The following is a 114,616-nucleotide window of genomic DNA, read 5'->3' as shown; positions in this document are numbered from 1 at the left end:
TCTCCCGTGAACTGTCGCTGGATGAGATCGCCGAAATCCGCACCCAGGTGCCGGAGATGGAACTGGAGATTTTTGTCCACGGCGCACTGTGCATGGCCTACTCCGGCCGCTGCCTGCTGTCGGGCTACATCAACAAGCGTGACCCGAACCAGGGCACCTGCACCAACGCCTGCCGTTGGGAATACAAAGTCCAGGAAGGTAAAGAGGACGATGTGGGTAACATCGTGCACGTCCATGAACCGATTCCGGTGCAGAACGTCGAGCCGACGCTGGGCATCGGTGAGCCAACCAGCAAAGTCTTTATGCTGGAAGAAGCCCAGCGTCCGGGCGAATACATGACCGCGTTTGAAGATGAGCATGGCACCTACATCATGAATTCCAAAGATCTGCGCGCCATCGCCCACGTTGAGCGCCTGACCGAAATGGGCGTCCACTCGCTTAAAATTGAAGGCCGTACTAAATCATTTTATTACTGCGCCCGTACCGCCCAGGTCTATCGCAAAGCCATTGATGATGCCGCAGCGGGCAAACCCTTTGACCCGGCACTGCTTGACACGCTGGAAGGCCTGGCGCATCGCGGTTACACCGAAGGTTTCCTGCGCCGTCACACCCATGATGATTACCAGAATTATGAATACGGCTATTCCATTTCCGAGCGCCAGCAGTTTGTCGGTGAATTCACCGGTGAGCGTAAAGGCCCACTGGCAGCCGTTGCGGTCAAAAACAAGTTCACCCAGGGAGACAGTCTGGAGCTGATGACGCCGCAGGGTAATATCAACTTTACGCTGGAGCACATGGAAAACGGCAAAGGCGAAGCGGTCGGCGTGGCACCGGGCGACGGTCATACCGTCTGGCTGCCGGTTCCGGATGATCTGGAACTGAAATATGCGTTATTAATGCGCAATTTTACCGGTCAGACCACACGTAATCCGCACGATAAGTAATTCACTGCTGTTATTTTTTACCAGCAGAAGAATCTTAGAATCGGATCACATACCGCTGCGTTCAATATGGGTATTATCCTTTTCGCTGAAAAACATAACCCATAAATGCTAGCTGTACCAGGAACCACCTCCTTAGCCTGCGTAATCTCCCTTACGCAGGCTGATTTTTTTTATCCCTCTCCTTTTCATCCGCAGGCGCACTTCTCCGTCGTGAGATACACTTTCCCCATAAGTATTCTGATAAGGCAGAAAGGATGAGCAATTTTCCAACCAGTTTATTGATCCTTAACGGGAAAAGCGCAGGTGATGATCTGCTGCGTGAGGCCATCACGCTGCTTCGTAACGAAGGTATGGACATCCAGGTTCGGGTGACCTGGGAAAAGGGGGATGCGGAGCGCTATGTCGATGAGGCCATACAGCTCGGCGTTGAGACCGTTATCGCCGGTGGCGGCGATGGCACCATCAATGAAGTGGCGACGGCGCTGGTACGCAACCGCAGTGAGCGTGTCCCGGCGCTGGGCATTTTACCTCTGGGTACCGCTAATGATTTTGCCACCAGCACGGCGATACCGGAATCGCTGGATAAAGCCCTTCAACTGGCTATTGTTGGCAAAGCGGTGCCGGTGGATATCGCCGAGGTCAACGGTAATACCTGCTTTATTAATATGGCAACGGGCGGTTTTGGCACGCGTATCACCACCGAAACGCCGGAGAAACTCAAAGCCGCGCTCGGTGGCGTCTCCTACATTCTGCACGGCCTGATGCGCATGGATACGGTCAAACCGGACCGCTGCGAAATCAAAGGCGAGAATTTTCACTGGCAGGGCGATGCGCTGGTCATCGGCATCGGTAACGGGCGCCAGGCCGGTGGCGGTCAGCAGCTTTGCCCGCAGGCGTTGATCAACGATGGGCTGCTGGAGCTGCGTATTTTTACCGGCGACGAAATCCTGCCCGCGCTGTTCACCACCCTCACCCAACCGGACGATAACCCGCATGTCGTTGACGGAAAATCATCCTGGTTTGAAATTAGCGCGCCTCATGACATTACCTTCAACCTGGATGGCGAACCGTTAAAAGGGCAGAACTTCAGTATTAAGATCCTGCCCAATGCCCTGAATTGCCGTCTTCCTCCGGATTGCCCGCTGCTGCGCTAGGACGAGGTCATGCATTCCCTCTCCGTGGCCAGAGAGGGAATGCCGCTGTCAGGCAATGGTGACTTTGTTATTCAGATACACATCCTGCACGGCGTTAATTAATTTCACGCCATCGGCCATGGATTTCTTAAAGGCTTTACGCCCCAGAATTAGCCCCATTCCGCCCGCACGCTTATTGATAACGGCGGTACGCACGGCGTCGCTCAGGTCATTTTCCCCACCCGCAGCGCCACCGGAGTTAATCAACCCCGCGCGGCCCATGTAGCAGTTAGCCAGCTGGTAGCGCACCAGATCGATAGGATTGTCGCTGGTCAGTTTGCTGTAGACCTTCTCATCGGTATAACCGAAGTTTACTGCATTATAGCCGCCGTTATTTTCCGCCATTTTCTGCTTCACAATGTCCGCACCTATGGTGGCAGCAATGTGGTTGGCTTGCCCGGTCAGATCCGCCGAGACGTGGTAATCGACGCCGTCTTTTTTAAACGCCGAATTGCGCAGATAGGCCCACAACACGGTGACCAGGCCCAGCTCATGCGCGCGTTCGAAGGCTGCGGAGATCTCTTCAATCTGGCGACGCGACTGTTCAGAGCCGAAGTAGATGGTCGCGCCAACGGCAACCGCGCCCATATTAAACGCCTGGTCTACGCTGGCGTACAGCGTCTGGTCATATTCGGTGGGGTAACTCAGGGTTTCGTTGTGGTTCAGTTTGACGAGGAACGGGATACGGTGCGCATAGCGGCGTGAGACCGACGCCAGCACCCCATAAGTCGATGCCACGCAGTTACAGCCCGCCTCGATGGCCAGCTCCACAATGTTCTTCGGATCAAAGTAGAGCGGATTGGCGGCGAACGATGCCCCGGCCGAGTGCTCAATACCCTGGTCCACGGGAAGAATAGAAAGATAGCCCGTTTTGGCGAGCCGCCCGGTGTTATACAGCGTCTGCATGTTACGCAGCACCGCTGGCGGGCGATTGTTATCCATCATCACCCGGGTCACGTAATCCTCACCCGGTAGATAGAGCTGGTCCGCCGCAATGGTGGTGCAACGGTGTTTTAAAAGCGTGTCGGCGTCTTTGCCAAGCAACTGCGCAATATCAGTCATCTTTATACTCCCGTAAGCTTCGCACAACGGCGAAGGTGGTTGTCCTGACCCGATAAATGGGCAGATTAAGCCTGGTACTCATGGTCAGATTTCGCCACCGCCGCCGCTTTTTTCAGCATTTTCTGCTGGCACGTTTCGGGTTGTCGGTTACGTCATCACATTTGCGTACAAAATAATCTGCTCCGCTCATTTGTTCCTCTTGCAGGTAAGGCGGGCAATACGCTATTTTCACCGCAAATAATATCCACCTCTGTCGTAGCTACACCCTTATTTTGCTGAGTCAGCAAAATAAGATATTCCACACGGAGGTGGAGATGAAAGCGGTTCCGGCATTCATTCTGAGTGGGTTTTTACTCATATGTTCATGGCCTTTACAGGCCGGTATTCAGCTCAACGGCACCCGTATCATTTACCCCGAAGGCAGGCGTGAAGTGACGCTCGGCCTCACCAATCATGCCGACACGCCGCTACTGCTCCAGACATGGATTGATGCGGGTGATGATCACCCGCACGACACGGTGCCCTTTGTTGTCACTCCGCCCATCTTTCGCCTCGACCCGGATAAAGGCCATTCGCTGCGTATTCTTTACACCGGCGGCGCACTGCCTGCGGATCGTGAATCCGTGTTCTGGCTCAATGTGCTGGAGCTGCAGCCCAAACCTGCTCATCGGGCAGACCGCAATAACATAAAGGTCTCCATCCGCACCCGCCTGAAGCTCTTCTTTCGCCCGACGGGGTTACCCGGTTCCCCCAAAGAGGCGGTAGCGCAACTGCGCTGGCGACTCGTACAGGAAGGGAAAAGTTATGCCGCCGCGTGTGAAAACCCGACGCCATGGAACGTGTCGTTTAATCATATCGGCCTGAAAAGTGTGTCACTGCGTGATGAAGAGAAACAAAACGGCATGTGCCCGGCAAAGGGAACCGCCGTATTTCCACTGACAGGAACAGCGGAGGAAACCGGGAAACTGACGCTGATTACGATTGATGATTTTGGCGGCTATCACGACAGCGAAGCGGCACTCAGCCGCTGAAATTTACAGGGAGTGTAAAAATGAAAAAAGCTATATGGGTAATAAAATTGGCTGGGTTCGGTTTATTGATATCAGGTGGGCAATCCTGGGCAGGGTGTACGCTAAAATCATCAATCACCCAAACCGGAAATTTCCCCACCTCATTTACGCTATCAACGTCGCAAGCGGTCGGAACACCCATTGGCAGCGAGATAACGGTACCTGCCAGTAGTAGTGGGAGTATTACTTGTTCGGGAGGTACAACCTACGCGCTATTGCGACTTAACCCGGACTGGAGCGCGTCGAGCATTGCGAATGTCTATAACACCAGCATACCGGGTATTGGGGTGAAGGTCAGGGATGATTTTACGACTCCAGTACTCACCGCGTTAACAACTAATGTACAAAAATGGTATTCCCCAGGTACCAACTATAATGGCGGGGCATGGTTGACTAACGTTAAGGTCCAGTTTTATGTCACTGGAACTGTCGTATCAGGTGAATATCCTGCTGAGACCATTGTCGAAGCGTGGATGAACAATGTTATCAGCACCACTGGGGGCGCTAACTACGTTACCCTGAAATTACCTGCGATTACCGTAAAAGCTCTGACCTGCGAAACCCCCAACGTTTCCGTCAATCTCGATAAACATCTCAGTTCCGAATTCTCCGGCATCAATTCTAAAAGCACAGCGAAAGCGTTTAATTTCGAAATTAAAAAATGCGACCCTGGTATGAACTCGGTGAATTACACCTTTAAACCCGCGGCTGGCGTCACCTTAAAACAGGCGGGCACCAGCAATCAGTACATCACCCTCGATGGCAGTTCTACCGCAACCGGCGTCGGGATTCAGGTACTGTACGAAAATGACACCCTCGTTCCCTTCAACAGTAAAATTAAGTATACCGGTTACAACAAAACCACCGGTGGCAGCTATACCATTCCCATGAAAGCCCGTTACATCCAGACCGCCAGCACTATCACCGGCGGCACCGCCAATTCTGCCGTGGAATTTACGATGTCCTATGAGTGATGCTGCCAGCGAATCGGGACCAAACTGATTATTAGCGCATGATCCCTATTTTTATAACATCGACAGGTTCCAGCCATATGTCGATAAAACTTATTTTTTTAAACATAAAAACGTGACATGTTTATGGCTTAAACCTATTATGTCCTTATGTCGATAAAAACGGTTTTTATAAACATATGAACTGGAATCCAGAAACGCCTTACAACACGTTGCCGATTCTACCGCCTGAACTGGAACGCGTTGAAACACGCAACGTCCTCAAGGCGTGCATCAGTGCGCGTGCAGCAATCGCAGAGTTGAAAACTGCGGGTAAATTGATTCCCGACCAGGCTTTGCTGATCAACATTCTTCCGATGCTGGAAGCCAAAGACTCGTCGCGAATTGAAAACATCGTAACGACCAGTGACCATCTCTTTCAGTATGCAGACCGCTCAGATGGCGCGGACCCGGCAACTAAAGAAGCATTGCGTTACCGAACTGCGCTTTATGATGGTTATATCCACCTTGAAGACTATCCGCTCTGTACAAACACTGCGATCGCTATTTGCACCAAACTACGCGCTGTGCAAACTGATATCAGAAAAACGCCGGGCACGGTTCTGCGCGATCAGAATAATAATGTGGTATACACGCCGCCAGTGGGTGAAGACATTATTCGTAACTTACTGGCAAACTGGGAGCGTTTTATACACGCTGATGATGATCTTGATCCGCTGGTTAAAATGGCGATTGCGCACTATCAGTTTGAATGCATTCACCCCTTTTCGGACGGGAATGGAAGAACGGGTCGTATCCTGAATATTTTGTATCTTATTCAGAGTGAATTGCTGTCGCTACCTATCTTGTACCTGTCCCGCTTTATCCTCGAAAGACGTAATGATTACTACACGCTCCTGCGCCGGGTGACAGAAGAAGGCGACTGGGAAGCGTGGATATTGTTTATGCTCGAAGCAGTAGAAAGCACATCCCGATGGACGACTGATAAAATTACAGTGATCAGGGCATTGATGGCAGAAACCACTGAATATGTACGGGAGAAGCTGCCGAAAATTTATACTCATGAACTTATCCAGGCAATTTTTGCGCAACCTTATTGCCGGATCGATAACCTTGTCGAACGTGCGGTGGCCAAACGCCAGACGGCATCCGTCTATCTGAAACAGCTAGTCAACATTGGTGTACTGGAGGAGATGTCAGTGGGCCGTGAAAAACTGTATATCAATACCAGGTTACTGCGTGAGTTGAGTCAATAATATAACGGAACGCATGACATATTTATGAAGAGGAGGTATATGCCTCCAGAAGAACACTGAGTTTTAACCATGCGTTTTTATTCTCCCATCAGTTGATACACATTTCCCTACAAAAAAGTGAAATCCAGGAATCCTGCGCTGTTGCAGAGCGTACGGGCAATACGCTATTTTCACCGCAAATAATATCCACCTCCGCGGTAGCTACACCCTTATTTTGCTGAGTCAGCGAAATAACGGTGTTCCACACGGAGGTGGAGATGAAAGCGGTTCCGGCATTCATTCTGAGTGGGTTTTTACTCATATGTTCATGGCCTTTACAGGCCGGTATTCAGCTCAACGGCACCCGTATCATTTACCCCGAAGGCAGGCGTGAAGTAACGCTCGGCCTCACCAATCATGCCGACACGCCGCGACTGCTCCAGACGTGGATTGATGCGGGTGATGACCACCCACACGACACGGTGCCCTTTGTTGTCACTCCGCCCATCTTTCGCCTGGACCCGGATAAAGGCCATTCGCTGCGTATTCTCTACACCGGCGGCGCACTGCCTGCGGATCGTGAATCCGTGTTCTGGCTCAATGTGCTGGAGCTGCAGCCCAAACCTGCTCATCGGGCAGACCGCAATAACATAAAGGTCTCCATCCGCACCCGCCTGAAGCTCTTCTTTCGCCCGACGGGGTTACCCGGTTCCCCCAAAGAGGCGGTAGCGCAACTGCGCTGGCGACTCGTACAGGAAGGGAAAAGTTATGCCGTGGCCTGTGAAAACCCGACGCCATGGAACGTGTCGTTTAATCATATCGGCCTGAAAAGTGTGTCACTGCGTGATGAAGAGAAACAAAACGGCATGTGCCCGGCAAAGGGAACCGCCGTATTTTCACTGACAGGGACGCCGCATAACACCGGGAAACTGACGCTGATTACGATTGATGATTTTGGTGGCTATCACGACAGCGAAGCGGAATTCAGCCGCTGAAATTTACAGGGAAGAAGAAAATGAAAAAAAGAGTATCAGTGGTAATACTTGCCGGGTTCGTGGGTATATTAGCTCTCAGTAGAGAATGTATTGCAGGATGTACTGTTCAATCACCTGTCACCCAGATTGGGAACTTCCCCACATCCTTTACAATTTCATCCTCACAAGCAATCGGTACAACAGTCGGTAGTGAAATAACAGTTCAGGATAGCGTTGCAGCTTATGTCACCTGTACGGGGGGCGCGGTATACACAATATTAAGACTTAACCCTTCATGGAGTGCGTCGGGCATTGCTAATGTTTTTAACACCAGCATCCCCGGTATCGGAGTTAAAGTCAGGGAGGAATCTGGATATGGAGTGCTTGCAGCACTAACTCCCGTCTTGCAGAAATGGTACGCAACATCTGATAATTATACTGGTAACGCTCTTTTAACTGGGATTAAGGTCCAGTTTTATGTAACCGGCTCTCTTGAATCAGGTGAGTATCCCGCTGAAACCATCGTCGAAGCCTGGATGAACAATACCATCAGTACATCCGGAGGCGCTAACTATGTGACTCTGAAATTACCCCCCATCACCGTCAAAAAACTCACCTGCGAAACCCCTAATATCTCCGTTGATCTCGATAAACACATGAGTTCCGAATTCTCCGGCATCAATTCTAAAAGCACAGCGAAAGCGTTTAATTTCGAAATTAAAAAATGCGACCCTGGTATGAACTCGGTGAATTACACCTTTAAACCCGCAGCAGGCGTCACCTTAAAACAGGCGGGCACCAGCAATCAGTACATCACTCTCGATGGCAGTTCTACCGCAACCGGCGTCGGGATTCAGGTACTGTACGAAAATGACACCCTTGTTCCCTTCAACAGTAAAATTAAGTATACCGGTTACAACAAAACCACCGGCGGCAGTTACACCATCCCTATGAAGGCACGCTATATCCAGACCGCCAGCACTATCACCGGCGGCACCGCCAATTCTGCCGTGGAATTTACGATGTCCTATGAGTGACCCCTTCCAACCTGCACTCCAACACTTTCCCGCAAGGCAGATTGGCCTTGCGTTATCGAGGGTGGTTTCACTTATCACAGAGTGAGCTGTGACGGCCGACGTGTTCATCAGTAAGTACCCGGTCCTTCCAGTACCAAAACAGCATTCTGCGTATTAACCCTTGGGATCAGGATATGCAGGGTGCTAAGTTAGTTTTATAACTGGCTACTTTGTGAGAAAGAGATGGTCTTACAGCAAGCACCTCAACTTGAGACAGAACGTTTAGTGTTAAAACATTTTACGCTGGATGATTTTTCTGAATTAAAGGCATGTTGGGCCGATCCAGAAATGATAAAAATAAATCGCGGAGAGCTTCCAACATCAGAAGTAATTTGGGCGCGTTTATTGCGCTATATCGGACACTGGCAAGCATTAGGTTATGGATATTGGGCTGTCTTTGAAAAAGCGACGCATCGTTATATCGGTGCTTTTGGCTTTCAGGATGCCCATCGCGATTGTACCCCCGCTTTACCCTGGCCGGAGGCAGGCTGGACACTCACTGCAGACGCGCGTGGTAAGGGTTATGCAAAAGAAGCGCTGGGGGCAATTTTATCGTGGGCTGACAAGAATTTCACTTCGCCATTATGCTGCATTATCGCTGAAGACAACCAGCGTTCTTATTATCTGGCAGAACAATTCAACTTTCATTTTCAGGATTATATTTCCTTGCGCGGTAAACAAGTACGCCTGCTCATAAGGCCTCGGGTTTAGATTCGCGTCAATAATCATTCAGTCTGGTTGCTGTTGAGTGCAATGATTTCCTGGATGTCGAAGAGGTACGCGGCATCCAGACCACCACTGCCCTCTCCCACCAGGGCTGAGGAATCCCCAGTAATCTTACGTTTTGCAGCGATAACACTGCACCATGAGAATCCCCCTCACCCTAACCCTCTCCCCGGTGGGGCGAGGGGACCGATCGTGCTCGTATTATTTTGCGGGGATCCCTTAGCCCACCAGGGAGAGGGGCAAAATCGCCTTACCACCATTGATGAAAATGGTGCACCGGGCCAATGCCGTGCCCGACTTCCAGACTGTCCGCCTTTGCGAGCGCGGCGCTGAGCCAGGTTTTTGCCGCCTCCACCGTCGCATTCCAGTCCTGATGACGCGGGCGCAGTGCCGCCAGCGCGGCCGACAGCGTGCAGCCGGTGCCGTGAGTGTTTTTGGTCAACACACGAGGCGCGGTGAAACGGGTTGCCCCTTCGCAGGTAAAGAGCCAGTCCGGGCTTTCGGCGTCATCAAGATGACCGCCTTTAATGAGCACCGCCTCGCAGCCCAGCGCCAGTAATGCCCTGCCCTGTTCATGCATCTCGCGCTCATCGCGCGCGTGGGAGGCGCCCAGCAACGCAGCGGCTTCCGGCAGATTGGGCGTTATTAAGGAAACCTGCGGTAACAGGTGTTCCCTTAATGCCGCCACCGCTGACGGTGACAAGAGCGGATCGCCGCTTTTCGCCAGCATCACGGTATCCAGCACCACGTTTTGTACCTGATAGCGCCGCAAGCGCTCTGCCACCGCTTCAACAATATCGGTTTCTGCCAGCATGCCGATTTTGGTGGTATCGATGCGCACATCGCTGAATACCGAGTCCAGTTGCGCGGCGACGAAATCCGGCTCAATGCGATACACCGACTGCACACCCCGTGTGTTTTGCGCCACCAGCGCGGTGATAACCGAACAACCGTAGGCTTCGAGGGCTGAGAAGGTTTTAAGATCCGCCTGAATCCCGGCGCCACCGCTGGGATCGGTGCCGGCAATGGTCAGCGCATTAATCCGTTTCATACCAGCGCCTCCCCGCTAAGCGTATAGAGTGCATCAAGAAACGCAGGTACGAAGCTACCTGGCCCACTGCAGTGCGCCATTGCCCGACTCCCCGCCTGCGCCACAAAGGCACAGCCTGCCGCCACGTTATCAAGCCGGTCTCCTGGCAGCGCGCAACAGGCGGCCACCACCGCCGACAGTGCACACCCGGTACCGACCACTCGGGTCATCAACGGGTCGCCACCGGTCACCATCCGGGTACGCAGCCCATCGGTGATGTAATCAACCTCGCCCGTGACGGCCACCACTGCACCGGTCTGCCGGGCCAGGGCCTGGGCAGCAGGCAAAGCCGCACTGGCGGTGTCTGTTGTATCCACCCCACGCCCACCGGCACTCATGCCCGCCAGGGCGAGAATTTCCGAGGCGTTACCGCGGATCGCCGCAGGTTGCAGTGCCAGTATGTCGCGGCAGAATTGAGAACGGAATGTCAATGCGCCAACGGCAACCGGGTCCAGCGTCCAGGGGGTACCGGCTTCACGCGCGCCGTGAATCGCTGCCTGCATCGCCTGCGCGCGTTCATGAGTGAGCGTACCAACATTAATCAGTAAGGCATCGGCTATCGTAGAAAACTGCTGGGCCTCTTCCCGCTCAATCACCATCGCAGGCGACGCATCCAACGCCAGCAGCACGTTAGCGGTAAAGGTCTGCACAACGTCGTTCGTCATACAGTGAACGAGGGGAGAACGGGTTCGAAACTGGTGAAGGATTTGCGCCACGTGGGCGCGGTCAAGCAGGTCAGGTTGCATGGTTCGCTCCTGCCAGGCTGAAAGAAGGGATGCCTGGCGGGCATCTGACTTCCCTACGCTGGCATTATCCAGATCAGGTGGTACGGGTATTTCTCAGCCTTCACAAAGAAGGGCACCCCGAGTCAAATTACTGAAGCTTCAGTAAGACAGGCAGCGTAGAGGAAGCGCCTGACTAAAGCAAGCCGCAAAGCCGCGTGGGTGCATCACTGACTGCTCAGTTCCGCGTCAGCCGGACATTGAACATCTATCGGGAGTAAAACGCTGCTGAAAACCTTCTCAGGCTAATGGAAGAGAACGATGGGGCATGGGTGATGGGGACGAATGAAAATATCGGACGCCAGATAATGCCTGCCACTCTCTGGCGTGATGGTGCTATTGCGGATCAATTAAATCGACTAATTTCATTACGACTTCAGCAATCAGCGCGTCATCGGCCTTACAATAAAACGTCGCGCCGCGTTGAATGAGATCAACCGCTTTTAACTGGTGGCAAAGCACCACTCCGCGCAAAATGCCTTTTTCAGTATCTTGCGCAGTAATGCTGACAGTTACCCCAACCGAGCGTGCAGCATTCGCGACCGTCGAGACAGGACAGCACATCGCGACTTTTAATGCCTGATTCAGCTTGCGATCGGTGATAACAATACAGTAATGCGGGCCACTAAGTTCATGTCCTTTGACGGGGTCCGGATTAAAATGCCAAATTTCCCCGCGATGTGGCGTCCGTGCTTTTACCATACTTCGTTCCCTTTTTTGTCGTCATCCCATCCTTCAACTGATTGATTAAGTTCCTCAATTTCCGCCGAATCAATCTGACTCAACAGCTGCGCCACGGTATGTCTTCCCCGGGGCCTGGGTTTGGTGGGGGTAAAACTGATCGTTTCACCCTTTTTCTCAACCGCAAGTTCAGCACCGATAGACCAGCCAAGGCCATTTACCAGCTCACGGGGTATTGTCACAATCATCGCCCCCCCCTGCTGCCTCAGTTTTACTGTCTGCATCAATCTCTCCTGAAGTGCTACTTTATTGCACACAATATAGCACAAAGTAGCACTTCAGGAATGGGACAGTAGGCCTTTTCCCGGCCCGATAAGCCAGCACCACCCGGCAAAGGAAAAGGAGAAACTACTTCATCAACTGATGGGCAATCGCCTGTAGCTGTTCAGCGATAGCCTGCAGGTTGGTCTCTTTGCTCTGCAATGGGCCGGTGGAATGGCGCACAATCAGCCGCGCCGGCAGCACCGATGAGGTACGCGTCGGGTCGTTATGGCCGCTGTCGAGCAGCCGACGGACCGCTTCTTTACCCTGCAAATCAAGATCCAGCGACACGGTGGTCAATGCCGGATGGAAGAACGAGCTTTCGTAGGTGTCATCGTAGCCCACCACCGACTTTTCGCCGGGAATGGCAATATGGTGCTGATGAAATGCACTCAGCACGCCGAGTGCCATCTGGTCGTTCCCCACCAGCACGGCGGTAAAGTTCGGCGTCTCACGCAGCATCTTCAGCGCCCCCGCGTAGCCGCTTTGCGCATCCCAGTTTCCGTGGAAGACCATCGCCGGTTTCAGACCGTAACCATTAAGCGTCTCCACCCAGCTTTTCAGGCGCAGGTTGGCAGAAACGGAGTCTTCCGGCCCGGCCAGCAGCGTGATCTCACGGTGCCCCTGATCGTAGAGGTGTTTGACGCTGGCACGGGTGCCATCCGCCGGGTTAAACGAAACGTTAAACACGGAGCTATAGGGGTCAACGTCCAGAAACAGGCAGACGATATCATCGTTGTCAGAGGCGATTTTCTGCGCCCTGTCAGTCTCCAGGGGCACGTTGATGATCATCTTGTCGACTAACTGAGATTTGAGCTCATTGATCGCAGCCTGAATATCATGATTGACGTTCTCATCAATCATGGAAATCAGTACCTGATAGCCATCCAGATTAGCATAGCGTTTTACCGATGCTGCCACCTGAGACGGCGCATGTAACGCCAGGGATGTGGTCACTAATCCAATGGTCTGACTTTGCTTGCCAACCAGCTGTTGAGCCAGGCGATTAGGCACATAGCGTAGCAGCTCAATGGACTTCTCTACCTTGAGACGTGTGGCTTCGGATACATTGGCAGATTTATTGAGTACCCTGGACACGGTCTGATAGGAGACACCCGCATGACGGGCAACGTCTTCTAATGTCGCGCTTTTAGACTTCATGGTCCGGTTCCTTATGTTGTTATGCGTCAATTGTAACAGGGGCCATTTAAAAAAACGCTCACTCTGCTTTTCCGCAGCTAAAAACCTGCAATTAAGTATCACGCTCACATTACAGGACTTCGTGAAGACATTCTCTTTTCGTAACAAAAAAGGCTGATTTATTTGCAGTTAATCACACAATTGCGATTGTTAGTTTGCCTGTTTTTACAATTAGGCATTTTATGACAGCGTTTATGTGAACGTAATACAAAACTATAAGAGGAATGATATGAACACTACGCTACGCACAGTTGCCATTGCGTTAGCCGCTGCGCTGACTTCACCTTCATTACTGGCCGCGTCTTCTGTCCCTATCGACTTTCATGGCTACCTGCGCTCCGGCGTGGGCGTCTCCGGCGACGGTGGGATGCAGGAGTGGCAGAAAAACAAACTGGGTCGTCTGGGTAACGAAGCGGATACCTACGGCGAACTGGAGTTAGGCTCCGAAGTCTACAAAAAAGACGAAGTGAGCTTTTATCTGGATACGATGGTCAGCATGGTCTCCGATGGCTCCAACGACAGCGAGACCACCTTTGGCGATGACGCTGAATTTGGCCTGCGCCAGTTAAACCTGCAGATCAAGGGGCTGATCCCGGGGGATCCGAATGCGGTGATTTGGGGCGGTAAACGCTACTACCAGCGCCATGACCTGCACATCATCGATACCAAATACTGGAACATCTCAGGGTCAGGCGCCGGTATTGAAAACTTCAGCGTCGGGCCTGGCGCCGTCTCTGTTGCCTGGATTCGCGGCGATGCCAATGATGTCGACTATCGCGTCGATGGCGATAACGATGTGAACATCAACTATATCGACCTGCGCTATGCGGGCTGGAAACCGTGGTCCGGCGCATGGACTGAGTTTGGTGTGGACTACGCCATGCCGAACCCAACCGACAAACAGAAAGACTACGGCGGCCTCTACGAAGCAGATAACGGCGTGATGGTAACCGGTGAAATCAGCCAGGACATGCTGGGCGGGTACAACAAACTGGTCCTGCAATACGCCAACAAAGGTCTGGCACAGAACATGGTGTCGCAGGGCGGCGGCTGGTATGACATGTGGCATTACGTGAATGATGCCTCCGGCTATCGTGTCATCAACACCGGGCTTATCCCGATTACCGATAAGTTCTCCTTTAACCATGTGTTGACCTACGGCGCGGCGGACGACATCACTGATTACACCGATAAATCACGTCTGGTCTCGCTGGTCGGCCGTGCGCAGTATCAGTTTACCGATTACGTGCGTCTGATTGGCGAGGTGGGTGGTTTCTACCAGAAAGACACTTATAACAACGGCACCCATTACAAACAGAGCGGTGAGAAATATACCGTTGCGCTGGGGCTGGCAGATGGCCGTGATTTTATGTCGCGTCCTGAATTACGTGTCTTTGCTTCTTATCTGAATGATTCAGAAAACGGTAAATCATTTGATGACCATACCGCTAATAATACCTGGAACTTTGGTGTGCAGGTAGAAGCCTGGTGGTAATACCCGTTATACGGTAAGTAGTACATGCGTTAACATCGTTATTTATCTCCGAGACCTGGCAGTTTATTAGCGGGTAGTGACCTTTATTGCCATTGCTTTTCTGTTTAACTCTTTGGGATACCCTCACGGGTATCCCTTTTTTTATTTTATAATTTAATTAACGGCGCGCAGAAAAATGCTCATCCAGTAATTTACGCAGTGCGTCAGACTGTTTCCCAAATATTGCATGAACCTGTTGACCGAGAATAATAACCCCCAGCGCCCCTTCCTGTTGCAGCGCCTGAGAATCCACGATGGCAAGGTCATTGACCGTCACGCGTAGCCGGGTAATACAGGCATCCACATGGCTGATATTCTCTTCGCCGCCAAATGCCGAAATCAGACGCTGTATAGTCGCCGCATCACCCTCGCTAAGCGGTACGCTGGATTGCGGCTGAGAGAAATAGTGCAAAAAGGATTTAAGGCTCACCATAGTCGTTGTCTCCTGAGAATAGACAGATACAAAAACGCCTGCTCAGGTGAGCAGGCGTGGAAGGAACGCTTACGCTTTTCGGCGGAGGATGCGGCAGTCGAACGCAGAGAGGCTGAGGGGTGCGGCAACCGGTGCCGAAGAGAGGCAGTCGGTATAGCCCTGCGGCAAGGTCACCGTCTGCGGCTGGCGGGAATAGTTCTGAATGAAGACAAAGGTGGATTCACCATCGGTCCGTGCCGTTGCAACCACACCCGGCGGGAAGTCCGCCTCGACGGCGCGCGGCAGTGCCAGCTCATCAATAATATGCGCGAAGAAATCACGCTGGAACGCGAGATCGTTGCGCGACGCCACATGCCAGGCCTTGCCTTTTCCAAACACGTTTACCGTCACTGCCGGGCGACCCGCGTAGAAATCATCACGGTAAGTCGCCAGGGTGGTCGCACTTTCCGTGTGGATGAGTTCACAGAGGTGACGTACCTGATACGGTCCCTGAAGCCCAGATTCATTACCGGCCAGACCCTGCACCAGATTACTTTCACCGTCGGCAAGACAATCAATCTCCTCCGCCCAGATGCCGAGCAGGTTGCGCAGCGGACCGGGGAAGCCACCGGTGAAGCACAGATCGGTCTCGTTGACGATGCCGCTCCAGTACGTGGTCACCAGATGACCACCGCTTTCGACAAAGGCTTCCGCCCGCGGCGCGAAGCCCTCACGCACCATGTACAGCATCGGCGCAATCACCAACGCGTAGCGACTTAAATCGCCATCCGCATCGATAATATCGACAGCAATGCCCTTCTCCCAGAAGGCCCGGTAGTGTTCATTAACCGTTTTCTCGTATTCCATCCCTACGTTGCGCGGCCCTTGCGCATCATCCAGCGCCCAGCGGTTCTGCTGGTCAAAGATGATGGCCACACGCGCCTCGGTGCGACAACCCATGACGCCCGGTAAGCGGCTGAGGATATCGCCCAGCGCGGTGACTTCGCGGCCAACGCGCGTATCCAGATGCCCGACGTGGTCGATAATTGCACCGTGGAATTTCTCTACCGAACCCCGGCTTTTGCGCCACTGGAAGTACTGCACCGAATCCGCACCGTGCGCCACCGCCTGCAGGGAAGAGAGAATATGCATCCCCGGTTTTTTCAGTTTGCTGGTGGGCTGCCAGTTGGTGACGCTGGGCGAGGACTCCATCAGCACGAACGGCTTGCCCCCTTTCAGGGTACGCATCATGTCGTGGTACATCGCGGTGTAGCAGGCAAGCGTGGAATCATCCTTCTCACGATGCCACATCGGGTAGCTGTCCCAGGAGATGAAATCCAGCGGTTCAGCCAGCTGCCAGTAGTCGTAATCGTAGAAATACTCCATGAAGTTGGTGGTCACCGGCAGCGACGCATTCGCCGCTTTGAGTGGCGCGATTTCATGGCGGCAGAAGTCCGTGACCTGCGAGCTATTAAAGCGACGCCAGTCCAGATTCAGCCCATGAATAGAGACTTCCCCCTGCGGCGACGGAGACTGAATTTGCGACCAGTCGCTGTAGGTATGGCTCCAGAAATCGCTCCACCAGGCATGGTTTAATGCCTCCAGGGTCTCATAGCGCGCTTTCACCCAGTCGCGGAATTTCTCCTGACACAGGTCACAGTGGCATTCGCCGCCGTACTCGTTGGACAGATGCCAGCCCAGTACCGCAGGATGCTGGCTGTAGCGCTCGGCCAGCAGGCTGTTAATTTTCAATGTCTTTTCGCGATACACCGGCGAAGTCATGCAGTGGTTGTGACGCCCGCCGTGCAACGCAGGCACACGGTCACGCCCGACCCTTAAGACTTGCGGATATTTTTGCGACATCCAGGCTGGACGCGCCCCGCTTGGCGTCGCCAGAAAAACATGGATCCCCGCCGCATACAGTTTCTCCAGAATATTATCCAGCCAGCCAAAATTAAATACCCCTTCCTGCGGCTCCAGTTTCGACCAACTGAATATACCGACAGACATGACATTGCATTTTGCCTGTTTCATCATGGCAATATCTTTATCAATAATATCGGGGTAATTCTCCCACTGCTCCGGATTGTAGTCAGCGCCATGCAATAGCGTGGCGACCTTCGGACTCAAAGGCGCAAATTTATTCATATTAAAAACCCTTCAAAATTGACAGCGTTTACCCTAAATAATTCGAGTTGCAGGACAAGGCACTTGTGCCTTGAACAGCGCTTGCGCTGGCCCCAAAGGGGCGAGGCCGTAGGCCGAGTAACGCGGCAACGCAGCGACAAATTCGTCAGGAACGAATTTGAACAGCCTAAGGCTGCCTTCGGTGAGGGACATGGATGTCCCTCATTAATCTCCAGGAGCTTACTCCAGTAAGTGACTGGGGTGAGCGAGGAAAGCCAACGCACATGCAACTTGAAGTATGACGGGTAAAATTAATTAAAGACTTTTACCGACGGCAGAACCTTCCCCTGGCAATCAAATAACGCCTGGTTTTCGCGGGCATTACCCTCTTTCCACTGGTCGTTGATATATTTCATTCCGGCCTGAGTTGCCCAGGTATTTCCGCCTACCGCAATCCACGTTGGCTCCCAATAAAATATTCCTTTACCGCGATGGTCCGGCACATTAATGACGGCCTGCATTAAATCGTGAATATAGTTATATTGCCCCTGCACGGTGCCAGGGTAGCCGCCGTCCTTCTCTTCCTTCGCCTGGAAGCTATTTTCAGCGTTATCGCAATTGTCCAGGGTGTATGCGTAAGCCGCTTCTACCACAATCACGTCTTTGTTATAGCGTTTGCTGATATCGTCCATGTTAGTTTTCAACGCGCTGATGGGCCCGTTCCAGTAGGTGTACATGGACAGCCCAATCACATCGAAGGGCACGTTGCGCTTGGTGATTTCATCAAACCACCAGCGGAAGGTATCGTTTTTCGTCCCTTCGGCCAGGTGCAGCATGATTTTGACCTGCTCACCGTTTTTCAGGTTCTCTTTAAGCCCGTCAATGGCGGCATTCAGCAAGCCGGCCAGACGGTCAAATTCACCGCCGCCCTGCCCCCAGCTTTTGCCTTCCGGCCACAGCATGCCGCCGTTAATTTCATTACCAATCTGCACCATATCCGGCAACACACCTTCCTGCTTAAAGCGGGCGATGGTGTCGCGGGTGTAATCATGGATTGTGGTTTTCAACTGCGGGTAATCCATTTTCTCCCAGGCTTTTGGCTTGTACTGTTTGCCCGGATCGGTCCAGAAGTCGCTGTAATGGAAGTCCAGCAGCAGCTTCATACCCTGCGCTTTGGCCCGTTTCGCAAGCTTAATGGTGCTGGCAAGATCGTTATCGCCGCCGCCATAAGCCTGGCCCTCGGCATCTTTCGGATCGACCCACAGGCGCAGGCGCACGTAGTTAACGCCGTTCTCTTTCAGAATGGCGATCGCATCCTGCTGCTGGTTCTTATCGTTAAAAAACTTCGCGCCGTGCTTTTCCGTGTCCAGCAGCGTCGAGATATCCGCGCCCTTAATAAAATCCGCGGGCATATCGGTAAACGGCCGCGTGGTGATAGCCTCGGCGGCGAACACACTGGCGGTAAAACTGCAGGAGAGGCAAACAGCAAGCAAAGCGGGTGCAAACCTTTTCATGTCATCATCCTTTGGTACTGCCGGAGGTCAGGCCGGAGACGAAGTATTTTTGTAATGCCAGGTAGAGGATAGCCACCGGCACGGCGATAAGAACCGCCCCCGCCGCATAGGTGGTGTAACTGGCGCCCATTTTTTGCGCCACCAGGTTGTAAAGCCCGATAGGCAGCGTGAATTTGTCCGGGGTACGCAAAATGGTGCTGGAGAGAATGAAATCCCCAAGCGGCCCGGTGAAGGAGAACAGTGCCACCACCGCCACAATTGGCTTGGAAAGCGGCATGATGATCTCAACGAAAATGCGGAAGTTGCTGGCGCCGTCCATGCGTGCCGACTCATCCAGATCTTTCGGAATGGCGTCGAGGTAGCCCTTCATCAGATAGGTGTTCATCGGGATCATCCCGGCGACGTAGATCAGCACCAGCGCCAGATGGCTGTTGATCAGCCCCAGCAGTTGCGACAGCACGAAAATGGCAATCAGCGCGGAGAACTGCGGGATCATTTGCAGCAGCAAAAACAGCATTAACCCGTTCTGCCGCCCCTTAAAACGAAAGCGGGAGAAGGCGTAGGCGGTAAAGCTGACGCTGATTAAGGTCAGCACCATGGTCAGGAAACTGATTTTCATCGAGTTCCAGTACCAGGTCAGGTAGTTCACCTGGCCGTTGAACAGGTCCGCATAGTGCTGGAAAGAGACGTTTTCCGGGATGATCGAGGTGCTGAGCAGACTGTTGCCTGCATTCAGCGACGCCCCGACCGTCCACACCAGCGGGTAGATGATAATCAGCGAAACCAGCCCGATAATCAGCCAGGAGAGGGAGAGACGAATCCACTTCTCGCGGCGAATGCTTTGTGATGTAGCCATTTTTCTTCCCTACGCCATGTCGTCGTTTTTAAAGGATTTGGTTGCGCGGAACTGCCACAACGCCAGGCCGACAACAAAAATCGACAGCAGAATAGTGATGGTCGCGGCGATCGCGTACTGCGATGAAGACATGGTCAGCTTGTAGATCCACGACACCAGAATGTCCGTTCCACCCGCGTTAGAGCCTGCCACCGCAGGGCCGCCGTTGTTAAACAGGTAGATAATGTTGAAGTTGTTAAAGTTGAAGGTGTACTGCGTGATGATGATCGGCGCAATTGAATACAACACCAGCGGCAGCGTAATGGTACGCAGCCGGGTCCAGGTACCCGCGCCATCCATTTTCGCCGCTTCATAGAGATCGTCAGGGATAGCCTGCAACACCCCGGTGGTCATAGCGAACACAAACGGGAAGCCAAGCCAGGTCTGCATCATGATCAGCGCCGTTTTGGTCCAGAACGGATCCGTCAGCCAGGCTTTCGGCCCGATACCAAAGAAGGCCAGAATGGCATTGTTGATCACGCCAAAAGTGTCGTTAAACATCCCGGCGAACACCAGAATGGTGACAAAGCCCGGTACCGCCCACGGCAGAATGAAAATGGTGCGCACCAGTGGCTTAAAGCGCAGATCCTTCTGGTTCACCAGGATAGCGAGCAGCACCCCCACCGTGCATTGCAGCGTGGTGGCGAGCAGCGTCCACACCACCGTCCATTGCAGCACGTCCAGGAAGGTTGAACGCCAGATGGACAACGTGAATATGTTGACGAAATTCTTCAGCCCCACCCAGTCCACCAGCTTCGCCGGCGGCGTGTGGTAGAGGTTGTAGTTGGTAAAGGCGATGGCAAAACCAAACAGAATCGGGAAGATCACCACAAACACCAGCAGAATAAAGCCTGGCGTGATCATCAAATAGGGGAAACCGTCGCTTAACAGCAACTGATATTGCTTACGCACGCTATTGAGCTGAAGGCCCTCGTCACGTTTTTTGCCGTTCACCCAGGCATCACGCAGCGAGAAGTAATACACCGTCACGCCAAAGGCGATAATCAGCACGCTGATTATCCCTTCTGCCAGCAAAAAGATAGAGTTATCGCGAGGCACCTCTTCGCCGAGGGTGTACAGGCCCCAAAGCCCTTCGCGCAAAAAATCATAAAAAATGCCCATAAAGCTGCTGAGCAAGACCAGGAAGATAAGGCCTTTTAACCACTGACGGTGATAAAACTGGCCAAAGCCCGGCACAATAGCCAGCAGCAGCCCACACCACGCATGCCGTCCGGCGCCACGCGCTTTCGCCAAATTTTCGCTGGGACTGATAATCACGTACGACTCCTTCTCAAAACGGGAGGCACTCCCTCCCGTTTAATACCGCTTTGTTTGTTCAATGCCCTAAATATTTCGCGTTGCAGGAAGATGGCAAGAGAGTGAACACCCGGGCGCGTACAAAAGTACGTAACCGGGATGAACGAACGCCGCCAGTGCCCCTGCAACGTGAAAGATGACGGGCATTTATTGGTTGCTGGCCTGCATGGCTTCCACTTGCATATGAATCTGTTTTGCCGCGCCATCCAGCGCCGCTTTAGGCTCTTGTTTGCCAGTCAGGCTCAGTTCGAGTGCGGCATTGGCCGGTCCCCAGACTTCGCCCATTTCCGGGATGCCCGGCATGGCGGTGGCACGCGCAGCCTGTACGGCAACCGCGCTGGCCTTCTCGTCGTTTTTAATCATCGGATCGTCAATCATCGCTTTCTGCGCCGGGATCTCACGGGTCGAGATGTAGCGAATTTTCACGTACTTAGGCTGGTTGATAAACTCGATGAATTTCTGCGCCATGGCTTTATCTTTGCTCCAGGTGGAGACCACATAGCCTTTTACGCCAAGGAAGGAGCTCATCGGTTTGCCGTCCGGCAGCGCAGGCAATGGCGCAACGCCGTAGTTAATGCCTGCTGCTTCATACGGCTGGAACGCCCACGGGCCGTTGATCACCGCCGCCGCTTTCTTCTCGGTAAAGAGAGAGTCAATGGCGTTCAGGCCGTTATCCCCCAAAATTCCCGACGGGAAGACACCTTCGGAATAGAATTTTTTCAGGAACGTCACGGCGGCCACCGCACCCGGCTGGCTCAGGCCAATGTCGGTTGGGTTGTAGCCGCCTTTGTCATTTTTACCGAACAGGTAGCCGCCCATCGGGCCAATCGCGCCCCAGCTGTAATAGATCTGGTCAAACTTCGCCAGCAGGCCGTACTTGTTTTCTGCACGCTGTGTTTTCGAGTAGTCGAGCCACGCCTGCAGGCTGTCGAGCGGTTTATCAATCAGGTCTTTGTTATAAATCAGCACCAGGGTTTCAACGGCTTTCGGTACGCCATATAACGCGTTATCCATGCGAAACGCATTGATCGAGGCTGGGGTGAAGGCGTCAACCTGTTCTTTGTCCAGATTCAGGGGGGTCAGTAACCCTTGCACAACGGCACCGCCCACCTGATCATTAGGAATCACCAACACATCAGGGCCAATGCCCGCCGGACCGTCGAGGCGTAATTTTTCCAGCTGCTGCGCGAAAGGCATCTCCTGCACGTTGACCTTCACGTCGTTCTCTTTTTCGAAGTCCTTGATGGCATCCTGAATACCCACGGATTTCTTGATGTCCTCCCAGACATTCAGTTGCGTGGTGGCATGTGCCTGAACGGTCAGGGACTGCCCCAAGGCCAGCGCAGAAAGGATCAGTACGGTAAGAGTGTTCTTTTTCATTATCAACCCCATGTCAAGGTATAACAATTTCATGGTTTTTATGGCGCGCCACCTGATGTCGTTACAGCAAAAGCACCTGATATTGCGTGAGTTAAAGCGTATTCCTACGCCTTATTGATTTTGGTATACGCTACACTTGAGGTCGCAATAAAACGAGAATTAACTGCCAGTTGTGTGACAAAGGCGACAAAATCGAAAATTCGATATAGGGCGCGTAAATGCTGGAAGTTATAGTCTGAGCATGAATTATCGCTGTTGTACGGCATTATCGATGGCTTGTTATACGTAAAACAAAACCACATTAAACAGCCAGATTCACAACAGCAACCAACAGCTACCAACTTCGGGGAAATTTGATGTCCAATATACGACTGAGGAATGTCACCAAGCGTTTTGGCGACACTGTCACACTGCGCAATGTGAATCTGGATATTGAAGACGGCGAATTTGCCGTATTTGTTGGCCCATCGGGTTGCGGTAAATCCACCCTGCTACGCATGATCGCCGGGTTAGAAGAGGTCAGCGACGGCGAAGTGCTGATTGGCGATGAGGTCATGAACGACGTTGCCCCGGCGCACCGCGGCGTGTCGATGGTGTTTCAGTCCTATGCACTCTATCCGCACATGACGGTAGCGGAAAACATGGGTTACGGATTGAAAGTGAACAAAGTGCCGAAAGACGAAATCCGCCGCCAGGTGGAAATGGTCGCCAAAACGCTGCAACTGGTGCATCTGCTGGACCGCAAACCGAAGCAGCTTTCCGGCGGCCAGCGCCAGCGCGTGGCGATTGGTCGCGCCATCGTACGCAACCCGCGGGTGTTTATGTTCGATGAACCGCTCTCCAACCTCGATGCCGAGCTGCGCGTCGACATGCGTCTGCATATCGCTCGCCTGCACCACGAACTGAAAACCACCATGGTGTATGTGACTCACGATCAGGTAGAAGCGATGACGCTGGCCGACAAAATCGTGGTGATGAACTACGGCAACATCGAGCAGATGGGCTCACCGATGTCCCTTTACTACAATCCGGTGAATAAGTTTGTCGCCGGGTTTATCGGTTCGCCAAAAATGAACTTCCTGCCTGCAACCGTCAGCCAGTGGCAGCCGGGCGAGCTGACCGTCACGCTGGCGCAGGGCAAGAGCCTGACGCTCGGCGTGACCACTTCCCCACTGGCACCGGGTGCTGGCATTACCCTCGGGATTCGCCCTGAGCATCTGGCAACCGACACCACGCGCGGCACCACGCTGGAGTTCCAGTGTGAGGTAGTGGAGCGCCTGGGGAACAATACGTATCTCTTTGGTCAGAGCTACGGCCATGACAACGTCAAAATCCTGCTGCCGGGTGATGTGCATTTCCGCCCGTGGCAGAAGATCACCCTCTCGTTTGAGAACAAGCACTGCATGGTGTTTGATGACCAGGATAAGCGGATTAGTGCGGATATTGATGTGCCGGATGTGCACTGAGGGGAAGGGTTCCGTTTACGTTGGGTAAAGGTTCGTATTAATCCTGTGGAGCCAGACCGTTCCCCTCACCCCTGCCCTCGCCCTTGAGGGCTGAGGGATCCCCACAACATAATACGAGCACGGACAGTCCCCTCTCCTCTTTGGGGAGAGGGTAAGGGTGAGGGGAAACATGCGGCGCTGAGGGTCATTCCGTTCACCTTATGTTCCTTGCTTTTCCATAACGCCAGAACCCGTGAACGTGCCAGGGTGGTTCACCGCCACCACCCTGGCGACCCGGGCTCCCGGCCAGGAAAATCGCCGCTGACGCGGTCAACTCAGCGTATTCCTTCAGGCTTATCGGGGACGGGCGAAGGTAACGTCCGTGTAAAGTCGCCCTCGCCGCGCATCCCTGCGCGTCGCCCCGGCCTTGCGGATACGCTGCGTCGATTTTCAGCCGGACCCAGTCATCGCGGTGACTGTTGTGTTCTCATGGCGCAGTGTTATCGCTGTAAAACATAATATTACTGGGGATTCCTCAGCCCCAAGGGGGCGAGGGAGAAAAGCGTGCCCGATGTTGCACATGTGCATGACTTTTGTGTAGGCCGGATAAGGCGACAGCCGCCATCCGGCAAATCGTTTTTTCAGCCACAAGTGGTCAGGTGTGGCGGGTCCGGCTGAAAATTGCTGACGTGTTTCCGCAAGGCCGGGGCGCTGCGCATGGATGCGCGGCGAGGGTGCGAGTTACAGGGATGTAACATCGCGCCCGACCCGGTAGCCTGGAGGAATAAGCGGAAGGCACCGCGAAGCGGCAATTTTCCTGGCCGGGAGCCAGGATTGTTAAGGAGGTGGCGGCGAGCCTCCTTAACACGTTCACATGTGGAGTAGCTCCAGAGAAGCAATAAACTTAGGGTGAACGGAACGATTCCACCGATACAACAGGAACTGTTGTTCAGAGTGAACGGAACGATTCCACCGAACCGAAATGAATCGCCCCCTCCCCCATTTTCACTCCTGGAAGATAAGTCCTACTCCCATTACCTCATTTTTCTCCCTCACTCCTTCGACTAGCCTTATGACATTCCCTCTTCACATGGAGTCTGTATGAAAGCTATCGCTATCACCCGTGCCACTCAGGGCACCAGCAACATTGATTCATTAACCGACATTGACCTGCCTACGCCTGTCGCCCAGGGTCATGACCTGCTGGTCGAAGTCAAAGCCATCTCCGTGAACCCAGTGGATACCAAAGTCCGTGCCGGTTTTAATGGCGATACGCCTCGCGTGCTGGGCTGGGACGCGGTAGGCGTTGTCGTCGCTACCGGTGATGCCGTCACCCTGTTTAAAACAGGCGATGAAATCTGGTACGCCGGAGCGCTGACGCGCCCGGGTAGCAACAGTGAATTCCAGTTGGTGGATGAGCGCATTGCAGCCCTGAAGCCGAGAACGCTGGATAACGCCTCCGCCGCGGCCCTGCCGTTAACGGCCATTACCGCATGGGAATTGCTCTTTGACCGCCTCGGGGTGCAGGAAGATGGCAATGAAGGCGACGCGCTGTTGATTGTCGGTGCCGCAGGTGGCGTAGGGTCGATTCTGACCCAACTGGCACGCAAGCTCACTAAGCTCACGGTCATTGGCACCGCATCACGCCCTGAAAGTCAGCAGTGGGTGAAAGCGCGTGGCGCGCATCATGTGATTGATCACTCGAAGCCCATTACCGAAGAGCTGGCGCGTATTGGTATCAAGCAGGTCAGCCATGTTGCCAGCCTCACCAACACCGACGATCACTATCAGCAACTGATTAACGCCCTACAGCCGCAGGGCAAACTGGCGCTAATCGACGACCCTGAAACGCTGGATGCACGCCCCTTAAAAGTGAAAAGTATCTCGCTGCATTGGGAGTTTATGTTTACCCGTTCCATGTTTGAGACCACCGACATCATTGAGCAGCACCGCCTGCTTACCCGCATCGCCGCACTTATTGATGAAGGTGCAGTGAAAACCACGCTGGGTGAGCATTTCGGCGAAATTAATGCCCGGAATCTGCGTCTAGCCCATCAGCGAATTGAAACACAACGCGCCGTTGGCAAAATTGTGCTCGAAGGTTTTACCTCTCGCTAAACCCTGCCAGGATTCTTCTTAAAAACGTGTTTCTCCTCAAGCGGATAGCAAATTACGCTCTCCGCTTATCCTGTTGTGCTTCGCTTTTGTTTACACTTTTTACCATTACCGTAACTTCATAACATTTTTGCCATTGCGGGCCGCTGGCGCTGCGTTAATCATGGCAGTTTACAAAATGAAAAAACCTCAGGAATCTGGAGAGATGATGGGTAAGACAAAAATTGTACTTCTGGGAATTCTGCTGGCCGCGGCGAGCAGTGCCTTTGCTGCTCCGCAAACCGCTGCGGGTACAACGGGAATCAAGTCTTATGAAATCCAGGCCTTTGTTGCCGATTTCACCAAATTCAACATCGGCGATACCGTGCCGGAAATGTATCGCACCGACGAATACGCCATTAAGCAGTACCAGTTACGTAACCTGCCTGCGCCGGATCCGGACACCCACTGGACATACATGGGCGGCTGCTATGTGCTTATCACCAATACAGACGGCAAGATCATCAAAGCCTATGATGGTGATATTTTCTACCACCGTTAAGGAAGGAAAATTTGCTGATAATTCGCCCCTGGCAAGAGAGTGACCGCCCTTTTCTGCGCACCCTGTTCCTGCATTCGCGGCGCGCCAACTGGACCTGGCTTGATGGCAGTGACTGGAAGCTGGAAGACTTTGACTCAACCACCATTGGTGAAGTCATTTGGGTTGCGGAAGAGGATGGCCACCGCAAAGGCTTTGCTGCCGTGCACGTCAACGAAAACTTCCTGCACAGTCTGTTTGTCGACCCGGCTTTTCAGGGGCAAGGGGTCGGCAGTGCGCTACTGGAAAAAGTACAGTCTGAATTTACCAGCACCGGAGCGCTTAAATGTCTGACGCGCAATGAGCCCGCGCTCGAATTTTATCGTCGTCACGGTTGGCATGTGGAAGCGGAAGGGGCGTCGCCGCAAGGGAATTATCTGCTGATGCATTACCGGCTGCCCTCACGGGCAGCCAGCAGATGACTTACACCGCGCGGAAGGAGATTTCGCTCGGAATGATTTCACCCTGCCAGTACAACTGCGCAGCGACGCGCCCGGCAAGCTGACGGTAAAGCGCGGTAAATTCGCTGTCCGGGCGATGGGTAACGGTCGGCGTACCGTTATCCAGATCTTCACGCAGGCTGATGTGCAACGGCATTTTACCCAGCAACTGCGTGTGATACTGCTCGACCAGCTTCTCCGCGCCACCGGTGCCAAAAATAGGCTCATGGTGGCCACAGTTGCTGCACACATGCATGCTCATGTTTTCCACGACGCCCAGTACCGGCACCTCGACCTTCTCGAACATCACGATACCTTTTTTGGCGTCGATCAGCGCAATGTCCTGCGGCGTGGTGACCACCAGCGCGCCGGTGACGGGAATGTTCTGCGCCAGGGTTAACTGGATGTCACCGGTGCCCGGCGGCATATCCAGTACCAGATAATCGAGATCCGGCCAGAGAGACTCCTGCAGCAGTTGCAACAGCGCCTTGCTCGCCATCGGACCTCGCCAGACCATGGCGTTATCATCTGTCACCAGATAACCAATCGAGTTGGTCGCCAGTCCATGGGCCATAATCGGTGCCATGTGGGTGCCGTCCGGGGAGGTTGGACGCTCGCCTTCTGCGCCCAGCATCATAGGAATCGACGGGCCGTAGATGTCGGCATCGAGAATACCGACCTTAGCCCCTTCGGCGGCCAGCGCCAGCGCCAGGTTGACGGCGGTAGAGGATTTCCCTACCCCGCCTTTGCCGGAACTGACAGCGATGATGTTCTTCACGCCATTCACACCCGCCTGGTTTTTCACCCGCTTCATGGTGGCGATATTGTGGGAGAGCTTCCAGTCAATCGCACGCGCACCCGTGACACGCAGCAGTTCTGCACTGCACTGCTCTTTGAGCACGTCGAACGCGCTGCGCCAGACGAAGGGCATCAGCAGTTCGATATGTACAACATCGTCAAGCCAGGCAACATGATGCACAGCTTTCAGGGCGGTGAGATTATGCTTAAGGGTGGGGTGCTGAAAATTAGCCAGGGTTCCGGTGACTAGCGCACGCAAGGCTTCCGGGGATTTGGCCTGGGATTGAGAGTTCATCCCGACTCCTTGTTATGTTGTTCTGAAAAGACATTGTTAAGGGGCAAGTTTACTCCACTGTCACCAATTATTCATTTCTGAATAGTGCCTAATCGGGGGAATCGCTCCTTTCCCCTCACCCCTGCCCTCTCCCCAAAGGGGCGAGGGAGAAAAGCGTGCCCGATGTTGCACATGTGCATGACTTTTGTGTAGGCCGGATAAGGCGACAGCCGCCATCCGGCAAATGGGTTTTTCAGCCACAAGTGGTCAGGTGTGGCCGGGAGCCAGGATTGTTAAGGAGGCGGCGGTGCACTCAACACCAACAAACCAATCCGCATCCTGCTTTTATGGCACAACATTTCCCTTTCAGGTAACATCAAAACCCCCTTTTACTAAAGAAGAAGTAATACCCACTATGACTCAAGTCGCGAAGAAAATTCTGGTAACGTGCGCACTGCCGTACGCCAACGGCTCAATCCACCTCGGCCATATGCTGGAGCACATCCAGGCTGATGTCTGGGTCCGTTACCAGCGAATGCGCGGCCACACTGTCAACTTCATCTGCGCGGACGATGCCCACGGTACCCCTATCATGCTGAAAGCTCAGCAAATGGGCATTACGCCGGAGCAGATGATTGCTGACATGAGTCAGGAGCACCAGACGGATTTCGCCGGCTTTAATATCAGTTACGACAACTACCACTCAACGCACAGCGATGAGAACCGTGAGCTGTCTGAACTGATTTACACCCGCCTGAAAGAGAACGGTTTTATTAAAAACCGCACTATCTCTCAGCTTTACGACCCGGAAAAAGGCATGTTCCTGCCGGATCGTTTTGTGAAAGGCACCTGCCCGAAATGTAAGTCTCCGGACCAATATGGCGATAACTGTGAAGTGTGCGGCGCGACCTACAGCCCGACTGAACTTATTGAGCCGAAATCCGTGGTATCCGGTGCGACGCCTGAAATGCGTGACTCCGAACACTTCTTCTTTGATTTGCCGTCATTCAGCGAAATGCTGCAGGCATGGACCCGCAGCGGTGCCCTGCAAGAGCAGGTCGCTAACAAGATGCAAGAGTGGTTCGAATCGGGTCTCCAGCAGTGGGATATCTCCCGCGATGCGCCTTACTTCGGTTTCGAAATTCCGGGTGCAACGGGTAAATATTTCTACGTCTGGCTGGATGCGCCCATCGGCTACATGGGTTCCTTCAAGAACCTGTGCGACAAACGTGGCGACAACGTTAGCTTCGACGAATACTGGAAAAAAGATTCTGACGCCGAGCTGTATCACTTTATCGGCAAAGATATTGTTTACTTCCACAGCCTGTTCTGGCCGGCGATGCTCGAAGGCAGCAATTTCCGCAAACCCACCAACCTGTTTGTGCATGGTTATGTGATGGTTAACGGCGCGAAAATGTCCAAATCTCGCGGCACCTTTATCAAAGCCAGCACCTGGCTGAACCATCTCGATGCAGACAGCCTGCGTTACTACTATGCGGCGAAACTGTCGTCCCGTATTGATGACATCGATCTGAACCTTGAAGATTTCATTCAGCGCGTCAATACCGATATCGTTAACAAAGTGGTCAACCTGGCTTCCCGCTGTGCAGGCTTCATTGCCAAGCGTTTTGACGGCGTACTGGCGGCAGAACTGGCTGACCCGGCGCTGTACAAAACCTTTACCGATGCGTCTGCCTCGATTGGTGAAGCCTGGGAAAGCCGCGAATTTGGCAAAGCCATTCGTGAAATCATGGCGCTGGCCGACGTGGCCAACCGTTACGTTGACGAGCAGGCCCCGTGGGTGGTGGCGAAACAGGAAGGCCGTGACGCCGACCTGCAGGCCATCTGCTCCATGGGCATCAATCTGTTCCGCGTACTGATGACCTGGCTGAAACCGGTTCTCCCTACCCTGAGCGAGCGCGTTGAAAGCTTCCTTAACACCACGCTTGAGTGGGATGCCGTTCAGCAGCCGCTGCTGAGCCATAAAGTGAGCACGTTCAAAGCCCTGTACAACCGCATTGATACCAAACAGGTTGAAGCGCTGGTTGAAGCGTCTAAAGAAGAGGTGAAAGCGGCGGCGGCACCGGCAACAGGCCCGCTGGCGGACGATCCGATTCAGGAGACCATCACGTTCGACGATTTCGCTAAAGTAGATATGCGTGTTGCGCTTATCGAAAATGCCGAGTTCGTGGACGGCTCCGATAAGCTGCTGCGCCTGACCCTCGATCTCGGCGGCGAGAAGCGCAACGTCTTCTCCGGTATCCGCTCTGCGTACCCGGACCCACAGGTGCTGATTGGGCGTCTGACCGTCATGGTCGCCAACCTTGCGCCGCGCAAAATGCGTTTCGGTATTTCTGAAGGCATGGTGATGGCGGCAGGTCCTGGTGGAAAAGATATCTTCCTGTTAAGCCCTGACGAAGGGGCAAAAGCAGGCCAGCAGGTTAAATAACCAGCAAAAGGCGTTGAGAAATCAGCGCCTTTTTAATATTGCACTATCCTTCTATGGACAGGACATTTCTAACAAAAGGGGCTTTAAAATATGTTTAAAAAACTCATCGCTTTCACACTGACCTCTCTGATGCTGTTTGTACTGAGCGGCTGTGGCGAAAAAGAACAGAGTAAGACGTTTAACTGGACCGATGGCAAGACAGAGATTTCACTGACTTATTACTACAAAGATGACGTCGTAACGCGTCAGTCAGCAAAAAATAAAATTAACTATGCCGCAATGGGCATTGCTAATAAAGAACAGGCCATGCAGCGTCTGGGGCCGATCAGCGAGAAATACAAATCCATTAAAGGGGTAACCGAAAGTATCGATTATCAGGATACTTACGCGACCGAAACCCTGGATGTGGATTACTCGAAAGCGGATCGTGATGCACTCCAGCAGATGCAGGGTTCTGCCTTTACCGGTGATGCTAAAGATGGCGTCAGCATGTCAAAATCCCAGCAGTTGCTTGAATCTCGCGGCTTTAAAGAAGTGAAGTAAAGAGATGAAGGGCTAAAAAAGCCAGCGCGGCGCCTGTCCGCGCTGGCTTTTTTTATTGTGCAGGTTTTGCGTGTTCACGTACCGCCAGCCCGCGCAGGAAATAACGCAGGAACTGGTCACCGCACTCACGGAAGTTTTTATGCTCGCTGGCGCGCATCATGGCCGTTATCTCCGGCATCGACACACGGAATTTTTGCTCAGTCAGGATAGCCAGAATATCATCGGTCTTTAAGCTGAACGCGATGCGCAATTTCTTGAGAATCAGGTTGTTGGTCATCTTACGCTCGGTGACCAGTGCAGGCTGCGTGTCGTCTTTGCCCCGACGCTCGTAAATCAGGCCATTGAGGAAAAGAGACATCATGATGTCCGGGCAGCGCTGAAAGCCCGCCTCGTCTTCCTTACGCAACCAACCGACCAGTTGTTCATCACTCACCGACGCTTCCGCCAGCGTAAAGATGCGCTTGAGGTCGTTGTTATTCATTTTCAGGGCGTAGCGCAGGCTACGTAAAATATCATTATTGAGCATAAAGCCTTCGGGACATATTTTTGCAAACGCGCAGTGTAACACCGAAGTTTACAACCCCAGTGCTTCTTTTCACTGGGGTTCAGGTAATGATGAGTTGAACGCGCTTACCAATAACGGTTGCCATTCCAACCAGCGCATCCAGGGTGAACTTTTCAGTTTTCTGATTAACGACATCCGAGACGCGCGGGCGCGAAACGTGAAGGATTTTTGCCGCGTCGCCTTGTTTGTATCCGCGGCACTTCATCCAGATGGTAATTTCAGCCATGATTTGCCGCTTAAGCTCATCCGTTCTGGCCATTTCATCTTTGGATTGAGCGTGCAAACGGACTGCTTCGTCAACGGGAAATCCGAGATCGGAAAAAATGTTGTCGCCTGCTTTGGTGACATGACGTGTTTTGGTGTCAATATTCTGCGTCATTGCTCACTCTCCGTTCATCTGCGGCAGTTTTATACCGCGCTTTGATAATGGCGATATCCCTCTGGCTGGTTTGTTGCGTTTTCTTCACAAAACAGTGCAACACATGAATTGCATCTGCAAATTTAGCCACATACACCACGCGAAATTCACCATCATTACCATGCAACCTGAATTCGATGGTACCGCTGCCCCAACCGCTCACGTATTTCCAGTCTGACGGCTCATAGCCATGCTGGACTTTATCAAGCTGGAAACCGGCCTCTCGCCGCGCTTCCGCTGGAAATGAGCAGAGGTCGCTCAGTGAAGAGCCATGCCAGTGAATATCCTTTGCAATCATCACTTCGCATCCTTGCCATGAATTGATTGCGTATAAAATTATATACAAAACTCAAAGACAATCGCACAAATGATTTATTGCGAGCCGGCTCGGGATTTGTGTAGTGGTCTTACAACCCCAGTGCTTCTTTTAGATTCTTCAGGTAGCGGCGGCTGACGGGGACCGTCTGACCGTTGCGCAGCAGGAGTTCGGCCTGTCCGTTATCTTCGAGCTTGATCTCACTCAGATGGGCCATATTGACCAGATACTGGCGGTGGCAGCGCAGCAGCGGCGTCCGGCTCTCAAGGGTGCGCAGGGTCAGTTCAGTAAAGCCCTCCTTGCCTTCACTGCTGGTGACATACACTCCGCTCATTCGGCTACTGACAAACGCAACGTCGCTCATTTGCAGCAGATAAATACGGCTATGGCCAGTGCAGGGGATAAATTTCAACCCCTCCTGGTTTTCCGGTAAAACCGAAACATCCTGCACCGTACGCTCCTGACGCAGACGGGTCAGGGTCTTGGCCAGACGCGGGGTTTCAATGGGTTTGAGCAGGTAATCAAAGGCATGCTCTTCAAAGGCTTTCACCGCGTATTCATCAAACGCGGTCAGGAACACAACATAGGGTCGGTGCTCAGGATCGAGCATCCCAACCATTTCGAGGCCGCTGATGCGGGGCATCTGAATATCGAGGAACAACACGTCCGGGCGCAGTTTATGCACTGCGCCAATGGCTTCTACCGCATTGGCACATTCCCCAACAATCTCAATATCATTCTCTTCCTGCAATAAAATCCGCAGGTTTTCCCTCGCCAGCGGTTCATCATCGACAATCAGCACTTTTAACATGCGCTTTCCTCCAGCGGGAGTCGTAGGGTAATGCGGGTAAAGCAATCCGGTTCACAGGCCACGGTAATGCCGCAACCGTCGCCAAAACGCGCGCGCAGGCGCTTGTCCACCAGGCTCATCCCTAATCCACTGGCATCGGATTCAGGTTGATAGAGCCCGGCGTTATCTTCAATATCCAGCACCAGATGTTCTCCCTCCAGGCTGGCATTAATGGTAATTTCACCCACCCCCAACAGCTGCGACGTGCCATGCTTAATGGCATTCTCGACGATCGGTTGCAGGGTAAAGGCAGGCAGATGCTGATGGGAGAGTGATTCAGGCACATGCAGTTGCACCTGAAGGCGGCTCTGAAAACGTGCCTGTTCAATTTGCAGGTACGCATTCACGTGCTCAATCTCATCGGCGAGGGTGACAATTTCTGATGGCCGCTTGAGGTTCTTCCGGAAAAAGGTAGAGAGATACTGCACCAGCAGCCCGGCCTGATCGCTGTCGCGACGAATCACCGCTTTGAGTGTATTTAGGGCATTAAACAGGAAGTGTGGATTGACCTGCGCATGCAGCAGCTTGATTTCCGACTGCGTCAGCAGCGCCTTTTGGCGCTCATACTGCCCGGCAAGAATTTGCGCCGACAGCAACTGGGCAATGCCTTCACCCAGGGTGCGGTTTATCGAACTGAACAGGCGGTTTTTCGCTTCATACAATTTAATGGTGCCCACCACCCGCTGGTTTTCGCCGCGTAAGGGGATGACCAGCGTCGAGCCCAGTTTGCACTGCGGGTGTAGCGAGCAACGGTACGGCACTTCGTTGCCGTCAGCGTAGACCACTTCGCCACTTTCAATCGCTTTTTGCGTCCAGCCGGATGAGATGGGGCGGCCTGGCAGATGATGGTCATCCCCTGCCCCTCTGAAGGCCAGCAGTTTTTCACGATCGGTAATAGCCACCGCGCCGATATCCAGCTCGTTATACAGCACCTGCGCCACCTTCATGCTGTTCTCTTCGTTAAAGCCCTGGCGCAAAATCCCCTCGGTCGAGGCCGCAACTTTGAGCGCGGTGGCGGAAAATGCCGAGGTGTATTTTTCGAACATGGCGCGCTTATCTAACAGAATACGCATAAACAATGCTGCCCCGACGGTATTGGTGACCATCATTGGTGCTGCAATGCTCTGAACCAGATGCAGAGCACTGTCATACGGGCGCGCAATCAACAGAATGATCAGCATTTGAGTCAGCTCGGCGACACAGGTAATGGCCCCCGCCGTCAGCGGGCTGAAGACCTTATCAGTGCGCCCACGTTTGATGAGCATGCTGTGCACCAGACCGCCCAGCAGCCCTTCCACAATGGTCGAAATCATGCAGCTGAGTGCCGTCATCCCCCCCATGGAGTAGCGATGCAGCCCGCCGGTTAATCCCACCAGACCACCGACCACCGGCCCGCCCAGTAAGCCCCCCATCACCGCGCCGATCGCACGCGTATTGGCAATGGAGTCTTCGATATGCAGGCCAAAATAAGTGCCGAGAATGCAGAAAATCGAGAAGGTCACGTAGCACAGCAGCTTATGCGGCAGGCGCACGGTGACCTGCATCAGGGGAATAAACAGACGGGTTTTACTCATCAGCCAGGCGATAACCAAAAACACACACATCTGCTGAAGCAGCAGCAACACCAGATTAAATTCGTACATATTAGCATCACCGCGATGAATGAAAGCGCGTACCATACAGCGAGTCGCGTCCAGATTCTTTGAAGGTTTCCATAAAACTCAAAATTCGTGCGCATTATCACAAACCTGGCGGCATGATGATACGTACGCGTTACAAATCGAACAGAAAACAAACAATTCTGCCTGGTTTTTGCCAGAGCGTCTAAAGTTACGGTGGGGGACTTCAGGCACAGGTGAACTCATGGCGCTTTACACTATCGGCGAAGTGGCATTGTTGTGTGATGTGAATCCCATTACGCTCAGGGCATGGCAACGACGCTATGGCCTGGTCAAACCCCAGCGTACCGAAGGCGGACACCGCCTGTTTACCGAAGCCGATATTGATCGTATCCGCGAAATTAAGCGTTGGGTTGATACTGGCGTTCAGGTCAGTAAAGTTCAGTCATTACTGAACAATGAAACCGACAGCGAGCGTGACGGCTGGCGCGCGCAACAGGAAGTGGTGCTGCAAATTCTACAAAGCGGCAATTTGCACCGCCTGCGGTTATGGTTCAAAGAGCGTGGCCATGACTACCCCGCAGAAACCCTGACAACGCATTTACTGCTTCCCTTGCGCCGACGTCTGCAAGGCCAACAGCCTGCCCTGCTGCTGATGCTCAGCCTGCTTGACGGGGTGCTGATCAGCTATATCTGTAGCTGCCTGAGCAGCGCCCGAAAAAAGAACAGCCGCGAAGCGCTGATCATTGGCTGGAACGTGCAGGATACCACCCGGTTATGGCTTGAGGGCTGGATGGCGAGTCAACAGGGCTGGCGTGTGGAAGTCCTGGCACATTCGGTAAGCCAGCTTCGACCGGAAATGTTCGACGGTCAGACGCTGTTGGTGTGGTGCGGCGAAGCACCGACCGCCGCCCAGCAAAAGCAACTGCTGGACTGGCGTGAAAACGGCCACGACATTTTCTCGCTCGGAAATTAATGGTTCATTAACACCTGGGCTTCGCCTTATAATACGTTTCTTAACAAAAGGAGAGCCTGATGAATCTGTCCAAAATTACTGTCGTCGCTATTTTTCTGCTGATGGCCATCGGTGGGATCGGCGGCGTGATGCTCGCAGGTTACTCATTCATCGTGCGGGGCGGCGTGGGTTGAACCGCTGCGCCAGCCGTTCAAACCCGCGGTCAACAATAATGGCCGCCAGTGCCACCAGTATCGCCCCCTGAATCACATACGCCGTATTAAACCCGCTTAGCCCAATAATGATAGGCGTGCCCAGCGTGCTGGCCCCTACCGTTGAGGCGATGGTTGCTGTCCCGATGTTAATGATGACCGAGGTACGGATACCGGCAATGATGACCGGTGCTGCCAGCGGCAGTTCAACCTTCAGTAAACGCTGCCTGTCACTCATTCCCATGCCTTTGGCAACATCCTGAACGCCTGCAGGCACAGCCGCCATGCCCGCCAGCGTGCCCTGGAGAATCGGCAAAACACCGTACAGCACCAGTGCAATCACCGCCGGTTCTTTCCCGAATCCGATAACCGGTACGGCAATCGCCAGAACCGCCACCGGAGGAAAGGTTTGCCCGACGGCGGCGATGGTTTCTACCAGCGGCCGAAATTCACTCCCGCCAGGACGCGTCACGATAATGCCTGCCCCCAACCCAAGAACAATCGCCAGCAGACTGGAGATGCCGACCAGTTCAAAATGCGCCAGCGTGAGTGCGATAAACGTTTCCTGCTGGTAGAGCGGACGTGGCAGTTGGGGAAAAAGCGCACTGAATAGCCCTGCGCTATGCGGCAGTAACACCAGCAGAGCAATAAATGCCGCTGTTAACCAGAGCAGCGGGTCACGAATGACGTTCACGCGCGATCTCCGTCGTCAGCAGGTCACTAAAATGCAGCGTGCCGTAGGGGACGCCGTCAGCCGTGGCGACCGGCAGCACATCGCTCTGCCGTGCCACAAAGGCCGAGAGCGCCTCACGCAAGGTGAGCTCTTCGCTCAGGGGTTCGCCCGGCAGCGGCTTTTCGTTTGTTCGCACCCAGGCTTTGACCTGATGCAACGACAGCAGCCGCACGCCAAGTTCACTGCGTCCGAAAAAGTCTTTAACGAAGTCGTTCGCCGGACGGGTCAGCATCTCCAGCGGTGTGCCCTGCTGGACGATCGCGCCGTTGTCCATCAGAACAAGGTGATCGGCCAGTTGCAGCGCTTCGTCGATATCGTGCGTTACCAGAACAATCGTACGACCGAGCAGGCGATGAATGCGAATCATCTCCTGTTGCAGTGCGCCACGGGTCACCGGATCCAGCGCGCCGAAGGGTTCATCCATCAGCAACACTTCCGGATCCGCTGCCAACGCACGGGCCACGCCAACACGCTGCTGCTGCCCGCCTGAAAGCTGATGCGGGTAGCGATCGCGTAGAGCCGGATCGAGGCCGAGCAAGGCCATCAGTTCATCAATCCTCGCGGTGATTTTCGCTTTCGACCACTTTTGCAACTGCAGCACGGTGGCAATGTTCTGCGCCACCGTCCAGTGCGGAAAGAGACCGATGGACTGAATGGCATAGCCCATCCGCCGACGCAGCTCAAGCACCGGCAGGCTGCGAATCTCTTCACCCGCAAACAAAATGGTCCCTTCGTCGTGCTCCACCAGCCGGTTGATCATTTTAAGGGTGGTGGATTTACCTGAGCCCGAGGTACCAATCAATACGGAAAAAGCCCCGGTTTTGCACTCAAGATTCAAATCACTGACCGCCGGTACGCCGGCAAAAATTTTACTGACATGACGAAATTCGATCATGGCCCTTTAACCTCCAGCAGCGCGATACCCAGCGCAAATAACGCATCCACGACGACTGCCAGGGCAATCACCGGTATCACGCCAAGTAATACCAAATCCAGTGCGCTGCTTAACAGCCCCTGGAAGACCAGCGCGCCAAAGCCGCCGGCACCAATCAGGGCGGCAATCACCGCCATCCCTACGGTCTGGACTGCCACCACGCGAATACTGCGCAGCAAAATGGGCAGTGCGAGAGGAAAACGCACCTGCCAGAATCGCTGGCTGGCGCTCATCCCCATCCCTTTGGCGCTCTCCAGCACATCCGCAGGTACCTGATTCAGCCCGGCAACCACGCCGCGCACCAGCGGCAACAGGGCGTAGAGGATCAAGGCAATTAACGCAGGCGTCATGCCCGTGCCCGCCACGCCGAGCGCGCCTAACCACGGGAAGCTCGATACCAGCCCGGCCAGGGGAGCAATCAACAGGCCAAACAGCGCGACCGACGGCACGGTCTGAATCACATTAAGCACGGCGAAAACCGGGCCCTGACGCGCCGGGTGGCGATAGCACCACAGCCCAATCAGCAGTCCAATCATCAGTGAGGGAATTAAGGTCGAAAAGAGCAGGAGCAGGTGCCGCCCCAGCGCATCATCAAACACATCCTGGCGATTGCCGTATTCTTTAAGCAGCGATAGGCTGTCGAGTTGCCCATTGAGCAATAGCACCACCGGCAGCCACCAGATTTGCGCATGCAGCACCCAGCGCCAGACCGGATCCGGCGTCAGACGGCGGATAGCCTCGCTACAGGCAAGAAGGGATAACGCCAGCCACAGCCACCAGCCACTGCCCGGTGACGTGCGCGCCAGCTGGCTACCGGTTTGCGCAAGATCGGTTGCCGCACGGCCCGCACACCAGATAAGCAGCCAGAAAGCGCCCTGAGCGATCATCAACGTAGCAATCAGGGGAGCGCGTCGTGGCAGAAAGCTAAGTAACAGCAAACCCGCAGGCACAATCAGCCCAATAAGGGCCTGATTGGGCCATAACTGCCAGAGCGCCCGGCTTTCGCCGGACACCAGGCGATTGGGCGCATAATTGACAAAAGGTAGCGCCGTGGCTGCCAGTGCCAGAATCACCAGCAGCAGCACAACGCGATTATGACAACGTATATCCACCTTTATTTAACGAGTCCCTTTTCCTTCAGGTAGTCTGCTGCCACTTTTTTAGCATCCAGGCCTTCAACCGCAATGCTGGCGTTCAGCTTTTGCAGCGTTTTCTCATCAAGACTGGCGAAGACGGGTTTCAGCCATTCGTCCAGTTTTGGATATTCTTTTAACACCGCTTCACGCACTACCGGCGCGGGGGCGTAAATAGGCTGAACCCCTTTCGGGTCGGTGAGCGTCTGCAAGCCCAGCGCCGCAACCGGACCATCGGTGCCATAAGCCATCGCCGCGTTCACGCCAGACGTCTGCTGAGCCGCTGCTTTGATGGTCACCGCGGTATCGCCACCTGCCAGGGAGAGCAGTTGTGGCTGATTCAGTTTGAAGTCATAGGCTTTTTCAAAAGCAGGCAGCGCATCGGTACGCTCGATGAATTCAGCGGAAGCCGCCAGTTTGAAGGTGCCGCCCTCTTTCAGGTAGCGGCTGAGGTCTTCAAGGGAGACCAGTTTATTCTTTTCGGCGAGATCCTGGCGTACCGCAATGGTCCAGGTATTGTTAGCCGGGGCCGGAGTCAGCCAGACCAGTTTGTTCTGCTCTGCGTCCAGCTTTTTCACTTTGTCATAGCCCTGTTGGGCATTTTTCCACGCCGGATCGTTCTCCTGTTTAAAGAAGAACGCGCCATTGCCGGTATATTCCGGGTAAATATCCAGTTCACCGGAGGTAATGGCGCCACGCACCACCGGGGTCGTGCCTAACTGGACTTTGTTGACCGTCTTTACGCCATGGCTTTCCAGCACCTGTAAAATGATATTGCCCAGCAGCGCCCCTTCCGTATCAATTTTGGAACCCACTTTAACCGGCTCAGCTGCCTGCGCACCGGCGGCCAGTATTAACAATCCTGCTGCGCTCCATTGCGAAAATGATTTCATGCGTATTCCCCGTTATTTTTGTGATGCCCGGAATTCTGGCTGTGCAAAAAGCGTAGTTGAGAATTAGCCGGGAGGGTATCTCTGGTTCAGATTTTGATGTTACTGATTAGATGAAGCGGTTATAACGTGGAGCGTTGCTCCGTTCACGGTGGGTAAAGGTTCGTTTTAATCCTGTGGAATCGTTACGTTCTCTCTCGATAAAGGTTCATGTCATTCCGGTGAAATTGTTCCGTTCACCTTAAGTTCAATGCGTCTCAGAAGCAAAATCACCCGTGAACGTGCAAGGGTGGTTCACCGCCACCACCCTTGCAACCCGGGCTCCCGGCAAGGAAAATCGCCGCTTCGCGGTCCATTCGTCTTATGCCGTCTGACTGTCGGGTCGGGGACCAGCCTACATCCCTGTAGGCTATCCCCTCCGCCCGCTTCCCTGCGGGCGGCCCCGGTCAGCCATCAACGCCTCATCGATTTTCAGCCGGACCAGAAAACCTCGCTGCAAGACACTGCCTTTCAGGTAAATGATTTTTGCTTTTAATAAAACGCAGGAATGGTCAGGTGTGGCGGGTCCGGCTGAAAATTGCTGACGTGTTTCCGCAAGGCCGGGCCGCTGCGCAAGGATGCGCGGCGAGGGTGCGAGTTACAGGGATGTAACATCGCACCCGACCCGGTAGCCTGGAGGAATAAGCGGAAGGCACCGCGAAGCGGCAATTTTCCTGGCCGGGAGCCAGGATTGTTAAGGAGGCGGCGGAGAGCCTCCTTAACACGTTCACGTGTGGAGAGGCTTCAGAGAAGCATTGAACTTAAGGTGAACGGAACAATTCCACCCATTTCACCCTTCCACCCATTCCACCCTTCCCCCATCACTTCAGCTCAAACGAACTCTGTTTCACACGGGCGGAATCCACCCCAACAAAGACGTTAAACTTACCCGGCTCCGCATCGTACTTCATCCGCTGATTCCAGAACTTCAGCGCATCGAGATCAATCGGGAAGCTGACCGTTTTGGTCTCACCCGCTTTCAGATCCACTTTTTCAAAACCGCGCAGCTCTTTCACCGGACGGCTCATCGAGGCCGTTTCGTCCTGCAGGTACATCTGAATCACCGTCGCACCGTCACGCTTACCGGTGTTAGTCACTTCAACACTGGCGGTGACCTTGCCGTCACGGGTCATTGTCGGCGCGGACATTTTCACGTCAGAGACAGTAAACGTGGTGTAGCTCAGGCCATAACCGAACGGATACAACGGACCATTAGCCTCATCAAAGTAACGTGACGTGTACTTGTTAGGGTTGTCGGCATTGTAAGGTCGACCAGTATTCAGATGGCTGTAATAGACCGGCACTTGCCCGACGGAACGCGGGAAGGACATCGGCAGCTTACCGGACGGGTTATAATCGCCGAACAGCACGTCGGCAATGGCGTTACCGCCTTCGGTGCCTGCAAACCAGGTTTCCAGAATCGCATCCGCTTGCTGATCTTCTTTTACCAACGCCAGGGGACGCCCGTTCATCAGAACCAGTACCAACGGCTTGCCGGTCGCTTTCAGCGCAGCAATCAAATCACGCTGACTTTGCGGGATGGTCAGGTCTGTACGGCTGGAGGCTTCGTGCGCCATCCCCTGTGCTTCGCCAACCACGGCCACGACCACATCCGATTTCTTCGCCGCGTCGACCGCTTCGTCAATCATCGCCTGTGGGGTGCGCTTGTCCTGCACAACGGCGGGTTCGTATTGGTTAAGGAAATCGACAATACCCTGATCGTCGGTGATGTTTGAGCCGCGGGCATAAATCACCGAGCCCTGGTTGCCCATCGCATTGCGGATACCCGTCAGCACGGTCACCGACTGCCCTGCTACCCCAGCGGCAGACCAGCTTCCCATCATGTCACGCTTGCTGTCCGCCAGCGCCCCTACCACGGCCACGGTGGCATCCTTTTTCAACGGCAGCGTTTCCTGACGGTTTTTCAGCAGCACCAGGCTTTGACGCGCCACTTCACGCGCTTCTTTGCGGTGCAGACGGCTTTCCGCATTGGTATCCTGCGGGTCAGTCTCTTTTGCACCGAGATGGCTATACGGGTCGTTAAACAGCCCCATATCGTATTTCACGTTAAGTACATGACGCGCCGCATCGTCGAGCTCCGCCATGGTGACCTTACCGGACTTCACCAGTCCTGGCAGGTACTTGCTGTAATACTCATCGCTCATGCTCATGTTGATGCCGGACTTCAGTGCTACACGCACCGCATCCTCAGGGTCGGCAGCCACGCCGTGCTTGATAAGCTCTTTAATCGCCCCGTGGTCGGACACCGTGATGCCCTTAAAGCCCCACTCATCGCGCAGGACATCTTTAAGCAGCCAGGCGTCCGAGGTGGCAGGCGTGCCGTTCAGAGAGTTAAGAGCCACCATCACCGCGCCACTGCCTGCATCCAGGCCCGCTTTATAGGGCGGCAGATAATCATTGAACAGACGCTGCGGGCTCATATCAACGGTGTTGTACTCTTTCCCGCCCTCTACCGCGCCATAGGCGGCAAAGTGTTTCACGCTGGTCATCACCGAATAGCGGTCCGCCGGGCTTTTGCCCTGCATGGCTTTCACCATTGCCACGCCCATTTCGGTGGTCAGGAAGGTGTCTTCACCGAAGCCTTCTGACGCACGACCCCAACGCGGATCGCGGGACACATCAACCATCGGTGCCCAGGTCATGTTCAGGCCATCATCCGCCGCTTCGTACGCAGACACGCGTCCGACGGTGTTTACCGCATCAAGGTTGAAGCTGGAGGCAAGGCCGAGGCTAATGGGGAAGACCGTACGCTGGCCATGCAGCACATCGTACGCAAAGAACAGAGGAATTTTCAGGCGGCTCAACTGCATGGCCTGGTCCTGCATCGCCCGGATATCCTGACGGGTGACGGTGTTAAAAATTGCGCCAACCTGATTTTTGCCAATCATCTCGCGAATGGCTTCTTTCGGGTTATCCGGGCCAACGCTGATTAAACGCAGCTGGCCGATTTTCTCGTCAACCGTCATTTTTTTGAGTAAATCAGTGACAAATGCATCCCTTGCTTCAGGCGTTAACGGATGATTACCAAACATCTCTTCTGCCAGCGCAGGTTGCAGCGCCAGGCTCACAGCGACACCTACAGTACATAGCCATTTCATGTCGTTCATTCTCTCGTTATATAGCCCAAACACCGACCAGACCGTGAAAAAAACGCAGTGTGCCATAATCGTAGTCGGGCTTGCAGAGTTATTCTCTGATTTTTCTGAGAATTCCCCACTTTCCGGGACTATTCTTTAAGGCGAGATCGTTCTTTCACCACAAGGAGTGGAAAATGTCTTCCGCAACTTCTCAGGAAAATATCGCCTTTATCAGCGAACTACGCCGTATTGTTGGCACAAATCATCTGCTCACCGACCCGGCGAAAACGGCCCGTTATCGCAAAGGTTTCCGCTCCGGCCAGGGGGAGGCTCTCGCAGTGGCCTTCCCCGGCTCGCTGCTGGAACTCTGGCGTCTTCTCGCCGCCTGCGTTAGCGCCGATAAAATCATCCTCATGCAGGCCGCCAACACTGGCCTGACCGAAGGCTCAACGCCTAACGGTAATGATTACGACCGCGACATTATTATTATCAGTACCCTGCGGCTGGATAAGCTGCACCTGATTGATAAAGGCGAGCAGGTGCTGGCCTTCCCCGGCACCACGCTCTATTCACTGGAAAAGGCCCTCAAACCGCTGGGGCGTGAACCCCATTCGGTGATCGGATCGTCCTGTATTGGTGCCTCGGTGATCGGCGGGATCTGCAATAACTCCGGCGGCGCGCTGGTGCAGCGTGGCCCGGCCTACACCGAAATGTCGCTGTATGCCCGCATTGACGAAAACGGAAGACTGCAGTTGGTTAATCATCTGGGGATCGATCTTGGGGCCACCCCGGAGCAGATTTTAGGCAAACTGGATGATGAACGGGTAACGGATGCCGATGTGCGCCACGATGGCCGCCAGGGCCACGATCAGGATTACGTCACCCGCGTGCGCGATGTGAATGCCGACACCCCGGCACGCTATAACGCCGACCCGGACAGGCTGTTTGAATCCTCCGGTTGCGCAGGGAAACTGGCCGTTTTTGCGGTGCGCCTGGACACCTTCGCGGCGCAGTCCCGCCAGCAGGTGTTTTATATCGGCACGAATCAACCGGAAGTGCTGAATCATATTCGGCGTCATATTCTTAGCGAATTTAAAAACTTGCCGGTGGCGGGTGAATATATGCACCGGGATATTTATGACATCGCCGAGCGCTATGGCAAAGATACTTTCCTGATGATAGACAAGCTCGGCACCGACAAGATGCCCTTCTTCTTTACCCTCAAGGGCCGAACCGATGCGCTGCTGGCTAAAGCCTCGGTGTTCAAACCGCATTTTACCGATCGCGCCATGCAAAAGCTGGGGCATCTTTTCCCCTCCCACCTGCCGCCGCGAATGAAAAGCTGGCGGGACAAATATGAGCACCACCTGCTTCTGAAAATGTCAGGTGACGGTATTGCTGAGGCTCAGCAGTGGCTCAGTGAATGCTTTGCCTCTGCGGAAGGCGGCTTCTTCGCCTGTACAACGGAAGAGGGTAATAAAGCCTTCCTGCACCGCTTCGCGGCGGCGGGCGCGGCCATTCGTTACCAGGCGGTGCATGCGGACGAGGTGGAGGATATTCTGGCGCTGGACATTGCGCTACGGCGTAACGATAACGACTGGTTTGAACAACTGCCGCCGGATATCGACAGCCAGGTGCTTCACAAACTCTACTACGGTCACTTCTTCTGCCACGTTTTCCATCAGGACTATATTGTGAAAAAAGGGGTGGATACCCATGCGCTTAAAGCGCAGATGCTGGCCCTGTTGCGGCAACGCGGGGCGCAATATCCGGCGGAACATAATGTCGGACATTTATATGACGCAGATGATCATTTAAAACGTTTTTACCTGGAAAATGATCCAACGAATAGCATGAACCCTGGTATAGGCAAGACCAGCAAAAGAAAACACTGGCGGTAACCGGTTACCTTAGCCAAACCTCACAGGCTAACTTAGGGAGAGGCTTAAGCCAGACTGTATTGTATGCTTTATTCGTACTACAGTATCGCGGTGGCCAGAGAAACGTTTCTCTGGCTTACCACCCTGAGGAGTACCCCGTCATGTCTGCTGTTGATGTCCTGTCAGAAAACGCATTGATCGTGCGTGATGCCTGCCTTGATGATGTCCACGCAATTGCGTCCTTGTACGCCTGGCACGTCCTTCATGGTCGCGCGTCGTTTGAAGAAGTGCCGCCAACGATTGATGAAATGCGTCAACGGATGATCAAAACAGCCAATGAAGGACTTCCCTGGATGGTTGCGCTGTATCACGGCATCGTGGTCGGCTACTGTTACGCCACAACGTACCGCCCTCGCCCGGCGTATCGTTACACCCTTGAAGAGTCCATTTACGTTGACGCCAGCATGACGGGCCGCGGCATCGGCAGCACCTTGATGAGCGCATTGATTGAACGCTGTGAACAGGGGCCGTGGCGCCAGATGATTGCGGTGATTGGCGATGGCAATAACAACGCCGGTTCTCTGCGACTGCACAAGAAACATGGCTTTGAGCTGGCCGGTCAACTGCGCAGCGTCGGGTACAAAAAAGGAGACTGGCGGGATACGTTGATTATGCAGCGCCCACTCAACGACGGTGACTGGACGCTGCCGGAATAATTAATCGTTCTGCGCGGTTTGCCCGCCCTGATTTTGCGCCATCTGCGCGGCTTTCTGACGTTTATAGTCTAACGCAGAGGCCGGAACCGGCTGAGCTTTCCCGGTTTCAATCCAGGTCCGCAGGCGGCTGGCATCGGCGAAATGGGTATATTTACCAAAGGCATCCATCACCACCAGCGCCACCGATTTGTTGTTAATGACCGTGCGCATCACCAGGCAGTGCCCGGCGGCATTGGTAAACCCGGTTTTGGTTAACTGAATATTCCAGTTATCGCGGTACACCAGATGGTTGGTGTTACGGAAAGGCAATGTATAACCGGGGTTCGAGAAGGTAGCCATATCTTCGCGTGTGGTACTCAACTGTCCTAATAACGGATATTGCTTCGTCGCAATCAGCAACTTAATCAAATCTTCCGCCGTCGAGACGTTGCTGGTTGAGAGCCCTGTCGGCTCGACGTAACGCGTATGTTTCATGCCCAGTGCCTGCGCTTTGGCATTCATTGCACGAATAAATGCGCCGTAACCGCCAGGATAATGGTGCGCCAGGCTTGCCGCCGCGCGGTTCTCGGATGACATCAGCGCCAGCAATAACATCTCTTTGCGGCTGATTTCACTGTTCAGGCGCACGCGGGAATAAATACCTTTCATCTCCGGCGTCTGGCTGATATCGACTTTCAGCTTCTCATCCAGCGGCAAATGCGCATCCAGCACCACCATCGCCGTCATCAGCTTGGTGATAGAGGCAATCGGACGCACCAGATTAGGGTGGCTCGAATAGATGACTTTATTGGTCTGGAGATCAACAATCATCGCACTGCCCGAGGCGATCTCTGGCTGCGCGGCAACCGTCATAGCCGGGGTTTTGGCCAGCGCCTGGGGAGCAACAGGCACGGTAAAAAGAAGCGCGAGGCTTAATAAAGAAACACGGAATTTCGGCATGGTGTGACTTCAGATAATTATTCAGGCACGTTATTACGCACACCGCATCTGTTGAAGAAATAAATAACAGAAGCTGGCTCTGGCATAATAGCCGCCCTGCTTTATCGCCGCCACCGAAGATTCGTTGCAGAAGATTGCGTTGCTGGCATTTACGCCAGCAACGCCGCACATCAGAACAGACGGTAGCCGTAGCCCCACAAAATCACGGTCAGTGCCAGCAGGACTTCCAGTACCAGCACGCCAATGGCCAGCGTGGAGCTGGAGAAACTTAATCCCTCTTCCCGGTCAATATTCAGGAAGGTCGGTATCCCGACATACAACAGATAACCGGTATAAAATAACGCGACCGTACCGACTAAGGCGCACAGCCAGACCAGCGGATACAGCGCCACGATGCCGCTTAAAAACAGCGGTGTGGCGACATAACCGGCAAAGACCATACAGTGCGCCAGCGACGGCCTCTGCGGATAATTACGCGCCATCCACCAGATGACCCGGCCCATCACTGCGACGCCACCCAACATCAGGGCGTAGAACAGAACGGCAAGGTAGAGCCCGGTAAAGGCGTTCAACTGGACAATATTGTTTTCGCCGAAATTCCAGCCAATTTGCGTGGTACCGATAAAAGCACAGATAACGGGAATGGCCGCCATGATGAAGACATGGTGGGTGTAGTGATGCGAAACCGTTTCGTTTTCGCCTTTGATAACCTGCATTTCACGATCGGGATGGGAAAAAAGTCCCCAGACATGGTTCATAACGCCCCCTTGCTGACTGCCCGAACTACGACTCTCTAAGTATAAGTCACTCTGACGGTTAATTTGTGTACAGCGCAAAAAATCGCTGCCCGGCGGGATCGACTCATAGGGTGTATGCTTAGAGTGTTAAACAGGAGAGTGGTTTACTATGGATATCAATGCACTTATCAGCCAGTACGGCTATGCAGCACTGGTGGTCGGGAGTGTCGCTGAAGGGGAGACCATCACCCTGTTGGGCGGTGTAGCCGCACACCAGGGCTTACTGAAGTTCCCGTTGGTCGTGGCAGCGGTGGCGCTCGGTGGCATGATTGGCGATCAGTTACTTTATTTGTTAGGTCGTAAATACGGCATGACGATACTGCACCGCTTCAAAAAGCATCAGGACAAAATTGAAAAAGCCCAACGCCTTATCAACCGTCGCCCCTGGCTGTTTGTCATCGGCACACGTTTTATGTACGGCTTTCGCATTATTGGGCCGATCCTGATCGGCGCAAGCCATCTGCCGCCAAAAATCTTTCTGCCGTTAAACATCTTTGGTGCCATCGTCTGGGCATTGATTTTCACCACGCTTGGCTATGTGGGCGGAGAAGTCATTGGCCCCTGGCTACACCAGTTTGACCAGCACGCCAAACGATTAATCTGGCTGGTGCTGGCCGTGGTACTGGTCTTCGCGGTACGGTGGTGGTTCCGTCGCAGGCAGAAAAAACAGCGCTGCCGCTCTGCCGACGAATAGTTAACGGGTGGCGTTAAACTGCGGGTTTGCCAGCATAAAGCCACCGTCGACAATGAACGATTGTCCGGTGGTGTAGCTGGCATGCTCAGAGCATAGCCATGCCACCAGGCTTGCTATCTCCTCAGTTTTCCCCGGTCTGCCAAGCGGAATAATCGGCATCGAGCCGGGTTTTGCATCCTCATCACTCATGTCGTTCATCGGTGTCGCAATGGCTCCCGGAGCTACCGCATTGACAAGTATGTTGTAACTAACAAGCTCAAGGGCCATTGACTTGGTTAAACCGCCTAGCGCATGTTTTGCCGCCGTGTAGGCACTGGCCTCCGGTAGCGGCGTATGTTCATGCACCGAGGTGATGTTAACGATGCGCCCTCCCTGCCCTTGCTTCACCATCTGACGGGCAGCAATTTGCGAACAGAGCATTGCCCCTTCCACATCGACGGTAAAAATCTTGCGCCATGCATCCAGCGTCACGTCGAGAAAAGGCGCTTTGGTCATTGCACCCGCATTGTTGACCAGCACGTCAATGCGCCCGAACTGGTTAATTAACTCTGCGATCGCGTTTGCCCCCTCGGGAAGCTGACTCAAATCCAGTTTAATGGTTCGCGCCTGCCTGCCCCGCGCTTCCACTTCTCGCGCCGTCTCACGCGCGCCTTCGTCGTCTGAGTGCCAGGTAATGCCCACATCATACCCCTGCTCCGCCAGCATGAGAGCACACGTCTTACCGATGCCCGAATCTGCCGCCGTCACGATTGCCACTTTTTGCGTCGTCATGATGTTCTCCGGTTTTGCAGTAAAAGGCTAAGTATAGAAAAAAAGCATATTTCAGTTGGGTTGCTACACTTTGCTTGAGTGATCGACAAAAAGGGAGATAAGACTATGTTGAAATTACTGTTATGGGCTGTTTTGATTATTTTTATTATTGGGCTGTTGGTGGTGACCGGCGTATTTAAGATGATTTTCTGATGTGATGCGCCCTCCCCTTCGGGAGGGCGTTTTCTTTAGCGCTTATCGCTTGAGAAAGGCGCCTTTGCTGGCTATGACCTCTTTGTACCAGAAGAAACTTTTCTTCCGACTGCGCGCCAGGGTGCCGTTGCCGTTATCATCGCGGTCAACATAGATGAATCCGTAGCGTTTAGAAATTTCCGCTTTCGAGGCGCTGACCAGATCGATCGGGCCCCAACTGGTGTAGCCCATCACCTCAACGCCATCTTCAATCGCTTCACCGACCTGTACCAGATGGTCATTCAGATAGCTGATGCGGTAATCATCGTTGACGCTGCCGTCCGCTTCTTGCTTATCTTTGGCACCCAGACCGTTTTCAACAATGAACAGCGGCTTCTGCCAACGATCCCACATGACGTTCAGCAACGTTCGCAGGCCCACAGGGTCTATCTGCCAGCCCCATTCAGAACTTTGCAGATGCGGGTTCGGCACCATGCTCAGAATGTTGCCGCGCGCCTTTTGATTCAGCTCTTCATCGGTCGTGACGCAGCCGGTCATGTAGTAACTGAAGGAGATAAAATCGATGGTGGTTTTCAGCGCAGTGCGGTCAGCGTCCGTCACGTCAAGTTCGATACCGTTTTCGCGGAAGAAACGCAGCATGTATCCCGGGTATTCACCGCGGCACTGCACGTCACCAAAGAATTGCCAGGTGCGGTTCTGTTGCAGCGTTTCCAGCACATCGTCCGGTTTACAGCTCAATGGATACATCAGACCGCCGAGGATCATGTTGCCGATTTTGGCGTCAGGAATAATCTCGTGACAGGCGTTGACCGCCAGGGCGCTGGCCACCAGCTGATGGTGAATAGCCTGGAAAATTTCCGCTTTGCTGCTGCCTTCCACCAGCCCCACGCCGGTCATCGGCGCATGCAGGGACATGTTGATTTCATTGAAGGTCAGCCACAGTTTTACTTTGTTTTTGTAACGCGCAAAGACGGTGCGGGCGTAACGTTCGAAGAAGGAGATAGTCTGACGGCTACCCCAGCCGCCGTAGCCTTTTACCAGTCCCCACGGCATTTCGTAGTGGGACAGCGTCACCAGCGGCGTCATGCCTTTGCTCAGCATCTCGTCGAACAGCTTGTCATAAAAGGCAAGCCCGGCCTCATTCGGCGTGGTTTCGTCACCATTCGGAAAGATACGCGTCCAGGCAATGGAGACGCGCAGGCAGCTAAAGCCCATCTCCGCGAACAGCGAGATGTCTTCCGGGTAGCGGTGGTAAAAATCGATAGCGACATCTTTCAGGCCGCTGTCGCCCGCCACGCGCTCAACCACGTCGCCGAACACCCCTTTAGGTTGCACGTCAGAGGTGGACAGGCCCTTGCCGTCTTCCAGATAAGCGCCTTCCACCTGGTTGGCGGCGATGGCGCCGCCCCATAAGAAGTCATTCGGGAATGCTTTCATTGCTCTCTCCTTTGATTAACGATTGACCGTCAGCAGCGGCATGCCGGATTCTACAGCCGATGCGGCTACGGTCGTTACAGCGCGGTAACTGTCGCTGTTACTGATAATAATGGGCGTGGCCAGCGAGTACCCGGCGGCCAGAATCGCATCGCGGTCGAACTCAAGCAGCAGGTCCCCCGGCTGCACCTTATCGCCAACGTTAACATGGGCGGTAAAGGGTTTGCCGTCCAGCTTTACGGTGTCGATGCCGACGTGAATCAGCAACTCAATACCGCTGTCACTCAGCAGGCCGATGGCATGTTTGGTCTGGAAAAGCGAGGCCACTTCACCCGCAAAAGGGGCAATCACTTTGTTATCCAGAGGAATAATTGCCGTCCCTTCACCTAATACCCCTGCTGCAAAGGTGCTGTCCGGGACTTGTTCGAGCGCCAGCACGGTGCCGGTCATGGGTGCCAGAATGTCATTTTCACCCGGCGGTACGGCAATCGGTTTGGTGATGACAGGCGCTTTTGGCATGCCCGCCACAAAGGTCATCACGCAGGCTAATACCAGCGAAACCACCGTTCCCAGAATGCCGCCCCACAGGGTGCTATCCACGCCGCCTGGCGGGATCATTTGCGCCAGGGTAAAGATATTGGCAAAGCCGAAGGAATAAACGTGGCTGTCGCTAAAACCGACAATCGCCCCGCCAATCGCCCCTGCAATACACCCGAAGATAAACGGGCGGCGTAGCGGCAGCGTCAACCCATAGACCGCAGGCTCGGTGATGCCAAAAATACCGGCGGTGGCCGCAGAGCCAGCGAGAATTTTCTGGCGTGGATCACGGGTACGCAGAAAAATCCCCAGCACCGCCCCTACCTGCCCCAGCACCGCCGGCAACAGAATCGGCAGCATGGTGTCCTGACCAAAGACGGTCAGGTTGTTAATCATCAGCGGTACCAGCCCCCAGTGCAGACCGAAGATCACGCACACCTGCCACAGGGCACCGAGCGCGGCGCCGGCAAGCCAGGGGGCAAAGACGTAAACTGCCTGGTAGCCGTGCGCCAGGCCCTGGCTCAGTAGCGTGGCGAGTGGGCCAATCACCAGGAAGGTCAGAGGAACAATCACCGCGATGCAGATCAGCGGGCCAAAGAAGTTTTTCACCGCCGAATGGAGGAATTTATTGCACTGTTTCTCCAGCCAGCAGCTCGCCCACGCGGCGATGATGATCGGAATCACCGAGCCACTGTAATTAATGAAGGTCACCGGAATACTGAAGAAAGTTTCACTGACGGCACCGGGTGCCTGACTGGCTTCAAACGCCTTGATCATCAACGGGTGGGTCAACGCGCCACCAATTGCCATGGTCACAAAGGCGTTTCCGCCGAATTTTTTCCCGGCGGTGTAGCCCAGAATAAGCGGGAAGAAGAAAAATAGTGCGTCGCTGGCGGCGAACCAAATTTGATAAGTGCCGCTGGTGGTCGAAAGCCAGCCGCAGACCACGGCCAGCGCCAGCAGCCCCTTCAGGATACCGGATGCCGCCATAATGCCGATAAACGGGGTAAAAATGCCGGAAACGATGTCGATCATTCGCCCCAACAGCGAACTTTTTTCTTCTTTATCCGGGGCCGCAGTGGGTGAATCATCGGTCAGACCGGCTTCATTTCGCACTGCCTGCCAGACATCGTTGACGTGGTTGCCGATCACAACCTGAAACTGACCGCCGCTCTCGACCACCATAATGACACCGGGGTTTGCCTTTAACCCTTCTGCATCTGCCAGCTTGCCATCTTTGAGCTTGAAACGGAGTCGGGTGGCGCAATGCACCAGGCTGCTAATGTTCTCCTTGCCCCCAACGTGGCTGAGAATATCTTTCGCCAGCGCTTGATATTCCATGTTTATTTCCTTGCTTCTTATATGCCCTTAGGCGGTGACTGAGTAAAAAAAAACCTGAGCCCGACGCCTTGCGGGCCGGTCTCAGGTTTTGCCTGCGTGTCGCAGTAACAATCCTGTTTTACCTTTCATTATTCGCGCCGCCGGTGCGGGCAAGAATAATTTGGGGTAACGCATCGCGCTTATGATTAGCGCTTATCTTTTCGTACACGCTCTATATGGATCGCGAGAAACATAATCTCTTCAGTGGTTAAGTTACGCTGATAGTTTTTCTGCAAGTGGCGCTCGACCTTTTCCGCACAGCGCCAGGCACGCGCATAGTTATCTTTAACCGCCTGATGCAGCGACAGGTCATCATCTTCCACAACGGTGCGGGTCAGCATCCGCTGCGAGAAGAACTTCAGGTGCGTCACAAAACGGTGGTAACTCAACGACTCTTCGTTGTATTCCAGCTTCAGCTCATACTTCACGATATGCAGGATCTCTTGCATCACCTTGGTGATGTGCATGACTTCCGGCATCTCACTGTTCAGTTGCGCCGTCACCAGGTGCAGCGCAATAAACCCGGCTTCATCTTCGGGCAATTCTACACCCAGCCGCTTCGCGATAATCGCCCGCGCTTCCTGCCCCAGTTGAAACTCTTTTGGATACAGTCGGCGAATTTCCCACAACAGCACGTTGCGGATCACCTGACCGTTTTTTATCCGTTCGAGGGCAAAAAAGCAGTGATCGGTCAGCGTAATGTAGAGACTTTCCTGCAATTTCCCCAAACGTTCACGCGCTAAGTCGATGATGCGATCGCAGGTAGTCATCACCTCCAGCGGGATCTGATTTAGCAACTCACTTAAGCGCCCGATCAATTCGTCGCTCTGCAGGGCGAAAATCTTCTCGATTTTGCGCTCATCCAGTTCGTCACCAATACGTTTCTGGAACGCAAGCCCCCGGCCCATCACGACCTGCTCGCGTTGCTGTTCATCCAGCACGACCACCACATTATTATTAAGTATTTTGGCGATTTTCATCCGAACCCCAGAAACAAAAAAACCTGACTTCCGGCAAATGCCAGAACATCAGGTTTAGCCTGCTTTCGCAGTAACAATCCACGGAGCAAAACTCTATCAGGTTGCCCCTTTCACTCAATCGGCGTCACGCAAAAACGTGATTACGATCCCAAGATTATTGCTTTATGCCCTGAATGACCCGGGCAATATCCGCAGAAGTTTTAAGGGTACGCACCTGTTCAAAGACGCCCTGAGACTCATCGTACTCTTTGCGCAAATAGCCCAACCACTGTTTGATGCGGGCAACATGGTACAGGCCGGTATCGCCCTGTTTTTCCAGACGGGTATATTTTTGCAGCATCAGGATAACGTCAGACCAGGGCATGCGCGGAGCGTTGTGTTTTACCACCCGGCTTAAGTTAGGCACGTTCAGGGCGCCGCGACCAATCATCACCGCATCACAACCGGTGACGGCCATACACGCTTGCGCACTCTGCCAGTCCCAGATTTCACCGTTGGCGACAACCGGAATGGACAAACGCTGGCGAATCTCACCGATAGCCTGCCAGTTTATGCGTTCGGCTTTATAGCCATCTTCTTTGGTGCGCCCGTGGACCACCAGCTCAGAAGCGCCCGCCTGCTGCACCGCATCGGCAATTTCAAACTGCCGCTCGCCGCTGTCCCAGCCGAGACGCACCTTCACCGTAACGGGCAGATGGGAAGGCACGGCTTCACGCATGGCTTTTGCGCCGAGGTAGATCATTTCTGGATCTTTGAGTAGCGTGGCCCCACCGCCGCTGCCGTTCACCATTTTCGACGGGCAGCCGCAGTTTAAATCCACTCCCCAGGAGCCCAACTCCACGGCGCGTGCGGCATTTTCCGCCAGCCACTGTGGGTATTGCCCCAGCAGTTGTACGCGCACCAGCGTACCGGAGGGGGTGCGGCTTTGGTGATTGAGTTCCGGGCAGATACGGTGGAACACTTTTGCAGGCAACAGTTGGTCGACCACGCGAACAAACTCGGTGATGCAGTGATCGTAGTCATTGACCTCAGTCAGCAGCTCGCGCACCAGCGAATCGAGCACACCTTCCATCGGCGCCAGTAATACACGCATATCTTGCCCCTGAAAAAATGAGGCGACATAGTAGCGCCTCTTTCAGGGGGAAGGAAGGTGGGGATGCACATGTGCAACATCGGGCACGCTTTTCTCCCTCGCCCCTTTGGGGATGAGGAATCCCCACAAAAAAATGCCAGCACAATCGGTCCCCTCGCCCCGCCGGGGAGAGGGTTAGGGTGAGGGGGAAAATGCGGCTCTGTTGGTCATTCCGTTCACCTTATGGTCCTTGCTTTTCTGTAGCGCCAGAACCCGTGAACGTGCCAGGGTGGTTCACCGCCACCACCCTGGCGACCCGGGCTCCCGGCCAGGAAAATCGCCGCTGGCGCGGTCCACTCAGCGTATTCCTTCAGGCTTATCGGGGACGGGCGAAGGTAACGTCCCTGTAAAGTCGCCCTCGCCGCGCATCCCTGCGCGGCGCCCCGGCCTTACGGATACGCTTCGTCGATTTTCAGCCGGACCCAGTCATCGCTTTAACTGTTGTGTTCTCATGGTGCAGTGTTATCGCTATAAAACGTAATATTACTGGGGATCCCTCAGCCTTTGGGGAGAGGGTAGCGGTGAGGGGAGCGGAACGATTCCACCAAAATAAAATAAATACTCCGAAACCATTTCGCAAAAAACTACCCCTCCGATAATCGCCTCAACTCCCCCCGCCTTGCTTTGCAACTGGCAGCGCAAAACGTCACCATAAATACCAGCGCAAATAGCACCACAATCGTTGGCGCGGGCGCACTATCAATAAAGAATGACAGGTAAATCCCCAGCAACGACACCGTCACCGACACGCCCACCGCCACCAGCAGCGCAACATGAAAACGGTTCGTCAGCAGAACAGCAATGGCCCCTGGCGCAATTAACAGCGAAATTGACAACACAATCCCCACCGCTTTAAGCGTTGCCACAATGGTCAGCGAGACCATACAGAGCAAGCCATAATGCAGCCAGCGGGTGCGCAGACCACTCACCTGCGCCTGTTGATGATCAAAACAGAAAAGCAGAAAATCGCGCCACTTCACGCCAATAATCACCGCGATTGCCGCCGAAATCGCTCCGGTTTGCATGATGTCCGCATTGTTAATGCCCAGCATATCGCCAAACAAGATGTGGTCGAGATGGACTTCCGGCTTCACCGCAAGATAGAGCAGCAGCCCGGCGGCGAACATACCGGAGAAGACGATCCCCATTACCGTGTCCTGCTTAATACGGCTGTTATCTTGCAAAAAACCGGTGGCTATAGCGCAAAAAAGCCCGGCCACAAATGCTCCCAATGCCAGCGGCACTCCCATCATCCAGGCCAGCACGACGCCGGGGAACACGGCGTGGCTCATCGCATCGCCCATCAGCGCCCAGCCTTTGAGTACCAGAAATACCGACAACAAGGCACAGGGAATGGCGACAATCAGCCCTATCAGCAGCGCGTTATTCATAAAGGCAAACTGGAAGGGTTCGAGCAACAAGGTCATCATTTCTGCGCCTCCAGCGCCAGCCGTGCACGGCGACGGTTTGCCAACAGCCCGTGGCGAGGCGCAAACACAAATGCCAGCAGGAAGAGAAGCGTTTGCGCCACCACAATCACCCCGCCGGTGGCGCCGTCCAGATAATAACTGGCCCAGGCACCGGCAAAGCTGGTGAGACTGCCAATGGCGACCGCAATCATCAGCAAACGAGGGAAACGGTCGGTGAGCAGCCACGCGGTCGCACCCGGCGTTACCACCAGGCAGATGACTAAAAACGCCCCTACCGTTTGCAGCGCCGCCACGGTGGACAACGCCAGCAGGGTAAAAAAGAGCACTTTCAGTCGTTCCGGGCGCAGGCCAATCGCCCGGGCATGGTTTTCATCAAAGAAAGTGACCATCAGATCCTTCCACTTAAAGAACAGGATCGCGATGGAGACGATGCCGATGATCGCCAGTTGCAGAATATCGGCTGGCGCAATCGCCAGAATATTGCCAAGCACGATGGTCTGAATGTTGACCGACGTGGGATTCAGCGAAACCATGAACAAGCCGAGGCCAAAGAAAGAGGAGAAAATCAGCCCGATGATGGCATCCTCTTTCAGCCGTGTACGCTGGTTGAGAAACAGCATGCTCCCCGCCGCCAGTCCGCCCGACAAAAACGCCCCCAGCGCAAACGGCAGCCCGAGCATATAAGCGCCCGCCACGCCTGGTACAATCGAGTGCGACAGCGCATCACCAATCAACGACCAGCCTTTGAGCATCAGGTAACAGGAAAGAAAGGCGCACAGGCCCCCGACCATCGCAGAGACCCACATGGCGTTACGCATGTATTCATAGGCAAAAGGTTCAAGCAGCGTGTTCATCCCTGCCCCCTCTCTCCCGCAGGCCGCCGATGCGCGACAAACGGACGCTCATCATCGGTGATGATACGGTCTTCGGTGCCGTGCAACACCACATGGCGCAACACGCCGCTGAAGGCCTGCTCCAGATTTTCAGCGGTGAAGGTGGTGTCCGTGGGGCCGCTCGCCAGCACAGTACCCTTGACCATCACCGTGTAGTCACAAAACTCCGTGACGGAGCCAAGATTATGGGTGGAGACCAGCATGGTTTTACCTTCAGCGCGCAATTCACGCAGCAGGTCGATGATTTTGGCTTCGGTTTTAACATCCACGCCGGTAAAGGGCTCATCAAGCAGGATGACGTCGCCCTGCTGAGCAATCGCCCGTGCCAGAAACACCCGCTTTTTCTGCCCGCCGGAGAGTTCTCCAATTTGTCGATGACGAAATGCCAGCATATCGACCCGCTCCAGGGCCTCGGTGACAATGCGCCTGTCGTTTTCTTTCGGCATGCGTAGCATCCCCATTCGCCCGTAGCGCCCCATCATCACCACGTCCTCCACCAGCACCGGAAAAGACCAGTCCACCTCTTCGGCCTGAGGAACATAAGCAACCCGGTTTTGCCGCAATGCCTGCTGCGTTGGCAGTCCGGCGATCGCAATGGTTCCGGCAGCAAGGCGCACGAAGCCCATGACGGCTTTAAACAACGTTGATTTACCGGAGCCGTTGACTCCCACCAGGGCGGCAATCGAACCGACGGGGACGCTGAAGGTCGCATCCCGTAATGCGGTATGCCCGTTACGATAAGTGACCGTTACACCAGCAACCGTAATGCCTGCCGTTTGCGTCATGTTTTACTCCTTCATGCCGGTTTTGATGCCCTGCACGAGGGTGCGGGTGGTCACGTTCAGCAACTCAAGATAGGTGGGTACCGGGCCGTCCTGCGCGCTCAGCGAGTCGACGTAGAGCACGCCGCCGTAGTGCGCCCCGGTCTCTCGCGCCACCTGTCGGGCCGGTTTGTCCGACACCGTGCTTTCACTGAAGACGGCCGGGATCTGGGCTTTTTTCACCTGATCGATGACGCGACGAACCTGTTGTGGCGTGCCCTGCTGGTCAGCGTTGATTGGCCATAAATAGAGCTCTTTTAACCCGAGATCGCGTGCCAGATAGGAGAAGGCCCCTTCACTGGTAACCAGCCAACGCTGCGCCTCGGGGATGTCAGCGACCTGCTTGCGCAAGGGTTCCAGGGTGTCGGTTATCTGCTTTTTGTACCTGTCAGCATTTTGCTTATAGGTCGCGGCATTCGGCGGATCGTATTTCACCAGGGCATCGCGGATGTTATCGACGTAAATCAACGCATTCGCCGTCGACATCCAGGCATGCGGGTTGGGTTTACCGTTATACGGGCCGTCAGAGATGCCCATCGGGGTAATACCGTTAGTCACGATGACTTCCGGGACGCCATTGAGGTGCTGGTAAAAGCGTTGAAACCAAAGCTCAAGATTCATGCCATTGGCGAGAATCAGTTGTGCACCCTGCGCCCGTTTGATATCCCCTGGCGTGGGTTGATACTCGTGGATTTCGGCGCCCGGCTTGGTAATCGAGGTGACGTCGGCGGCATCACCCGCCACGTTTTTCGCCATATCGGCAATCACCGTAAAGGTGGTGATGACCTTAAACTTTTCTGCCGCCTGGGCGCTCATCGCGGTCAGGGCGAGCAGTGAGCCAAACAGTATCCCCGTTACTTTCTTGAACTTCCGCATGCAGGTCTCTCCAGAGGTGATTAAAATCAGAACGAAATTAGCCTGTGCTAATTTATATAGCATAGGCTATGTTTTAATGAAAATGATTATCGTTAATTAAATAACGCAATGAGAGAGTGAAGGAAAAACCAGCAACAAAAGCCCGTCAGGTTCTCCTGACAGGCGAAAAATTTTTAAAAAAAGGAGGCAGATCGTTTACGCGCAGGCCGACACCGCGCTGGCGCTGTCCTGCGGCAACGTCAGCGCGCCCTCGCCGAGGGTGCGTTGCAGAATGACAATATCCAGCCAGCGACCATGCTTGAAGCCGACGTTTTTTAGCGTGCCGGTTAGGGTAAATCCCGCCCGCTGGTGCAGCGCCAGGGAGGCTTCATTTTCGCTGTTACCGACCACGGCAACCAGTTGCCGGTAACCCTGCCGCTCTGCCCACTCTATCGACTTTGCCAGCAGCGCTTTGCCCGCTCCTCTATGGCGAAAGTTCTCATCCACATAAATAGAATCTTCCAGCGTGAACTGATAGGCCATGCGCGTACGGTAGCGCGACAGGTAGCAATACCCTTTCACCCCCCCTTCATCGATCAGCACAAACCACGGCAGCCCCGCTTCACACAGTTTCAGCCAGCGCGCGCGCATGTCACTGATAGCCGGGACTTCGGTTTCGAAAGAGGCAGTGCCGTTGGCAACGTGCCAGGCGTATATTGCGTGGATGGCGGGAATATGTTGTTCTTCAGCTTCAGTAATTATCATGGATTCAGCTCCTGCTCGTCGTTGCTGAAAGGCTAGCCCTAAGCGCTGCGCTCTGGTACAGGTCTGCACTTATTACCCGTATAAGGAAAACGTTGGATGACCACCCTCAATCTCGATCAACTGGCCACCTACAGGTTGGTCGTAAGCCGGGGAAGTTTTACCGCAGCGGCTGATGTACTGGGGATTTCACAACCTGCGGTCAGTTTGCAGATCCGCCAGTTAGAAGCCAGCCTGCAGGCACGCTTGATCGAGCGAACCGGGCGCGGCATCCGCCCTACGCCCGCCGGAATGACGCTGCTTGAGCACTGCGAGGCCATTGAAAAAGCGGTCAACATCGCGGTGCAGTCCGTCGCGTTGCACCAGCAGGAGATCAGCGGCACCGTGACGCTGGGAACAGGTGCTACCGTCTGTATTCATCTGTTACCTGCCGTACTGCTCACACTTCGCAAGGCCTGGCCGCAGTTGACCGTGGGGGTGCGTACCGGTAATACGCAGGACATTGTCCGTGCAGTGGAGGAGAACAGAATCGATGTCGGTCTCGTGACCTTACCGGCGACGGGAAGGCTTCTGGACATCACGCCCGTCATGACGGAGGAGTTCGTTATCATCAGCACCGCTGAGCGTAGCGAAACCGCCTCCGTTTTTACCCCCACGCTGTGCGCGAGCATTCCGCTGATTGTGTTTGAATCCGGCAGCGGAACCCGTCAGTTGATCGATAATTGGTTATTAAGCGCCGGCAAACCGATAACGCCAGTGATGGAGCTCGGTAGCATCGAGGCCATCAAACGGATGGTACGCGCCGGGCTGGGTTACAGTATCGTGCCGCGTCTGGCGGTCGAAAGCCCGCAAGAGCGCAGCGGACTGGTTGTCCATTCGCTGGCACCCGCACTGCACCGCACCCTGGGCCTTGTCATGCGTCAGGACCGGGTCATCACACGCGGCATTCATGAAGTGATTGGGCATATAGAAAACGCAGTCAGTGCCCGCAACAATGCTGAAGGGGCTTAATCCTGGGGTAATGCCTGACGTTCCTGAAAGGAATATTTGGTATGCTCAGAAGTCATGATGTGATCGGTAGCACATTTCAAGCTTTAATTGTATGATGAATACAGTTCATCAAGGGTTTTCACCATGAGTAAATCACTGAATATCGTCTGGCAGTATCTGCGCGCCTTTGCCCTTATTTACGCCTGTTTATATGCAGGCATTTATCTTTCCTCGCTGCTCCCCATCACCATTCCCGGCAGCATTATTGGCATGCTTATCCTCTTCGTCCTGTTGGCACTGCAGATTCTGCCAGCCAAATGGGTCAATCCGGGCTGTTACGTGCTGATTCGCTACATGGCACTGTTGTTCGTACCTATCGGCGTCGGGGTTATGCAGTACTACGATATGCTGCGCGCCCAGTTCGGCCCGATTGTGGTCTCCTGTGCCATCAGCACCTTAATTGTATTTCTGGTCGTGAGCTGGAGTACCCATCTGGTGCACGGTGAACGCAAAATTGTTGGTAAGAAAGAGAGCAAATAATGATGGCCTATATCTGGTGGTCCTTACCTTTGACGCTGGGGGTTTTCTTCGCCGCCCGTAAGCTAGCCGCACGGTTTAAGATGGCGCTGCTCAACCCCTTGCTGATAGCGATGGTGGTGATTATCCCTTTCCTGCTGCTCACCGGCATTCCTTACGATCACTACTTTCAGGGCAGTAAAATCCTCAATGATCTATTGCAGCCTGCGGTCGTGGCGCTTGCCTACCCGCTTTATGAACAGTTACACCAGATCCGGGCACGCTGGAAGTCGATCATTACCCTCTGTTTTATCGGCAGCGTGGTCGCCATGGTCACCGGCTCGGTCATCGCCCTGCTGATGGGAGCCACACCTGAGATTGCCGCCTCGGTCCTGCCAAAATCCGTTACCACGCCGATTGCTATGGCGGTGGGCGGCAGCATTGGCGGCATCCCGGCCATCAGCGCGGTGTGCGTGATTTTTGTTGGCGTGCTGGGCGCAGTGTTTGGGCATACCCTGTTGAATGTGATGAAAATTCATACCAAATCTGCCCGTGGTCTGGCAATGGGAACGGCCTCCCACGCGCTGGGAACCGCACGCTGTTCTGAGCTGGACTATCAGGAAGGGGCTTTCAGTTCGCTGGCATTGGTAATTTGCGGAATCATCACGTCACTTATCGCGCCGTTTTTATTCCCCATAATCCTGGCAATAGCGGGCTAAAATTTGCGATGCGTCGCGCATTTTTCATTTGAATTTCATAAGTTGCATATACAGTGAGATGTCGATCACATATAAAGGCGCAATCGGCCCGTAAACTACGATCCCATTACATTGCTATGAGGCAACGCCATGCATTCACGTTTTCACACTGCGTTTCCCACTCTTGCGGATGATTTACAAGCCGCTCTGGCGCCCATTCTGGCAGACGCGCATTTTCCTGCGATGTTAAGCGCAGAGCAGGTTGCTGGACTGCGTAACGCCACCGGGATGGACGAAGACGCGTTGGCTTTTGCACTACTGCCGCTTGCCGCGGCCTGCGCACGGACCGAACTCTCCCACTTCAACGTTGGGGCCATTGCTCGTGGCATCAGTGGTCACTGGTATTTTGGTGCCAACATGGAATTTTTGGGCGCCACCATGCAACAAACCGTGCATGCCGAACAGAGCGCCATCAGCCATGCGTGGTCCCGTGGCGAAAAAGCCCTGGCCTCGGTTACCGTCAACTACACCCCGTGCGGCCATTGCCGTCAGTTTATGAACGAGTTGAACAGTGGACTGACCCTGCGCATCAATCTTCCTGGCCGGGCACCGCATACGTTGGGGGACTACCTCCCGGATGCCTTTGGTCCAAAAGATCTCGACATCAAAACCCTGCTGCTGGATGAGCAGAATCATGGTTTTGCTCTGCAGGGTGATGCACTGGCCAAAGCGGCTATCACGGCAGCCAATAAAAGTCATAGCCCTTATACCCACTCCCCTTCCGGTGTCGCCATTGAATGTCGCGATGGGCAAATTTTCTGCGGCAGCTATGCCGAGAATGCGGCCTTCAACCCTACGCTTCCTCCCCTGCAGGGTGCGCTGAATTTGATGAGCCTCAGTGGTTATGATTACCCGGATATGCAACGTGCCGTGCTCGCAGAAAAAGCCAGTGCCCCATTGACCCAGTGGGACGCAACCGTTGCCACGTTGCGGGCACTGGGTTGCCAGAACGTTGAGCGTGAACTGCTTTCCTGATTGCCTCACTGCGGGTTTATTGCCCGCAGTGGTGAAAAAGCCCGCAATTAACCACCGGATTCTTGCGCTTGCCGAACGGGTAAAGTAGCCTTGAGTGAAATTTAATCCCGCATCGAGTTTGTCTGCATGTTAAAGCGTTTTGTTTACAGCCTGTTGGTCCTTATCGGCTTACTGCTGTTAACGGCGCTCGGCTTAGATCGTTGGATGAGTTGGAAAACCGCGCCCTACATCTACGATGATCTGCAGGACCTGCCCTGGCGTCAGGTGGGGGTGGTGCTGGGTACAGCTAAGTACTATCGTACTGGCGTCATTAACCAGTATTACCGCTACCGTATTCAGGGTGCATTAAATGCCTATAACAGTGGCAAGGTGAATTACCTCCTGCTCAGCGGCGATAATGCGCAACAGAGTTATAATGAACCGGTCACCATGCGCAAAGACTTAATTGCCGCAGGCGTTGACCCTTCCGATATTGTGCTTGATTACGCGGGCTTCCGTACCCTGGATTCGATTGTGCGGACGCGGCGGGTATTTGATACCAACGACTTCATTATTATCAGTCAACGTTTTCACTGCGAACGTGCGCTCTTTATCGCCCAGCATATGGGGATTCAGGCCCAGTGTTATGCCGTGCCATCGCCAAAAGATATGTGGAGTGTTCGCGTGCGGGAATTTGGTGCGCGGTTAGGTGCTATCGCTGATCTCTATGTATTTAAACGCGAGCCACGGTTTTTAGGGCCGCTGGAACCTATTCCCTCCTTGCAGGCAATACCCGATGATGCGCAGGATTACCCTGCGGTGACGGTTGAACAGTTGCTTGATCTGCAAAAGAAAAACAACTAACGCGACTAAATAGCGGGTCAGTAAACCGACGCGCCACGGTTAATGTTTCTGACCGGGCCGAGTAATAAGTATTTGCGGTTAACGAATTCTTGAATATCAATAGCCCGTTTTTCGCTTTTGTTGACTGTCCAAAGTCCGGTCAAGGCATTGAAGGGCATAATTAATTCCCCCGTAGGGGTAGCGACCAGGTATTCACCCGTTTTAATGTATCCGGCAGTGCATTCTATACGCAACTGCGATCGGTTCTCTACGGTATACTCTATTTTCCCGAAACCCGTTGGCACCATGGTAAAAGAGTAATAGGGTAATGAGGTTACCTTCAAATCGCCCAAATCCGCAATAACATCATTATCACGGATAAGTTTGACGGATTTTAAATAGAAATGAACTGGGTTGATTTTTTCGTGCGGCGGGTGGTCAACTTTGAAAAACACAACATTCATAGGCGCTCCTGCACAACTTTTACAACAGATATTATTCAGCTTATCAGCAAAGGTCATCCTGACATTCAGATTACGCTGAAACAACAATATTTGCGAAACACGCCGCGGACATTACGGTAAAATCCTGTAAGCGTAAGAATATATTCTTGCAGCAGGCTACAGTGTTATGCAGGCTGCTGCTGCGTCAATCCTTTACTTTCCGTAGCACGTCAGGCAACTTTGTCTTCGTAATTGTGCAGGCTTACCTGCAAATCATAAATAAGGCTTCTAACTTTTTCAGGCGTAAGGCTAAAAAACTGCGATTCGAACGTTGATCCGCCTAGTGCATAAGGCGAAGTACTGTACCCAAACTGTATTACCACGCTATTCAGATCTTCCACTGCCCCGACCTGCCATCCATTAACGGGAAATGCAGGAAATGCTGATTCGTTTTTCATCCTAATCTCCTTGTGAATGCTGTGACGAATGTTATGCCTCAATGAGCGTAGCACTGAAATGAAAAATATAACAAGAAAGATTGCATGAACTTTGTTGTAGCGGGAAATATATTTTCAAAACCAATCTGGTTAGACCTCTTATTTGTTATGATTAAGACAATTCTTTAATGGTGTTATTTTAAGCAGACAATGAGGTTAACAGGCTGTTGCCAATATGTTCAAAAAAAGAACATCCGGGAGATATATCCTTGACGTTAAAGCTTTAAATTATTTACCGATAAAAAGTTAATTTGTCACTGCAAATAACTATCTGCTGCTTTTATTTGTATAGATAATTAAAAAAACGTTTCGATAAATCTGATTGGTTAGCGAAAACGTATATTAGGGTCTACCTTAAAATTCTGGTTTTTCTCTAAGAGGTAGATAAATATGAGTCCTGCAGACAAGAAACATCATCATTATCCGCGCCCCCCTTTTCCGGAACAACCACAGCAGCCGCCAGGTCTGGCTTCTGAAATGAAACCTATTCCCGATCATGGGGAAACCAGTTATATCGGCTCGGGTCGCCTGGCAGGAAAGCGTGCCCTGATTACCGGTGGGGATTCAGGTATCGGTCGTGCGGTGGCTATCGCCTTTGCCCGCGAAGGTGCCGATGTGGCCATTAACTATCTGCCTGAAGAGCAGTCCGACGCCGAAGCGGTGATCGCGCTGATCAAGGCTGAAGGGCGTAAAGCGGTCGCCCTGCCGGGTGACATCCGCGACGAAGCCTTCTGTAAACAACTGGTCGAAAACGCCGTTAATCAACTTGGCGGGCTGGAAGTGTTGGTTAATAACGCAGGTCGTCAGCAATTTTGTGAGTCTATCGAAGACTTGACCACTGAGGCCTTCGACGCGACCTTCAAAACCAACGTTTATGCCCCGTTCTGGATAACCAAAGCGGCGATTCCTCACCTGCAGGAAGGTGCGGTCATCATCAATACCACCTCCGTTCAGGCGTACCAGCCAAGCCCTATGCTGCTGGATTATGCACAGACTAAAGCCTGTAACGCGGCCTTCACCAAAGCGCTGGCACAGCAGTTGGGATCAAAAGGGATTCGCGTGAATGCGGTGGCGCCGGGTCCTTACTGGACGGTGCTGCAATCCAGCGGCGGTCAGCCTCAGGAAAAAGTGAAACAATTTGGCGCTTCAGCCCCGCTTGGCCGTCCAGGTCAGCCGGTAGAAATTGCGCCGTTGTATGTGCTGTTTGCTTCCGATGAAAGCTCTTATTCATCCGGCCAGGTGTGGTGTTCTGACGGCGGTACCGGTACCGTTTGATTTTGAACAGGCAGGCTTCGGCCTGCCTTTTTTAACATGTTCGCCAGAAAAGCATTCATATTTGCTGACACTTAAAGTATGGCTATTTTTTACGCTTGTTGTTTTTATCGAAGATAGCCCCTTCTCTCCAAAATATAATATTCCTTTCTGGATACTGATACGCCCTATTGTTCATCGTTATTGCATGAAGCTAATAATGAGGATGAACAGTGCATAAAACAGGGATGTTGTTCTTATTTATTCTACTTATGGGTATGTGTAACGGGAGCATTATCGCCGCCTGTGATTTTTCCCCTACCGTTACGTACCCACAAGCCAGCACGAAAACTTTCGCGCTACCATTGGCAATGACAGCAATTAGTGTGCGGTCAGACCTTGCAACCGGCACGGTTATATATCGACAAAATATCGATATTTCAACGAATGCACAAAAACCCCGGGTGGTATGTGACAGTACAGGGCATTTTCAACTTAGTTACAGTTACGCTTCCCTGCCACGCCAGGAAACGTCATCAGGTTCAAAAATTTATCAGACGGGGGTGGATGGCGTTGGCATACAATTTATTCATGATAACGGCATTTTTTTCCCTTATAGCTATCCGACGACAAGCTGTATAAATTCAAAAAGTTGTTTCTTTTCATCTGTTTGGCCTGTTTCCTCCTACTTCGTACTCGTCAAAACAGCAGAGAATATAACGGGTGGTATAGTCTCCGGGAGTGGTTTGCCGGTAGCACGCTATTCTTTAGGCCAGGCAAACAGCAGGGTACCCATTTACGAAATCAAAATTACTGGCAGCCTGACTATCACTACCCCCACCTGCAATATTACCCCAGCCAACCAATCAATGACCGTGCCGATGGGATCGCACCATGTCTCTGATTTTACGGGAAAAGGTTCGGGCACCGAATGGAAAAACGCCAGCATCCAGCTCAGCGACTGTGGCTGGTTTTATGGTAACAGCGCAACCGCCGTGGCCACTTTTGACGGAACGAGCAACACGGTGAAGGCATTAACCAACAATGCCGCCGACATCACCCTCACCCCTCTCGATGGCACAATCACCGCAGCAGACGGGATAATGGCCATTGCCAACAACGCCTCTGCTGCCACCGGGATCGGCATTCAACTTTCCAGTACGCAGTCAGTTACTGGCAAAATTAACCTGAACTCGGCTTACGCTTATGCCTTGCCTGATGATGGTTCTCGTACCATTACCGTTCCTCTTTTCGCCCGTTATATTCAGACCGAAAACAGCCTCAGTGCAGGTAAAGCCAACGGTAAACTGGAGTACACCATCAGCTATCGTTAGTCAGCGTAATGAAAAGACACGTAATTTTCCGGCACCCCTGCTATTCCTGGTTACGCTTAATCCTGATGCTCATAATTTGATGGCGCACGGTTGTCGCCATCGCTGACGCCAGGAGAAAAGATGAAGAACGAGTCGTACTCTCATCCACAACGTATCGAAGGCTATGCCGGGCTGGGTGACTATGCGGCCATTGGCGATGGGCGCTCGGTGGCATTGATTGCGCCAGATGGGGCCATAGACTGGTGGTGCGCCCCGAATATGGACTCACCTCCCCTGTTCGATCGCATTCTTGATGCCGCTGCGGGCGGTTACTTCCAGATTGAACCCGTCGAAGAATACCGTATTCAGCGTCGCTACCGTGACAACAGCAACGTACTGGAAACGCAATTTGAAACCGCCTCCGGTCGCGTTCTGCTTACCGAATCCCTTAACAGCAACTATGCCGGTCGTCTGCCCTGGTGTGAACTGGCTCGGCGTATTGAAGGCCTTGAAGGGGAAGTGGAACTTCGGGTCACTTTTGTGCCGGGGACTGCCGCCTGCACGCGCGCGCCGTGGATTCAGGACACTGAGCAGGGCCAGGTCATGCACATCGGCGATTTAATGGCGATGCTGCGTTCGACCGAAGACGTAAGCGTGACCTGCTATGACGACTACGCAATTGAAGGCACGCTCATTGCCCGTGAAGGCGTCCGCTCGCTTATCGCCCTGTTGGTCAGTGAAAAGGAGCCGCTTGCCATCCCGTCGCTTGAGAAAATAGACGGGCATATTGATATTTCTGACCACGTCTGGCGTTTGTGGGCAGATAGTCTCACCTATGAGGGCATCTACCCTGAGCATGTCAAACGTTCAGCGCTGGCGCTAAAGTTTTTACTTTACTCCCCGACAGGGGCACTGGCCGCCGCGCCAACCACCTCGCTGCCGGAAGGGATTGGTGGGGAAAAAAATTACGATTATCGCTACGCCTGGACACGTGACGCCTGCCTGATTATCCGCGCCTTTAGCGTCATTGGTGCGCTGGAAGAGTGTAAGGCCGCTTTCTCATGGCTCACCAACACGATTTTGCGCCATGATGGTAAAGTGCGGGCCTGTTATACCCTGCAAGGCGGCGTGGTTCCGGCGGAGAGCTATCCTCCGTTGAGCGGGTACAAAAACTCGCTGCCCGTCCGTATTGGCAACAATGCCCGGGATCAGCAGCAGCTAAGTATGTACGGTGATTTACTGGCTACCGCGATGCTGTTTGTTCGCGCCGGGCATATTCTTGATCTCACCACTGCGAGGCTGCTGGCCTCTCTCGCTAATACCTGTGCGGACACCTGGAAACAAGCCGATTCAGGCATCTGGGAACTGCACGACATTCAGCATTATACCCACTCCAAAATGGCCAGTTGGGTCACCCTGGACGTTGCCGTTTACCTTGCCGAGGAAGGCCATCTCGAAAAGACCTGGCTTGAGCGCTGGGGCCGGGAAAAGGCGCGCATTGAAGCGTGGATTGAAACGCACTGCTGGTCAGAGGAAAAACAGGCTTACACCTTCTTTGCCGGCACGGACAAACTGGATGCCTCACTTTGCATGGCCTGGCACTACGGGCGCCACTGTAATCCTGCCCGCATGAAATCAACGCTTAACGCGATCGTCAGCGAGCTGGGCCATGGCACGCCTATGCTTTATCGCTACAGCGAAGTTGAAAAGGAAGAGAGTACGTTTGTCGCCTGCTCATTCTGGCTGGTCGAAGCGCTGGCGTACATGGGGGAGAAAGCCCGTGCCAAAGAATGCATGGACACCATCCTTGATACCCTGTGCGACAAAGGCAACGTCGAAACCTTTAATGAGATGTTTGATGTGCGCACCGGTGAGTGGCGTGGAAATGTGCCCCAGGGGTTAAGCCATCTGGCACTGATCACGGCGGCAGATGCGCTTTCACGGTAAGACGTTTCCCTGTCAAAGGATGATGGGGAATAACCTGTCGCTTATTCCACGAAGAGCTTTTCTATAGATTTTGTGGGGTAGAAAAGTGAACTGGCATTCGAGCCACATAACGCAATGAAACCCAGCTTCAAATAAAATGCCTTTGCTCGTTCATTAAGCGCATCGACAAACATGCCGTGAATGCCCACCGCCTGCGAGGCGAGATAAGTGACTTTCATGGCATGCGTGACCAGAGTTGTACCCCACTCCTTTCCCTGCAGATCTTTATGAATCGCCAACCGCCCGAGTGTAACGCTGGGAATATTGGCGTAGGGTATCTGCCGCTGCTGGGTCTTAGAGGGCAAGGTCTCCTTTTCGAAACAACTGCCAGACAGGGTGTAATAACCCATTACTTTCGGTAAAGCATCCCTGGTGACCAGCAGGTAACCGCGTAAAATACGGCCCCGGTGCTGGCGGGCAAGATGATTGTTCAGAAAGCTATTCAGCGATGCATCACCGCAGTCAAAATCTGAAAAATCGTATTCCGCTCCTTCGGAAAAGAGAGTGATGCTTAATGGCGCCACGACTTACTCCATGTCTTCTAAACGTTTGGCTGCGCGTTTCAGTCTGTCATCCGGTGTCGGCGGGTGACTGATAGCGTCCATCACCAGACGCCAGGATTCTTCATTGAGGATCAAACGACGATGCTGCTCCAGGACCTGGGCTGCTCGCTCCGAGGCACTCGAGACCATAAACTGGGTAATCGTCTGGTTAGATAATGCCGCCGCTTCTTCAATGATGTGCTTGTCATCATCCGTAAGGCGCAAATCGATACGTTGTTTTTTGAGTGCTTGCACTCTGGACTCCCTGACCGCGGATTAATGTACGGTGCTCTTCCGTACAAATATAGAATGAAACAGACAAAGGTACAATAAAAAACCCCCGCCAACGCATTGACGGGGGTTTTGTTCTTTACCGGCAAGCCACATGGCCGGTTAGGGCAAATTACTTCTTACGGGCGTATTTCAGGGAGTCCAGCGCCACCGCGAAGATGATAATGCCGCCCTTGATGATGTACTGCCAGTAAGGGTTGATACCGATATAGGTCAGGCCGTAGTTGATGACGGTAAAGATAATCACACCGGTCACCACGCCAAGTACGGTACCCACGCCGCCGCTGAAGGAGACGCCACCCACCACGCAGGCTGCAATCGCATCCAGTTCGTACATAAAGCCAAGGTTGTTAGTTGCAGAGCCGATACGGCCCGCTTCCAGCATCCCGCCGAAGGCGTAGAACACGCCGGACAGGGCATAAATCATCAGCAGGTTCAGCGCAACGTTAACACCAGACACTTTCGCCGCTTCCGGGTTGCCGCCGATAGCGAAAATGTTTTTACCGAAGCGGGTTTTGTTCCACAGCACCCAGACAAATGCCACCGCAATCAGCGCATAGAAGGTGATGTAGGAGAGGCGGAACGAGCCCAGCGCAACAAACCCCTGCGTGAAGGTGGAGAAACCGCTGTCAAAACCGGAAATCGGTGACGCCCCCACGAAGTCGTAGTACAGGGAGTTAATACCGTACACGATGATCATGGTGCCTAAGGTGGTGATAAACGGCGTCACGTTCAGGTATGCAATGATGATACCGTTGATGAGACCAATAATGGCACCGATTGCACAGACAATCGCCACCACCACGATGATTGGCATGGTCTGCATTTCCGGGAAAACTTTGTTCACGTTTTCCATAGACTGCAATAATGTTGCCGCAACCACCGCAGCCAGACCGACCTGACGTCCGGCTGACAGGTCCGTACCCTGCGTCACAATCAACCCGGCCACGCCCAGTGCAATAATGATACGCACGGAGGACTGGGTAAGAATGTTACTTAAGTTCAGCAAACTTAAGAACGTGGGGTCCTGGAATATGATGATTGCCAGTAACACCAAAAGAACAACGTAAATACCGCCGTCTTTCAGATAAGTGAGAAAAGTTTTTTTATTTAACGCACTCATGAGGAGCCCCTGATCTTAAAGGTGCAAAGACGCAAGACGGAGTATTTCGTTTTGCGTTGTCGTTTTAGTGTCAACAATTCCGGCAACGAGACCATTGCTCATTACCAGAATACGGTCAGTGATACCCAACAATTCTGGCATTTCAGAGGAGATAATAATAATCCCCTTATTCTTCTTCGCCAGCTCTGCGATCAGCTGATAAATTTCGAATTTCGCCCCTACGTCAATACCGCGCGTAGGTTCATCCAGCATTAATATCTCCGGTTGCGTCAACAGCCAGCGACCGATGATCACTTTTTGCTGGTTTCCGCCGGAGAGCGAGCCGATTTGTGTACGGTGGCCTGGCGTTTTAACGCGCATTGAGTCAATAACCCACTGGGTATCACTCTTCATGCGTGAATTGTCGAGCAAACCGACTTTGTTTTTGTAATTCTGAATATTGGAAATCAATGAGTTGAATCCGATATCCAGGTAAGCATAAATACCGGTTGAACGACGTTCTTCCGTCACCAGCGCAAAGCCATTATTAATCGCTTCATTTGCGTTATGGTTATTAATATTTTTGCCGTGCAGTTTAATGGTACCCGTCGCTTTTTCGCGGATACCAAATAAGGTTTCAACGATATCGGTACGCTTCGCCCCGACCAGTCCCGCAATGCCGAGAATCTCACCTTTGTGTAAATCAAAGGAGATATCACGGATAGACGGCTGGCGCAGTGACGTCAGGTTGCGTACTTCAAGGATAGTTTCACCCGGGACGTTTTGTTTATCCGGGAAACGCTGGTTCAGGGAACGACCGACCATCATGGCGATGATCTTGTCCATATCCAGCCCTTCAAGCGGCTGGGTGGCGATCCACTGCCCGTCACGCAGAATCGTGATTTCATCACACAGCTGGAAGATCTCTTCCATTTTATGCGAAATATAAACGATACCGCAGCCACGGTCTTTCAGCTTACGAATAATAGTAAAAAGATGGTTAACTTCTTTTTCGGTCAACGAGGAAGTCGGTTCATCCATAATAACGATTTTGGCGTCATAGGAGAACGCTTTGGCAATTTCGATCATCTGCATTTGCGAAACAGATAATGTTCCGACACGCGCACGGGGATCGATATCAATATCCAGCTCATCAAAAATAGCTTTGGTATCGCGATACATTTTGTCCTGATCGACAAACACACCTTTGGTGGGGTAACGACCCAGCCACATGTTGTCCATGACAGAACGTTGCAACACCAGGTTTAATTCCTGATGAACCATTGAGATACCATTTTCCAGTGCTTCTTTTGCAGAATGGAAGTCGATCTCTTTTCCCATAAAAAGAATGCTGCCGGAATCTTTTTGGTAGATCCCAAAAAGGCATTTTAATAATGTTGATTTACCCGCGCCATTCTCACCCATTAATGCATGGATAGAATGAGGACGCACTTTTAAATTGACATTATCGAGAGCCTTTACGCCAGGAAAGGACTTGTTGATGCTGCTCATTTCCAACAAGAATTCACCGGACGACTGAGTATTGTTGCTGACCATAATTATACCTTGTTGGCCTGGCATATTTGTTATAACAGGGCGCAAAAAGATGCGCCCCGTGTGTACGTAAATCTAAATATTACTTACCAGTAAACTGAGACAGGTTTTCCTGATCTACACCGACGTAAGGAATACGAACAATTTTGTTGTCGATTTTCCAGTTGGTGCCATCAGCGGCGCCTTTACCGTCTGCCAGGTTTTTCGCCAGGTCAAAGGTCGCTTTCGCCTGGTTGTTGGCATCGTTCAGAACGGTACCGGCCAGTGCGCCAGATTTAACCAGTGCCAGTGCTTCTGGCAGGGCATCAACACCGAATACCGGAATCGAAGATTTGTTGTGGGCTTTCAGTGCTTCAACCGCACCCATTGCCATGGCGTCGTTGTTAGCGATAACCACTTCAATTTTGTTAGCGTTCGGACCAGACAGCCATGCGTCCATCTTATCTTTAGCCATTGCGGTATCCCACATAGCGGTATCTAACTGCAGCTGCTCGGTTTTGATGCCTTTGTCGTTCAGCTCTTTGATAACGTAAGTGGTACGCGCTTCAGCATCCGGGTGGCCCGGTTCGCCTTTCAGCAGAACGAACTGAATCTGGCCGTCTTTGTTCAGATCCCAGTTTTTATTCGCCGCCCAGTGCTTGGCAATCAGGTCGCCCTGGATGATGCCGGATTCTTTGGAGTCAGTACCCACATAGAAGGCTTTATCGTAGCTGTCCAGCGCTTTGCGGTTTGGTTCTTTGTTGAAGAACACGATTGGCACATTCTGACCGCGAGCTTTCTCAATCACGGTGCCTGCAGCCGCCGGGTCAACCAGGTTGATTGCCAGTGCTTTAACGCCTTTTGCCAGCAGAACGTCGATCTGGTCATTCTGTTTGGACTGGTCGTTCTGGGAGTCGTTCATCAGCAGCTGTACGCCAGACGCTTCTTTCGCATCTTTTTCGATGGCTTTACGCACAACGGACATAAAGTTGTCATCGTATTTGTAGATGGTCACACCAATACGGGTATCCGCAGCGTGAGCAGCCGCGCCAAACAGCATGCTTGCCATAACAGCAGACAGAGTCAACACCTTCTTATTCATGGTATCTCCGGTTTTTTTGCAGGGTAGTTCTTGTGAATTAAAGGATCGGCGGGGCAGTAAGTTAATGAAACGTTACTGTCGGCCGAAGTTCACTCAAAAAATTCTTTCTTCCGTGTGGGGTAACGCTCCAGTAATGCGTTTTTTTCGATGCTTTAAGCTTGTTGCTTCCGTAAAAGTGATTAATCACCGTTACATCGTGTTTCAGCTCCTAAAACGCTGACATCATAGTCAGCGCGTTGTTAAGATACTGTGAATTTACTCACAGATTGAAAACGGTTACATCATCAAACGTCATAGGTTAGTGATCGTTACCCCAATTTGCCGTGATGTAACGGAGTGACGGCGCACCAGCGTCGGCATAAAGCAGTGTTTTGCCTCAGGATCGAGCTTTCCTGCTGCGCCCATCAGCGCCAGCTCGGTCGCCAGACGGGCCATGGATGCAATGGGGTAACGCACGGTGGTGAGTTGCGGGTCGGTGTAACGGGCAATAGGAATGTCGTCGAAACCAATCAACGAGAGATGCTGTGGCACCGCAATGCCATTATCTTTTAGCGCGGTCAACGCCCCTGCCGCCATGCTGTCGTTATAGGCAAACACGGCGCTGAGCTGCAGGTTACGCCCCAGCAACTCCACCATCGCCGCCTCACCACCCTGCATATCCGGTGAGCCCGTGCCAACCCAGGTATCCGGCGCGGTAACCCCCTGCTCTGCCAGGGCTTTAAACCAGCCATCACGCCGCAAATCGTTGTCTTCAATATGGTGACTGGAGGCCAGATAACCGATGCGTTGATGGCCGTGATTGAGCAGCATTCGGGTCGCCATAATGGCGCCGCTGACGTTATCAAGCTCGACGCAGCGATGGCTGTAACCCGGCACCACGCGGTTAATCAGTACCATGCCGGGGATTTGCTCCATAAACCCGGCCAGCTCTTCATCACTCAATGCTTTTGAATGAACTATCAGCGCGTTACAGCGTTGTCGTATCAGCACCTCAATGGCGTGCCGTTCTTTCTCAGCCTCATGATAGCTGTTACCAATCAGCACATATTTCTGGTGCTGCTGCGCCACCACGTCCACCGCTTTGACCAGCGCCCCGAAGAAGGCGTCAGAGACGTCCATTACCACCACGCCAATGGTGTCGCTGACCTGCGTTGCCAGCGCCTGGGCGTTGGCATTGGGGCGATACCCCAGCTGCGCCACCGCTTTGGTCACGGCTTCACGCGTGTCCTGACTCACCAGTGCACTGTTGTTTAATACGCGGGAAACCGTCGCAACGGAAACGCCCGCCTGACGGGCCACATCACGAATGGTTACCATAGTATTTAACCTTGAATTGAATGCGGTCGCTCACAGACATGCTCCCTGTGGTTAGCAAGGCGGCTATTCTCTCAGCCGGCGCGGTCGGACTACGTGAGTCGCATCACACGAATGGAAACGGTTACATCCATTTTGTTAATGATTGTGATCCAGATCGTTATCTGGATGTGCGTGGTAATGATGTCCCCGCAGCACGCGCGGTTAATTGACGCCATATCCATTCGAGGGGCCCCTGACGGAAGCGACGCAGCCAGAAGACGGAGAAGAGAATATTGACGGCCCACACCGGCGGAACAAACGCCAGCAGTTGCAGGCGGTCGAACTTCATGAACAGGCCAAAGCGGTAGAAGAGCGTTGTGCAAATCAGCGTTTGCAGCAGATAGTTACTTAATGCCATGCGCCCAACGCAGGCAATACTACTCACCAGTTTGCTACGGCAGAGCTGCGGCCAGTAACCATAAATAAGCGAGGTATAACCGAGCACCTGCACCGGCGCACTGAGTTCCCGTGGAGCCTGTAAAATAAACGCACACCAACGGTACGCCCACTCAACCTGCCACTGCGCGACGATGGCGGGCAGGTTAATGGCCATACCCAGCAGCGTTAAAAAGAGGCCGGTACGCCGATAATGAGACAAACTGAACTGCCCTTTCAGCCAGCCGCTGCGCATCAGGGCTGCGCCTATCAGCATCAGGCCAGCAAGCTGCCAGCCATACTGTGCGCCGAGGGCCAGCAGACCATTGGAGAGCAGATCGGCACGATTGCCGATGGCCTCCATCACGCTGCCGGTGGTTTTCCAGTACCCTTCGTATTGAATATTGGCCGCATCCGGGATCCAGGAGCGGTTCGGCGTGCTGCCCGAAATCACGCCCAACAGCAGCAGCACCGCAATCCCAATGAGGTAGAGCGCCACACCGGTGTTGAACAACGTTTTCACGCTGACCGCATCACGTATCATTCGCCAGGCAATCAGACCAATCAAACCATAGGCCAGCAGAATGTCTCCGTCCCAGAACAGCAGGCCATGAATAAAACCGAGCAGGACCAGCAGCGTCAGTCGGGACTGGATCCAGCGCTTCCCGCGCGGGAGCAGCATCTGCAAACCGGCGCCGAAGAGGATGGCGAACAGAGAGAGGAATTTGACCTGGGCAAAGAGGTCCAGCACCGCCCAGGTCCAGGCGTCGTGTAAGGTCACACTGCCGTACCAGGCGGGATTGAGATACGCAGCCTTCGGCAGGCCAAAGCCGACGATGTTCAAAAGCAGGATACCGAGAATGGCAATGCCACGTACAAAATCCAGCGTGACATTTCTTTCCATGTATCCGGCTCCTGTTAAAAACTAGTTGTGGTGACGTACAGCGCGCAGGAATTCCTGACGCGTGTTCTGGCTGGACTTAAACAGTCCTCCCAGCGAGGTCGTGGTTGTGGCACTGGTGGCATCACGAATGCCACGGGCTTTCACGCAGTAGTGCACCGCATCAATGGAGACCGCGACGTTATTGGTGCCGAGCAGGGTTTGCAGCGCGGTAAGGATTTGCTGCGTCAGACGCTCCTGTACCTGCGGACGCTGGGCAAAGAACTGCACGATGCGGTTAATTTTAGACAGGCCAATCACCGACTCTTTCGGGATATACGCCACCGTCGCCTTGCCATCTATAGTGACAAAATGATGTTCGCAGGTGCTGGTCAGCGTGATATCGCGCACCGTGACCATCTCGTCCACTTTCATTTTGTTTTCAATGACGGTGATTTTCGGGAAATTGGCGTAGTCCAGGCCCGAGAAAATTTCATCAACGTACATTTTAGCAATACGGTGCGGCGTCTCCATCAGGCTGTCATCCTCAAGATCGAGATTAAGGAGCTGCATAATCTCAGTCATATGACCGGCTATCAGGCGCTTGCGGGATTCATTATCCAGGTCGACGGGTGGGCGCAAGGGGGTTTCGAGGCCGCGAGCAACCAGGGCCTCATGAACGAGAGCCGCTTCTTTACTGAGTGATGACATTTTTTATTCTCCTGCAGGTGTGGCATCTTCGCCGGGGTGACCAGCGAAGTGAGGAATCATTGTGCGTGAGGTCGCGCACAGAATCCAGTATTCACCGCGATAATTAATGAAATAGCTCACGCCTGTTAACGCGTGCGCTTCCACACCAAAATACCCGCCAGCAGTAAGGCGATTCCTGCCAGCCCCAGCGCGGGCTCCAGCCTCTGGGTGAGCCAGGTGGAGAGCGCTGAGGTCATCGGCCCAATCAGTTGCCCGATGGCATAGCCGGTGGTCAACAAACCGGCCATATAACGCGTATGATTAGGTGCCAGTTCACGCCCATATAATAACGAAAGCTGCACCGCACACAGAAAACCGCCGCCGACTAACAGTGCGCCAATCACCAGTCCGCTCATGCCCGGCAGCACGCTTGCCGCCGCCACGCCTGCGCCCTGGAGCCATAACACCACCGCCAGTCGCTGGTGACTCTGCCCCAGGTGGCGCAGGGCAATACTCAGCGCGATGCCCACAACGGCTGCCGCACCGAAAACCGGCCAGACAAACTGGGCAAACAGGCTGCCCGGAAACCGCAGCGCCGCCATTTGCGATAAAAAAGTTGCCGGCAGAATGTAACCAAAGCCCGCCAGACTGTAGCTCCAGACCAGTCGCTTGAGGTCAGGGGTGAGATGCAGAGGCTCTGGCTGTTCACCCGCGCGATGCAACTGCCCTGGGCGCGGGAGATAGCGTCCAATTAAGACCACCAGGATCAGCGCCAGCACACCGTAGACCTGCCAGGCCGCCGCGGCAGAAAGACCGCGCGACTGAATCGCCACCGCCAGCAGGCCGCTTAATGCAATACCGGCGCCGGGTCCTGCAAACACGGCGGCACTGAGACCCGGGCGGGCATAGTGCGCCAGACGTTCGTTGGTCCAGGCCGCGGTCAGCACCATCGCCCAGCCGCTCATTGCGCCAATCACCAGACGCAGCGCACCGTGCGTGAATGCGTTGTCGGCAACTGCGGAGAGAAAGGTCAGGACAACGGCACCCGCGACACCAAGGTAAAGACGCATCTCAACGTGGCGACGGGCACGCATCGCATCCCATGCGCCGATGAGGTAGCCGAGGTAGTTGGTGGCGGCCACCAGCCCGGCACTGGTCAGGGTCAATTGCCCGTCCTGAATCATCAGCGGGACCTGTGGGGTGAAGGCAAAGCGCCCTATTCCCATCGCCACGACCAGGACAATAAAGCCGCTTAGCGCAATTCGAAGCGCCATGCGCACCTCAAAAGTTAATAAAAAGTAAAATTAATGATGCAATATGAGGCAACGAAGCGAAAGTGAAAGTTACTCACAGCGCCATGAATAATCTGTATTATGGAGAGCTATCACGCTTTTACTGTTAACCATTATCGAAGGAGCCTTGCATGGAATTGCTTGAAGAGCACCGCTGTTTTGAAGGGCGTCAGCTACGCGTGCGACACGACTCCACCGTGCTGAATTGTTCGATGACCGTCAGCATTTTTTTGCCGCCTGTGCGTGAAAATACTCCGCCACCGGTTCTCTACTGGCTCTCCGGCCTGACCTGTAACGACGAGAATTTTACCTTTAAAGCGGGTGCGCAACGTGTTGCCGCTGAGCTTGGTATTGCGTTGGTGATGCCAGACACCAGCCCCCGGGGTGACGATGTAGCCGATGCAGACGGTTACGATCTGGGCAAAGGCGCCGGTTTCTACCTCAATGCCACCGAGCAGCCCTGGGCCGCCCATTACCGGATGTACGATTACCTGCGCGACGAGTTGCCCGCGCTCATCCAGTCTGAATTCACCGTCAGCGATCGCCAGGCGATAAGCGGGCACTCGATGGGCGGACATGGCGCACTGGTAATGGCGCTGAAAAATCCAGGCCGCTTTACCAGCGTCTCGGCCTTCGCGCCCATCGTGAACCCAACAAAAGTCCCGTGGGGGCAGAAAGCGTTTACCGCTTATCTCGGCGCAGACGCGGCAGCCTGGCAGGAATGGGACAGCTGCGTGTTGATGCAGGCAAGTCAGGCCACTGACGCCATACCCACACTTATCGATCAGGGAGATGCGGATCAGTTCCTGGCTGAACAGTTACAGCCTGCCCGCCTGGCCGAAGTGGCCCGCCAGAGCGCATGGCCGCTCACCCTGCGGGTTCAACCCGGTTACGATCACAGTTATTATTTCATCGCCTCGTTTATTGAAGATCATCTGCGCTTCCACGCTGAACATTTGCTGAAATAAACCCGGAGGGCGCTGGCCCTCCTCTTTACTTTCCCTTACATTCGCCGCTATCCCGTTGATGGATCATGGCTTCTTAATTCTTTTCAAAGTAAATACAAATGATTTCAATTCTCACTTGTATTTACAATATTCCATTTTTTCTACACAATCTTTCCGCTTCGCCATCCCGAGAGTCCTTAAAAGACAAACGCTTAGATTTCTCATGGTTTTCAGATGGCGCTTTTTCATTGAAACGGAATGATATGATGACACCTCGCGCAAAAATAGTTGCTGTCGCAATCTGCACAGCCATGACACCTTCCTTGCTTCACGCAGCCGACCAGGACACCCTGGTGGTATCGGCAACCGGGTTCGAGCAAAAAATTCAGAATGCTCCCGCCTCCATTTCGGTTATCTCTAAACAGCAGATTGAAGACAAAGCGTATCGCGATGTCACCGATGCGCTGAAAGATGTTCCCGGCGTCGTGGTCACCGGTGGGGCCAGCAGCAGTGATATCAGCATTCGCGGCATGGGCTCTCAGTACACCCTTTTCCTGGTCAACGGCAAACGCATCAGCACCCGTGGCACCCGTCCAAACAGCGACAACGCCGGGATCGAACAGGGATGGTTGCCGCCGCTGGAATCCATTGAGCGTATTGAAGTGATTCGTGGGCCGATGTCTTCACTGTATGGTTCGGATGCGATGGGCGGCGTCATCAATGTCATCACCAAAAAAGTGTCGAATACCCGGGGCTGGAGCGGCGCCCTGCATGGCGATGCGACCTGGCAGGAGAATCGCGACTCCGGCGATCTTTATCAGACCAATGCGTATGCGTCTGGTCCGTTAGTTGATGGCCTGCTGGGGGCCAAAGTGACCGGGCTGTTCTCACGTCGCGCCGAAGATAACATTCTTAACGGCTACAACGAACAGCGTCTGCGTAACGGCGGCATCACCCTGAACCTCACGCCAGATGATAAAAACGACATTGATTTTGATGTATCACGCGAGTTGCAGGACCGTAACAGTACGCCGGGCAAGTCATCTGCCGCCGAGAGCTGCCGTGGCAACGTCTGTACGCCCAACAGCAAAAGCGAAAGCCGCTACGAGCACACCACCTATGCCTTGACCCACAGCGGTTACTACGACGACGTTAACACCACCAGCTACCTCCAGCAGGAAGAGACCAATAACCCCGGTCGTGAAATGAAGTCGTATAACACCATTTTTAATACCCAAAATCAGATCTTCCTCGATGCGCATACCCTGACGCTGGGCGGTCAGTATCGCTACGAAAAACTGCGCGATAACGGTAACCAGCTGGAAGCGGCAGACGGTCTGAATAAGCTGACCCGTTGGAGCTGGGCGCTGTTCGCAGAAGATGAATGGGCCATTCTCGATAATCTGAGCCTGACCGGCGGTCTGCGCATGGATAAAGACGAAAACTACGGGACCAACTGGACGCCGCGTGGCTACGGCGTCTGGCATCTGACCGAGCAATGGACGCTGAAAGGCGGCGTATCCGCCGGTTACCGTGCACCGGATCTGCGTCAGTCATCGGCAAACTGGGGCCAGGTTACCGGCGGTGGGCGTCTGAACGGCATTATTGTCGGCAATCCGGATCTCAAACCCGAGAAGAGCGTTAGCGAAGAACTGGCCTTACTGTGGGATAACAACGACAATCTCAACGCTGGCATCACCCTCTTCAATACTGATTTCAAAAACAAAATCACTGAGGTGCGTCGTTGCAACAGCAGCGCCGATCCGGCCTGTACTATTGGTAGCGTGAGCTATGATTTCGTCAGCGACCGGGTGAACGTCGACAAAGCCAATATGCGCGGCGTGGAGTCGACCTTCGGCTGGAAAATCACCCCGGACCTCAACCTGACCGCGAACTATACCTTCACCGAGTCTGAGCAGAAGAGCGGGCAGTTCTCCGGTAAGCCACTGAATAAAATGCCGAAGCATATGCTCAATACCACCCTGGACTGGCAGGCCACTCAGGATGTGGGTGTGTGGAGCCGCCTTAACTTCCGTGGCAAAACCTCGGAATACCTGAGCCGTACCACCATGTCGCAGGGCACTCCGTCTTATACCCAGGTGGATATCGGTCTGCGCTATAACGCCACCAAAGACCTGCTGGTTTCCGCTGGCGTCTACAACGTGCTGGATAAGCAAATTGATTACGAAACCTATGACACCATTCTCGACGGTCGCCGCTATACCCTCGGCTTAAACTATAACTTCTGATAGCGCGCATGAGTTCTGCCGGATGGCGGCGTAAGCGCCTTATCCGGCCTACGGTTTGCCTTTGACCTCGTAGGCCTGATAAGCGAAGCGCCATCAGGCATCATGCTGTTTCATATGAAAACGCCCCGACATCTGCCCGTCTTGTCGGATGGCGGCTAACGCCTTATCCGACCTACGGTTTGACTTTGACCTCGTAGGCCTGATAAGCGAAGCGCCATCAGGCATCCTGCTGTTTCACATGAAAACGCCCCGACATCTCTGCCCGTCTTGTCGGATGGCGGCTAACGCCTTATCCGACCTACGGTTTGTCTTTGACCTCGTAGGCCTGATAAGCGAAGCGCCATCAGGCATCATGCTGTTTCATATGAAAACGCCCTGACATCTGCCCGTCTTGTCGGGTGGCGGCTAACGCCTTATCCGGCCTACGGTTTGTCTTTGACCTCGTAGGCCTGATAAGCGAAGCGCCATCAGGCATCCTGCTGTTTCACATGAAAACGCCCCGATATCTCTGCCCGTCTTGTCGGGTGGCGGCTAACGCCTTATCCGGCCTACGGTTTGCCTTTGACCTCGTAGGCCTGATAAGCGAAGCGCCATCAGGCATCATGCTGTTTCACATGAAAAAACGCCCCGACATCTCTGCCCGTCTTGTCGGATGGCGGCTAACGCCTTATCCGGCCTACGGTTTGCCTTTGACCTCGTAGGCCTGATAAGCGAAGCGCCATCAGGCATCATGCTGTTTCACATGAAAACGCTCATTTATAGCTCACGGTATATTCCAGCATACCGTCTGCTTTGCCGCCGGTGGCCGTGGCGGCGGTCTGTATATAGCGGGCATACAGCGGCACGGTCACCGTCGTGCTGCCGTTATTCGACAGCGGATCGGTGTAATTATAGGTCTCTGCGGTTAAGTTCATTACCCCGGCATCGCTCTGGCTGCGGGAGAGCTGAATGCCAAACCCCGTCGCCCCCGAGATCTGATCCTTTAATTTCATTGCCCCTGCTGCCACACCGTTCAGCGGCGTCAGCGTCACGCTGAATGTATTGCTGGTGAACGCATTTTGGGCAGTGACCGTCGAACCGTTATATGTCGCATTGGTGCTGGTTCCGTAGCCGTTAAACTGCCCGCAGCCGTCGAGGTAAATACTGGCATCAACCCAGTCGCTGTGGCTGCCGGTACCGCTGAAATCGCTGAGCTTGTGCGCGCCCATGTTCACGGTCATCGCTTTGCTGGCGGGGGTGATATTGCAGGTCGGTACCGTCACGGTAATCGTTCCGGTCATCCGGATGCGGTAGATTTCCACCATGCTGTCGGCCTGGCCAAACGTGTAAATGATCTCCGGCAGGGTACTGGCATCAATCGGGCCCGGCTCCACCGTATTGCCGGTTTTGAAGATTTCCAGCCAGGAAAAGGCATTATAATTACTCAACCCGCAACCCCAGACATTTGCGCACTGCCCGCCCACCGCCTGGGTCAGAAGCATGGTCCCCATGGCCCCTGCGGAAGCGCTGATTTTAATGCCAATACCACTGAGGTTGGTTGCCCAGGTTTTACTGCCCGGCGGGTTTTCGGAAAGCGTGGTGTTCAGTTTGTAGCCGTAGTAGAAGGGTTTTACAGCATCACAGTTAATCTGAAACTCGCCCTGATTGGCCAGAATGATATTCTGATCATAGACCTTCTGCCCCACCGCCAGCCCGGACGTGACCGAGATGCTGGTATTCACTGGCATGGTCAGCGTTTTAGTGGCATTAAACGGCTTGTCAGCGGCAAACTCGCACAACGCGTTTGCCTGCCAGGAAAAGGCGAGCAAACTTAACAAAATCAGCAGCACATATATTCCCTTGCGCACCATCCTTCCTCCTTGTTTTACCGGATGCGTCTGCTGCCCTGACTCTACGGAAAGGGCAAAACAAACCAGGGAATATTACCGGCACAGCGGGGTCCGGATAAAAATATTGTTTTTGGTGGGTAGGCGTTTATCTTCGATAATAGCCGGAACGGTGTTTTTTCAGGCAGAAATAAAATGTAAGTAAATGGGCAGCGCGGAAAAAAATGAATAATGCTGAGTTGTTATTTTCATTACGTTTTTTACCATGAAGCCGTTATTTTTTGTCACTAATTAAATAGCCCCGACATCTCTGCCCGTCTTGTCGGATGGCGGCTAACGCCTTATCCGACCTACGGTTTGTCTTTGACCTCGTAGGCCTGATAAGCGAAGCGCCATCAGGCATCCTGCTGTTTCACATGAAAACGCTCATTTATAACTCACGGTGTATTCCAGCATACCGTCTGCTTTACCGCCGGTGGGCGTGGCGGCGGTCTGTATATAGCGGGCGTATAACGGCACGGTCACCGTTGTGCTGCCGTTATTCGACAGCGGATCGGTGTAATTATAAGTCGCCCCGGTTAAGTTCATGATTCCGGCATCGCTCTGGCTGCGGGAGAGCTGAATGCCAAACCCCGTCGCCCCCGAGCTTTGATCTTTTAATTTCATTGCCCCTGCTGCCACACCGTTCAGCGGCGTCAGCGTCACGCTGAATTTATTGCTGGTGAACGCGTTTCTGACCGCCACCGTCGAACCGTTATATGTCGCATTGGTGCTGGTTCCGTAGCCGTTAAATTGCCCGCAGCCGTCGAGATAAATACTGGCATCAACCCAGCCGCTGTGGCTGCCGGTACCGCTGAAATCGCTGAGCTTGTGCACGCCCATATTTACGGTCATCGCTTTGCTGGCGGGGGTGATATTGCAGGTCGGTACCGTCACAGTAATCGTTCCGGTCATCTGGATGCGGTAGATTTCCACCATACCGTCGGCCTGGCCCGCAGTGTAGACAATTTCCGGCAGCGTACTGGCATCAATCGTGCCCGCCTCCACCGTATTACCCGTTTTGAAGATTTCCAGCCACCAAGGTATAGTTTCACTATAACCAGCCGACCAACCGCAAGACCAGCTATTTGCGCAACCACTCAACGCCTGTGTCACGGGCATAGCCCCCATGGCCCCTGCGTCAGTGCTGATTTTAATCCCGATGCCAGTGAGGTTGGTTGCCCAGGTTTTACTGCCCGGCAACGTTTCGGAAAGCGTGGTGTTCAGGTTCAAGCTGTGGAAGTAAGGCCCGGCGGCATCGCATTGAATAGAAAACGCGCCCTGATTCGCCAGGCGGATATCCTGATCGTAGACCTTCTGCCCCACCGCCAGCCCCGCCGTGACCGAGATACTGGCATTCACCGGCATGGTCAGCGTTTTGGTGACGCTTAAGGGCCTGTCACTTCTAAACCAGCACAGGGCGTTTGCCTGCCCGGAAAAGGCGAATAAACCTGACACCATCAGCAGCACATATATTCCCTTGCGCACCATTCTTCCTCCTTGTTTTTAGCGGATGCGTCTGTTGCCCTAACTTAACGGAAAGGGCAAAACAAACCAGGGAATATTACCGGCACAGCGGGGTCCAGATAAAAATATTGTTTTTGGTGGGTAAGTGCTTATCTTCGATAATAACCGGAACGGTGTTTTTTCAGGCAGAAATAAAGTGTAAGAAAATGGGCAGCGCGGAATAAAGAAATAATGCTGAGTTGCTATTTTCGTTACGTTTTTTACCATTAAGCCGTTATTTTTTGTCACTAATTAAATAGCCCCGACATCTCTGCCCGTCTTGTCGGATGGCGGCTAACGCCTTATCCGACCTACGGTTTGTCTTTGACCTCGTAGGCCTGATAAGCGAAGCGCCATCAGGCGTCATGCTGTTTCACATGAAAACGCCCCGACATCTCTGCCGGGGCGTTTTCTGAATTTCAGTATGCTCTCAGTTATAACTCACGGTATATTCCAGCATACCGTCTGCTTTACCCCCCGTCGCCGTGGCGGCGGTCTGTATATAGCGGGCGTATAACGGCACGGTCACCGTTGTGCTGCCGTTATTCGACAGCGGATCGGTGTAATTATAGGTCTCCCCGGTTAAGTTCATTACCCCGGCATCGCTCTGGCTGCGGGAGAGCTGAATGCCAAACCCCGTCGCCCCCGAGATCTGATCTTTTAATTTCATTGCCCCTGCTGCCACGCCGTTCAGCGGCGTCAGCGTCACGCTGAATTTATTGCTGGTGAACGCATTTTTAGCCGCCACCGTCGAACCGTTATATGTTGCATTGGTGCTGGTTCCGTAGCCGTTAAACTGCCCGCAGCCGTCGAGGTAGATACTGGCATCAACCCAGCCGGTGTGGCTACCGGTGCCGCTGAAATCGCTGAGCTTGTGCGCCCCCATATTTACGGTCATTACTTTGCTGGCGGTGCTGATATTGCAGGTCGGTACGTTGACTGTAATCGTTCCGGTCATCCGGATGCGGTACATTTCCACCATACTGTCGGCCTGGCCAAAACTGTAAATAATCTCCGGCAGGGTACTGGCATCAATCGGGCCCGGCTCCACCGTATTGCCCGTTTTAAAGATTTCCAGCCAGGAAAAGGCATCATAATTATTCTTACCGCAACCCTCGCTGATTGAGCACTGTCCACCCACCGCCTGGGTCAGGAGCGTGGTCCCCATAGCCCCTGCAGAAGCGCTGATTTTAATGCCAATGCCCGTGAGGTTGGTTGCCCAGGTTTTACTGCCCGGCGGTTTTTCGGAAAGCGTGGTGTCCAGGATATAGCCGTAGTAGAAAGGCTGAGCGGAATCACATTGAATAAAATATGCGCCCTGATTGGCCAGAATGATGTTCTGATCGTAGATCTTCTGCCCCACCGCCAGCCCCGACGTGACGGAGATGCTGGCATTGACGGGCATGGTCAGCGTTTTGACGCTATGAAACCCATAGCCCGTGTTAAACCGGCACTTCGCATTTGCCTGCTCAGAAAAGACTATCAGGCTCAATAGCATCAGCAGCACATGCATTCCCTTACACATTATCCTGCCTCCTTATTTTACCGGATGCGTCTGCAGCCCCTACTTAATGAAAAAGGCATAATACCCCAACGAATATTATCTTTGGCAGCTAAAATACCATCTTCGATAATAGCCAGAAAGGCGTTTTTTTAGCCAAAAATAAAATATAAGTAAATGGGCATTGCTGAGTAAAGAAATAGCGCTGAGCCTCTCTTTTTACTGCGTTTTGTGTGGAACCGTTAATTTTTGCGGAAAATTTTATTATCTGTTCACATTTACTGTACTTACCGAGATGACCTGACAACGCCCCGGCATTTTGCCGAGGCTGGCTACTGCATCCGGTATACGCTCATTTATAACTCACGGTGTATTCCAGCATACCGTCAGCTTTACCCCCCGTCGCCGTGGCGGCGGTCTGTATATAGCGGGCGAATAACGGCACGGTCACCGTTGTGCTGCCGTTACTGGACAGCGGATCGGTGTAATTATAGGTCTCCCCGGTTAAGTTCATTACTCCGGCATCGCTCTGGCTGCGGGAGAGCTGAATGCCAAACCCCGTTGCCCCCGAGATCTGATCTTTTAATTTCATCGCCCCTGCTGCCACGCCGTTCAGCGGCGTCAGCGTCACGCTGAATTTATCGCTGGTGAACGCATTTTGGGCCACCACCGTTGAACCGTTATATGTCGCATTGGTGCTGGTTCCGTAGCCGTTAAACTGCCCGCAGCCGTCGAGGTAAATACTGGCATCAACCCAGCCGCTGTGGCTGCCGGTGCCGCTGAAATCGCTGAGCTTGTGCGCGCCCATATTCACGGTCATCGCTTTGCTGGCGGGGGTGATATTGCAGGTCGGTACTGTCACAGTAATGGTTCCGCTCATCCGGATGCGGTAGATTTCCACCATACTGTCGTCCTGGCCAAACGTGTAAATGATCTCCGGCAGGGTACTGGCATCAATCGGGCCCGGTGCCACCGTATTGCCCGTTTTGAATATTTCCAGCCAGGAATAGGCATCAAAATTACTCAAAGCGCAATTCTCACTGTTTGTGCACGGTCCACCCACCGCCTGTGTTACGGGCAGAGCCCCCATGGCCCCAGCGTTGGCGCTGATTTTAATGCCGATGCCCGTCAGAGTGGTTGCCCAGGTTTTACTGCCCGGGGAGGTTTCAGAAAGCGTGGTGTTCAGATTGTATCCGTAGTAGAACGGTTTTGTAGAATCACATTGAATTGAAAATTTGCCCTGATTGGCCAGAATGATATTCTGATCGAAGACCTTCTGCCCCACCGCCAGCCCCGGCGTGACGGAGATGCTGGCATTGACCGGCATGGTCAGCGTTTTGGTAGCATGAAACGGCATGCCAGCGTCAAACCAGCACAGCGCGTTTGCCTGTTCAGAAAAGGCGAATAAACCTAACACCATCAGCAGCACATGTATTCCCTTGCGCACCGTTTTTCCTCCTTGTTTTAGCGGATGCTTCTGCAGCCTTGACGTAACGGAAAAGACATAACAACCCAGGGAATATTATCGGCACAGCGGGGTCCGGATAAAAATATTGTTTTTGGTGGGTAAAATCTTATCTTCGATAATAGCCGAAACGGTGTTTTTTCAGGCAGAAAAAAAATGTAAGAAAATGGGTGGCACGGAAGAGAGGAATAATGCTGAGTTGCTATTTTTACTGCGTTTTTTTCGTGAGTCCGTTAGTTTTTGTGGCAAAGTTTATTATCTGTTCATATTTTACTTATAACAAAAAAGCCAGTGGGTAATTAATCCACTGGCTTTTTTGTTATGCAAAAGTCGTAAACAAGGGGTTACTTCTTAAAGCGCTCCGGGAACACCATGTCTTTGTAGCTGACAAAATGGGTGCCTTTAGAGAACTTGTAACCGAACCAGATAATCAGGAACAGCGGGATACCAATATAGGTTGCGGCGACGCCACCCCAGTCAATGGTGTCGGCCAGGAAGGCTTCATAGTTCTGACCAAGGGTAATGATGAGGCACAGCACGAAGGCGAAAATCGGCCCCAGCGGGAAGAAACCTGAACGGTACGGCAGATTGTTGAGGTCATTGCCCTGCAGAACATAACCGCGACGGAAGCGATAGTGGCTGATAGCAATCCCCAGCCAGGCAATAAAGCCTGTCATACCGGAGGTGTTCAGCAGCCACAGGTAAACCGTCTGGTTGCCAAACATTGAGGTCAGGAAGCACAGCCCGGCAATCACCGTGGTGGCGTAGAGCGCGTTGCGTGGTACACCGCCTTTCGACAGTTTGGCGAAAATGCGCGGGGCTTTGCCATCGCAGGCCAGGGTGTAAAGCATACGGGTCGAGGCGTACATACCCGAGTTACCGGCAGAGAGAACCGCTGTCAGGATGACGGCGTTCATGATCGCCGCCGCAGAGAGCAGACCGGCATGCTGGAACACCAGGGTGAACGGACTGACGCTGATGTCTTTCACGTCATTACGCAGCAGGCTCGGATCGGTATAAGGAATGATCAGGCTGATAATCAGAATCGCGAAGACATAGAACAGCAGGATACGCCAGAAGACCTGGCGCACCGCGCGCGGAATATTCTTCTCCGGGTCTTCGGACTCCCCCGCCGCGATACCAATCAGCTCGGTGCCCTGGAAGGAGAAGCCAACAATCATCGCCACGCCGATCATCGCCGACAGGCCGCCCGCAAAGGGTGCGTCACCGGTCGTCCAGTTACTCCAGCCCACCGGCTGCGCACCTTTAAAGATGCCGACAATCATCATGATGCCCACCACGATGAAGATGATGACGGTCGCCACCTTAATCAGTGAGAACCAGTACTCCGCTTCCCCAAATCCTTTTACCGAGATGTAGTTCAGCAGGAAGATGACGCACAGGAACAGGGCGCTCCAGATCCAGCCCGGCGTGTCCGGGAACCACCAGGTCATCACCAGTTGTGAGGCCACAAGGTCAACGGCGATGGTGACCGCCCAGTTGTACCAGTAGTTCCAGCCCAGCGCGAAGCCAAAGCCTTCTTCTACGTAGTTCTGTCCGTAGGTTGCGAACGAGCCCGAAACCGGCATATAAGCCGCCAGCTCGCCGAGGCTGGTCATCAGGAAATAGACCATCAGACCGATAAGAATATAAGAGAACAGTGCGCCGCCTGGGCCGGCCGCAGAAATCGTCGCCCCTGATGCGACAAACAGCCCTGTACCGATGGAACCGCCAATGGCGATCATCGTCAGGTGACGCGCCTTGAGTTCACGGCGTAGCGTGGGCGCTTGTGTGGTTTTAGTTTCGGAAACCATAAGAAAATGCTATCCATCCAAAAAATGAGGGGCGATTGTAGCAAACGAAAAGGCTTCAATCCGGCACAAAAAACCTCTTATTAGAGACCTTCATGATAGCGGATGGATTATAAGTAAGGCAGGGTCAAAGACTGCACAAAACAGCTCCCTCGCCTCTTTGCGGCTGAGCCCCCACGTATTATTACGTTTTACAGCGATAACGCTGCGCCATGAGAATATAACAGTCACCGCGATGACTGGGTCCGGCTGAAAATCGACGAAGCGTATCCGTAAGGCCGGGGCGACGCGCAGGGATGCGCGGCGAGGGCGACTTTACACGGACGTTACCTTCGCCCGTCCCCGATAAGCCTGAAGGAATACGCTAAGTGGACCGCGCCAGCGGCGATTTTCCTGGCCGGGAGCCCGGGTCGCCAGGGCGGTGGCGGTGAACCGCCCTGGCACGTTCACGGGTTCTGGCATTATAGAAAAGCAAGGAACATAAGGTGAACGGAATGACCATCAGAGCCGCATGTTTCCCCTCACCCTTGCCCTCTCCCCAAAGAGGAGAGGGGACTGTCCGTGCTCGTATTATTTTGTGGGGATCCCTCAGCCCTCAAGGGAGAAAGTTAGCGAAATAAAGAGCTAATTCAACCCCCTCACTGATGCAATAAACTGCTGCAACTCAGGCGTTCTCGGCTGGTTAAAGAATGACTTGCTCTCTCCCTGCTCCCAGACTTTTCCCTGATGCATAAACACCACTCTGTCGCCCACTTCCCGGGCAAAACTCATCTCATGGGTCACCAGAATCAGCGTCATGCCCTCGGCGGCAAGCTGCTCCAGCACGCGCAATACCTCCCCCACCAGTTCCGGGTCCAGTGCCGAGGTAATTTCGTCGCACAACAGCACTTTCGGTTTCATCGCCAGCGCGCGGGCAATCGCCACGCGTTGCTGCTGCCCCCCGGAGAGACTTGATGGATAATAGCCCATACGCTCACCTAACCCGACCTTCTCCAGCATCTCTTTTGCCAACTGGCGGCACTCGTCAGCAGGCAATTTCAGCACCCGGCGCGGGGCCAGCATCACGTTTTCCAGCGCGGTCATATGAGGAAACAGGTTGAAGCTCTGAAACACCATCCCGACAGAACGACTGATTTCACGGGCTTGCGAATCTCTGTCCGTCACCGTCATGCCACCGAGCTTGATGCTGCCGTCCTGGTAACCTTCCAGGCCGTTCATGCAGCGCAGCAACGTGCTTTTACCCGAGCCGCTGCGCCCGATAATCGACACCACTTCGCCCATTTCGATATCCAGACTGACGCCCTTCAGCACATGGTTGTCGCCGTAATATTTTTGCACGTCATTAATGGTGATGAGCGGCATGGAATTTCTTCTCCAGGTAACGGCTGTAACGCGACAGCGGGTAACACATCAGGAAATAGCCCAGCGCGACCAGGCCAAACACTTTAAAGGGTGCAAAGGTAACGTTATTGAGCATGGTGCCCGCCTTGGTGAGTTCAACAAATCCAATAATGGACGCCAGGGCTGTCCCCTTCACCACCTGCACGGAGAAGCCCACCGTCGGGGCGATGGCAATACGTATTGCCTGGGGCGCAATGACACGAAACAGCGTCTGACCGAAGCTTAACCCCAGGCAACGGCACGCCTCCCACTGCCCCTTTGGTAACGCTTTGATGCTGCCGTACCAGATGTCGAGCAAAAAGGCGCTGGTGAATAAGGTCAGTGCCAGCGTGGCCGCCGTCCAGGGGCTGACATCAATGCCAAACAGCGCGAGACCAAAGAACGCCAGGAAGAGCTGCATCAACAGCGGTGTGCCCTGAAACACGGCGGCGTAGGTCGCAATAAGGCGTTTCGGCCACACCCAACGGCTGATGCGCAGCACCAGCAGAGGCAAAGTCACCAGGGTGCCGCAAATAAAGGCAATCAGAGAGAGCAGCAGCGTCCAGCGCGCGGCCAGCAGCAGGTTGCGCAGAATATCCCAGTCGGTAAATGTGCTCATCAGTGTTCACTCCCTAACCACTTGCGCCCGGCGGCCAGCAGCACCTGACGCATCAGCAATGAGAGCGCAAGGTACAGCAGCGTGGTGACCAGATAGACTTCAAAACTCAAAAAAGTGCGAGACTGAATCAGGTTCGCCATAAAGGTCAGCTCTTCATAGGAGACCTGCGACACCACCGATGATCCCAGCATCACGATGATGCATTGACTCACCAGCGCCGGGTAAATCCGCCCCAGCGCCGGGGGAAGGATCACCCGTATAAAGGTCTGCACTTTCGTTAATCCCAGCACCCTCGCCGCTTCCCACTGGCCTTTTGGCGCGACCTGAATACCGGCGCGGATAATTTCGGTGCTGTAGGCGCCCAGATTTATCAACATGGCAATCAGCGCCGCCTGCCCTGCCGTGAGCTTGAGGCCAAGCCCCGGCAGGCCAAACACAATGAAAAAAAGCTGCACCACGAAAGGGGTGTTACGGATCAGCTCCACATACGCCCCCCAGAGATGGCTGATGAGCGTGGGTTTACCACTGCGTAGCGCCGCGCCGATGATCCCGAGCGACACCCCACCGAGGGTCGCCACGGTGGTCAGCGTGACCGTGGTCCACAGCCCCGCCAGCAGCTGCGGCCAGAAGGGCCAGAGGGCAGCAAAATCAAGGGTTGTCGTCATGCCAGACCCTTATGCGCCGAAATTAGCCGGCAACGGTGCCTGCATCCATTTTTGGGAGAAGGTGTTCAGCGTGCCCTCTTTCAGCGCCTGCGCGACCAGCTTGTCCACTTCCGCTTTCAACGCCGGTTCATTTTTCTTCAGGCCGATGTAACAGGGTGAATCTTTGAGCATAAATTTGCTCACCGGCGCTTGCGATGGGTTCTGGCGTGCGATGGCCGCAACCACGACGTTACCGGTCGCCAGATACTGCACCTGCCCGGAAAGATAAGCAGAAATGGTGGTGTTGTTATCTTCATAGCGCTTTAGTTGCGCATCTTTCGGCACCAGGTCGGTCAGGACCATGTCCTCGACGGCACCGCGCGTGACGCCCACCGATTTACCGCTCAGGGCGTTGGCATCGGCAAGCGAGGCGTCTTTGGGGCCAAATACGCCAAGGAAGAACGGCGCATAGGCGCGGCTGAAGTCGATGACCCTTTCGCGCTCCGCGTTTTTACCGAGGCTGGAAATCACCAAATCCACTTTATTGGTCTGCAGGTAAGGAACGCGATTGGCACTGGTCACTGGCACCAGCTCCACTTTCACCTTCATGCCTTTGGCCAGGTATTCCGCCATATCAATGTCGTAACCCTGCGGTTTAAGGTCGGTCGCCACCGAGCCAAACGGCGGAAAATCCTGGGGTACCGCCACACGCAGCACGCCGCGCTTTTGAATATCCTGTAATTGATCGGCGAGCACCGCGCCCATCGAAGAGAACATCAATGCTGCACCCGTTGCGGCCATCATCCACTTTTTCATCGTCATCACCTTATCGCATCATGAAACAAAAGATTCTTTGATTAACAATCTGCAACTAATGTGCCAACGAGAGAAACCGGGGATATGGCGGGCTAACAGTGATGAAACGGCGTTATAGCCTGCAGTGATACAGACGCCTGCACGCCAGCGTGGTGCAGGTGCGCCGTTTTGGTGCGCTCAGATGTCGCAGTAACGCACAAAGCGTTGAAGTGCGCTGGACAGGTGCTTTTGACGGTGATGAATGCGCCAGAGCGTGCGCACCAGACGTGGCAGCGGGATGGGGACTTCCACCAGCGACCCGGCCTCCAGTTGTTCAGCAATCACCCGGCGCGATAAACAGCTGATCCCCAACCCATGGCGCACCGCATGTTTAATGGCTTCGGAATTGCCCAGCTCCATGCCGAGATGAAACTCAGGCAGATGGGAGAGCAGCAGATAATCGACAATCTCCCGGGTACCGGAACCCCGTTCACGCAGGATCCAGGGCGCAGCCGCCAGCCGGGCCAGGGTCACGTCACCCTGCAACAGCGGGGAATCCGGCGGCGCAAACACCACCAGCTCATCTTCCAGCCAGGGTTCAGCGATGATTTCAGCGGTGTGGCATGGGCCTTCTATTAAACCGATATCGACGCGAAAATCCGCCACCGCATTAATAACATCCTGACTGTTGCCGACGCTCATATCCAGCGGCAAGTCCGGCAGGTCGCGGCGATAGCGGGCAATCACCTCCGGCAGAATGTAGTTGCCGATGGTGCTGCTGGCATAAACACGAATCGCCCCGTTGTCTTCACGGAACAGTTGCTCAATTTCGATGGCTTGTTCAAGCAGCGCCAGCGCGCGCGGGTAAAGCAGACGCCCGTGCTCATTCACCACCAGCCGTTTGCCGACACGATCAAAAAGCTGCACCCCAAGCTGCCCCTCAAGATCGGTCAAGGCGGCACTGACCGCCGACTGAGAGAGCGCCAGTCTCTGCGACGCCTGGGTCGTTGACCCGCTTTTCAAAACCTCGGCAAACACTTCCAGTTGCCGGAGTGTGATATGCATATCCTGCTATCCCCTGGTAAGTCGCCCTTACCACTTATAAAGATTGATTATAAATATATAATCAATTTTACCTTTAAACCATCGCGCCGTACTCTTTTCTCCAGAGAAAGGAGAAGGTTATGAGCGAAATCACACAACACCTGAATTTACAGCGTATTAAGGCAGGCATGCTGTTACCTGGTCTGGCACTCAGCGCACTGGTGGCAGGAGTGGCATTGTGGGCGGGCGCCTGGCCGCCACTGGCTCACGCCGGGATGAGTGCGCTGACGCTGGCTATCCTGTTCGGCATCCTGATCGGCAATACCTTGTACCCGCGCCTCACTGAGACCTGCGACGAGGGCGTGCGCTTCGCAAAACACTATTTACTGCGTCTGGGGATTATTCTGTATGGCTTTCGCCTGACGTTTACGCAAATTGCTGACGTGGGTGTGAGCGGCATCGTCATTGACGTACTGACCTTAAGTTCAACGTTTATGCTGGCCTGCTGGCTGGGGCAGAAAGTGTTTGGACTTGATCGTCAGACTAGCTGGCTGATTGGTGCGGGCAGTAGCATCTGCGGGGCGGCGGCCGTTCTGGCGACCGAACCGGTGGTGAAGGCCGAATCGTCGAAAGTGGCGGTCGCCGTCGCAACGGTGGTGATTTACGGCACGCTGGCCATCTTTTTGTATCCGGCCATTTACCCGCTACTGAGCACGCTGTTTAGCCCGGAAACCTACGGTATTTATATGGGGTCGACCATGCATGAAGTGGCGCAGGTGGTGGCTGCCGGTCACGCTATCAGCCCGGAAGCGGAAAACGCGGCGGTCATTGCGAAAATGCTGCGCGTGATGATGCTGGCCCCCTTTCTGATCGTTCTGGCCATGCGGGTAAAAGCGCTGGCCCCGACGAATGCGGCGCAGAAGAGCAAAATCACGATACCCTGGTTCGCCCTGTTTTTTATCGTCGTGGCGATCTTCAACTCTTTCCACCTGCTGCCGCAGGGGGTAGTGAACACGTTGGTCACCCTCGACACGATTGTCCTTGCCATGGCAATGGCCGCATTGGGATTAACCACTCACATTAGTGCGCTCAAACGCGCAGGGGCGAAACCGCTGCTGATGGCGCTGGTGTTATTTGTCTGGCTGATAGTAGGCGGCGGGGCCATAAATCTGCTGGTCCACCATGTGATGGCATAAACCCATACATCTCCCCCCTGTTTACCCGCTATGATAGAGGATTGCTTTCCCCTGGCGGGTTTAACAGGAGTTTTTCATGAAATACATTGGAGCGCACGTCAGCGCCGCTGGCGGCCTCGCAAATGCCGCAATCCGTGCCGCTGAAATTGATGCCACCGCATTTGCCCTGTTCACTAAAAATCAACGTCAGTGGCGGGCCGCCCCGTTGACGGCTGAGGTGATTGATAATTTCAAAGCCGCCTGCGAGAAATACCATTTTCAACCGGGCCAGATCCTGCCGCACGACAGCTACCTGATAAACCTCGGACATCCGGTCCAGGAGGCGCTGGAGAAATCCCGTGACGCATTCCTGGATGAGATGCAGCGCTGCGAACAACTGGGGCTGACGTTGCTGAACTTCCATCCTGGCAGTCATCTGCTGCAAATCAGTGAAGACGCTTGCCTGGCGCGTATTGCCGAGTCCCTCAATATCGCGCTGGATAAAACGCGCGGTGTGACGGCGGTGATTGAAAATACTGCCGGTCAGGGCAGCAACCTCGGTTTTCGCTTTGAACATCTCGCGGCTATCATTGAGGGCGTGGAAGATAAATCCCGCGTCGGCGTCTGTATTGATACCTGTCATGCCTTCGCAGCCGGTTACGATTTACGCAGTGCTGAAACCACAGCTGACGTCTTCGCTGAGTTCGATCGCGTGGTCGGTTTTCAGTATCTGCGAGGGATGCACCTCAATGATGCGAAAAGCCAGTTTGCCAGCCGTGTCGACCGCCACCATAGCCTCGGCGAAGGCAACATCGGTCATGACGCTTTTCGCTGGATCATGCAGGACAACCGTTTCGACGGTATTCCACTGATTCTGGAAACCATTAACCCGGATATCTGGGCAGAAGAAATTGCCTGGCTTAAAGCGCAGCAACATCAAGAGGCAGCCGCGTAAATGAATGAGAGGGAAAAGCAGATACTTAAAATCCTGCGCAGTAACCCGCTGATTCAACAAAATGAAATTGGCGATATTCTGCAAATAAGCCGCTCGCGGGTTGCGGCCCATATCATGGATTTGATGCGCAAGGGGCTGATTAAAGGTAAAGGCTATATTCTTACCGAGCAGGATTACTGCGTTGCCTTTGGCGCGATTAACATGGATATTCGCGGTACCGCTGATATCCATTATCCGCAGTCGGCCTCTAACCCAGGCAGCATTCACTGCTCGGCAGGCGGCGTGGCGCGCAATGTGGCGCACAATCTGGCCCTGCTTGGGCGCGATGTGCATCTGATTTCAGCCGTTGGTGATGACTTCTACGGTGAAACGCTGCTGGAACAAACCCGTGTTGCCGGGGTGAATGTTGAGAGCTGCCTGCGCCTGCACGGGCACAATACCTCGACCTATCTTTCCGTTGCTAACCAGCAGGAAGAGACGGTTCTGGCGATTAACGATACCCATATTTTGCAGCAGTTGACGCCGCAGTTACTCAATAACTCACGGGATTTGGTACTGCATGCGGGCGTCGTGGTGGCGGACTGCAACCTGACGGAAGAGGCGCTGGAGTGGATTTTCACGATGGCCGGTCATCTTCCGGTGTTTGTGGATACGGTTTCTGAGTTTAAAGCGGATAAAATTCGCCCCTGGCTGTCACGTATTCACACCCTGAAGCCGACGCTCAAAGAGCTGCAAATACTCTGGGGGCAGCCTATTCGCCGGGAAGCCGACAAATTCGCGGCGGTAGCCTCCCTGCACGAACAGGGCGTTCAGCGTATTTTTGTCTGCCTCGACGACGATTCGGTCTTTTGCAGTAAACGTGAGGGTGAGCAGCATCTGATTGCGTCACCGGATCATCAGGTCGTTGACCGCTTTGGTGCGGATGATGCGTTTATGGCAGGGCTGGTCTACAGCTTTATGGATGGGGGAGATTTTAAAGAATGCGCCCACTTCGCCATGGCCTGCGCCGCCATTTCCCGCGCCAGCGTCAGCATCAATAACCCGGCTCTGTCTGCTGAAAATGCGCTTTCCCTGCTTCAGGCCTCACTGACCTGAAGCAGGGCCGCCTCTCTTCCATAGTGATGCGGCTACGCTAATCCAATAAAGAACCCGGCAATGGTCGCGCTCATCAGGTTTGAGAGCGTGGCCGCCGCCAGCGCACGCAGGCCAAGCTGGGCGATTTCTGGCGCACGCTGCGGCGCAATGGCCGAAAACGCACCTACCACGACGCCAATCGATCCAAAATTGGCAAAGCCGCAGAGCGCAAATGAGATGATGGCGATGGTCTTCACATCCAGCGTGCCAGCCGCTTGCAGGTATGGTGAAAAGTTGAGATAGGCCACGAATTCGTTAATGGCCAGTTTCTGCCCAATCAGGCTACCGGCAAGGGTCGCATCACTCCAGTCCACCCCCATGATCCACGCAAGCGGTGCCAGCGCGTAACCAAAGATCCCCTCAAGCGAGGCCTGACCATAACCAAACCAGCCACCGATGCCGCCAATAATCCCGTTCAGCATGGCAATGATTGCCACAAAGGCCATGACCACCGTTGCAACACCTGCGGCGATCTTCAGCCCGGTCATGGCGCCGCTGGCCGCCGCTTCGATAATGCTTTTTGGCGGCGTGTCAGTGAAAGAGAGATTTTCGAAGGTGACCTGCGAGTCCTCGGTTGCCGGGCTCAGCATACGCGCAAACAGGATGCCGCCGGGAATCGCCATTAATGAGGCAGCCAGCAGGTAGTCAATCGGCACGCCCATACCGGCATAGCCAATCATCATCGAACCGGCAATGGACGCCATCCCGCTACAGATAGCGGTAAAGAGTTCGTTGCGATTAAGCTTGTTGATGAATGGTTTGACGATCGCCGGGATTTCGTTCTGCCCGAGAAAAATGGTAGTCACCGCGACAAAAGATTCAATCTTACTGATCTTCAATGCTTTCTGGAAAATCCCGCCCAGAATCCGAATCAGCAGTCCCATCACGCCGATGTAATAGAGCAGGCTTATCAGCGCGGTGACGAAAATGATGGCAGGCAGGACACGGAAGGCAAAAATAAAACCTGCACCGTCAAACAGGACATCCATTTTTGGCCCGACCAGCGAACCGAAAATAAAGGCGCTGCCCGCATCGCTGTAGGACATCACCTTATGCACGCCGAGTGCCGCCTGCTCGACCAGCCATTTGCCGGGGGGGAAGTACAGCATGACGCCGCCAATCGCGATTTGCAGCAACAATGCCGCCCCTACCGTTCTTAAGCTGATACGTTTTTTGTTAACGGACAGCAGAAACGCGATGGCCAGTAAGACCACCATCCCCAGAACACTTCTCATTATGTCCATAATGATTTCCCTTCATGCCAGGAAACCCGGCGGATCCGCCAGGTTTTGTTGTGTCTGATAATGTGACGGGCGACCGCTCTCTGCCCGGATCGGTGTTATGCGAGGCGTTGATATTCCTTCGCTATCTCACACGCCAGCACGGCATTGTTGAAGACCAGTTGAATATTGGATTTCAGACTGTCCCCGCCTGTCAGTTCAGCCACGCGGGCCAGCAGGAACGGCGTGCTCGCTTTGCCCACCACGCCCTGGGCGTCGGCTTCCGCCACCGCTCTGTCGATGGCCGCATTGATACTCTCTTCGGTCATCGCGTACTGCTCCGGGATGGGATTGGCGACGACAAGCCCCCCGTTCAGGCCGGTTTGCCATTTCACGGCCATCGCGCGGGCAATCTGTTGAGGGGTATCGAGACGGATGCTCACCTCAAACGGACTGGTGCGACAGAAAAAGGCGGGCAATGACGTGGTCTGATAACCAATTAACGGCACGCCGTAGGTTTCCAGATATTCGGTGGTAAGCCCAAGGTCGAGTATTGATTTCGCACCCGCACAAACCACGGTGACATTGGTATGAGCCAGCTCTTGTAAATCAGCGGAAATATCAAACGTGTGCTCGGCTCCACGATGCACGCCGCCGATACCGCCGGTAGCAAAGACTTTAATTCCGGCAAGGGCAGCAATAATCATTGTAGAGGCGACGGTGGTCGCACCGTTTAATCCCGCCGCAACAATAAAGGGTAAATCGCGACGGCTGACTTTCGCTACGCTGTGGCCCTCACGACCTAATAATTCTATTTCCTCTTTCGATAACCCGACTTTCATCACCCCTTTGATAATGGCGATAGTTGCAGGAACGGCACCATGTTTGCGAATGGTTTCTTCGACCTCTATCGCTGTTTCGGCATTTTGCGGGAATGGCATGCCGTGAGAAATAATGGTGGATTCCAGCGCCACAACGGGCTTGTTATTTTCCAGCGCGTCTTTAACTTCGGCAGATATTTCTAATAATGCAGAGGAAAGTGTTAATTCAGACATTTTGTTTCTCCACTAAAGAAATGACATTTGCAAAAGACAAGTCGGGGTTATTGGTATATTCACAGGCGAGCGCCATTGAGGAACACCCCTGTGCAAAGTGGACCGCATCACTAAATGAAAAGCCGTCTACCCAACAGGCAGCCAGCCCAGCCATCATGGCGTCACCGGCCCCCGTGACGTTAATGACCTGGGTTTTGATGGGTAAAGACCATCCACTCGCCCCTCCCAACTCACTGTAATAAACCCCGTCGCCGCCCATACTCAGCACCAGTCGTTTCAGACCGCGCTCGTGAAACCATTGCGCGACGTTGCCAACATCGTCACGGCCTGCCAGCGTCAGGCCGCTCAGGGTTTCGGCCTCCAGCCGATTCGGTTTCAGGGTATGTATGTGGGGCAGCAGGTCGCGGATTTTTACGCATTTCCACGCAGACACCGGGTCAACAAAAACCGGGGTGTCACCGGCATGAGTGAGCAGCCAGGCCAGCGCGTTCTCACTGACATTACAATCAACGACAATCACCGCGGCATCACGTATGAATTCACTGTGCTTTGCCAGAAATTTTGCCGATATATATTCGCTAATATTCATATCATTGATAGCAACCAGCATTTCACCGGTATTATCCAGCAACGATAAATAGCTCGACGTATTCTCTTCTGGCACCACCAGACACTTACTTACCCGCACCCCTGAACGCCGCGTTTCATTAAGCAGCGACTGACCGTAAAAGTCATCACCCACCGCTGTCAGTAGCCATGACTCTTTTCCTAATAACGCCAGATTATGTGCGATATTACGCCCCACTCCGCCCGGCGTGAATTTTATTCGCCCTGGGTTTGAATCAGCGTAATTTAATACACCATGAGAATACCCGGCCACATCCATATTTGCGGAACCAATGGTAACGATATAATCCTTTTTTTGCATACAACGCCCTCTGGCATAAAAATGCCATATCATTGAGATCGTTAAATTAGTCGAAAGGTTAATTCGCCCTAATTAGAGCACATGTTTACTTGTGAACATGTGTTTAATGTATGCGGGTTTAAGATAAAGTAAAGAGATCCCAAACGGCTCAGGGGAATAGATATGAAGACCATCACAAAATTTGGCCAATTAACGCGCAGGAAGAGAGAAATATAAGAGCGGGTTCAAAATAAAAAAAGGGCCGGTTTCCCGGCCCTCGTCATTCAGAGAGGTGATTATGCGACTTTGGCAACCGCTTCGGTTTCCGGACGTTTCAGGAACGCATAGACCAGACCCGCCAGCAATGTACCTGCCACGATAGCGAAGAGGTAACCCAGAACCGGGGTAATTGCGCCAGGGATAAGCAGAACGAACAGACCACCGTGTGGTGCCATCAGTTTTGCGCCAATCGCCATGGAGATAGCACCGGTCAGCGCGCCCCCTGCGATACAGCAAGGCAGAACGCGCATCGGGTCACGGGCGGCAAACGGAATTGCACCTTCAGAGATGAAGCACAGACCGAGAACCAGTGCGGCTTTGCCCCCTTCCTGCTGCCCTTTATCGAACTTCTTACGCGCAACCATCGTTGCCAGACCCATCGCCAGCGGTGGCACCATGCCTGCGGCCATGATGGCAGCCATCGGCGCATAGGTTTGGGTACTCAGCAAGCCTACGCCAAATGCGTATGCCGCTTTGTTCACCGGGCCACCCATGTCGGTACACATCATGCCGCCGAGAATTGCGCCCAGCAGAACGGCGTTGGCGGTACCCATGCCCTGCAGCCAGGTGGTCAGGCCCGCAAGGATTTTCGCAACCGGCGTACCGATCAGGTAGATCATCGCCAGACCAACGACCAGGCTTGAGACCAATGGAATGATCAGAATAGGCTTCAGTGCTTCCATGCTCGGCGGCAGCTTCAGACCTTTGCTGATGCCCTTCGCCAGGTAGCCTGCGAGGAAGCCCGCGATAATACCGCCAATAAAGCCAGACCCGGTGCTCACTGCCAGCATACCGCCGATGAGACCCGGCGTCAGACCAGGACGGTCGGCAATGGAGAAGGCAATAAAGCCAGCCAGCACCGGCACCATCAGAGCAAAGGCGGAACCGCCGCCGATTTTCATCAATGCCGCAGGCAGTGTGCCTTCGACTTTGAAAGCCTCAATACCAAAGGCAAAGGAGAGCGCGATTAACAGACCGCCAGCGACGACCATCGGCAGCATATAAGAGACGCCGGTCAACAGGTGACGATAAGCCCCTGCGCTCTCTTTCTTGCTCTCACCATTGGCCGCCTGCGCGTTGCCACTCGGCTGGTAAGTTTTCGCTTCCGCCTGGGCTTTGTCCAGTTCCTGCGCCGTTTTCTTCAGCGCCAGGCCAGTCGTGGTGCGGTACATCGGTTTACCCGCGAATTTCGCCAGATCCACTTCGATGTCTGCGGCCACAATCACCAGGTCAGCCTGGGCGACTTCTTCCGGGGTGATGGCATTGCCTGCGCCCACGGAGCCACGGGTTTCTACTTTCACCCACCAGCCGCGTTTTTTCGCTTCGGTTTCAATGGCTTCAGCAGCCATAAAGGTGTGTGCGACGCCCGTCGGGCACGCGGTCACAGCTACGATACGTTTTGGACCGTTGTCGACAGTAGTCGGTGCCGTAGCCGGTGCCGTGTAGAGAGAAGCGTGGTTCTTGGCTTCGCTCAAGAACAGCTCCGGATGCGCCACGGCGCGATTGACATCGCCGAGCCAGACTTTTTTACCCGTCAGTGCTGCGTCAGCGGGTACGCGCGAGCCCAGAACGATCGCCAGCTCCGCTTCGTCAGGGTTGTCGATAAACTGCAAATTCGCTTGTTGTGCTGCCGCGCCTAACAGGCTTTTTGCCATATATGCGCGAGCTTGACCGAGTTCAGAATCAATTATCAGCAGCGTTTTCATTATGCTCTCCTGCTGTTAGTGAAAGGGTTTTAAGTCAACACGCGCCATCATCGCGGCTAACTGGGTACGATCGGTAATACCAACGTTGCTCTGGCTTACTGCCAGGGCTGCAACCGCAGTTGCCAGGCGCAACGTATGTTCACTGGACTCTCGCATCAACAGACCATAGATCAGACCGCCAACCATCGAATCCCCTGCGCCAACGGTGCTTACCACTTCCATTGACGGCGGTTTGGCGATCCATTCGCCTGAAGCGTTAACCCACAACGCCCCTTCCGCGCCCAGTGAAATAACCACATGGGCAATGCCTTGCTCACGAAGCGCATGCGCCGCTTCGATAACATCCTGCAGATCCGGTAATTTACGTCCCGCCCAGATTTCAAGTTCACGGCGGTTCGGTTTCACCAGCCACGGCGCGGCTTTAAGGCCTGCGACCAGCGCGTCACGGCTGCTGTCAAAAATAATGCACGGGCACTGGCTACGCAGACGGGTCATCCAGTCGGTGAAGGCTTCCGGGCTCACGCCTGACGGTAAACTGCCGCTCACGCAGACCATGTCAAACTGCCCCAACCAGGTCAGGGAATCAGCCACAAAGCGTTCCCAGTCGGCCGGCGTCACTTCAAAGCCAGAGAAGTTAAAGTCGGTCACTTCGCTGTCTTTTTCCGTCAGTTTCACGTTGATACGCGTACGGCCCTGCACCACCTGGAAGCGGTTAGCAATGCCCAGTTCGCTGAACAACTGCTGGAAACCGTCCTGGTTGTCTTTACCGAGGAAACCGCCCACGGTAACGTCAATGCCTAAGTCTTTCAGCACCTTGGCTACGTTGATGCCTTTACCAGCAGCATGCAGGCCCGTGGTGCGAACCAGGTTCACTTCACCGCGTTCGATTTCCGGGGTATAACCGACAAGGTCATAGGCCGGGTTAAGGGTAATGGTGGCAACACGTCTGCTCATTACGCGCCCTCCCCAAGACCGGCAGCGATGGCATCACCAATCGCTTTCAGCGCAGCTTCAGCATCTTCACCTTGCGCAGTGAAACGCAGGCGATGGCCCTTCTTGACGCCCAGCGCCACGACTTTCATCAGGCTGCGACCGTTGGCAGGTTTGCCGGAACCGTCAAGGTTGGTCACGGTCACGTCGCTGTTGAACTGTTTAATGGTGTTGACCAGCATGGTGCCGGGACGAGCATGTAAACCGTGCTCGTTACGCACTACAAATTCAGCGGTCAGCAGGTCTTCACCGATGGCATCGTCGCTGGTCAGCAGGGCCAGCAAGGTGGCAGCGTCAGCGGTATGCAGTCGGTCAGCTTTTTTCGCCAGCAGCAGGTCGCTCAGGCGTTTCAGTACCGCAATCGGCTGGTCATCAGCCATCGCAACGCTTACCAGCAGCGCCACGGATTCACCGTCGGCGGTGAACGGCGTTGCCGCACGGCTGACTGCAATCGCGCTCTGCACGTTGCCTTGCGCGCTGTCGTTCAGCCAGATGCCCTGCCCCAGATTCAGCGGCTGCTCGTTGATAGAGCGTGCAACATAGATGGCATCCACCGCGCCCGCTTCTTTCAGGCGAGCGGCGTTCAACGCCTGTAGCGTCACCAGGCTGCTGGCGGCTACGTCGAGGGACAGCGTGTCGTTATCCAGTTTCAACGTGGCGCTCTGTTGCTCGCCCATCAGCAGGGCACGCAGCTCTTCAGCGGTGGTGGCTGACTGCAGCTGTGCGGCTACGGAATCATCGCTCAGGACGTGGGTCAGCTGACGCAGCAGGCCCAGGTGTTCATCGGAGCTGGCGGCGATGCCGATAGCTACATAGGCGACCTGGCCTTCTCCCCACAGAATGCCCTGCGGAAACTGGATGACTTTCACACCGGTCTTCAGCACCTGGTCACGGGTATCCGTGGTGCCGTGTGGAATAGCAATACCATTGCCAAGGAAAGTCGAGGTCTGTTGCTCGCGTGCCAGCATGCCATCAACATAGCCACCGGCTACATTGCCTGCTTCGGTCAGCGCGGCAGCAATCTGGCGAATCGCCTCTTCTTTGTTCCCGGCCTGCTGGCCCGGATGAATGTCCTGAACGGATAACTGGAACATATGAATCCTCTCCTGCTGAACTGAATCGTTTCAGCTAACTTGAGAAATAAGGCGCCATCCTGAAGGGTGATGAAAACAAGATGACGCTGAAACGTTTCACGAAGTCTTGACCTTAATGCTTCAGCAATCAAGAAAAGTCGCAAATTCGATTACGAAATTTCGATCTACAGCACATTTCGCACCCTGAGGTAAATTTTTTGCTGAAGCTGGCTGACCTGATTCACGCAATCTGTTCAGCAAACGTCAGCTTTATGCTGACGTTGAAATCATGTTTTAACCTTTTGGCCCTGAACCAGGGTGACAGAGAGGATGAAATAAAAAAATACCTGTCCGTTTTTCGGTTGTGAGCTCAGGGCGTTATTTATATTGTCATGGCCTCTCCCCAATGAGGCACAACACCATGAACTTCAGCCATTTACATACTCAACCCACGCCATTACTGATTGCCAACGTCTGGGATGTTAGCAGCGCCAGGGCTGCCCAACGTGCGGGCTTTACGGCAATCGGCACCTCCAGCGCGGCCATTGCTGACATGTACGGTTATGAAGACGGAGAGGGGCTCTCTTTTGCTGAATTACGCTATCTGGTGCAACGGCTGCGGGCCTGTTGCCCTCTTCCGCTGACCGTTGACATGGAGTACGGCTACGGCAGCACTGCCGAAGAAATAACAGACAATGTGCTTACGATGGCTGAACATGGCGTCGTCGGGATCAACCTGGAGGACAGTCTGGTTCAGCATGGAAGACGCACGCTGCGGGATGCGAACGAATTTGCTCTCTTGTTACATGCCTGCCGTCAGCAACTCGACCATAATCATCTCCCCCTGTTCATTAATGCCCGTACAGATAGCTTTTTACTGGGCCTTGAGAATGCGCGCGAAGAGACACTTGCCAGAGGAATGCTGTACGCCGCGCACGGTGCTGACGGTCTGTTTGTCCCCTGCATTACGCAGCCGGACGATATTTCCGCGGTTGTCGACGCCGTACCGCTGCCGCTGAACGTCATGTGCATGCCTGCCCTTCACGGCTTCAGTACGCTCACATCTCTGGGCGTTAAACGCATCTCAATGGGTAATTTTATTCATCAACAATGCCAGGCATCGTCGCAAAGGCTGTTTTCCTCTATTCTGGCAAACCAATCCTTTAAGGCGGTATTTGCCCATGCTGATGAATGACGACGCGGTTTGTAATACCTGGTACCAGGCACTTATTGCACGCGCTTCAGACTATGCGGGGATCTTTTTCGTGGGGGTCAAAACGACCGGCGTATTTTGCATCGCCACCTGTCGTGCGCGTAAGCCCAAGCGGGAAAATGTGCTGTTTTATTCCGATATGAAGTCAGCCATTGATGCAGGTTTTCGCCCCTGCAAGGTGTGCCGCCCAACGGAAAATGCCTGCACTGCACCGCCGGATGTTGAAAGGGCGCTGGCCTTACTGCGTGACAACCCACAAACAAAAATCAGCGATGAGGTCCTGCGTGAGCATCAGATAAGCCCCGAAGCGCTGCGTCGATGGTTTCGCAAGCATCATGGTATGACGTTTCAGGCATACCAGCGCATGCTACGGGTCAATGAAGCCATGCAGTCGTTGAAATCGGGTCGTAACGCGACGCAAACCGCTTTCGACAGTGGCTACGACTCCCTCAGTGGCTTTGGCTACACCTTCATAAAGCTGACCGGTGCGCCACCCACCGATTTAGCGAGCGTGATCCTGATCCAGCGTTTCACTACACCGCTGGGGCCGATGTTTGTCTGCGCGACCGATAAAGGCATCTGCCTGCTGGAATTTACCGACCGAAAAATGCTGGAAACCGAGTTCGGCGACCTTCAGCGACTCTGCAAGGCCAGGATCCTTGCCGGGGAGAATGCCCACACCCGGCAGGCCATCAAAGAGATCGACGAGTATTTTCTTGGCACGCGTAGGCATTTTACCGTGCCGCTGGATACCCCAGGCTCTCTCTTTCAGCACGCTGTCTGGCAGGCGCTACTGGAAGTGGAATGTGGTGTCACCGGGCATTACGCGATGCTGGCCGGGAAAATGGGGCGCCCCAATGCCGTACGCGCCGTGGCGAACGCAACGGGCGCGAATCGCATCGCCATTATCATCCCCTGTCACCGAATCATTGGAAAAGATGGCACATTGACCGGATATGGCGGCGGTGTGGCACGCAAAAAATGGCTGCTTGAACACGAAGGAAAGATGCGACAGCCGTCAGCACTCGCTAAGGGGCCGTCTCTTCCTCAAGGGTGATAAGAAAAGTTATGGCGTCATCCCGATGGTTAAAACACATCTCACGGCTGGGCTGGAGACCGGAACAGACCTTAGGGCGCAGCGGCGAGGTAAAAATTTTGCATTTAAAGTCGTCTGCCAGCTGGACGCAGCGGGTATTAGCAGGCTTGCCCTGCGGCATCCCGGGGATCGGGCTTGATATAGAGGGGGCAATACAACAGGCCCCGCAATCCGGGCGGCATTCCATAATGACAACTCTTCAGTAGACTGGCCGCCACGCTAACATCTTTCATCACTGGACCCTAAAGAATTCGCGTTACGGATAGCAGACAGAGGCAAGCAAACATCGCCCGTGCCTCTGCGATCCGAAGTATGACGGGTATAAACGCAAAACTCAGCGATTCCGCTTGCCTGCGAAGGTCCTCGCGAGTAATTTGTCGCGATATTTTCTCTATTTTAAATTCACAGGATTTACGCGATGCCAAGAGCGAATGAGATCAAAAAAGGTATGGTGCTGAATTACAACGGCAAACTGCTGATTGTAAAAGATATTGATATTCAGGCACCGAGCGCCCGTGGTGCTGCGACGCTGTACAAAATGCGTTTTGCCGATGTCCGCACCGGGCTGAAAGTGGAAGAGCGTTTTAAAGGCGATGATATTGTTGATACCGTGACCCTGACCCGTCGTTATGTCGATTTCTCCTACATCGATGGCAACGAATACGTGTTCATGGACAAAGAAGATTACACCCCGTACATCTTCACCAAAGATCAAATTGAAGAAGAGCTGCAGTTTATTCCGGAAGGCGGCATGCCGGACATGCAGGTTCTGACCTGGGACGGCCAGCTGCTGGCGCTGGAGTTGCCGCAGACGGTTGACCTGGAAATCGTTGAAACGGCACCGGGCATCAAAGGCGCTTCAGCCAGTGCGCGTAACAAACCTGCGACCCTGACCACCGGCCTGGTGGTACAGGTGCCGGAGTACTTGTCCGCTGGTGAAAAGATTCGCATCCATATCGAAGAAAAACGGTATATGGGTCGCGCTGACTGATCGTGCACTGTTTGTGCCGGGAGGCGGCTTCGCCTTACCCGGCCTACAGAAACACACATAAAAAAACCGGCTCATTGGCCGGTTTTTTTGTAGGCCCGGTAAGCGCAGCGCCACCAGGCAAGGTCATTACAGAAGTTCAGGATATTTGGTCATCTTCAGCGCCAGCTCCACGCCGCGCACTTCCGCCATCCCTTTCAGTCGCCCAATGGCCGAATAACCCGGGTTGGTTTTCTTGTGCAGGTCGTCCAGCATCTGATGACCATGATCGGGACGGAACGGAATTGGCCGCAGGTCGCCGGCTTTTTTACGACGTTGCTCTTCACGCAGGATTGCATCAACCACCGCGACCATGTTGACGTCACCGCCAAGGTGCGCAGCCTCGTGGAAGGTCTTCGGATTCGCTTCACGGCAGGTGGAACGTAAGTGCGTAAAGTGGATGCGGTCGCCAAAGGTATTGACCATCAACACCAGGTCATTATCGGCGCGAACACCATAAGAGCCGGTACACATCGTGAAACCGTTATTGATGCTGTCTACCGCCTCTTTCAGCCACTGCATATCTTCCAGCGTGGAGACAATGCGCGGCAGGCCCAGAATCGGACGCGGCGGATCGTCAGGATGAACCGCGAGACGCAAGCCGCAGGCTTCTGCAACCGGAACAATGGCACGCAGGAAATAAGCCATGTTTTCACGCAGCTGCGCTTTATCAATGCCATCGTACTCCGCAAGGCGTGCGTGGAATTGCTCCAGGGTGTAGCCCTCTTCCGCACCCGGCAAACCAGCAATGATATTGCGCGTCAGCTTGTCGATTTCTGCGGCACTCATTGCTTCAAAATAAGCCTGCGCCTGCTGTTGCTCTTCTTCGCTGTAATCCGCTTGCGCGCCTTCGCGCTTCAGGATGTACATTTCAAAGGCGGCAAAAGCAATCTGATCGAAACGCAGCGCTTTCGACCCGTCCGGTAGCTGATATTCGAGATCGGTACGGGTCCAGTCCAGAATAGGCATGAAGTTGTAGCAAACGGTGTCGATGCCACATTCAGCCAGGTTACGAATGCTTTGCTGATAGTTCGCAATCCAGGTGTCATATTGACCCGAATGGGTTTTGATCTCTTCATGGACAGGGATACTTTCTACTACCGACCAGACCAGCCCTTTTTCGGCCAACAGCGCCTGGCGTTTTTTAATCTCCTCGACCGGCCAGACCTGACCGTTGGGAATGTGATGAAGGGCGGTGACAACGCCGGTTGCGCCCGCCTGCCGTACATCATCTAAAGACACCGGATCGTTCGGTCCGTACCAACGCCAGGTTTGTTCCATCGCCTCACCCTCAAAAGTTGTTATACCAATACAGAAACACTGATGACGACTACCATACATGTTTCCGTTACCGGGTCCAACCCCGCGCCCAGCAATGATTGATCCAGCTCACATTCCCCGGATATTTAAGGCACACCAATTTAATTTGCTGTCATATAACTTTACACTGCATATTGTTAATAATTGGTTAATCAGGTGTCATTTATGCAGACCATTGCCTCCGCTACGCTCCCCGATTCGGTAAAGCGTCCCCAGTACGATCGTCGGTCCTTACGTTCTCGTATTGTTCATTTCGGTTTTGGCGCTTTTCATCGCGCCCATCAGGCGCTGTTGACCGACAGAGTACTGAACGCCCAGGGCGGAGACTGGGGTATTTGCGAAATCAGCCTGTTTAGCGGCGACCAGCTGATGACACAATTGCGCGAGCAGGATCATCTTTACACCGTGCTGGAAAAAGGGGCTGCCGGTAATGAGGCCATAATTATTGGTGTGGTAAATGAATGCCTGAATGCGAAGCTGGATTCTCTGGCGGCTATCATTGAAAAGTTCTGCGAACCGCAGGTGGCGATTGTGTCGCTGACGATTACCGAAAAAGGCTATTGCATCGATCCGGCCACCGGCAAACTGGATCTGCTTCAGCCACGTATCGCCCATGACCTGGAGAATCCTGCCGAGCCCCATTCCGCACCAGGGATTCTGGTTGAAGCCTTATCGCGCCGTCGCGATCGTGGGCTGCCGCCCTTCACCGTCCTCTCCTGCGATAACATTCCGGACAATGGTCATGTGGTAAAACATGCGGTACTCGGTATGGCGCAAACACGATCCGCAGAGCTGGCCGACTGGATTAATCAGCAGGTGAGCTTCCCTTCCACGATGGTGGACCGCATTGTTCCTGCCGCCACTGACGAATCGCTGGCTGAAATAACATCGGTGCTGGGCGTTGCCGATCCGGTGGCCATTAGCTGCGAACCTTATATCCAGTGGGTTATAGAAGATGATTTTGTTGCCGGACGCCCGGAATGGGAAATCGCTGGCGTTCAGCTGGTGGAGGATGTGCGCCCGTGGGAAGAGATGAAATTGCGTATGCTGAATGGCAGCCACTCTTTCCTTGCCTACCTGGGTTATCTGGCAGGCTTCGCCCATATTGCGGATTGTATGCAGAATGATGATTATCGTGCGGCGGCACGCCAGCTGATGCTGGGTGAACAGGCAGCGACACTAAGCATCAGCGGCGTTGATCTTGAGGCCTATGCCGAGAGCCTGCTCGAAAGGTTTGCCAATCCGGCACTGAAACACCGCACCTGGCAAATTGCGATGGATGGCAGCCAAAAACTTCCCCAGCGCATGCTGGAAAGTATTCGTATTCATCTTCAGCGCGGCAGCGACTGGTCATTGCTGGCGCTCGGCGTGGCGGGCTGGATGCGTTATGTCAGCGGCACTGATGATGCCGGGAACACCATTGATGTGCGCGACCCGCTGGCGGATAAAATCCGTGCCATCGTCGACACCAGTAGCGAACAGGAGCGCGTAGTCGCCTTATTGACCCTGAGCGAAATCTTCGGTTCAGACCTTCCTGCCGAGCCAGCGTTTGTAAACGCTGTCCAGTCAGCCTGGGAACAACTGGTGCAAAAAGGTGCGCGAGCTGCGGTACACAATCTGCTTACGCGTTAACTTTTTTTGCCCTTAAAGGGAGTGGAGGGACCTTTCTCTACTCCCTCCCTTCTCTTTTCTGCACTTTTTCGCCAGGATTACTGCATAAACGATTGTGCGTAATCATGGAGTGCATGTGACCAGGACCAACCTTATTACCGGCTTTCTTGGTAGCGGTAAAACCACCTCTATTCTGCATTTGCTGGCAAATAAACCCGAGCATGAAAAATGGGCCGTACTGGTCAATGAATTTGGCGAAGTCGGTATCGACGGGGCGCTGTTGTCTGACAGCGGTGCGTTGCTCAAAGAGATCCCCGGTGGATGCATGTGCTGCGTGAATGGATTGCCGATGCAGGTAGGGCTCAATACGCTCCTGCGTCAGGGTAAACCAGACCGCTTGCTGATAGAACCGACCGGGCTCGGCCATCCGAAACAGATCCTCGATATGCTTACCGCCCCGGTTTATGAACCCTGGATCGATCTGCGGGCAACATTATGTCTGCTTGACCCCCGTCAGCTGTTGGATGAAAAAGCCCTCAATAACGAGAATTTTCGCGATCAGTTAGCCGCCGCCGACATTATCGTGGCCAATAAACAGGATCGCGCCGTTGAGGAGAGCATTGAGGCTTTTGAGCAGTGGTGGCAATTGTATGGCGGTGACCGCCAGCGCATCGACGCCCGCCAGGGTAATATTCCGGTTGAACTTCTGGACGCGCCGCGCCGCAACAGGCGACCGCTGCCCGAAAGTGCTGCGCATCATCATTCTGCAAGCGAAAGAAAGGGGCTGGCTGCATTAAGCCTGCCGGAGCACCAGCGCTGGCGTCGCAGTCTCAATAGCGGTCAGGGCCATCAGGCGTGCGGCTGGATTTTTGATGCGGAAACCCGCTTTGACACCATCGGCCTGATGGAGTGGGCGCGGTTGGCACCGGTTGATCGTGTTAAAGGGGTGATGCGTATTCCCGAAGGATTAGTGCGCCTTAATCGTCAGGGGCAGGATTTTCATATCGAAACGCAAAATGTTGCGCCACCGGATAGTCGAATCGAGCTTATTACTGCGTCTGACGCCGACTGGAATGCACTTCAGTCCAGTCTGTTGAAGCTTCGTTTAGATTAAGGGGTCTACTGTTTTGCCCCTGTTTGTTAAGAATGGCTAATGATGAAAACTCGCATACCGCAAATATTACTCCTGAATGCCGCAGGTTTGGCGCTGTTCCTCTCCTGGTATCTGCCGGTAAATCACGGTGCATGGTTTCCCATTGACGCCTCTATTTTCCATTTCTTTAATCAGGGGCTGGTAGAAAGTCGCGCCTTTTTGTGGCTGGTAGCACTGACCAATAACCGTGCTTTTGACGCCTGTTCACTGCTGGCCATGGGCTGCCTGATGCTGAGATTCTGGATGCAGGAAGATCGCCAGGGCCGTCGCCGCATTCTTATTATTGGGCTGACCATGCTGCTGTTTGCAGTGGTATTAAATCAACTGGCGCAACTGCTTATTCCCGTCAAACGCGCAAGCCCGACGCTATTCTTTACGGATATCCATCGCGTCAGTGAATTACTGCATTTCCCAACCAAAGATGCGTCTAAAGACAGTTTCCCGGGCGATCATGGAATGATGCTGCTTATTTTTGCTTCAATCATGCTGCGTTATTTTGGCAAGAAAGCGTTCGCAATAGCGCTGATAATATTTGTAGTTTTCGCCTTCCCTCGGGTGATGATTGGTGCGCACTGGTTTACCGATATTGCCGTGGGCTCCCTTTCAGTCGCGCTGATTGGCCTGCCCTGGTGCCTGATGACGCCATTGAGCGATAAAATAATCGCCGCATTTGCGCGTTATTTACCGGGAAAATAAACAAGCAATATACATTTTATTAACATTTATACCCTGTCACTATCAGGGATCCTTTTTGATCCCTGATACACATTTTCAGTAACCTTCCCCACGCCGTCATTTTCCTGTCACAATTTTCATGATGAAAATGAGCCGGTTGCGCTGTTTTTAACCTAAATTGATTACTCTTTGTCCATTTCTGGAAATTAACTTTTTGTATCATTATTTCTTATAAAAAAACCCTGAAAAGCGCTCGCAATGCTAAGGGTGATAGGGTACTCTCGGTCTGCCTCGTTGAAAAAGAGCGATATTCTCATTGCGAAAAAATTTGTGCGGTCTACCACAGATTTGACCATCAAGAATTGTCTCATTGAATCCAGGTAATTACTCTCGCTGCGTTGGCATTTTTTATAACGAATTTTTCGTTAAGGACTTCAAGGGAAAATAATTAACATGGTCAAATCTCAGCCGATTTTGAGATATATCTTGCGGGCGATTCCCGCGATTGCAGTAGCCGTTTTGTTGTCAGCGTGTTCCTCGAACACAGCGAAAAATATGCATCCTGAGACGCATGCTGTGGGTGAAGATCCTTCTTCACTGCAAGCCTCTCAGGATGAATTTGAAAGTATGGTTCGTAACCTGGATGTCAAATCCCGCATTATGGATCAGTATGCAAGCTGGAAAGGCGTGCGTTATCGTTTAGGTGGTGACACCAAAAAAGGTATCGATTGTTCCGGCTTTGTGCAGCGTACTTTCCGCGAGCAGTTTGGTTTAGAATTGCCACGTTCAACTTATGAACAACAGGAAATGGGTCGCTCCGTTTCACGCACCAGTCTGCGAACCGGTGATTTAGTGTTGTTCAAAGCAGGTTCTACCGGTCGCCATGTAGGCATCTATCTGGGTAATAACCAGTTTGTGCATGCCTCCACCAGCAGTGGTGTGGTGATTTCCAGCATGGATGAGCCATACTGGAAGAAGCGCTATAATGAAGCGCGTCGTGTCCTGAGCCGCAGCTAATCTCTGTTACGCCGGTTATTCCCTTGGCTGGCGCAATAGCAAATAAACACCGCTTAGTCGGTGTTTTTTTATTGCCAGCATTCACCGTTAAATCTATGTCTCCCGGTCATAATCACGCTATATTCCACGAAGTGAGGCGGAACTTTCTCTGGCGTCATGCCATCGCACATCAGAATGGACCCCGTTGATGTTTACCCGCGACTTTTCAGCTACCCGTAAAATTCTTCTGCTCAGCGTACTGGCGGGGTTGCTCGCTGCTGTCATTGTGGGCGGGATGCAGTTTCTGATCCTGCAAAATAAACATGAAGAGAAAATGGATGCGATGGTGAGCGGTGTCAGGCACTGGCTGGTCGACTACCTCTCCGATATAAAAAACACCGCAGAGTCCCTACAACCGCTCACCCTAAATGCGTGCCGCGATGTCGCCAGCGAACTTACGGCACGCGCCGCCTTTTCATTAAACGTGCGCGCGTTCTTACTGGTAAAAGGTGAAAGGGCGGTGTGTTCATCGGCGACCGGCGCGATGAATGTGCCGATGCGGGATCTGATTCCGGAAATAGATTTAAATAAGAGCAGCGATATGGCGCTGCTGCCGGGTACGCCGATGTTGCCAGACAAACCCTCCGTGGTGATGTGGTTTCGCAGCCCACTGCTTGACGACCGTGGCGTCTTTGCTTCCCTTAATATCAACCTTACCCCGTTTCTCCTCTATACCACGCAGCAACAGGGCCTGAACGGTATCGCATTAGGCATCGGCAACCAGGCAATTACCACCTTTGCGCCAGGCCTCATTGAGCTGCAATCTATCAGCACATCGCCTTTGCGTATCGCTCATGTCGGTAATCTGCCGTTAACGCTCTATCTGTATGATGAAAAATGGAAACCGGAAGACATTCAGTTCGCTACGCTATTCGGCGTTATGGCGGGGATACTCGTCGGAATGCTGACGGCGTGGGCGCTGTTGGTACATATGCGGCCAGGAAAAGAGATTCTGACCGCCATCAAGCGCGATCAATTTTATGTGGTCTATCAACCTGTCGTCGATGCAGCAGATTTACACGTAAGCGGTGCAGAAGTATTAATGCGCTGGAGACACCCCACCGCCGGCGAAATTCCTGCCGATGCTTTTATTCAGTTTGCTGAAGCCCAAAAGCTGATTGTGCCCCTGACGCTGCATCTGTTTAAGATGATTGCTCGTGATGCGCCGATGCTCCAAACTCTGCTCCCGGAAGGCGCGAAACTGGGGATTAATATTGCACCGGGTCATTTGCATGCTAAAAGCTTCAAGGAAGACATCCGCGCCTTCTCGCAAACTCTCCCGCCAGACTATTTTAGCGTGGTACTGGAAAT

General features: G+C 53.7%; 107 protein-coding genes, 2 pseudogenes and 1 riboswitch (2 of these 110 cut by a window edge). Of the genes and pseudogenes, 43 read left to right on the top strand and 66 right to left on the bottom strand.

Going from position 1 to position 114,616, the window contains the following annotated elements; translation table 11 throughout:
- Positions 1-944 carry the 3' portion of a prephenate-dependent tRNA uridine(34) hydroxylase TrhP gene (gene trhP, locus ACUY4Q_RS08515; protein WP_458046608.1) on the top strand. 418 nt of this gene lie to the left of the window's left edge, so the window shows 944 of its 1,362 coding nt (coding positions 419-1,362); its start codon lies off the left edge, out of view; the stop codon is at positions 942-944.
- Positions 945-1,198: 254 nt separating this feature from the next.
- Entirely contained in the window at positions 1,199-2,098 is a 900-nt protein-coding gene (yegS, locus tag ACUY4Q_RS08510; protein ID WP_458046607.1) for a lipid kinase YegS, read from the top strand.
- Positions 2,099-2,146: 48 nt separating this feature from the next.
- On the opposite strand, the gene fbaB is transcribed toward yegS, so the two are convergent.
- Positions 2,147-3,199, bottom strand: a complete 1,053-nt coding sequence (gene fbaB, locus ACUY4Q_RS08505; RefSeq protein WP_458046606.1) for a class I fructose-bisphosphate aldolase — start codon at positions 3,197-3,199, stop codon at positions 2,147-2,149.
- A 314-nt stretch (positions 3,200-3,513) separates the two neighbouring features.
- Here fbaB and ACUY4Q_RS08500 point away from each other — a divergent pair, with 314 nt between their 5' ends.
- The 6 genes from ACUY4Q_RS08500 to ACUY4Q_RS08475 all read left to right on the top strand — a co-directional run bounded on the left by ACUY4Q_RS08500 (position 3,514) and on the right by ACUY4Q_RS08475 (position 9,236).
- A complete protein-coding gene (locus tag ACUY4Q_RS08500) occupies positions 3,514-4,230 on the top strand; it encodes a fimbrial biogenesis chaperone (protein ID WP_458046605.1) in 717 nt (238 codons plus the stop codon).
- Positions 4,231-4,250: 20 nt separating this feature from the next.
- On the top strand, positions 4,251-5,243 hold the full coding sequence (locus ACUY4Q_RS08495; protein ID WP_458046604.1) for a fimbrial protein: 993 nt from the start codon (positions 4,251-4,253) through the stop codon (positions 5,241-5,243).
- Positions 5,244-5,419: 176 nt separating this feature from the next.
- A complete protein-coding gene (gene fic, locus ACUY4Q_RS08490) occupies positions 5,420-6,496 on the top strand; it encodes a protein adenylyltransferase Fic (protein ID WP_458046603.1) in 1,077 nt (358 codons plus the stop codon).
- A 257-nt stretch (positions 6,497-6,753) separates the two neighbouring features.
- Positions 6,754-7,470 carry a fimbrial biogenesis chaperone gene (locus ACUY4Q_RS08485; RefSeq protein WP_458046602.1) on the top strand — a complete coding sequence of 239 codons (717 nt, stop codon included), beginning with the start codon at positions 6,754-6,756 and terminating at the stop codon, positions 7,468-7,470.
- Positions 7,471-7,490: 20 nt separating this feature from the next.
- A complete protein-coding gene (locus ACUY4Q_RS08480) occupies positions 7,491-8,486 on the top strand; it encodes a fimbrial protein (protein WP_458046601.1) in 996 nt (331 codons plus the stop codon).
- Between the two features lie 222 nt (positions 8,487-8,708).
- Positions 8,709-9,236 (top strand): GNAT family N-acetyltransferase, encoded by a 528-nt coding sequence (locus tag ACUY4Q_RS08475; RefSeq protein ID WP_458046600.1) that lies wholly within the window; start codon positions 8,709-8,711, stop codon positions 9,234-9,236.
- 265 nt (positions 9,237-9,501) lie between these two features.
- Here ACUY4Q_RS08475 and thiD read toward each other — a convergent pair whose 3' ends face one another.
- The 5 genes from thiD to ACUY4Q_RS08450 form a co-directional block, all read right to left on the bottom strand.
- Positions 9,502-10,302, bottom strand: coding sequence for a bifunctional hydroxymethylpyrimidine kinase/phosphomethylpyrimidine kinase (thiD, locus tag ACUY4Q_RS08470; RefSeq protein WP_458046599.1), 801 nt, complete (start codon positions 10,300-10,302; stop codon positions 9,502-9,504).
- A complete protein-coding gene (gene thiM / locus ACUY4Q_RS08465) occupies positions 10,299-11,087 on the bottom strand; it encodes a hydroxyethylthiazole kinase (protein ID WP_458046598.1) in 789 nt (262 codons plus the stop codon). Before thiM ends, thiD begins: the two co-directional genes overlap by 4 nt.
- Before the next feature lie 33 nt (positions 11,088-11,120).
- A riboswitch (TPP riboswitch) is annotated at positions 11,121-11,217 on the bottom strand.
- Positions 11,218-11,459: 242 nt separating this feature from the next.
- On the bottom strand, positions 11,460-11,825 hold the full coding sequence (locus tag ACUY4Q_RS08460) for a type II toxin-antitoxin system PemK/MazF family toxin (RefSeq protein ID WP_458046597.1): 366 nt from the start codon (positions 11,823-11,825) through the stop codon (positions 11,460-11,462).
- On the bottom strand, positions 11,819-12,088 hold the full coding sequence (locus ACUY4Q_RS08455; RefSeq protein WP_458046596.1) for an AbrB/MazE/SpoVT family DNA-binding domain-containing protein: 270 nt from the start codon (positions 12,086-12,088) through the stop codon (positions 11,819-11,821). Before ACUY4Q_RS08455 ends, ACUY4Q_RS08460 begins: the two co-directional genes overlap by 7 nt.
- Positions 12,089-12,212: 124 nt before the next feature.
- Complete coding sequence (locus tag ACUY4Q_RS08450) at positions 12,213-13,286, bottom strand: LacI family DNA-binding transcriptional regulator (RefSeq protein ID WP_458046595.1); 1,074 nt, start codon at positions 13,284-13,286, stop codon at positions 12,213-12,215.
- Between the two features lie 268 nt (positions 13,287-13,554).
- Here ACUY4Q_RS08450 and ACUY4Q_RS08445 point away from each other — a divergent pair, with 268 nt between their 5' ends.
- Positions 13,555-14,820 carry a maltoporin gene (locus ACUY4Q_RS08445; protein WP_458046594.1) on the top strand — a complete coding sequence of 422 codons (1,266 nt, stop codon included), beginning with the start codon at positions 13,555-13,557 and terminating at the stop codon, positions 14,818-14,820.
- 157 nt (positions 14,821-14,977) lie between these two features.
- Here the strand turns inward: ACUY4Q_RS08445 and ACUY4Q_RS08440 are convergent, their stop codons facing one another.
- From ACUY4Q_RS08440 to ACUY4Q_RS08415, 6 genes are all read right to left on the bottom strand, one after another.
- The gene (locus tag ACUY4Q_RS08440; protein WP_458046593.1) at positions 14,978-15,292 is read right to left on the bottom strand and encodes a PTS sugar transporter subunit IIB; all 315 of its coding nucleotides are present in this window, start codon (positions 15,290-15,292) and stop codon (positions 14,978-14,980) included.
- A gap of 69 nt (positions 15,293-15,361) precedes the next feature.
- Positions 15,362-17,419 (bottom strand): beta-galactosidase, encoded by a 2,058-nt coding sequence (locus ACUY4Q_RS08435; protein WP_458046592.1) that lies wholly within the window; start codon positions 17,417-17,419, stop codon positions 15,362-15,364.
- Between the two features lie 290 nt (positions 17,420-17,709).
- Positions 17,710-18,912, bottom strand: coding sequence for a glycoside hydrolase family 53 protein (locus ACUY4Q_RS08430; RefSeq protein ID WP_458046591.1), 1,203 nt, complete (start codon positions 18,910-18,912; stop codon positions 17,710-17,712).
- A gap of 4 nt (positions 18,913-18,916) precedes the next feature.
- Positions 18,917-19,768, bottom strand: a complete 852-nt coding sequence (locus ACUY4Q_RS08425) for a sugar ABC transporter permease (protein ID WP_458046590.1) — start codon at positions 19,766-19,768, stop codon at positions 18,917-18,919.
- Positions 19,769-19,777: 9 nt separating this feature from the next.
- A complete protein-coding gene (locus tag ACUY4Q_RS08420) occupies positions 19,778-21,085 on the bottom strand; it encodes a carbohydrate ABC transporter permease (protein ID WP_458046589.1) in 1,308 nt (435 codons plus the stop codon).
- Positions 21,086-21,271: 186 nt separating this feature from the next.
- Positions 21,272-22,504, bottom strand: coding sequence for an extracellular solute-binding protein (locus ACUY4Q_RS08415; RefSeq protein ID WP_458046588.1), 1,233 nt, complete (start codon positions 22,502-22,504; stop codon positions 21,272-21,274).
- A 356-nt stretch (positions 22,505-22,860) separates the two neighbouring features.
- Here ACUY4Q_RS08415 and ACUY4Q_RS08410 point away from each other — a divergent pair, with 356 nt between their 5' ends.
- The 4 genes from ACUY4Q_RS08410 to ACUY4Q_RS08395 all read left to right on the top strand — a co-directional run bounded on the left by ACUY4Q_RS08410 (position 22,861) and on the right by ACUY4Q_RS08395 (position 27,063).
- Positions 22,861-23,970, top strand: coding sequence for an ABC transporter ATP-binding protein (locus ACUY4Q_RS08410; protein ID WP_458046587.1), 1,110 nt, complete (start codon positions 22,861-22,863; stop codon positions 23,968-23,970).
- Positions 23,971-25,050: 1,080 nt separating this feature from the next.
- Positions 25,051-26,067, top strand: coding sequence for a zinc-binding alcohol dehydrogenase family protein (locus ACUY4Q_RS08405; protein ID WP_458046586.1), 1,017 nt, complete (start codon positions 25,051-25,053; stop codon positions 26,065-26,067).
- Between the two features lie 205 nt (positions 26,068-26,272).
- Entirely contained in the window at positions 26,273-26,605 is a 333-nt protein-coding gene (locus ACUY4Q_RS08400; RefSeq protein WP_458047292.1) for an RcnB family protein, read from the top strand.
- Positions 26,606-26,619: 14 nt separating this feature from the next.
- Positions 26,620-27,063, top strand: coding sequence for a GNAT family N-acetyltransferase (locus ACUY4Q_RS08395; RefSeq protein ID WP_458047291.1), 444 nt, complete (start codon positions 26,620-26,622; stop codon positions 27,061-27,063).
- Position 27,064: 1 nt separating this feature from the next.
- On the opposite strand, the gene apbC is transcribed toward ACUY4Q_RS08395, so the two are convergent.
- Complete coding sequence (gene apbC / locus ACUY4Q_RS08390) at positions 27,065-28,174, bottom strand: iron-sulfur cluster carrier protein ApbC (protein WP_458046585.1); 1,110 nt, start codon at positions 28,172-28,174, stop codon at positions 27,065-27,067.
- 394 nt (positions 28,175-28,568) lie between these two features.
- On the opposite strand from apbC, the gene metG reads away from it, so the two are divergent.
- Together metG and ACUY4Q_RS08380 are read left to right on the top strand one after the other, a co-directional pair.
- Positions 28,569-30,602, top strand: a complete 2,034-nt coding sequence (gene metG, locus ACUY4Q_RS08385) for a methionine--tRNA ligase (protein ID WP_458046584.1) — start codon at positions 28,569-28,571, stop codon at positions 30,600-30,602.
- 90 nt (positions 30,603-30,692) lie between these two features.
- Entirely contained in the window at positions 30,693-31,145 is a 453-nt protein-coding gene (locus ACUY4Q_RS08380; RefSeq protein WP_458046583.1) for a YehR family lipoprotein, read from the top strand.
- Between the two features lie 52 nt (positions 31,146-31,197).
- Here the strand turns inward: ACUY4Q_RS08380 and ACUY4Q_RS08375 are convergent, their stop codons facing one another.
- From ACUY4Q_RS08375 to ACUY4Q_RS08355, 5 genes are all read right to left on the bottom strand, one after another.
- A complete protein-coding gene (locus ACUY4Q_RS08375) occupies positions 31,198-31,671 on the bottom strand; it encodes a YehS family protein (RefSeq protein ID WP_458046582.1) in 474 nt (157 codons plus the stop codon).
- Between the two features lie 79 nt (positions 31,672-31,750).
- On the bottom strand, positions 31,751-32,089 hold the full coding sequence (locus tag ACUY4Q_RS08370; RefSeq protein ID WP_458046581.1) for a helix-turn-helix domain-containing protein: 339 nt from the start codon (positions 32,087-32,089) through the stop codon (positions 31,751-31,753).
- Positions 32,073-32,426 carry a type II toxin-antitoxin system RelE/ParE family toxin gene (locus ACUY4Q_RS08365; protein WP_458047290.1) on the bottom strand — a complete coding sequence of 118 codons (354 nt, stop codon included), beginning with the start codon at positions 32,424-32,426 and terminating at the stop codon, positions 32,073-32,075. Before ACUY4Q_RS08365 ends, ACUY4Q_RS08370 begins: the two co-directional genes overlap by 17 nt.
- Before the next feature lie 109 nt (positions 32,427-32,535).
- Positions 32,536-33,255 carry a two-component system response regulator BtsR gene (btsR, locus tag ACUY4Q_RS08360; protein WP_458046580.1) on the bottom strand — a complete coding sequence of 240 codons (720 nt, stop codon included), beginning with the start codon at positions 33,253-33,255 and terminating at the stop codon, positions 32,536-32,538.
- Complete coding sequence (locus ACUY4Q_RS08355; protein WP_458046579.1) at positions 33,249-34,937, bottom strand: LytS/YhcK type 5TM receptor domain-containing protein; 1,689 nt, start codon at positions 34,935-34,937, stop codon at positions 33,249-33,251. The genes btsR and ACUY4Q_RS08355 overlap by 7 nt, the downstream gene beginning before the upstream one ends.
- A 220-nt stretch (positions 34,938-35,157) precedes the next feature.
- Here ACUY4Q_RS08355 and mlrA point away from each other — a divergent pair, with 220 nt between their 5' ends.
- Together mlrA and ACUY4Q_RS08345 are read left to right on the top strand one after the other, a co-directional pair.
- On the top strand, positions 35,158-35,889 hold the full coding sequence (mlrA, locus tag ACUY4Q_RS08350) for an HTH-type transcriptional regulator MlrA (protein ID WP_458046578.1): 732 nt from the start codon (positions 35,158-35,160) through the stop codon (positions 35,887-35,889).
- 59 nt (positions 35,890-35,948) lie between these two features.
- Positions 35,949-36,062: a protein YohO gene (locus ACUY4Q_RS08345; protein ID WP_458046577.1), complete on the top strand. Its 114-nt coding sequence runs from the start codon at positions 35,949-35,951 to the stop codon at positions 36,060-36,062.
- Here ACUY4Q_RS08345 and ACUY4Q_RS08340 read toward each other — a convergent pair.
- The 5 genes from ACUY4Q_RS08340 to bglX all read right to left on the bottom strand — a co-directional run bounded on the left by ACUY4Q_RS08340 (position 36,037) and on the right by bglX (position 42,928).
- The gene (locus ACUY4Q_RS08340; RefSeq protein ID WP_458046576.1) at positions 36,037-36,774 is read right to left on the bottom strand and encodes an ABC transporter permease; all 738 of its coding nucleotides are present in this window, start codon (positions 36,772-36,774) and stop codon (positions 36,037-36,039) included. The two genes, ACUY4Q_RS08345 and ACUY4Q_RS08340, sit on opposite strands and share 26 nt — an antisense overlap.
- Positions 36,758-37,708, bottom strand: a complete 951-nt coding sequence (locus tag ACUY4Q_RS08335; RefSeq protein WP_458046575.1) for an ABC transporter ATP-binding protein — start codon at positions 37,706-37,708, stop codon at positions 36,758-36,760. Before ACUY4Q_RS08335 ends, ACUY4Q_RS08340 begins: the two co-directional genes overlap by 17 nt.
- Positions 37,705-38,859 carry an ABC transporter permease gene (locus ACUY4Q_RS08330; protein ID WP_458046574.1) on the bottom strand — a complete coding sequence of 385 codons (1,155 nt, stop codon included), beginning with the start codon at positions 38,857-38,859 and terminating at the stop codon, positions 37,705-37,707. Before ACUY4Q_RS08330 ends, ACUY4Q_RS08335 begins: the two co-directional genes overlap by 4 nt.
- A gap of 2 nt (positions 38,860-38,861) precedes the next feature.
- On the bottom strand, positions 38,862-39,773 hold the full coding sequence (osmF, locus tag ACUY4Q_RS08325; protein WP_458046573.1) for a glycine betaine ABC transporter substrate-binding protein OsmF: 912 nt from the start codon (positions 39,771-39,773) through the stop codon (positions 38,862-38,864).
- Between the two features lie 857 nt (positions 39,774-40,630).
- Complete coding sequence (bglX, locus tag ACUY4Q_RS08320) at positions 40,631-42,928, bottom strand: beta-glucosidase BglX (protein WP_458047289.1); 2,298 nt, start codon at positions 42,926-42,928, stop codon at positions 40,631-40,633.
- Between the two features lie 173 nt (positions 42,929-43,101).
- Here bglX and dld point away from each other — a divergent pair, with 173 nt between their 5' ends.
- Together dld and ACUY4Q_RS08310 are read left to right on the top strand one after the other, a co-directional pair.
- Positions 43,102-44,808 (top strand): D-lactate dehydrogenase, encoded by a 1,707-nt coding sequence (dld, locus tag ACUY4Q_RS08315; RefSeq protein WP_458046572.1) that lies wholly within the window; start codon positions 43,102-43,104, stop codon positions 44,806-44,808.
- 140 nt (positions 44,809-44,948) lie between these two features.
- Entirely contained in the window at positions 44,949-45,503 is a 555-nt protein-coding gene (locus tag ACUY4Q_RS08310; RefSeq protein ID WP_458046571.1) for a GNAT family N-acetyltransferase, read from the top strand.
- Here ACUY4Q_RS08310 and pbpG read toward each other — a convergent pair whose 3' ends face one another.
- Together pbpG and ACUY4Q_RS08300 are read right to left on the bottom strand one after the other, a co-directional pair.
- Positions 45,504-46,442 (bottom strand): D-alanyl-D-alanine endopeptidase, encoded by a 939-nt coding sequence (gene pbpG, locus ACUY4Q_RS08305; protein ID WP_458046570.1) that lies wholly within the window; start codon positions 46,440-46,442, stop codon positions 45,504-45,506.
- Positions 46,443-46,612: 170 nt separating this feature from the next.
- The gene (locus tag ACUY4Q_RS08300; RefSeq protein ID WP_458046569.1) at positions 46,613-47,200 is read right to left on the bottom strand and encodes a Yip1 family protein; all 588 of its coding nucleotides are present in this window, start codon (positions 47,198-47,200) and stop codon (positions 46,613-46,615) included.
- A 148-nt stretch (positions 47,201-47,348) separates the two neighbouring features.
- Between ACUY4Q_RS08300 and ACUY4Q_RS08295 the strand changes: the two genes are divergently transcribed.
- Positions 47,349-47,933, top strand: a complete 585-nt coding sequence (locus ACUY4Q_RS08295) for a DedA family protein (RefSeq protein WP_458046568.1) — start codon at positions 47,349-47,351, stop codon at positions 47,931-47,933.
- Here ACUY4Q_RS08295 and ACUY4Q_RS08290 read toward each other — a convergent pair whose 3' ends face one another.
- Complete coding sequence (locus tag ACUY4Q_RS08290; protein WP_458046567.1) at positions 47,934-48,704, bottom strand: SDR family oxidoreductase; 771 nt, start codon at positions 48,702-48,704, stop codon at positions 47,934-47,936.
- Between the two features lie 108 nt (positions 48,705-48,812).
- On the opposite strand from ACUY4Q_RS08290, the gene yohP reads away from it, so the two are divergent.
- The gene (gene yohP, locus ACUY4Q_RS08285; RefSeq protein ID WP_457976342.1) at positions 48,813-48,896 is read left to right on the top strand and encodes a small membrane protein YohP; all 84 of its coding nucleotides are present in this window, start codon (positions 48,813-48,815) and stop codon (positions 48,894-48,896) included.
- 42 nt (positions 48,897-48,938) lie between these two features.
- Here the strand turns inward: yohP and ACUY4Q_RS08280 are convergent, their stop codons facing one another.
- The 9 genes from ACUY4Q_RS08280 to ACUY4Q_RS08240 all read right to left on the bottom strand — a co-directional run bounded on the left by ACUY4Q_RS08280 (position 48,939) and on the right by ACUY4Q_RS08240 (position 59,123).
- Positions 48,939-50,333, bottom strand: coding sequence for a glycoside hydrolase family 1 protein (locus ACUY4Q_RS08280; RefSeq protein ID WP_458046566.1), 1,395 nt, complete (start codon positions 50,331-50,333; stop codon positions 48,939-48,941).
- Positions 50,334-50,348: 15 nt separating this feature from the next.
- Entirely contained in the window at positions 50,349-52,208 is a 1,860-nt protein-coding gene (bglF, locus tag ACUY4Q_RS08275; protein WP_458046565.1) for a PTS beta-glucoside transporter subunit IIABC, read from the bottom strand.
- Positions 52,209-52,393: 185 nt separating this feature from the next.
- On the bottom strand, positions 52,394-53,227 hold the full coding sequence (gene bglG / locus ACUY4Q_RS08270; RefSeq protein ID WP_458046564.1) for a transcriptional antiterminator BglG: 834 nt from the start codon (positions 53,225-53,227) through the stop codon (positions 52,394-52,396).
- A gap of 154 nt (positions 53,228-53,381) precedes the next feature.
- Positions 53,382-54,320, bottom strand: a complete 939-nt coding sequence (gene dusC / locus ACUY4Q_RS08265; protein WP_458046563.1) for a tRNA dihydrouridine(16) synthase DusC — start codon at positions 54,318-54,320, stop codon at positions 53,382-53,384.
- A gap of 623 nt (positions 54,321-54,943) precedes the next feature.
- Positions 54,944-55,789 (bottom strand): metal ABC transporter permease, encoded by an 846-nt coding sequence (locus ACUY4Q_RS08260; protein ID WP_458046562.1) that lies wholly within the window; start codon positions 55,787-55,789, stop codon positions 54,944-54,946.
- On the bottom strand, positions 55,786-56,643 hold the full coding sequence (sitC, locus tag ACUY4Q_RS08255) for an iron/manganese ABC transporter permease subunit SitC (protein WP_458046561.1): 858 nt from the start codon (positions 56,641-56,643) through the stop codon (positions 55,786-55,788). Before sitC ends, ACUY4Q_RS08260 begins: the two co-directional genes overlap by 4 nt.
- The gene (locus tag ACUY4Q_RS08250) at positions 56,640-57,467 is read right to left on the bottom strand and encodes a manganese/iron ABC transporter ATP-binding protein (protein WP_458046560.1); all 828 of its coding nucleotides are present in this window, start codon (positions 57,465-57,467) and stop codon (positions 56,640-56,642) included. The genes sitC and ACUY4Q_RS08250 overlap by 4 nt, the downstream gene beginning before the upstream one ends.
- Before the next feature lie 3 nt (positions 57,468-57,470).
- On the bottom strand, positions 57,471-58,379 hold the full coding sequence (locus ACUY4Q_RS08245; protein ID WP_458046559.1) for a metal ABC transporter substrate-binding protein: 909 nt from the start codon (positions 58,377-58,379) through the stop codon (positions 57,471-57,473).
- 195 nt (positions 58,380-58,574) lie between these two features.
- Positions 58,575-59,123, bottom strand: coding sequence for a GNAT family N-acetyltransferase (locus ACUY4Q_RS08240; RefSeq protein WP_458046558.1), 549 nt, complete (start codon positions 59,121-59,123; stop codon positions 58,575-58,577).
- 96 nt (positions 59,124-59,219) lie between these two features.
- On the opposite strand from ACUY4Q_RS08240, the gene ACUY4Q_RS08235 reads away from it, so the two are divergent.
- From ACUY4Q_RS08235 to sanA, 5 genes are all read left to right on the top strand, one after another.
- A complete protein-coding gene (locus tag ACUY4Q_RS08235) occupies positions 59,220-60,131 on the top strand; it encodes a LysR family transcriptional regulator (RefSeq protein ID WP_458046557.1) in 912 nt (303 codons plus the stop codon).
- Between the two features lie 123 nt (positions 60,132-60,254).
- The gene (locus ACUY4Q_RS08230) at positions 60,255-60,650 is read left to right on the top strand and encodes a CidA/LrgA family protein (RefSeq protein ID WP_458046556.1); all 396 of its coding nucleotides are present in this window, start codon (positions 60,255-60,257) and stop codon (positions 60,648-60,650) included.
- Positions 60,650-61,345 (top strand): CidB/LrgB family autolysis modulator, encoded by a 696-nt coding sequence (locus ACUY4Q_RS08225; protein WP_458046555.1) that lies wholly within the window; start codon positions 60,650-60,652, stop codon positions 61,343-61,345. Before ACUY4Q_RS08230 ends, ACUY4Q_RS08225 begins: the two co-directional genes overlap by 1 nt.
- A gap of 129 nt (positions 61,346-61,474) precedes the next feature.
- Complete coding sequence (gene cdd / locus ACUY4Q_RS08220) at positions 61,475-62,359, top strand: cytidine deaminase (RefSeq protein WP_458046554.1); 885 nt, start codon at positions 61,475-61,477, stop codon at positions 62,357-62,359.
- Between the two features lie 126 nt (positions 62,360-62,485).
- A complete protein-coding gene (sanA, locus tag ACUY4Q_RS08215) occupies positions 62,486-63,202 on the top strand; it encodes an outer membrane permeability protein SanA (protein ID WP_458046553.1) in 717 nt (238 codons plus the stop codon).
- Positions 63,203-63,219: 17 nt separating this feature from the next.
- Here sanA and ACUY4Q_RS08210 read toward each other — a convergent pair whose 3' ends face one another.
- On the bottom strand, positions 63,220-63,645 hold the full coding sequence (locus ACUY4Q_RS08210; RefSeq protein WP_458046552.1) for a hypothetical protein: 426 nt from the start codon (positions 63,643-63,645) through the stop codon (positions 63,220-63,222).
- A 209-nt stretch (positions 63,646-63,854) separates the two neighbouring features.
- Positions 63,855-64,082 (bottom strand): hypothetical protein, encoded by a 228-nt coding sequence (locus tag ACUY4Q_RS08205; protein ID WP_458046551.1) that lies wholly within the window; start codon positions 64,080-64,082, stop codon positions 63,855-63,857.
- A 429-nt stretch (positions 64,083-64,511) separates the two neighbouring features.
- Between ACUY4Q_RS08205 and ACUY4Q_RS08200 the strand changes: the two genes are divergently transcribed.
- From ACUY4Q_RS08200 to ACUY4Q_RS08190, 3 genes are all read left to right on the top strand, one after another.
- The gene (locus tag ACUY4Q_RS08200) at positions 64,512-65,396 is read left to right on the top strand and encodes an SDR family oxidoreductase (protein ID WP_458046550.1); all 885 of its coding nucleotides are present in this window, start codon (positions 64,512-64,514) and stop codon (positions 65,394-65,396) included.
- 209 nt (positions 65,397-65,605) lie between these two features.
- A complete protein-coding gene (locus ACUY4Q_RS08195) occupies positions 65,606-66,706 on the top strand; it encodes a fimbrial protein (protein WP_458046549.1) in 1,101 nt (366 codons plus the stop codon).
- A gap of 120 nt (positions 66,707-66,826) precedes the next feature.
- Complete coding sequence (locus tag ACUY4Q_RS08190; RefSeq protein ID WP_458046548.1) at positions 66,827-68,632, top strand: glycoside hydrolase family 15 protein; 1,806 nt, start codon at positions 66,827-66,829, stop codon at positions 68,630-68,632.
- A 41-nt stretch (positions 68,633-68,673) separates the two neighbouring features.
- Here ACUY4Q_RS08190 and ACUY4Q_RS08185 read toward each other — a convergent pair whose 3' ends face one another.
- The 9 genes from ACUY4Q_RS08185 to ACUY4Q_RS08145 all read right to left on the bottom strand — a co-directional run bounded on the left by ACUY4Q_RS08185 (position 68,674) and on the right by ACUY4Q_RS08145 (position 77,816).
- Positions 68,674-69,195: a GNAT family N-acetyltransferase gene (locus tag ACUY4Q_RS08185; protein ID WP_458046547.1), complete on the bottom strand. Its 522-nt coding sequence runs from the start codon at positions 69,193-69,195 to the stop codon at positions 68,674-68,676.
- Between the two features lie 3 nt (positions 69,196-69,198).
- Complete coding sequence (locus ACUY4Q_RS08180) at positions 69,199-69,468, bottom strand: type II toxin-antitoxin system TacA family antitoxin (RefSeq protein ID WP_458046546.1); 270 nt, start codon at positions 69,466-69,468, stop codon at positions 69,199-69,201.
- A gap of 148 nt (positions 69,469-69,616) precedes the next feature.
- On the bottom strand, positions 69,617-70,627 hold the full coding sequence (gene mglC, locus ACUY4Q_RS08175) for a galactose/methyl galactoside ABC transporter permease MglC (protein WP_458046545.1): 1,011 nt from the start codon (positions 70,625-70,627) through the stop codon (positions 69,617-69,619).
- A 15-nt stretch (positions 70,628-70,642) separates the two neighbouring features.
- Positions 70,643-72,163 carry a galactose/methyl galactoside ABC transporter ATP-binding protein MglA gene (gene mglA / locus ACUY4Q_RS08170; protein ID WP_458046544.1) on the bottom strand — a complete coding sequence of 507 codons (1,521 nt, stop codon included), beginning with the start codon at positions 72,161-72,163 and terminating at the stop codon, positions 70,643-70,645.
- Positions 72,164-72,242: 79 nt separating this feature from the next.
- The gene (mglB, locus tag ACUY4Q_RS08165) at positions 72,243-73,241 is read right to left on the bottom strand and encodes a galactose/glucose ABC transporter substrate-binding protein MglB (RefSeq protein ID WP_458046543.1); all 999 of its coding nucleotides are present in this window, start codon (positions 73,239-73,241) and stop codon (positions 72,243-72,245) included.
- 291 nt (positions 73,242-73,532) lie between these two features.
- Complete coding sequence (gene galS, locus ACUY4Q_RS08160; RefSeq protein ID WP_458046542.1) at positions 73,533-74,558, bottom strand: HTH-type transcriptional regulator GalS; 1,026 nt, start codon at positions 74,556-74,558, stop codon at positions 73,533-73,535.
- 157 nt (positions 74,559-74,715) lie between these two features.
- Complete coding sequence (gene yeiB, locus ACUY4Q_RS08155) at positions 74,716-75,876, bottom strand: DUF418 domain-containing protein YeiB (RefSeq protein WP_458046541.1); 1,161 nt, start codon at positions 75,874-75,876, stop codon at positions 74,716-74,718.
- Between the two features lie 21 nt (positions 75,877-75,897).
- Positions 75,898-76,563, bottom strand: coding sequence for a GTP cyclohydrolase I FolE (gene folE, locus ACUY4Q_RS08150; RefSeq protein ID WP_458046540.1), 666 nt, complete (start codon positions 76,561-76,563; stop codon positions 75,898-75,900).
- A 125-nt stretch (positions 76,564-76,688) separates the two neighbouring features.
- Positions 76,689-77,816 (bottom strand): YbfB/YjiJ family MFS transporter, encoded by a 1,128-nt coding sequence (locus ACUY4Q_RS08145; protein ID WP_458046539.1) that lies wholly within the window; start codon positions 77,814-77,816, stop codon positions 76,689-76,691.
- 149 nt (positions 77,817-77,965) lie between these two features.
- Here ACUY4Q_RS08145 and fghA point away from each other — a divergent pair, with 149 nt between their 5' ends.
- Positions 77,966-78,802 carry an S-formylglutathione hydrolase gene (fghA, locus tag ACUY4Q_RS08140; protein ID WP_458046538.1) on the top strand — a complete coding sequence of 279 codons (837 nt, stop codon included), beginning with the start codon at positions 77,966-77,968 and terminating at the stop codon, positions 78,800-78,802.
- 121 nt (positions 78,803-78,923) lie between these two features.
- On the opposite strand, the gene ACUY4Q_RS08135 is transcribed toward fghA, so the two are convergent.
- Positions 78,924-79,094: a hypothetical protein gene (locus ACUY4Q_RS08135; RefSeq protein ID WP_458047448.1), complete on the bottom strand. Its 171-nt coding sequence runs from the start codon at positions 79,092-79,094 to the stop codon at positions 78,924-78,926.
- Here ACUY4Q_RS08135 and ACUY4Q_RS08130 point away from each other — a divergent pair.
- Positions 79,045-81,030, top strand: a complete 1,986-nt coding sequence (locus tag ACUY4Q_RS08130; protein WP_458046537.1) for a ligand-gated channel protein — start codon at positions 79,045-79,047, stop codon at positions 81,028-81,030. The genes ACUY4Q_RS08135 and ACUY4Q_RS08130 overlap by 50 nt on opposite strands.
- Here the strand turns inward: ACUY4Q_RS08130 and ACUY4Q_RS08125 are convergent.
- A pseudogene (locus ACUY4Q_RS08125) lies at positions 81,018-81,134 on the bottom strand (hypothetical protein); the annotation flags it as partial. The gene ACUY4Q_RS08130 and the pseudogene ACUY4Q_RS08125 overlap by 13 nt on opposite strands.
- Positions 81,135-81,518: 384 nt before the next feature.
- Between ACUY4Q_RS08125 and ACUY4Q_RS08120 the strand changes: the two are divergent.
- The gene (locus tag ACUY4Q_RS08120) at positions 81,519-81,731 is read left to right on the top strand and encodes a hypothetical protein (protein WP_458046536.1); all 213 of its coding nucleotides are present in this window, start codon (positions 81,519-81,521) and stop codon (positions 81,729-81,731) included.
- Positions 81,732-81,782: 51 nt separating this feature from the next.
- Here ACUY4Q_RS08120 and ACUY4Q_RS08115 read toward each other — a convergent pair whose 3' ends face one another.
- From ACUY4Q_RS08115 to yieE, 10 genes are all read right to left on the bottom strand, one after another.
- Positions 81,783-82,880 (bottom strand): fimbrial protein, encoded by a 1,098-nt coding sequence (locus tag ACUY4Q_RS08115; protein ID WP_458046535.1) that lies wholly within the window; start codon positions 82,878-82,880, stop codon positions 81,783-81,785.
- Between the two features lie 402 nt (positions 82,881-83,282).
- Complete coding sequence (locus tag ACUY4Q_RS08110) at positions 83,283-84,386, bottom strand: fimbrial protein (protein ID WP_458046534.1); 1,104 nt, start codon at positions 84,384-84,386, stop codon at positions 83,283-83,285.
- Positions 84,387-84,831: 445 nt separating this feature from the next.
- Entirely contained in the window at positions 84,832-85,926 is a 1,095-nt protein-coding gene (locus ACUY4Q_RS08105; protein ID WP_458046533.1) for a fimbrial protein, read from the bottom strand.
- Positions 85,927-86,254: 328 nt separating this feature from the next.
- Positions 86,255-87,349 (bottom strand): fimbrial protein, encoded by a 1,095-nt coding sequence (locus tag ACUY4Q_RS08100; protein ID WP_458046532.1) that lies wholly within the window; start codon positions 87,347-87,349, stop codon positions 86,255-86,257.
- 362 nt (positions 87,350-87,711) lie between these two features.
- A complete protein-coding gene (locus tag ACUY4Q_RS08095; RefSeq protein ID WP_458046531.1) occupies positions 87,712-89,181 on the bottom strand; it encodes an amino acid permease in 1,470 nt (489 codons plus the stop codon).
- 621 nt (positions 89,182-89,802) lie between these two features.
- On the bottom strand, positions 89,803-90,540 hold the full coding sequence (locus ACUY4Q_RS08090) for an amino acid ABC transporter ATP-binding protein (RefSeq protein ID WP_458046530.1): 738 nt from the start codon (positions 90,538-90,540) through the stop codon (positions 89,803-89,805).
- Positions 90,521-91,177: an amino acid ABC transporter permease gene (locus ACUY4Q_RS08085; RefSeq protein WP_458046529.1), complete on the bottom strand. Its 657-nt coding sequence runs from the start codon at positions 91,175-91,177 to the stop codon at positions 90,521-90,523. The genes ACUY4Q_RS08090 and ACUY4Q_RS08085 overlap by 20 nt, the downstream gene beginning before the upstream one ends.
- Positions 91,177-91,842, bottom strand: coding sequence for an amino acid ABC transporter permease (locus ACUY4Q_RS08080; protein WP_458046528.1), 666 nt, complete (start codon positions 91,840-91,842; stop codon positions 91,177-91,179). Before ACUY4Q_RS08080 ends, ACUY4Q_RS08085 begins: the two co-directional genes overlap by 1 nt.
- 9 nt (positions 91,843-91,851) lie before the next feature.
- Positions 91,852-92,637 carry a transporter substrate-binding domain-containing protein gene (locus ACUY4Q_RS08075; protein WP_458046527.1) on the bottom strand — a complete coding sequence of 262 codons (786 nt, stop codon included), beginning with the start codon at positions 92,635-92,637 and terminating at the stop codon, positions 91,852-91,854.
- A gap of 177 nt (positions 92,638-92,814) precedes the next feature.
- Positions 92,815-93,681, bottom strand: a complete 867-nt coding sequence (yieE, locus tag ACUY4Q_RS08070; protein ID WP_458046526.1) for a DNA-binding transcriptional regulator YeiE — start codon at positions 93,679-93,681, stop codon at positions 92,815-92,817.
- A 167-nt stretch (positions 93,682-93,848) separates the two neighbouring features.
- Between yieE and ACUY4Q_RS08065 the strand changes: the two genes are divergently transcribed.
- From ACUY4Q_RS08065 to ACUY4Q_RS08055, 3 genes are all read left to right on the top strand, one after another.
- Positions 93,849-94,856: a YeiH family putative sulfate export transporter gene (locus tag ACUY4Q_RS08065; protein ID WP_458047288.1), complete on the top strand. Its 1,008-nt coding sequence runs from the start codon at positions 93,849-93,851 to the stop codon at positions 94,854-94,856.
- Between the two features lie 76 nt (positions 94,857-94,932).
- Positions 94,933-95,790 carry a deoxyribonuclease IV gene (gene nfo / locus ACUY4Q_RS08060; protein ID WP_458046525.1) on the top strand — a complete coding sequence of 286 codons (858 nt, stop codon included), beginning with the start codon at positions 94,933-94,935 and terminating at the stop codon, positions 95,788-95,790.
- Positions 95,791-96,885: a sugar kinase gene (locus ACUY4Q_RS08055; protein ID WP_458046524.1), complete on the top strand. Its 1,095-nt coding sequence runs from the start codon at positions 95,791-95,793 to the stop codon at positions 96,883-96,885.
- Positions 96,886-96,917: 32 nt separating this feature from the next.
- On the opposite strand, the gene ACUY4Q_RS08050 is transcribed toward ACUY4Q_RS08055, so the two are convergent.
- The 6 genes and pseudogenes from ACUY4Q_RS08050 to fruB form a co-directional block, all read right to left on the bottom strand.
- A complete protein-coding gene (locus ACUY4Q_RS08050) occupies positions 96,918-98,168 on the bottom strand; it encodes a NupC/NupG family nucleoside CNT transporter (protein WP_458046523.1) in 1,251 nt (416 codons plus the stop codon).
- 95 nt (positions 98,169-98,263) lie between these two features.
- Positions 98,264-99,199, bottom strand: coding sequence for a pseudouridine-5'-phosphate glycosidase (locus tag ACUY4Q_RS08045; RefSeq protein WP_458046522.1), 936 nt, complete (start codon positions 99,197-99,199; stop codon positions 98,264-98,266).
- Positions 99,187-100,127: pseudogene (locus ACUY4Q_RS08040) on the bottom strand (pseudouridine kinase). The gene ACUY4Q_RS08045 and the pseudogene ACUY4Q_RS08040 overlap by 13 nt, the downstream one beginning before the upstream one ends.
- A gap of 275 nt (positions 100,128-100,402) precedes the next feature.
- Positions 100,403-102,091, bottom strand: coding sequence for a PTS fructose transporter subunit IIBC (gene fruA, locus ACUY4Q_RS08035; protein WP_458046521.1), 1,689 nt, complete (start codon positions 102,089-102,091; stop codon positions 100,403-100,405).
- Between the two features lie 15 nt (positions 102,092-102,106).
- A complete protein-coding gene (gene fruK, locus ACUY4Q_RS08030) occupies positions 102,107-103,045 on the bottom strand; it encodes a 1-phosphofructokinase (protein ID WP_458046520.1) in 939 nt (312 codons plus the stop codon).
- Positions 103,045-104,175: a fused PTS fructose transporter subunit IIA/HPr protein gene (gene fruB / locus ACUY4Q_RS08025; RefSeq protein ID WP_458046519.1), complete on the bottom strand. Its 1,131-nt coding sequence runs from the start codon at positions 104,173-104,175 to the stop codon at positions 103,045-103,047. Before fruB ends, fruK begins: the two co-directional genes overlap by 1 nt.
- 400 nt (positions 104,176-104,575) lie before the next feature.
- Here fruB and ACUY4Q_RS08020 point away from each other — a divergent pair, with 400 nt between their 5' ends.
- Together ACUY4Q_RS08020 and ACUY4Q_RS08015 are read left to right on the top strand one after the other, a co-directional pair.
- Entirely contained in the window at positions 104,576-105,349 is a 774-nt protein-coding gene (locus ACUY4Q_RS08020) for an isocitrate lyase/PEP mutase family protein (protein WP_458046518.1), read from the top strand.
- Positions 105,336-106,424 (top strand): bifunctional transcriptional activator/DNA repair enzyme AdaA, encoded by a 1,089-nt coding sequence (locus tag ACUY4Q_RS08015; RefSeq protein ID WP_458046517.1) that lies wholly within the window; start codon positions 105,336-105,338, stop codon positions 106,422-106,424. Before ACUY4Q_RS08020 ends, ACUY4Q_RS08015 begins: the two co-directional genes overlap by 14 nt.
- Here the strand turns inward: ACUY4Q_RS08015 and ACUY4Q_RS08010 are convergent.
- Positions 106,396-106,650 carry a YkgJ family cysteine cluster protein gene (locus ACUY4Q_RS08010; protein WP_458046516.1) on the bottom strand — a complete coding sequence of 85 codons (255 nt, stop codon included), beginning with the start codon at positions 106,648-106,650 and terminating at the stop codon, positions 106,396-106,398. The two genes, ACUY4Q_RS08015 and ACUY4Q_RS08010, sit on opposite strands and share 29 nt — an antisense overlap.
- Positions 106,651-106,881: 231 nt before the next feature.
- Here ACUY4Q_RS08010 and yeiP point away from each other — a divergent pair, with 231 nt between their 5' ends.
- Positions 106,882-107,454, top strand: a complete 573-nt coding sequence (gene yeiP, locus ACUY4Q_RS08005) for an elongation factor P-like protein YeiP (protein WP_458046515.1) — start codon at positions 106,882-106,884, stop codon at positions 107,452-107,454.
- Between the two features lie 126 nt (positions 107,455-107,580).
- Here the strand turns inward: yeiP and uxuA are convergent, their stop codons facing one another.
- Positions 107,581-108,771, bottom strand: a complete 1,191-nt coding sequence (uxuA, locus tag ACUY4Q_RS08000) for a mannonate dehydratase (RefSeq protein ID WP_458046514.1) — start codon at positions 108,769-108,771, stop codon at positions 107,581-107,583.
- 204 nt (positions 108,772-108,975) lie between these two features.
- Here uxuA and ACUY4Q_RS07995 point away from each other — a divergent pair, with 204 nt between their 5' ends.
- The 5 genes from ACUY4Q_RS07995 to pdeN form a co-directional block, all read left to right on the top strand.
- A complete protein-coding gene (locus ACUY4Q_RS07995; protein WP_458046513.1) occupies positions 108,976-110,442 on the top strand; it encodes a mannitol dehydrogenase family protein in 1,467 nt (488 codons plus the stop codon).
- 115 nt (positions 110,443-110,557) lie between these two features.
- Positions 110,558-111,535: a CobW family GTP-binding protein gene (locus tag ACUY4Q_RS07990; RefSeq protein ID WP_458046512.1), complete on the top strand. Its 978-nt coding sequence runs from the start codon at positions 110,558-110,560 to the stop codon at positions 111,533-111,535.
- A gap of 42 nt (positions 111,536-111,577) precedes the next feature.
- A complete protein-coding gene (locus tag ACUY4Q_RS07985) occupies positions 111,578-112,270 on the top strand; it encodes a phosphatase PAP2 family protein (protein ID WP_458047287.1) in 693 nt (230 codons plus the stop codon).
- A 432-nt stretch (positions 112,271-112,702) separates the two neighbouring features.
- On the top strand, positions 112,703-113,266 hold the full coding sequence (gene mepS / locus ACUY4Q_RS07980; RefSeq protein WP_458046511.1) for a bifunctional murein DD-endopeptidase/murein LD-carboxypeptidase: 564 nt from the start codon (positions 112,703-112,705) through the stop codon (positions 113,264-113,266).
- A 187-nt stretch (positions 113,267-113,453) separates the two neighbouring features.
- On the top strand, positions 113,454-114,616 hold the 5' portion of the coding sequence (gene pdeN, locus ACUY4Q_RS07975; protein WP_458046510.1) for a cyclic di-3',5'-guanosine monophosphate phosphodiesterase PdeN. It continues 394 nt past the right edge of the window; only the first 1,163 of its 1,557 coding nucleotides appear in the window; the start codon lies at positions 113,454-113,456; the stop codon falls past the right edge of the window.

It is taken from the genome of Phytobacter cepae (assembly GCF_054165735.1).
This window is presented reverse-complemented; position numbering and strand designations above follow the sequence as displayed.

Bases quoted from the DNA above. Each gene is read 5' to 3' on its own strand.
- ACUY4Q_RS08095 (WP_458046531.1), bottom strand. From the start codon at position 89,181: ATGGTTTCCGAAACTAAAACCACACAAGCGCCCACGCTACGCCGTGAA.
- ACUY4Q_RS08445 (WP_458046594.1), top strand. From the start codon at position 13,555: ATGAACACTACGCTACGCACAGTTGCCATTGCGTTAGCCGCTGCGCTG.
- ACUY4Q_RS08485 (WP_458046602.1), top strand. From the start codon at position 6,754: ATGAAAGCGGTTCCGGCATTCATTCTGAGTGGGTTTTTACTCATATGT.
- ACUY4Q_RS08370 (WP_458046581.1), bottom strand. From the start codon at position 32,089: ATGACGCAGAATATTGACACCAAAACACGTCATGTCACCAAAGCAGGC.
- fruA (WP_458046521.1), bottom strand. From the start codon at position 102,091: ATGAAAACGCTGCTGATAATTGATTCTGAACTCGGTCAAGCTCGCGCA.
- ACUY4Q_RS08435 (WP_458046592.1), bottom strand. From the start codon at position 17,419: ATGAATAAATTTGCGCCTTTGAGTCCGAAGGTCGCCACGCTATTGCAT.
- folE (WP_458046540.1), bottom strand. From the start codon at position 76,563: ATGTCATCACTCAGTAAAGAAGCGGCTCTCGTTCATGAGGCCCTGGTT.
- fic (WP_458046603.1), top strand. From the start codon at position 5,420: ATGAACTGGAATCCAGAAACGCCTTACAACACGTTGCCGATTCTACCG.
- ACUY4Q_RS08085 (WP_458046529.1), bottom strand. From the start codon at position 91,177: ATGAGCACATTTACCGACTGGGATATTCTGCGCAACCTGCTGCTGGCC.
- ACUY4Q_RS08405 (WP_458046586.1), top strand. From the start codon at position 25,051: ATGAAAGCTATCGCTATCACCCGTGCCACTCAGGGCACCAGCAACATT.
- ACUY4Q_RS08410 (WP_458046587.1), top strand. From the start codon at position 22,861: ATGTCCAATATACGACTGAGGAATGTCACCAAGCGTTTTGGCGACACT.
- mlrA (WP_458046578.1), top strand. From the start codon at position 35,158: ATGGCGCTTTACACTATCGGCGAAGTGGCATTGTTGTGTGATGTGAAT.
- ACUY4Q_RS08135 (WP_458047448.1), bottom strand. From the start codon at position 79,094: ATGGCTGTGCAGATTGCGACAGCAACTATTTTTGCGCGAGGTGTCATC.
- ACUY4Q_RS08190 (WP_458046548.1), top strand. From the start codon at position 66,827: ATGAAGAACGAGTCGTACTCTCATCCACAACGTATCGAAGGCTATGCC.
- fruK (WP_458046520.1), bottom strand. From the start codon at position 103,045: ATGAGCAGACGTGTTGCCACCATTACCCTTAACCCGGCCTATGACCTT.
- ACUY4Q_RS08480 (WP_458046601.1), top strand. From the start codon at position 7,491: ATGAAAAAAAGAGTATCAGTGGTAATACTTGCCGGGTTCGTGGGTATA.
- ACUY4Q_RS08335 (WP_458046575.1), bottom strand. From the start codon at position 37,708: ATGATCGAATTTCGTCATGTCAGTAAAATTTTTGCCGGCGTACCGGCG.
- ACUY4Q_RS08300 (WP_458046569.1), bottom strand. From the start codon at position 47,200: ATGAACCATGTCTGGGGACTTTTTTCCCATCCCGATCGTGAAATGCAG.
- nfo (WP_458046525.1), top strand. From the start codon at position 94,933: ATGAAATACATTGGAGCGCACGTCAGCGCCGCTGGCGGCCTCGCAAAT.
- apbC (WP_458046585.1), bottom strand. From the start codon at position 28,174: ATGAACTCTCAATCCCAGGCCAAATCCCCGGAAGCCTTGCGTGCGCTA.
- ACUY4Q_RS08415 (WP_458046588.1), bottom strand. From the start codon at position 22,504: ATGAAAAAGAACACTCTTACCGTACTGATCCTTTCTGCGCTGGCCTTG.
- galS (WP_458046542.1), bottom strand. From the start codon at position 74,558: ATGGTAACCATTCGTGATGTGGCCCGTCAGGCGGGCGTTTCCGTTGCG.
- ACUY4Q_RS08235 (WP_458046557.1), top strand. From the start codon at position 59,220: ATGACCACCCTCAATCTCGATCAACTGGCCACCTACAGGTTGGTCGTA.
- ACUY4Q_RS08045 (WP_458046522.1), bottom strand. From the start codon at position 99,199: ATGTCTGAATTAACACTTTCCTCTGCATTATTAGAAATATCTGCCGAA.
- mepS (WP_458046511.1), top strand. From the start codon at position 112,703: ATGGTCAAATCTCAGCCGATTTTGAGATATATCTTGCGGGCGATTCCC.
- sanA (WP_458046553.1), top strand. From the start codon at position 62,486: ATGTTAAAGCGTTTTGTTTACAGCCTGTTGGTCCTTATCGGCTTACTG.
- yieE (WP_458046526.1), bottom strand. From the start codon at position 93,681: ATGCATATCACACTCCGGCAACTGGAAGTGTTTGCCGAGGTTTTGAAA.
- fruB (WP_458046519.1), bottom strand. From the start codon at position 104,175: ATGTTCCAGTTATCCGTTCAGGACATTCATCCGGGCCAGCAGGCCGGG.
- ACUY4Q_RS08015 (WP_458046517.1), top strand. From the start codon at position 105,336: ATGCTGATGAATGACGACGCGGTTTGTAATACCTGGTACCAGGCACTT.
- ACUY4Q_RS08200 (WP_458046550.1), top strand. From the start codon at position 64,512: ATGAGTCCTGCAGACAAGAAACATCATCATTATCCGCGCCCCCCTTTT.
- ACUY4Q_RS08400 (WP_458047292.1), top strand. From the start codon at position 26,273: ATGGGTAAGACAAAAATTGTACTTCTGGGAATTCTGCTGGCCGCGGCG.
- ACUY4Q_RS08280 (WP_458046566.1), bottom strand. From the start codon at position 50,333: ATGAAAGCATTCCCGAATGACTTCTTATGGGGCGGCGCCATCGCCGCC.
- ACUY4Q_RS08475 (WP_458046600.1), top strand. From the start codon at position 8,709: ATGGTCTTACAGCAAGCACCTCAACTTGAGACAGAACGTTTAGTGTTA.
- ACUY4Q_RS08365 (WP_458047290.1), bottom strand. From the start codon at position 32,426: ATGATTGCAAAGGATATTCACTGGCATGGCTCTTCACTGAGCGACCTC.
- ACUY4Q_RS07995 (WP_458046513.1), top strand. From the start codon at position 108,976: ATGCAGACCATTGCCTCCGCTACGCTCCCCGATTCGGTAAAGCGTCCC.
- cdd (WP_458046554.1), top strand. From the start codon at position 61,475: ATGCATTCACGTTTTCACACTGCGTTTCCCACTCTTGCGGATGATTTA.
- ACUY4Q_RS07985 (WP_458047287.1), top strand. From the start codon at position 111,578: ATGAAAACTCGCATACCGCAAATATTACTCCTGAATGCCGCAGGTTTG.
- ACUY4Q_RS08430 (WP_458046591.1), bottom strand. From the start codon at position 18,912: ATGAAAAGGTTTGCACCCGCTTTGCTTGCTGTTTGCCTCTCCTGCAGT.
- ACUY4Q_RS08010 (WP_458046516.1), bottom strand. From the start codon at position 106,650: ATGGAATGCCGCCCGGATTGCGGGGCCTGTTGTATTGCCCCCTCTATA.
- ACUY4Q_RS08055 (WP_458046524.1), top strand. From the start codon at position 95,791: ATGAATGAGAGGGAAAAGCAGATACTTAAAATCCTGCGCAGTAACCCG.
- ACUY4Q_RS08425 (WP_458046590.1), bottom strand. From the start codon at position 19,768: ATGGCTACATCACAAAGCATTCGCCGCGAGAAGTGGATTCGTCTCTCC.
- ACUY4Q_RS08145 (WP_458046539.1), bottom strand. From the start codon at position 77,816: ATGGCGCTTCGAATTGCGCTAAGCGGCTTTATTGTCCTGGTCGTGGCG.
- ACUY4Q_RS08120 (WP_458046536.1), top strand. From the start codon at position 81,519: ATGAAAACGCCCCGATATCTCTGCCCGTCTTGTCGGGTGGCGGCTAAC.
- ACUY4Q_RS08130 (WP_458046537.1), top strand. From the start codon at position 79,045: ATGATGACACCTCGCGCAAAAATAGTTGCTGTCGCAATCTGCACAGCC.
- fghA (WP_458046538.1), top strand. From the start codon at position 77,966: ATGGAATTGCTTGAAGAGCACCGCTGTTTTGAAGGGCGTCAGCTACGC.
- yegS (WP_458046607.1), top strand. From the start codon at position 1,199: ATGAGCAATTTTCCAACCAGTTTATTGATCCTTAACGGGAAAAGCGCA.
- mglA (WP_458046544.1), bottom strand. From the start codon at position 72,163: ATGGTCAGCAACAATACTCAGTCGTCCGGTGAATTCTTGTTGGAAATG.
- ACUY4Q_RS08345 (WP_458046577.1), top strand. From the start codon at position 35,949: ATGAATCTGTCCAAAATTACTGTCGTCGCTATTTTTCTGCTGATGGCC.
- ACUY4Q_RS08375 (WP_458046582.1), bottom strand. From the start codon at position 31,671: ATGCTCAATAATGATATTTTACGTAGCCTGCGCTACGCCCTGAAAATG.
- ACUY4Q_RS08075 (WP_458046527.1), bottom strand. From the start codon at position 92,637: ATGAAAAAGTGGATGATGGCCGCAACGGGTGCAGCATTGATGTTCTCT.
- ACUY4Q_RS08205 (WP_458046551.1), bottom strand. From the start codon at position 64,082: ATGAAAAACGAATCAGCATTTCCTGCATTTCCCGTTAATGGATGGCAG.
- osmF (WP_458046573.1), bottom strand. From the start codon at position 39,773: ATGAAATCATTTTCGCAATGGAGCGCAGCAGGATTGTTAATACTGGCC.
- ACUY4Q_RS08460 (WP_458046597.1), bottom strand. From the start codon at position 11,825: ATGGTAAAAGCACGGACGCCACATCGCGGGGAAATTTGGCATTTTAAT.
- ACUY4Q_RS08450 (WP_458046595.1), bottom strand. From the start codon at position 13,286: ATGAAGTCTAAAAGCGCGACATTAGAAGACGTTGCCCGTCATGCGGGT.
- pbpG (WP_458046570.1), bottom strand. From the start codon at position 46,442: ATGCCGAAATTCCGTGTTTCTTTATTAAGCCTCGCGCTTCTTTTTACC.
- uxuA (WP_458046514.1), bottom strand. From the start codon at position 108,771: ATGGAACAAACCTGGCGTTGGTACGGACCGAACGATCCGGTGTCTTTA.
- thiM (WP_458046598.1), bottom strand. From the start codon at position 11,087: ATGCAACCTGACCTGCTTGACCGCGCCCACGTGGCGCAAATCCTTCAC.
- sitC (WP_458046561.1), bottom strand. From the start codon at position 56,643: ATGAACACGCTGCTTGAACCTTTTGCCTATGAATACATGCGTAACGCC.
- ACUY4Q_RS08295 (WP_458046568.1), top strand. From the start codon at position 47,349: ATGGATATCAATGCACTTATCAGCCAGTACGGCTATGCAGCACTGGTG.
- fbaB (WP_458046606.1), bottom strand. From the start codon at position 3,199: ATGACTGATATTGCGCAGTTGCTTGGCAAAGACGCCGACACGCTTTTA.
- dld (WP_458046572.1), top strand. From the start codon at position 43,102: ATGTCTTCCGCAACTTCTCAGGAAAATATCGCCTTTATCAGCGAACTA.
- mglC (WP_458046545.1), bottom strand. From the start codon at position 70,627: ATGAGTGCGTTAAATAAAAAAACTTTTCTCACTTATCTGAAAGACGGC.
- ACUY4Q_RS08080 (WP_458046528.1), bottom strand. From the start codon at position 91,842: ATGACGACAACCCTTGATTTTGCTGCCCTCTGGCCCTTCTGGCCGCAG.
- ACUY4Q_RS08380 (WP_458046583.1), top strand. From the start codon at position 30,693: ATGTTTAAAAAACTCATCGCTTTCACACTGACCTCTCTGATGCTGTTT.
- ACUY4Q_RS08090 (WP_458046530.1), bottom strand. From the start codon at position 90,540: ATGCCGCTCATCACCATTAATGACGTGCAAAAATATTACGGCGACAAC.
- ACUY4Q_RS08230 (WP_458046556.1), top strand. From the start codon at position 60,255: ATGAGTAAATCACTGAATATCGTCTGGCAGTATCTGCGCGCCTTTGCC.
- ACUY4Q_RS08105 (WP_458046533.1), bottom strand. From the start codon at position 85,926: ATGTGTAAGGGAATGCATGTGCTGCTGATGCTATTGAGCCTGATAGTC.
- bglF (WP_458046565.1), bottom strand. From the start codon at position 52,208: ATGGAATATCAAGCGCTGGCGAAAGATATTCTCAGCCACGTTGGGGGC.
- bglX (WP_458047289.1), bottom strand. From the start codon at position 42,928: ATGAAATGGCTATGTACTGTAGGTGTCGCTGTGAGCCTGGCGCTGCAA.
- ACUY4Q_RS08225 (WP_458046555.1), top strand. From the start codon at position 60,650: ATGATGGCCTATATCTGGTGGTCCTTACCTTTGACGCTGGGGGTTTTC.
- ACUY4Q_RS08500 (WP_458046605.1), top strand. From the start codon at position 3,514: ATGAAAGCGGTTCCGGCATTCATTCTGAGTGGGTTTTTACTCATATGT.
- yeiB (WP_458046541.1), bottom strand. From the start codon at position 75,876: ATGGAAAGAAATGTCACGCTGGATTTTGTACGTGGCATTGCCATTCTC.
- bglG (WP_458046564.1), bottom strand. From the start codon at position 53,227: ATGAAAATCGCCAAAATACTTAATAATAATGTGGTGGTCGTGCTGGAT.
- ACUY4Q_RS08495 (WP_458046604.1), top strand. From the start codon at position 4,251: ATGAAAAAAGCTATATGGGTAATAAAATTGGCTGGGTTCGGTTTATTG.
- ACUY4Q_RS08310 (WP_458046571.1), top strand. From the start codon at position 44,949: ATGTCTGCTGTTGATGTCCTGTCAGAAAACGCATTGATCGTGCGTGAT.
- dusC (WP_458046563.1), bottom strand. From the start codon at position 54,320: ATGCGTGTATTACTGGCGCCGATGGAAGGTGTGCTCGATTCGCTGGTG.
- ACUY4Q_RS08110 (WP_458046534.1), bottom strand. From the start codon at position 84,386: ATGGTGCGCAAGGGAATATATGTGCTGCTGATGGTGTCAGGTTTATTC.
- ACUY4Q_RS08355 (WP_458046579.1), bottom strand. From the start codon at position 34,937: ATGTACGAATTTAATCTGGTGTTGCTGCTGCTTCAGCAGATGTGTGTG.
- ACUY4Q_RS08250 (WP_458046560.1), bottom strand. From the start codon at position 57,467: ATGACGCAAACGGCAGGCATTACGGTTGCTGGTGTAACGGTCACTTAT.
- yeiP (WP_458046515.1), top strand. From the start codon at position 106,882: ATGCCAAGAGCGAATGAGATCAAAAAAGGTATGGTGCTGAATTACAAC.
- ACUY4Q_RS08240 (WP_458046558.1), bottom strand. From the start codon at position 59,123: ATGATAATTACTGAAGCTGAAGAACAACATATTCCCGCCATCCACGCA.
- ACUY4Q_RS08210 (WP_458046552.1), bottom strand. From the start codon at position 63,645: ATGAATGTTGTGTTTTTCAAAGTTGACCACCCGCCGCACGAAAAAATC.
- btsR (WP_458046580.1), bottom strand. From the start codon at position 33,255: ATGTTAAAAGTGCTGATTGTCGATGATGAACCGCTGGCGAGGGAAAAC.
- mglB (WP_458046543.1), bottom strand. From the start codon at position 73,241: ATGAATAAGAAGGTGTTGACTCTGTCTGCTGTTATGGCAAGCATGCTG.
- ACUY4Q_RS08260 (WP_458046562.1), bottom strand. From the start codon at position 55,789: ATGATGACCTTGTTGCTCGAACCCTTCCAGTTTGCCTTTATGAATAAC.
- ACUY4Q_RS08050 (WP_458046523.1), bottom strand. From the start codon at position 98,168: ATGGACATAATGAGAAGTGTTCTGGGGATGGTGGTCTTACTGGCCATC.
- ACUY4Q_RS08440 (WP_458046593.1), bottom strand. From the start codon at position 15,292: ATGGTGAGCCTTAAATCCTTTTTGCACTATTTCTCTCAGCCGCAATCC.
- ACUY4Q_RS08245 (WP_458046559.1), bottom strand. From the start codon at position 58,379: ATGCGGAAGTTCAAGAAAGTAACGGGGATACTGTTTGGCTCACTGCTC.
- ACUY4Q_RS08115 (WP_458046535.1), bottom strand. From the start codon at position 82,880: ATGGTGCGCAAGGGAATATATGTGCTGCTGATTTTGTTAAGTTTGCTC.
- ACUY4Q_RS08065 (WP_458047288.1), top strand. From the start codon at position 93,849: ATGCTGTTACCTGGTCTGGCACTCAGCGCACTGGTGGCAGGAGTGGCA.
- metG (WP_458046584.1), top strand. From the start codon at position 28,569: ATGACTCAAGTCGCGAAGAAAATTCTGGTAACGTGCGCACTGCCGTAC.
- thiD (WP_458046599.1), bottom strand. From the start codon at position 10,302: ATGAAACGGATTAATGCGCTGACCATTGCCGGCACCGATCCCAGCGGT.
- ACUY4Q_RS08290 (WP_458046567.1), bottom strand. From the start codon at position 48,704: ATGACGACGCAAAAAGTGGCAATCGTGACGGCGGCAGATTCGGGCATC.
- ACUY4Q_RS08020 (WP_458046518.1), top strand. From the start codon at position 104,576: ATGAACTTCAGCCATTTACATACTCAACCCACGCCATTACTGATTGCC.
- ACUY4Q_RS08455 (WP_458046596.1), bottom strand. From the start codon at position 12,088: ATGCAGACAGTAAAACTGAGGCAGCAGGGGGGGGCGATGATTGTGACA.